Raw genomic sequence first — 113,267 nt, forward strand, 5'->3', positions numbered from 1 at the left:
TCGGCGAAATCGGCCAACACAGCGGCATCGATCAGATCGGTCTTGGCACTTTTGCCCATCGCCACGGCGAAAGCCCTGGCCCGGCGAGGATTGATTCTGAGGACATTGAAGCTGGCACCTAGCAGTGCGGCCATGACCTTGCGCTCGTAGCCTCCCGTGGCCTCCAGCAAAACCCGGCCCACCTCGTACTGGCTCAAGCGCTGAAGAAGCTCAGCACAGCCTTCTGAAGTGTTTGAAAGCTCAAAGCCTTCACCGTCTGGTTGAACCCAAACAACGAGGTTTGATTTGGAGATATCGATGCCGACCCAGGAAATCATGGCAAAACCCTCTTACACTCAGGAGTGAGAGTGCTCTGGCTTTGCCCACGCTTGTGATTTCGAGTGGCTGCTCGTCCAACTGTTCGGGCTTATGGGCCAGAGTGGAAAGGTGGATGGCAGCTCGGCTCCCACACGTGCTTCAAGCACCGCGGACTCACAGCTTGCCATCCACCCCTCTCACCCCAGAGCTTATTCCTAGATCTAGACACAAGCGGGCTTGCTCCGGGCGGCGATCCGACGAAGGCGATCTAACAGCCGCCGACCTGTTACTTCTTACAGTATCGGCCCAGCCAAAAAAGGCTCAGTCTTTTCTCGACCCCGAGCGAAGGACCGTCGAGACCGTGAACGCTCACCCAAACACACCGAGGTTGTCGGTTATTGATTCGCGCGCCCTGGCGATTCGCGAGGTGGGCTACTGCCGGCACCCGGACGAGAGCGACATTGAGTCACGCATCACCCGGCAAGTCTTCGACGCAGCGGGGCGTTTGGTTGCGTCGTCGGATCCCCGTTTATGGGCATCTGCGTCGAGGCCGAATCTGGCAACAATTTGTGGATTGAGTGGCCAGTCATTGCTGACGGACAGCGTCGATGCCGGTTGGCAACTGAGCCTGTTGAATCAGGCCGGTTCGCTGTTTTCGTTCTGGGACGCCAGAGGCAGTCAGCGTCGCATCGACTATGACGATCAGCAACGCCCGATAACCGTCACGGAACAGGCCGACGACGCACTACCGCGCGTGGTCGAGCGACTGACCTATGGTGGCTCTACTCCAGCATTCGCCGTGCATAACCAATGCGCAAAGCTGATCCGCCATGACAATCCGGCCAGTACCCGCTTCGTCACCGACTACGGTTTGGCCGGTGCGGAATTGAGTGAAAGCCAATGCTTTCTGATTGACCTTGAAACACCCGACTGGCCAAGTGAATTCGAGGCCCGGGACGCGTTGCTGGAAGATCAGTCGTTCGTCACGCGGCACGTCTTCTTTCCCACGGGCGAGATCGAGCGTCAGACCGATGCCATGGGTAATGTCCGAACCTTTGCCTACGACGTGGCAGGCAGGCTGAGTGAGACCTGGCTCCTACTGGCTGGAGAAGGCAAACAACCGCAATGCCTGGTCAGCGACATCCGCTACAACGCCCACGAACAGATCGAAAGTGAAATCGCTGGCAACGGTGTGAAAACGCAAGCCGAGTACGGCGCCGATGACGGTTGGCTGATCAGGCTGGTGGCGGTGGTCGGGAATCAACCTCCCTTGCAGGATCTGAACTACACCTACGATCCGGTGGGCAACATCATCAAGCTGGAAGACAAGGCCCAAGCCGTTACCTGGTTCAACAATCAGCGCATCGAACCGATCAGCCGTTACCGCTATGACAGCTTGTACCAACTGGTCGAGGCCAGCGGCTGGGAAGTCGCCAACCCCAGCCATGGACCGGCGTTACCGGACTTGCTGCCCACACCGCTGGACCCGAATCAGCGGCGCAAATACACCCAACGTTTCGAATACGATGCAGCGGGCAATCTGATCACTCGCCACCACAGCGACGCGGCAGGTTTCTCGATGTTCACCTCCGCCCGCAGCAATCGAAGCCTGGCGCAGCGGGACGATGGTTCCCTGCCGGGAGAATCCGACATCGAGTCAGGCTTCGATGCCTGCGGCAATCAGCTGGAGTTGCAGCGCGGCCAAGCCATGACCTGGGACATCCGCAACCAGTTGCGCCGGGTGACCCTGGTGAAGCGCGCAGACGAACTCGACGATTGCGAATGCTACGCCTACGACCGCCCTGGCCATCGGCTGCGCAAAGTGTATTTCAGCCAGACCAGTGGCCTAACTCTGCGCACGGAAGTCCGTTACCTCCCCAGCCTGGAAATCCACCGACAGGCCGATGGCAAGGTGCACCACGTCATCAGCGCCGAAGCGGGACGTTGCAGTGTTCGGGCCTTGCATTGGCCCGAAGGAGCGCATGCCGATCAACGGCGTTACAGCCTCTGTGACCACCTCGGCTCCAGCATGTTGGAGTTGGATCACGAAGCAGGCGTGCTGACTCAGGAACACTATTACGCCTTCGGTGGAACGGCGTGCTGGGCCAGTAAAAGTGAGTTAGTGGCGAAGTACAAGACCATTCGCTATTCGGGCAAAGAGCGCGATGCTACGGGGCTTTACTACTATGGTTATCGGTATTACGCACCATGGTTGCAACGCTGGATATGTTCGGACCCCGCAGGCCATATGGATGGACATAATCTTTATGCAATGGTGAACAATAACCCGATTAACTTCATTGATAGATACGGGCTGGAGGGAGAGCAGGTTCAGGGCACCCGAATGTTGGGAGGCGTCATCATTATGGGCTTGCTCGCCCTGATCGGGGCCGGATTAGGTGGGATAGGCGGGAGTGCTCAAACGGGGTTGTCAGCTGGAGCCTTGGTGGGTGGTGCGTTGTTCGCAATCATGCGTTGGCACGAGCATCAGCAATCAAGACCGGGGGTCAGCGCTCGAAAAATAGAGGAGGTGGAGAGAAAGTTCGGCGAAGATATCAGAAGACTCGCACGCGAGCTCGCAGAGAACGCCAAGTTGACTGAGGGCGAAACCGGCAGGTTTGCGGATTTCGCATACGAGCGGCGCAATGCTTCAGACGGCATAGCGGTCAGGCTTTTCACTACTCAAGCAGGGCAAACTTATGGATACGTAGGTCCAGGAGCAACGTCTGATCAGGCTTGGCAGGTCCTGAATTCGGATAAAAATCCCGAACGTGGATTAAAGCGACTTGGCTACAGCGCGCTGTTACTTCGAGATTCGTCGAGAGAAAATTTGCCAACCACGTCGGCCCCTACCGGCGCGAGCCAATTTGAGCCAGGCAGTTCGGTGTCTGTTTCCGGTCGACGAAAGGGGCGCGGCACTCCACAGCCTGGTTCAGGCTTGGCCCAACGTCTAAATGCGGAGCCCGCCCCCGATCTGCGATGGAACATTGATACACAAGTGGTAGATACGATCCTGAATGACGAAACTGATCCTCTCAGTAAAAGCCTCGAGTCGACGATCGGCCATTTGCGCACCGGTCGTACATCCGCGGTCAATTGGCACCCCCATAGCGATGGGTTGTGGTCTGCAGACTTGAATGGAGTGCCCGGAAGTAGGGGGCGTGGAGCGTACAGATTGATGCTCAGACATCAGGGAGGGCTTAACTACAAAGTCGAGGGCGTGCGGAATCCTCACTAGATTCGTTGCAGCAATGGGCGCGCAGGCTTCCTGCCCGCCCCCTGCTCACCGTTTGTTCAACCCCCGCGCCAACCGATCCCCACCCAACTGAATCAGCGCCACCAACACCACCAGCAACACAATCACCGTCAGCATGATCTGGCTATCAAACCGCTGATACCCATACCGATAAGCAATGTCCCCCAACCCGCCAGCACCAATCGCCCCGGCCATGGCCGATGAGTTGATCATCGTCACCAGCGTAATGGTGAAACCACCGACAATCCCCGGCAGCGCTTCTGGCAGCAGTACGTGCCAGACGATATGCCAACGCCGGCACCCCATCGCTTGCGCTGCCTCTATCAAACCGAAATCCACCTCTCGCAAACTGACTTCGGCGATGCGCGCAAAGAACGGCGTGGCCGCAATCGTCAGCGGGACTACCGCGGCCCAGACACCGTAAGTGGTGCCCACGATCAACCGTGTGAACGGAATCAACGCCACCATCAAGATCAAAAACGGAATCGAGCGGAACAGGTTCACGAAGGCGCCCAACACGCGATTCAGCACCGGTGCTTCGTAGATTCCGCCCTTGTCGCTGGTGACCAGAATCACCGCCATCGGAATACCCGCCAGCAGCGCGATCAATGACGACACGCCCACCATCAGAAACGTGTCGATGAAACCTTGCATCAAGCGATCAAACCACATAACCCAGCACCTCCACCTGTTGTGCCCAATTGCCGGCGCGCTGGCGCAGTTCTTCGGCGCCGAGCGGCGAGCTGGCCACCGCCAGCAGCAATTGCCCCAGCGCATGCCCCTGAATCCGTTCCACGCCGCCTTGCAGCAAACGCACACGGCCACCGAGTGCGGCGAGCAGCGCTGCCAGATCCGGCTCGTCCGTGGCGCTGCCGGTGAATTGCAAACGCAGGACCACAGCGGCGTCGGCCGACTGTGGTTGCGCCTGGAGACGACTTTGCAGCTCCTGCGGCAACGCGTGTTGCAGCGGCGCGAGCAAGGTTTTGCTGACCTCATGCTGCGGGTTGCCGAAGACTTCCCAGACCGGGCCTTGTTCGACGATGCGTCCATGCTCCAACACCACGACGCGGTCGCAGATGTCGCGGATCACCGCCATCTCGTGAGTGATCAGCACGATGGTCAGACCCAGGCGCTGATTGATCTCGCGCAGCAGGCCGAGGATCGATTGCGTGGTCTCCGGGTCCAGTGCCGAAGTGGCCTCGTCGCACAGCAGAATCTCCGGGTCGTGCACCAGCGCGCGGGCGATGCCGACGCGCTGTTTCTGTCCGCCGGACAACTGCGCCGGGTAGGCTTTGTGCTTCTCTTGCAGGCCGACCAGCTCCAGCAGCTCACGAACTTTGCGCTCGCGTTTCTCCTTCGGCACACCGGCGACTTTGAGCGGCAATTCGACGTTCTGCCAAACGGTCTTGGCCGACATCAGGTTGAAGTGCTGAAAGATCATGCCAATGCGCCGACGCAGGGCCACCAGACGGTCTTCATCGAACTCGCCGATGTCCACCTGATCGATCAGCACGCGGCCCGTGCTCGGTTGTTCGAGGCGGTTGATGGTGCGGATCAGCGACGACTTGCCGGCGCCGCTGCGGCCGATGATGCCGAACACTTCACCGCGCTGGATCGCCAGGTCGATGCCGTGCAGCGCGGCGACCGGACCTTGCTGGCCGTTGTAGGTTTTGCCCAGACCGATGAAGCGCACGTGAGCGCGGTTCAGGTCGGGGTGCAGTTCAGTCTGTTCGGCTTTTTGAGGCTCTGGAATCTCCAGTCGCCGTTGGATCGCGGCCGTCATTCTCAGCTTTCCCAACCGGCTTGGTAGAGCTTGCCGTGAGCCTTGTCCAAGGCTGCCCGAACGGCTGGTGAATGCTGGTAGATGTCGACGAATTTGATCAGGCGCGGGTCGGTTTTGCTTTTTGGCTGGATCACGAACTGGATCACGTATTCCTTGTGGTCTAGGCCATCGAACAGCAGGGCCGAGCCGGCATCGAAGGTTTTCGACAAGCGAATGTACGCCGGGTAGCCCTGAACCAGATCGGCATCATCGTAGGCGCGCACCAGTTGCACGGCTTCGACCTGAAGGATTTTGATTTTCTTCGGGTTGGCGATGATGTCTTCTTCGGTGGCCTTGTAGCCGACGCCCGGTTTGAGCGTGATCAGCCCGGCCTTGGCCAGCAGTTGCAGGCCGCGACCGCTGTTGATCGGGTCGTTGGCGATGGCCACGCTGGCGCCTTCCGGCAGCTCGTCGAAGCTTTTGTATTTTTTCGAGTAGAGGCCGACGTTGTTGATGATCCCCGGCGCGAACGGCACCAGGTCAAAACCGGAGGCGGCCTTGGCATTCTCCAGGAACGGGATGTGCTGGAAGTAGTTCACGTCGATGTCGCCGGCGGCGAGACTGACGTTGGGGGCGATCCAGTCGGTGAACTCGACGAGTTCGACCTTGAGGTCTTGTTTATTGGCTTCTTCGACGGCGGCTTCCAGGGGGATGGCGAACGCGGCCGTGGTGCCGACTTTCAGCGGCGCGTCGGCGGCGAAGGTGATGGAGCTGAAGAGGCCGAGGGCCAGGGCCAGTGCTTTGACTGGGCGAGAGAGGTCGTTCTTTTTCATAGTGAGTTTTCCAGTCAGGGCATTAAATGTGTGTTGTTGGTGCGGGCCTCATCGCCAGCAAGCCGGCTCCTACAGGGGGTCGCGGTGTCCTTGTAGGAGCCGGCCTGCTGGCGATGCTTTTAGCGGCTCCTACAGGGGGTCGCGTTCTCCTTGTGAAGCCGGCCTGCTGGCGATGCTTTTAGCGGCTTCTGCAGGGGATCGCGTTCTCCTTGTGGAGCCGGCCTGCTGGCGATGCTTTTAGCGGCTTCTGCAGGGGATCGCGGTGTCCTTGTAGGAGCCGGCTTGCTGGCGATGCTTTTAGCGTCGGTAAGCAGATCCGGTGTGTTGCTCAGGCAAATGCGCCTCTGCGTGAAACAGTTTTTCCCGCAGGCTGCCATTGTCATAACCGGTCTTGTACGACCCGCGTCGCTGCAACTCCGGAATCACCAGCTCGATGAAATCCACATAGCTTTCCGGTGTGACAATCCGCGTCAGGTTGAAGCCATCCAGCCCGGTTTCGGCGATCCACGATTCCAGCTCATCGGCCACTTGTTCCGGCGAGCCGACCACGGTGATGTAGCGACCGCCGAGGGCGTGTTGCTCGAGCAATTTGCGGCGGGTCCAGTCGTTGTTTTGCAGGTTTTTGGTGGCCGACTGAATCGCGTTGCTCTTCACGTACTGGATCGGCTCGTCGATTTCGTACTCGGAAAAATCGATCCCGGTCGACGCCGAAAAATGCGCCACGCCGGCCTCGGCACTGGCGTAGCTCAGGTACTCGGCGTGCTTGGCCCAGGCCAGTTCTTCGGTGGCGCCGACGATCACGTTCAACCCCATGAACACCTTGATGTCCTCAGGATTGCGCCCGGCCTCGACGGCGCTGGCGCGGACCTTGTCCACCTGAACCCTGGTCGATGGTTTGTTCTGACCGCTGATGAACACACACTCCGCGTGGCGCCCGGCGAACAGCAAACCGCGATCCGAGCTGCCGGCCTGGAACAGCACCGGCGTGCGCTGCGGCGACGGTTCGCAGAGGTGATAACCCTCGACCTGATAGAACTCACCCTTGTGCTCGACCTTGTGCACTTTGTTTGGCTGCGCATAGATCCGTTGTTGCGGATCGTTGAGCACCGCGCCGTTTTCCCAACTGCCTTCCCAGAGTTTGTAGAGCACTTCGAGGTATTCATCCGCCTGGTCGTAACGACGGTCGTGTTCGACCTGTTCGCTCAGGCCCATGGCCTTGGCGGCGCTGTCGAGATAACCGGTGACGATGTTCCAGCCGACCCGACCGCGACTCAGGTAATCGAGCGTCGACATGCGTCGGGCGAACAGATAGGGCGGTTCGTAAGTCAGGTTGGCGGTCAGTCCGAAACCAAGGTTCTTGGTGACGGCGGCCATCGCCGAGACCAGCAGCAGCGGGTCGTTCACCGGCAACTGGATCGACTCTTTCAGCGGCACGTCCACTGAGTTCTGGTAGACGTCGTACACGCCGACGATGTCCGCGATGAACAGCCCGTCGAACAGTCCACGCTCCAGCAACTGCGCCAGTTCGGTCCAATATTCGATGGTTTTGTATTGGGTCGAGGTGTCCCGTGGATGCGTCCACAAGCCATGGTTGATGTGCCCGATGCAGTTCATGTTGAACGCGTTGAGCAGGATCTTCTTCTTACTCATCAGATGGTCCCCCGCAACGGCGGGTTTTCATCGTTGAGGTAGTAGTTGCCCACGGCGTGATACTTCCAGCGCACCGGGTCGTGCAGCGTATGAACCCGAGCGTTTCGCCAGTGGCGATCCAGTCCGTGTTCGATCAGGGTTGCCTGGCTGCCGGCCAGTTCGAACAGCGTGCAGCCAGCGGCGAGGGAGATTTCGGTGCTGATGGCGCGGGCTTCGGCAACGGCGATCGACGCAGCGGCGACAGTCTCGGCGTTGGTCTCGGCCTGGGCCTTGTCGAGGTATTCACCTGAGCGCTCCAATAAGGCTTCGGCGGCGTGCAGGCGGATGCTCAGATGGCCGAAGCTCTTGATGGTCAGCGGATCGTCGGTGGCTTTTTCATGAGTGGCGTCGATCCATGGCCGGGTTTTGGTGCGCACAAAATGCAGTGCATCTTCATAGGCGGCGCGGGCGATGCCGGTGTCGATGGCGGCGTGAAGAATCTGCGCCAACGGGCCGACGGTCGTCGGGCGTTCGAAAGCGCTTTGAAACGGGATCACGTCTTCGGCGGCGACGTAGACGTCTTCGAAGACCACCGAACCGCTGCCGGTGGTGCGCTGGCCGAACCCGCTCCAGTCATCGATGACGGTCAGGCCTTTGCTGTCGCGCGGGACGAACGCCAGTTGCTGTACACCGTTTTCATCCACTACCGACGTCGGGATGCGTTGTGCGTAGATCGCTCCCGTGGCGTAGAACTTGCGGCCATTGATGCGATAGCCGTCGCCATCGCGGGTCAGGCTGGTGACGCGGTCGTGAGCGGTTTTGGTACCGAGTTCAGCGAGCGCATTGCCGAAGCGCTGGCCGGCCAGCACTTCCGCGTAGAGGCGTTTTTTCTGCTCTTCGCTGCCATTCACTCGCAGCACTTCGAGGGCATAAAAATGGTTCTGCGGAATTTGTCCGAGGGAGCCGTCAGCCTGGGCGATCAAGGCGATCACCCTGGCCAGCGTGACGTTGGAAACGCCAGCGCCGCCGTACTCCTTCGGCACGCTGATGCCCCACAGGCCCGAGCGGGAAAACACTTCCAGTTCGGGGTGCGGCAAACGGCGTTCGCGGTCGCGCAGGGCGCTGTCGCGTTTGAAATCTTCAGCCAGATCAGTGGCGACAATCAGGGCTTGCTCATCGCTGGTGATGACCGCGACGTGGTGAGAAAGAGTCATAGGTTTCTCCAGATGTCTGGTCGTCAGATCCAGGAATGGCGAGCCGGCAACGTGCCGTTCAAGTGGTAAGCGCCCACGGCGTGATACTTCCAGCGCACCGGGTCGTGCAGGGTGTGCACGCGGGCGTTGCGCCAGTGGCGGTCGAGGTTGAATTCGGCGAGGGTGGCGCGGCTGCCGGCCAGTTCGAAAAGTTTTTCGCTGGCCAGCAACGAAATCTCGGTGGTCAGCACCTTGGCTTCGGCCACGGCAATCGAAGCTCGCGCAGCGGAGTCGGCGGTGAGCGGCGCAGCGTTGACCTGGTCAAGCACTCGCCCGGCCTTGCGCAGCAGCGCTTCGGCGGCGTGCAGTTCGATTTTCAGTTTGCCGATATCCGCAATCACATACAGATCATCGCTGGCGCGTTCGACCTTGGCGTCGATCCACGGCCGTGCGCGGGTTTTCACGAATTCGATGGCGTCGTCGATGGCGCCGCGGGCGATGCCGGCGTCGATGGCCGCTTGAATCAATTGCGAGACGGCACCCTGGATATTCGGCTTGTCGTTGATCTTCCAGTTATCCACCACCAGCTCGGCGTCGACCCGCACGTTGTTGAGCAAAATGGTGCCGCTGGCGGTGGTGCGCTGGCCGAAACCGGACCAGTCATCGACGATGCGCAAACCTGGCGTGCCACGACGGACAAAGGCCAGCACTTGCTTGCCGTCGTCGTTCAGCGCCTTGACCGCAACCCAGTGGGCGAACAGAGCGCCAGTGGAATAGAACTTCTGCCCGCTGATGACAAAACCGTCGCCGTCGGCGGTGATCCGTGCCTTGAGTTCAAGGGTGTTTTTGGTCCCGCGTTCCGGCCCGGCATTGCCGATGCGCCAGCCTTCGAGCACGCTTTTGAACAGCTGCTTTTTCTGCGCTTCGGTGGCGCTGCCGAGCACCAGGTTGAGAATGCCGAACTGGTTCTGCGGGATCTGTCCCAATGCCGGGTCGGCCGCGGAAATGATCGCGAACACCTCGGCCAGGGTGACGAACGAAACCTGCGGGCCACCGTATTCGCGCGGGATGGCGATGCTGCCCAAGCCGCTGCGGGTGAACTGTTCGATTTCCGACCATGGCAACTTGCGCTGCTGGTCACGTTTGGCTGCTTGCAGGCGGGCAGCGTGCGCCAGTTCATGGGCTGCCTTGATGGCTTGAGCGTCGTTGCGCAAGACCTGCGCGGGCAACAACAGGGGAGCGATGTCCAGATCACTCTGGAGGGTTGCTTCTGCAAGACTGGACATCAGTGCCGCTCCTTGGCTGCACGCAATGCCCTGGCGATCTGCACTGGGGTGATTGTGTTCCGGACCATACCTACCTCACATCTCATGGAACGCTGCGATGGTTGCAGCGAAGTAAAAACAAGAATGTCCGGTGGTCCGGTTCATATACCCTAAGCGTGTATAAAAAATTAATAAACTAACTTTTAGGAATATGGATAGAAGTGTGTCGTGAGCAACTGTACACAGCGCAACACTTTGTTTTTGTAGCAACAGACACAGCCCGCGTTCGGATTCTGTAGGAGCGAGCTTGCTCGCGAAAAACGTGTAGGCAACGTGTTCATTCAGGTGGCCAGCGTCATCGTTGACGTCCATCGCGAGCAAGCTCACTCCTACAGTAAGAACGGCGGCGTTGGCTTTCCTTCAACAGCCATGAGCCATTCCTTTCGGCGGCATCCTGAGGTACGGATTGGCACAACCAATCTTCAGCATCCGCGCCGGTGCCCAGCGGGAGTTGTTACCCACTCGGTCGAGGATGCAGTAGGTCACTTCCAGCCGCAGGTCTTCGCCTGCTTCGAGAATGATCGCTGGCGGCACCCAGACCTGAATCGGCTTGCCCACGTCGCTCGCCTTGAGCCGTGGCAAGTCCATGCGCACATCGCCCCAACGCAGGGTGATTTCATCGTCGGCGGCCATGTTCAGGTACGGCTCGATGGTCAAGGGAACGCCGCGCTTGATCTGGTTCGGGTTAACGCCCTGACGGCGGATGGTTTCGGGAAGGCTCACCGGTGCAAGACGCTGGTTTTCGTCACCACACAGTGCAGGTGGTGGGCCGCCGGGGCAGTCGAGCTTGACCTGGACACGGGTTGCCGACGACAGCGCAGGCCCATGGCCGACCTGCATGAGCCGATAGTGAATGCGCGAGGAGCCATTGGCGATGAAGCTTTCCGGCACTCGCAGACTGATCGCTTTACCGACGTCCTGGGTATTCAGCACCCTGGAGGCCACGTAGCAGTTGTCCCAGAACAGCTCGATCAAGTCGCCTTCATCCATGCCGGGGTAAGGTGCGACGTCGATCAGCAGATGAGCTGCCGAGGTGATGTCGATGCCGCTCTTGTGTGATTGCGCCACGGTCGGCGCCGCAAGTCCGGGTTTGTTCGAAGTGTTTTTCATGGGGTTCTCCTTGAAGTCTTGCAGCGAAGTCCGTTTCTGAAAGAGCTGAATGGCCGAGCAACAGACGGCTCATTACTTTCGTATGAAAACAAGGATGGGTCGTGAATGCTTACATCGGCTGGAGACTAGATAAGAGTGCGCAGGAATAACTGTCAATAGCATGAGTTAGTTAAATAATGCATCTGATGTTATTCAGAAAGCTCCTACGCTTTCAGGTCAGGAAACTGCATCGTGCTGTCGAACATGACCACTGAAATCACGGGTTTCAGATGCCGTGGGAGCAGGCTATACGCATGGCAGTGGTTGAATTTCTCGAGGATTTTAGGCGAGGTTAATCTGCAGCAGGACATATATATGTACCGCACACGATATCGAAAAATGGATAAATTATTTGAGAATGTTTGAGGGGGTATATGAAGGTGCAATGTGACTTCCATCCATGGAAGTTAGAACTTTGTTATTGCAGCTCAGTTGTGAGCATTGTTCAGAAACTTGCTGAGGAACTGTTTTGTGCGTTCTTCTTTAGGATTGGCAAACAGCGCCTTGGCTTCGCCTTGCTCGACGATCACACCCTTGTCGAAAAACACCACGCGGTTGGCCACGTCACGTGCAAAACCCATTTCGTGAGTCACGATGACCATGGTGCGCTTCTCTTCGGCCAGGCTGCGGATGGTCGCCAGCACTTCACCCACCAGCTCCGGATCGAGCGCTGAGGTGGGTTCATCGAACAGAATCACTTCCGGCTCCATCGCCAGCGCGCGGGCAATCGCCACACGCTGTTGCTGTCCGCCGGAGAGGCGTCGCGGGTAAGCGTCTTCCTTGCCCGCCAGGCCAACCCTGGCCAACAGTTTTTTACCCAGGGCAACGGCGTCGGCGTGCGGGATCTTCTTCACGATGATCGGGCCTTCGATGACGTTTTCCAGGGCGGTGCGATGGGGGAACAGGTTGAAGTTCTGGAACACGAAGCCAACGTGCTGACGCAAGCGTCGCACCAGGCTCTGCTGCTGGTTCAACGGACGGCTGCCATCGATTTCGATGTCGCCGACCTTGATCCGGCCGCTGGTGGGTTCTTCGAGAAAATTCAGGCACCTCAGGAACGTGGTTTTGCCCGAACCGCTAGGCCCGATGATCGCGACGACCTCGCCTTCCTTCACTTGCAGATCGATGCCGTTGAGCACGACTTGACCCTTGAACTGCTTTGTCAGTTTTTCCACGACAATCATGGGGTCAGGACTCCTGGTCGTGCCGATTGACCCGCTCTTCCAACTTGTTCTGCAGGTGCGAAAGCACCGTGGCCAGAATCCAGTAGATCAGCGCGGCGGCAAGGTACATGGTGAACACTTCAAAGGTGCGTGCCGTGATCAGCTGCGCCTGGCGGAACAGCTCCGGCACCTGGATGGTGGCGGCCAGCGCGGTGTCCTTGACCAGCGAAATGAAGCTGTTGCCCAGCGGCGGCAATGCGGTGCGCATTGCTTGCGGGATGATGGCCCGGCGCAGTGTCTGCGCACGGGTCATGCCGATGCTGGCGGCAGCTTCCCACTGACCGCGCTCGATGGAGCTGATCGCGGAACGCAGGATTTCACAGGCGTAAGCGGCCATGTTCAGCGAGAAGCCGATCAGGGCCGCCGGCAGCGGATCGAGTTCCATGCCCAATTGCGGCAAGCCGTAATAGATCACGAACAGTTGCACCAGCAACGGCGTGCCGCGAAAGAACGACACGTAGATGCGGGCGATCCAGCTCACCAGCTTGAAGCGCGACAGACGCATCAGTGCCAGGCCGAAGCCCAGCATGAGGCCGAAGAACATCCCGCCCAGGCTCAAGATGACCGTGAAGTAGGCCCCCTTGAGCAGGAAGGGCAGGGAGTCCAGTGCGAGTTGGAAAGCTTCTTCCATTATTTAGTGACGTCAGCGCTGAAGTACTTTTCCGAAAGCTTTTTCAGCGTACCGTCAGCCCGCAGCTTGTCGATGGCTTTGTTCACCGCAGCCAGCAACTCAGGCTCGCCTTTGCGCAGGGCAATACCGGCTTCCTGACGGGAGAACGCTTCGCCGGCGGCGACAGTGTCCTTGGCCTTCCTGGCGTATTCCAGTGCGGCGAGGCGGTCGATCAGAATGGCGTCGATGCGGCCGACGCGCAGATCCTGGAACTTGGTCGGATCATCGTCATAGGTCTTGATAATGGCTTTAGGCTGATTGTCCTTGAGCCATTGTTCGTAGTTGGTGCCCAGGCCTACACCGACTTTCTTGCCAGCCAGATCGGCGGCGGTCTTGATGGTGTCTTTGTTCTTTTCCAGAACCAGCGCCTGAATCCCGGAAATGGTGTACGGCTCGGAGAAGTCGTACTTCTTCTTGCGCTCTTCGGAGATGGTCACCTGGTTGATCACCGCGTCCAGACGCTTGGATTCCAGCGCCGCGAGGATGCCGTCCCATTTGGTTGGTTGCAGTTTGACCTTCACGCCCAGCTCTTTGGCCAGGGCTTCGGAGAACTCGACTTCGAAACCGGCCAGTTTGCCGTCGGCGTCAACGAAGCTGAACGGTGGGTAAGTGCCTTCCAGACCGACGTTGATCACGCCCGCGTCCTTGATTTTTTGCAGCTGCTCACCGGCAACCGCTTGCCCCAGCAGGCCGGCGCTCAGCGCCAGGCCCAGCGAACCGACCAGCAGATTTCGACGTAATGCGGAAAAATTCATGACAAGCCCCTGTGTTTTCTTATGAGAACGCTTTTAGGAATGTTGGCAAAATCGGGATTTGGACGACTGCAATATCCTGCCCTAAAGCAGCGTATGCGTCTCGCTGCAAATTCGCCTGCGGCGAGACTATATGACGGTGCTTTTAGATAGGAAAATAATAAATATTCTATTTGTTATTCTTTAATTGCATATATCGCCAGTAGACCGCTATCGCCAGCAAGCCGGCTCCTACAGGGTTTGTGTCGTGCATAAACCTTCGTTCGACGCGAACCCCGTAGGAGCCGGCTTGCTGGCGATAGAGCGCAAAACGCTCTTAAAAAGCCGATTTGTAGGCAAACAACGCCGGCGCCCCGCCGGTGTGCAGGAAGATGATCGGCCCTTCATCAAACCGCTGACGACCAATCCCGTCGAGCAACCCGGCCATGGCCTTGCCGGTGTATACCGGGTCCAGCAGCAATCCTTCCTGACTCGCCACCAGCTTCACCGCCGCCAGCGTCCCGGCATTCGGCTCGCCATAACGCGGGCCGAAATATTCGTCCCACAACTCGACCTTGAAACTGGTCGGCAGGCGCACGTCCAACAAGGCCGCGGTACGCTCGGACAGGCCCTGGACCTTGGGCCGCTGATCTTCATCGCTGCGCGACACCGTCACGCCAATCACTGGCAAATCCGGCAGTACTTCGCTCAACGCGAGTGCCAGGCCGCTGTGGGTTCCGGCGCTGCCGGAGGCCAACACCACCGCAGCGAACGTCAGGCCGGTGTCCTTGATCTGCTCGGCCAGTTCCAGCCCGGCGCGCACATAACCCAAAGCGCCCAACGCGTTCGAGCCGCCAATCGGCACCAGATACGGCTTTTTGCCGTTGCTGCGCAGGCGTGAGGCCAAGGCTTCCAGTTGCTCGTCAGCGTTGTCGAGGTTTTCCACCAACTCGACCTTGGTATCGAACAGGTCGAGCAACAGCCGATTGCCGTTGCCGACATAGTTGGCGTCGTCGGTGCTCAAAGGATTTTCCAGCAGTGCCACGCAGCCCAGCCCCAGTTTCGCCGCGAGAGCAGCGGTCTGGCGCACGTGGTTGGATTGCAGCGCGCCAGCGGTGATCAGCGTGTCCGCACCCTGGGCCAGCGCATCGGCGGCCAGGTATTCGAGTTTGCGCAGCTTGTTGCCGCCCATCGCCAGCGGTGTCAGGTCATCGCGTTTGACGTACACGTCGCGGCCGAGCCAGGCCGACAGGCGTTCGAGTTTTTCCAGAGGGGTCGGGTGGCTGAGTAGATCGAGGCGGTCGAAACGGGCGAGCTGTTGTTTGATCATGGGTCCGTACTGGCGGTGGAAGATGTCAGGACTATAGGCACGGCTATAAGTGTGGGCAACCGGCAAGGTGACTTATAGCCAAACGTGCTGAGCACAGCACAATCGGTTCTTAATTCGGCTTCCAGACCTTGCCGTAAAGTAATCGCCGTCAGTGCGGCCAGACAGTCCGGCCGCCCATGTGGAGTTTTTTACCGTGAGCGAGCGTTCCAGCCATTGGCAATTGCAGACCATCGTCAGCCAGCTGCGCACGGCGCGCGACCAGTGGCGAGCCCAAAACGGCCGCGCCAGTGGCGAGCAGGGCGGTCGCGAATTGCCCTCCCGAGCGGCCATGGCAGAGATTCTTGAAGCGCTGTGCGGTGCGTTGTTCCCGATGCGCCTCGGCCCGGTGGACCTGCGCGAAGAGAGTGAAGATTTCTACGTCGGCCACACGCTGGACGTTGCGCTGAACGCGTTGCTGGGGCAGGCACGACTTGAACTGCGTTACGCCGCCCGCCACAGCGCCTCGGCCGACACTGAAGTCGAAGCCAAAACGATCCAGATCATTCAGGACTTCGCCCTCGCCCTGCCGGGGCTGCGCAGCTTGCTGGACACTGACGTGCTGGCGGCCTATCACGGTGACCCGGCGGCCCGCAGCGTCGATGAAGTGTTGCTGTGCTATCCGGGGATTCTGGCGGTGATTCACCATCGCCTCGCGCATCATTTGTACCGCGCCGGACTGCCGCTGCTGGCGCGGATCAGTGCAGAAATCGCTCACTCGGCGACCGGTATCGACATCCACCCCGGCGCGCAAATCGGCCGCAGCTTCTTCATCGATCACGGGACGGGCGTGGTAATCGGCGAGACGGCGATCATCGGCGAGCGCGTGCGGATTTATCAGGCCGTGACCCTGGGCGCCAAGCGCTTCCCGTCGGACGAAGACGGCCAGTTGCAGAAGGGCCATCCGCGGCATCCGATTGTCGAGGATGATGTGGTGATCTATGCCGGCGCGACGATTCTGGGGCGGATCACCATCGGCAAGGGCTCGACCATTGGCGGTAACGTCTGGCTGACGCGCAGTGTGCCGGCGGGGTGCAACCTGACGCAGGCGAATCTGCAGCATGATGATGGGACGCAGAAGTAAGGCCCTGGATCTTTAGCGGCCTTTCAGACGCCATCGCCAGCAAGCCGGCTCCTACAAAGTTTGTGTCGAACGATAATTTTGTGAGCGACACAAAACCTGTAGGAGCCGGCTTGCTGGCGATCGGTTTCAAGACAAACCGCGATAACGGCATCCACCCATTTCCCCGCTGAACAAATCCCCCAAACCCCGCGTCATACCCATCCTTGAGCTAGCGTACGAACAGTACCGCCGAGCCCTGCGATTAGTCCTTAGCACCCTATTCATGTTTAACTTGAACGCTCATTCAAGTTAAACCGCCGGTTTGCTGCCCGCTCACAACAGGAGGCTTGCCCTTGCCGAGTCCGTTATTGATTGCCCGGTTTCACCCCCTTGAGGCGCATCTTTCATGAGTGCACCGTCCACCCCCGCCAGCGGCCAGGTCCGCATGAATCCGCCGGTGTTCTACTTCGCGGCGACCTTCATTCTGCTCTTCGGCATTGTCGTCATTGCCATGCCTGAACAGGCCGGCGCGTGGCTTCTGCAAGCGCAAAACTGGGCGGCCAATACGGTCGGCTGGTATTACATGCTCGCGATGACCCTGTATCTGGTCTTCGTGGTGGTCACCGCCTTGTCCGGCTACGGCAAGATCAAGCTCGGTGTCGACCACGACGAGCCCGAATTCAGTTACCTGTCCTGGGCCGGCATGCTGTTCGCTGCGGGGATCAGCATCACGCTGTTTTTCTTTTGCGTGTCAGAGCCGCTGACCCACTTGTCGCAACCGCCGCAAGGCGAGGCCGGAACGGCGGATGCGGCGCGCCAGGCGATGCAGATTCTGTTTCTGCACTGGGGCCTGCACGGCTGGGGCGTGTTTGCTTTCGTCGGCATGGCGTTGGCCTACTTTGCCTACCGTCACAACCTGCCGCTGGCCCTGCGATCGGCGCTCTATCCGCTGATTGGCAAGCGCATCAACGGCCCGATCGGTTACGCCGTGGACGGCTTTGGCATCATCGCCACGGTGTTCGGCCTCGGTGCCGACATGGGCTTCGGCGTGTTGCACCTCAATTCGGGTCTGGACTACCTGTTCGGCATCGCCCACACCCAGTGGATTCAGGTCGGCCTGATCACGCTGATGATGGGCGCGGCGATCATCGTCGCGGTGTCCGGCGTCGATAAAGGCGTGCGGGTCATGTCCGACATCAACATGCTGCTGGCCTGTGCACTGCTGCTGTTCGTGTTGTTCGCCGGGCCCACGCAGCATTTGCTTAACACCCTGATCCAGAACATCGGCGACTACCTCGGCGCGTTGCCGATGAAAAGTTTCGACCTCTACGCCTACGACAAACCCAGCGACTGGCTGGGCGGCTGGACGGTGTTCTACTGGGCCTGGTGGATCGCGTGGTCGCCGTTCGTGGGCCTGTTCATCGCACGGATTTCCCGGGGCCGGACCATCCGCGAATTTGTCTTTGGCGTGCTGTTGATCCCGCTCGGTTTCACCCTGGCGTGGATGTCGATCTTCGGCAACAGTGCCATCGACCAGGTGCTCAACCACGGCATGAGTGCGCTCGGCATGTCGGCCATCGACAACCCGTCGATGACCCTGTACTTGCTGCTGGAAACCTATCCATGGAGCAAAACCGTCATCGCGGTCACGGTGTTCATCAGCTTCGTGTTCTTCGTCACCTCCGCCGATTCCGGCACCGTGGTGCTGTCGACGCTCTCGGCCAAGGGCGGCAACCCGGATGAAGACGGGCCGAAATGGCTGCGGGTGTTCTGGGGCGCGATGACGGCGCTGGTGACCAGTGCGCTGCTGTTCTCCGGCAGCATCGACGCGCTGAAGTCGGCGGTGGTGCTGACCTCGCTGCCGTTCTCGCTGATTCTGTTGTTGATGATGTGGGGGCTGCACAAGGCGTTTTATCTGGAGTCGCAGAAGCAGATCGCGCAGCTGCATTCCTTGGCACCGGTCTCCGGTTCCCGGCGTGGCGGATGGCGTCAGCGCTTGAGTCAGGCGGTGCATTTCCCGTCAAGGGATGAGGTCTATCGCTTCCTCGATACGACGGTGCGCCCGGCGATTGAAGAGGTGACGGCGGTGTTCGTCGAAAAGGGTTTGAATGTGGTCACGCAGCCCGACCCGGCGAACGACAGCGTCAGCCTCGAAATCGGTCACGGCGAACAGCATCCGTTCATTTATCAGGTGCAGATGCGTGGCTACTTCACGCCGTCCTTCGCCCGTGGCGGCATGGGTTCCAAGGAGCTCAACAATCGTCGTTATTATCGGGCCGAAGTGCATTTGAGCGAGGGCAGTCAGGACTACGATCTGGTGGGTTATACCAAGGAGCAGGTCATCAACGACATCCTCGATCAGTACGAGCGGCACATGCAATTTTTGCATCTGGTGCGTTGAAGTCAGGTCTCGCTGCTCAACGCCATGAACAGCACCAGCGCCGCCACCGGCACGCCAAACACCACACTGCCGACCACCAGTTCCGTCATTACGGGCTGGCCGGCAGTGACCACGCCGATGGCGCCGTTGATCATCGTCAGGGCCAGCCACAGCACGATGAAGCTGTAGGTCAGGGTTTGCCGGCCGAAGCCGATTTTCTCGCCGATGAACAGCATCAGCGCCAGGAGGACCAGGCCGAAGAAAATGATGATCGTGGTGTGCATGGTGTGATCCTCCCTTCAGGTGGGTGTCGCCTGTAAAGCCGACTTCGCGAGCAAGCCCGCTCCCACATTAGTGCTCTGTAGTACACAAATTTTGTGTTCAATCGAGATCGAATGTGGGAGCGGGCTTGCTCGCGAAGGCGGCGCCTCGGTCTCCCTGCTCACCTTTGAGCATAGGCGTCGGTGCGCGTTCTGTGCTTAAACCAGCCCACCATTGACCCGCAGGATTTGCCCGTTGACCCAGGCCGAATCCGGCCCGACCAGAAAGGCCACAACGCGGGAGATGTCTTCCGGCTGAGCCAGGCGTTCCAGCGGCGGCATCCTGGCGAAGGTCTGAATCTGCTCTTCGCTCTTGCCATGCAGGAACAGGTCGGTCGCCACCGGGCCCGGAGCCACAGCGTTGACGGTGATGTTACGACCGCGCATTTCCTTGGCGAACACCTGAGTCAGGGATTCCACAGCCGCCTTGCTGGCGATGTACACGGCGTAGCCCGGCAGGTTCATGCCGACCGTACTGCTGGAGAAGTTGACGATCCGCCCGCCCGCGTTCAAGCGCGTCGCCGCTTCACGCAACGTGTTGAACGTGCCGCGAGCGTGGATGTTGAAGGTCTGGTCGAACAGTTCGTCTGTGTGTTGCGCCAGCGGCATCACTTTGAGAATGCCAGCGTTGTTGATCAACACATCGACTTTGCCCAGTTGCGTTTCGGTTTCATCGAACATCCGGCGCACGTCGTCGGCATTGGCTACGTCAGCCTTGATCGCTATGGCTCGATGGCCAGCCTGGCGCAACTCGACCACCAGAGCCGACGCTTCAGTGGCGCTGCTGGCGTAGTTGACAGCGACGGCGAAACCTTCGCGGGCCAGTTGTCTGGCGATGACGGCGCCGATGCCGCGAGAGGCGCCGGTCACGATGGCAACTTTCGAAATTTGAGTAGTCATGGCGAAGATTCCTTGAAGGTGTTTGCTTGGGGTGAAGCCAGATTCACATGTTTACTCAGGACGATAAATGCACGAGAGTTGCCTTGACTGTTCAATAATCGCCAACAATCGAAGGCCCGGAGCACCGCGTGGATCAAGTCAAGGCAATGAAGGTTTTCGTACGGATCTATGAGCGCAGCAGCTTCACCCTGGCCGCCGAAGACCTGAATTTGCCGCGGGCAACCCTGACTCACACGCTGAATCAGTTCGAGGCCTGGCTTGGCACACGCTTACTGGAGCGCAGCACGCGCAAGGTATGCCCGACGCTGGACGGCGAGGCTTACTACCTGCGTTGTGTGCAGTTGCTGGCGGAGCTGGAAGAAGCCGAAATGGCCTTTCGCAGCGTGGCGCCGAAGGGGCGATTGCGCGTGGATTTGCATGGCACTCTGGCCAAGCACTTTGTGATCCCTGCGTTGCCGCAGTTCATGGCCCGTTACCCGGATATAGAACTGTCGATCAGCGAGGCGGACCGCTTTGTCGACCTGATTGCCGAGGGCGTCGACTGCGTACTGCGTGCCGGCACTCTGGGTGACTCGACGCTGATCGGCAAACGTGTCGCCAACCTGCGGCAGATCACCTGCGCCAGCCCTGCGTATCTACGCAAATACGGCGAACCGAAAACCCTCGAAGACCTGAAACACCATCGCGCGGTGAACTACGTCTCGCGCACCACCGCCAAATTGTTTCCGTTCGAGTTCATGGTCGATGGTGAGCTGAAGGAGGTGGCCATCGACGGCGCGCTCTCGGTATTCGGCGCGGAAATCTATGCCGCGTCGGCCATCGCCGGACTGGGTTTGATCCAGTGCCCGCATTACCGAATGGAAACGCTGATTGCTCAGGGGGGGGTACAGGAAATCCTTACCGACACCCCACCGCCCCCAATGCCGGTTTCAGTGCTGTATCCGCACAACCGACAGATGTCGCCAAGGGTTCGGGTGTTTGTGGATTGGTTGGGGGAGGTGTTTGCAGGGGCCGTTTGAGGTAGTCGAAGATCAAAAGATCGCAAGCTCCTGCAGGTGTACAACGCTCTTCTGTAGGCGCTGCCGAAGGCTGCGATCTTGTACGGAGTGATTATCCAGGACGTGCCGCTGTCGATATAAACGCCATGTGGATTTTGGCTCCAGGGTCGGCCCGATCGAAAATATGTGAAACGTTTCAGCATTTCCTTGTGTCTGGGGTTTATCGGCGTTTGTCTGGGCGTATGCTGGGCAACTTGCGAAGCAGTCGATGCCAACTTCAAGACAGACAAGAGAGGATTCGATGACCTACACCGCTGCCGAAAACCGCTACGACTCCATCCCTTACCGCCGCGTCGGTCGCAGCGGTCTGGTGTTGCCGGCGTTGTCCCTGGGCCTGTGGCACAACTTCGGCGACAGCACGCCGATCGACACCCAGCGTTCGTTGTTGCGCACGGCGTTCGATCTGGGGATCAACCACTTTGATCTGGCCAACAACTACGGCCCACCGTACGGCAGCGCCGAAATCAATTTCGGTCGTTTGCTGCGCGAAGACTTCAAGCAGTATCGCGACGAGCTGATCATTTCCAGCAAAGCCGGTTGGGACATGTGGCCCGGTCCTTACGGTCAGGGCGGCGGTTCGCGCAAATACGTGCTGGCCAGCCTTGATCAGAGCCTTCAGCGCCTGGGCCTGGATTATGTGGATATCTTCTATTCGCACCGTTTCGATCCGGACACTCCGCTGGAGGAAACCGCCAGCGCACTCGCTACTGCCGTGCAGCAGGGCAAGGCGCTGTACATCGGCATCTCGTCGTATTCCGGGGTGAAAACCCGTGAGATGGCGGCGCTGTTGAAAGAGTGGAAAGTGCCGTTGTTGATTCACCAGCCGGCTTACAACCTGCTCAATCGCTGGGTGGAAAAGGACCTGCTGGAGGTTACCGACGAACTGGGCACTGGTGTGATTGCGTTCACACCGTTGGCGCAGGGTTTGTTGACCGACAAATACCTCAACGGCATTCCGAAGGATGCACGGGTGAATCGTCCGGGCGGTGGTTCTTTGCAGTCCTCGCACCTGTCGGAGGCCAACATCGCCCATGTGCGTGGGCTCAATGAAATTGCCAAGCGTCGTGGTCAGAGCCTCGCTCAATTGGCGTTGGCGTGGACGCTGCGCGATCCTCGTGTGACCTCGGCGCTGATCGGTGCGAGCCGGCCGGAGCAGATCATCGAAAACGTCGGGGCGTTGAAGAATCTGAGTTTCAGTGTGGAGGAGCTGGCGGAGATTGACCGGTTTGCCCAGGAGGGCGGGATCAACCTTTGGGAGAAGCCTTCGACGGCTGAGTGATCGTTGGGCGCCGGTTTATTCGGCGCCTGTTACATCGCCTTCGCGAGCAAGCCCGCTCCCACATTCGACCGCGTTCGGAAATCAAGAACGCGGTCGAATGTGGGAGCGGGCTTGCTCGCGATGGGGCCAGACCAAACAACAAAAAAATCGGGATTTACCGAAAAAACGGCACATCCCCCAACACTGTCGCCCGCTGCATCACCCGCCGCGCCGGTCGGTAATCATCCACCGCGTAATGCTGCGTCACGCGGTTATCCCAGAACGCCACATCATCCTTCTGCCAGCGCCAGCGAATGGTGAACTCCGGCCGCGTTGCATGGGCAAACAGAAACTTCAGGATCACCTCGCTCTCGGTCTCCGACAGCTCGTTGATCTTCGATGTGAACCCTTCATTGACGAACAGCGACCGGCGCTCGCTTACCGGGTGCGTGCGGATCACCGGGTGCGACAGTGGCGGATTCTTGCGGCGTGCTTCTTCCCACTGCGCCAGCGCCTCTGGCGTATTGCCGTAGCGTTCGAGCGGAAACGAGCGGGTGAAATCGTGAGTCGCGGTCAGCCCCTCGAGCAATGTTTTCATCGGCGCTGACAGCGCTTCATATGCCGCAATGCCGCTGGCCCACAATGTGTCGCCGCCAAACTCCGGCAGCAATTTTGCGCTGAGCACTGCGCCCAGCGCCGGGGTCGGCAGGAAGGTCACGTCGGTATGCCAGATGGCGTTGTCGCGCACGTCAGTGACAGCGGTGTCGAGGATCAGCACTTGCGGCTGTTCCGGCACATTCGGGTAGATCGGATGAATGTGCAGGTCGCCGAAATTGGCGGCGAAACGTGCCTGTTGCTGTGGTGTGATCGGCTGGTCGCGGAAGAACAGCACCTGATGCTTGAGCAGTGCCTGCTCAATGGCATCGCGCTGTTCCAGGTTCAGCGGCTGACTGATGTCGATGCCACTGATTTGCGCGCCGAGCGCGGAGCTGAGGGGGACGATTGTCAGGTGGCTCATGGTCTTTCTCTTCAATCCGGGGTGTCGACTGTGGGAGCGGGCTTGCTCGCGAAAGCGGTGTGTCCGTCACAGCTATTTCGCATGACACGCTGCATTCGCGAGCAAGCCCGCTCCCACATTGGGAAATGTTTAGTGAGCCTGGCCGTGCCATGGCACCAGTTTGCGTTGCAGCGCACGCAAGCCCATCTCCATGGCAAAGGCGATCAGCGCAATCACCAGAATCCCCAGCACCACCACATCGGTGACCAGGAATTGCGCGGCCGACTGCACCATGAAGCCCAGCCCGCTGGTGGCGGCGATCAGCTCGGCGGCGACCAGCGTTGACCAACCCACGCCCAGACCAATGCGCACGCCAGTCAAAATGTCCGGCAAGGCACTCGGCAGAATCACATGGCGAATCAACTGCGCGCGGGTTGCGCCCAACGACTGCGCGGCGCGCAATCTGGCCGGGTCGACGGTGCGCACGCCAGTGGCGGTGGCGATGGCAATCGGGGCGAAGATCGCCAGGTAGATCAGCAAGACTTTCGACAGCTCGCCAATGCCGCACCAGATCACGATCAGCGGCAGATAGGCCAGCGGCGGAATCGGCCGGTAGAACTCGATCAGCGGATCGAGAATGCCGCGCGCGATACGGTTGGCACCGATCGCAATGCCCACCGGCACGGCGGTCAGCACGGCAAAGCCGAGGCCCAGACCGATGCGGCCGAGGCTCGCGCCCAAGTGCTGCCACAACGTCGAATCCATGTAGCCGGTCGTCACCAGCAGCCAGCCTTTTTGCAGCACGGCGGACGGTGGCGGCAGGAACAGCGGTTCGATCATCCCCGTAGCGGTAACGGCCCACCAAAGGGCAACCAGCGCGACCAGCGTCAGCACGCTGATCCAGCGCGTGCTCAAGCTGCGGCGAACCGGAATGACCGTCGAACCCGGTTTCACCGTCACGGCCGGAATTTCATAGCTGCTCATGCGCGCTCCTGCCGCGTGGCGGCGCTGCGTTGGGAGAACACTTTGGCGAGTACGTGTTCGCGGGTTTCGATAAAGCGCGGGTCGGATTTGATCGCCCGTGCGGACTCGCCGGCGGCGTAACGCTGACCGAAATCCAGGCTCAGGCGCTCGACGATTTGCCCCGGGTTCGGCGCCAGCAGAATCAGATCCGTGGCGAGAAACACCGCTTCTTCAATGTCGTGGGTAATCAGGAAGACCGGTTTTGCAGTGCGCTGCCAGACTTGCAACAGCAGCTCCTGCATCTGTTCGCGAGTGAAGGCATCGAGGGCGCCGAAGGGTTCGTCCATCAGCAACACGCGAGGATCGGCCGCGAGCGCACGGGCCAGGCCGACACGTTGTTTCTGGCCGCCCGAGAGCTGCCAGATACGGCGATTCTCAAAACCGGAAAGGTCCACCAGCGCGAGCATTTCTCGAGCGCGGATTTCACGTTTGTCACGGGGAACACCGGCCAATTCCAGACCGAAACCCACGTTGGCCAGCACGTCCTGCCACGGCAACAAGGCATCGTCCTGGAACACCACGCCACGTTCGGCGCTCGGGCCTTTGACCGGCACGCCATCGAGGCTGATGCGCCCGGCGCTGGGCTCGACGAAACCGGCAATCAGGTTCAACAGCGAAGTCTTGCCACTGCCGGAAGGGCCGAGGGCCACCAGCAACTGCTGGGGCCCAAGGCTCAGGGAAATATCCGTCAATACCGGTTCCGGACTGCCGGGGTACTGTGCGCTGATGCGCTCCAGCTGTAGCAAAGCCATCGCAGTTAACTCCGGATCAGTGGGTGATGAACTTGGCGCTGACGTACGGCGCGTAGTCCGGCAGCACGGCTTCGACCTTGCCTTGTTCCTTGAGGAACACGGCGGTGTCGGTGATGGCTTTGGTCGTCGGCGCGCCGAGGGTGATCACCTGATCAGCCGCCAGCGGGTAGACGTTGCCTTGCAGCAGCAGCGGAATGTCGCTGGCCTTGGCACCGGACAGCTTTACCAGCTTGTCGACGTTGGACTGATTGGCAAGCCAGGCTTTCGGGTCTTTACGGTAATCGGCGTAGGCGTCGAGGGTGACTTTGGCGAACGCGGTGACGATTTCCGGGTGTTTCTCGGCGAAGTCTTTACGCACGATCCACGCATCGAAGGTCGGCGCGCCGAACTTGGCCAGTTCGCCGGAGGTGATCAGCACTTTCCCGTTTTCCTTGGCCACGCCGAGCGCCGGATCCCAGACGTAAGTGGCATCGATGTCACCGCGTTTCCACGCAGCGATGATCGCCGGCGGGGCGAGGTTGAGGACGGTGACTTTCGACGGGTCGATGTTCCAGTGCTTCAGCGCAGCCAGCAGGCTGTAGTGACCGGTGGACACGAACGGCACGGCGATTTTCTTGCCGATCAGGTCTTGTGGGGTTTTGATCCCGGAACCGTCGCGGGCGACCAAGGCTTCAGCGGCGCCGATCTGCGTGGCAATGAGGAAGGTTTCTACCGGAACTTTGCGGGTGATTGCAGCCGTCAGGGGGCTGGAACCGAGGTAGCCGATCTGCACGTCACCGGACGCGATGGCGGCGATGATGTCGGCACCGTTGTCGAATTTGCGCCAGTCGATCTTGGCGTTGGTGGCTTTTTCATACGCGCCGTCGGCCTGGGCGACTTTCGCCGGGTCTACGGTGGTCTGGTAGGCGACGGTCACGTCAGCCGCCTGGGCAAAGAAACTCGCTGCCGCCAAAGACGCGGCCGCCAGGAGGCGAAGTGGGAAGTTAAGTTTCATTGAGAAGCTCCTTTTCAGGCGGACCGAGAGTCGGTGTGAAAAAGAGACTAAATGATATAAGAATCCGAAAATAAATAACTTTTTCGAATGAGCTTATGAGCGGAAAATTCTAAGAGCCATTATCGCGCAGCTTCCTTGTAGGAGCCGGCTTGCTGGCAATGAGGCCCTTGAACCTTGCGGTGAATTCAAGGCCGCCATCGCCAGCAAGCCGGCTCCTACAGGGTTTTGCGTTGGGTGCGCGATTTTTGGCGATCCCGCCTCTGTGTAGGAGCCGGCTTGCTGGCGATGAGGCCCTTGAGCCTTGCGGTGAATTTCAGGCCGCCCTCGCTGGCAAGCCAGCTCCTACAGGGTTTTGCGTTGGGTGCGCGATTTTTGGCGATCCCGCCTCTGTGTAGGAGCCGGCTTGCTGGCGATGAGGCCCTTAAGGCTTGCGGTGAATTTCAGGCCGCCATCGCTGGCAAGCCAGCCCCTACAGGGTTTTGCGTTGGGTGCGCGATGTTTGGCGATCCCGCATCCGTGTAGGAGCCGGCTTGCTGGCGATGAGGCCCTTAAGCCTTGCGGTGAATTTCAGGCCGCCCTCGCTGGCAAGCCAGCTCCTACAGGGTTTTGCGTTGGGTGCGCGATGTTTGGCGATCCCGCATCCGTGTAGGAGCCGGCTTGCTGGCGATGAGGCCCTTGAGCCTTGCGGTGAATTTCAGGCCGCCCTCGCTGGCAAGCCAGCTCCTACAGGGTTTTGCGTTGGGTGCGCGATGTTTGGCGATCCCGCATCCGTGTAGGAGCCGGCTTGCTGGCGATCAAGGTCCGCAGGACCGCCGACGATCAGTTACTGATCGCCAGAATGCTCGCCTGATACGACCCGACAAACACATCGAAATCGCCGACTTCGTTCTGCTCCAGCTCGACCTGTTCCGCCAGTGACGAACGTGCCCGGTCTTCAAATTTCGCCTGTTCTTCACTTGAAAGCGGCTCGCTGCGGAAAAACTCCGCGTGGGCCTGGCTCTGACGCAGGGAGAATTGGCTGAAGCTTTCCTTGTGCACGGCCATCGCCGCCAGCACCTGGGCCGATGGCGTCAGGGAAGGGTCCTTGACCTTGGCCAATTGCGCGTCCAATGCCTTGCTGTGCGCATCGCCGCCATGGCTCTGATCCAGTAACGCCGCGAGTGGAGCAATCTTCTCCAGCAACTCGCTGGCCCACTCTTTCAGGTCCACCGGATGACCGTCGCGTTGCAGTTGCAGGCCCGGGCGGCGACCTTCCTTGACCACGCTGAGGAAGTTCGAGGTCGCGTTGCCGCACGAAGTATTGGTCAGCAGCGGGCTGTCGTTCAGCGCGCAGTACAGCAGGAACGCATCGAGGAAACGCGACTCCGGCAAGTCGATGCCCATCGGCAGGAACGGGTTGATGTCCAGGCAACGCACTTCGACGTATTGAATGCCGCGGGCCACCAGCGCCTGGATCGGCCGTTCGCCGGTGTAGGTCACGCGTTTCGGGCGGATGTTGGAGTAGTACTCGTTTTCGATCTGCAGGATGTTGGTGTTGAGCTGAACCCACTCACCGTCCTGATGCGTACCGATTTCAACGTACGGCGCATACGGCGTGGCGACGGCTTTGCGCAAGCTGTCGGTGTAGCTCGCCAAATCGTTGTAGCACGGCGTCAGACCCGCCTGGGCGTTGCTCTGGTAACCCAGATCGCTCATGCGCAGGCTGGTGGCGTACGGCAGGTACAAAGTGTCCGGGTCCAGCTGTTCCAACTGGTGCGAACGACCCCGCAGGAAACCGGCGTCCAGCGCTGGCGAGGCACCGAACAGGTACATCAGCAGCCAGCTGTAGCGACGGAAGTTGCGGATCAGGGCGATGTAGGCCGACGACTGATAGTCGCGGTCAGTGCCGACAAAGCCTTCAGCCTCTTTGAGCAGCGGCCAGAGCTTTTCCGGCAGGGAGAAGTTGTAGTGAATCCCGGCGATGCACTGCATGGTCTTGCCGTAGCGCAGGGCCAGACCCTTGCGGTAGACATACTTGAGCTTGCCGATGTTGGACGTGCCGTAATAGGCGATCGGGATATCTTCCTCGGCCGGCAACGGGCACGGCATCGACGGACTCCACAGGTACTCGTTGCCGAGCTTGCTGTAGGCAAAGCGGTGAATCTTGTCCAGGCTCGCCAGGGTGTCGGCCGGGTCGGGCAGGGCGGGCGTGATGAACTCCAGCAGCGACTCGGAATAGTCGGTGGTGATTTGTTCGTTGGTCAGCGCGGAACCCAATTCTTCCGGGTGCGGCGTTTGCGCCAGGCGACCTTCGCCGGTCACGCGCAGGCATTCACGTTCGATGCCGTGAAGGCACTGTTCGAGCAGAGAGAGGTTAGCGCGCTCGCCGAGCAGAGCCAGGCGGCGGTTGAGAAGTTCGCTCAAGTTGGATTCCTTCACGCGTCAGTCGCCCCAATATGGGGGTGGGCAAGACGGTCTACAAGGGTGAAGTTGAAACTGGCGTTTTCGCCTGGTTTTGGAACTTGCCGCAATCAATGTGGGAGCGGGCTTGCTCGCGAAGAGGCAGTGTCAGTCAACAAATAAATTGCCTGATACACCGCCTTCGCGAGCAAGCCCGCTCCCACAGGGAATTTCAGCGCTGCGGTCACAGCGCTGAAATTAACTCAAATCGATGACGGCTAGCTACAGGACAGCGAACGTGCCTTGTGCTTTTGCGACGAGTTTGTCGCCCTGCATCACGTCGGCTTCGACCACCAGCGTGCGGCGGCCCGGGTGGATCACCCGCGCCGTGCACATCACCTCACCGTCGGCGACGGCGCGGATGTAGTTGATCTTGCATTCGATGGTCGCGCTCTGCTGGTCAAAGCCGTGGGTGCTGGAACAGGCCAGCCCCATGGCAATGTCCACCAGACTGAACAAGGCCCCGCCGTGCAACTTGCCGCCGCGATTACGCAGTTCCGGTTCCAGCGCCAGGGCGACTTGCGCCACCCCGGCCTCCAGACTGTGCAAGCGACACCCCAGCAGCTTGAAAAAAGCGCTTTCGGTCAGCCCGGCTGGAATGTCCATCAGCGCTTCTTCAACTGCTTGGCGTTAGCGAACAGCGAAGCCATGGCGTTGTTGGCCGGGGCCGCCGCCGTGGTTTCCTTGCGCGGTGCGGTGTTCTGGGACTGGCGCGGTGCCGACCCCGGACGCGCACCACGGGCACCGTCGATTTTCTCCCCTGGTGTGTCGCTCATGCGCATCGACAAGCCGACGCGTTTGCGCGGGATGTCGACTTCCATGACCTTCACTTTCACCACGTCACCGGCCTTAACCGCTTCGCGAGGGTCCTTGATGAACTTCTCCGAAAGCGCAGAGATGTGCACCAAACCGTCCTGATGCACGCCGATGTCGACGAACGCACCGAAGTTAGTCACGTTGGTCACGACGCCTTCGAGGATCATGCCCAGTTGCAGGTCCTTGAGGTCTTCGACGCCTTCCTGGAATTCGGCGGTCTTGAACTCCGGACGCGGGTCGCGGCCCGGTTTTTCCAGCTCTTGCAGGATGTCGGTGACCGTCGGCAGACCGAAGGTTTCGTCGGTGTACTTCTTCGGATCAAGACGCTTGAGGAAGCTCGCATCGCCGATCAGCGAGCGAATGTCACGGTCGGTTTCAGCGGCGATGCGCTGGACCAGCGGATAGGCTTCCGGGTGAACCGCAGACGAATCCAGCGGGTTGTCGCCGTTCATGACACGCAGGAAGCCAGCGGCCTGTTCGAAGGTTTTCTCGCCCAGACGCGCAACTTTCTTCAACGCCGCGCGGGTTTTGAACGCGCCATGCTCGTCGCGGTGACTGACGATGTTTTGCGCCAGGGTCGCGTTGAGGCCAGAGATGCGGGCCAGCAGCGCCACGGAAGCAGTGTTCACGTCCACGCCCACGGCGTTCACGCAATCCTCGACTACCGCGTCCAGGCCACGTGCCAGTTTCAGCTGCGACACGTCGTGCTGGTACTGGCCGACACCGATGGATTTCGGATCGATCTTCACCAGCTCGGCCAGCGGGTCCTGCAGGCGACGGGCGATAGACACCGCGCCACGGATCGACACGTCCAGGTCCGGGAATTCCTTGGAGGCCAGTTCCGACGCCGAGTAAACCGATGCACCCGCTTCGGACACCATGACTTTGGTCATCTTCATCGCTGGGTATTTTTTGATCAGCTCAGCGGCGAGCTTGTCGGTTTCGCGGCTGGCGGTGCCGTTGCCGATGGCGATCAGGTCTACCGAGTGCTTGGCGCAAAGAGCAGCCAGAATCGCCAGGGTCTGGTCCCACTTGTTGTGCGGCACGTGCGGGTAAACCGTGGCGTGATCCAGCAGCTTGCCGGTGGCGTCGACCACGGCAACCTTGCAACCGGTGCGCAGGCCCGGGTCGAGGCCCAGGGTGGCGCGCGGGCCGGCCGGAGCCGACAGCAGCAGGTCGTGCAGGTTGTGCGCGAACACATTGATCGCTTCGGTTTCCGCGCCATCGCGCAGCTCGCCCAACAGGTCGGTTTCGAGGTGGGTGTAGAGCTTGACCTTCCAGGTCCAGCGCACCACTTCGCCCAGCCATTTGTCGGCAGCGCGGTTCTGGTTCTGGATGCCGAACTGCTGGCCGATCATGCCTTCGCATGGGTGCATGGTGCCCGGCAGTTCATCGCCGACTTTCAGCGCGGAGCTGAGAATGCCTTCGTTGCGGCCACGGAAAATCGCCAGCGCACGGTGCGACGGCATGCTTTTCAGCGGTTCATCGTGTTCGAAATAGTCGCGGAACTTGGCGCCTTCCTCTTCCTTGCCGGCAATCACGCGGGCACTGAGGGTGGCTTCCTGCTTGAGGTAGTTGCGCAGCTTGTCCAGGAGGCCGGCGTCTTCGGCGAAGCGTTCCATCAGGATGTACTTGGCGCCTTCGAGAGCCGCCTTCACATCGGCGACGCCTTTTTCGGCATCAACGAAGCGTGCGGCTTCGGTTTCCGGGCTCAGGGTCGGGTCGTTGAACAGGCCGTCGGCCAACTCGCCGAGGCCAGCTTCCAGGGCGATCTGGCCCTTGGTGCGGCGCTTCTGCTTGTACGGCAGGTACAAGTCTTCGAGGCGGGTCTTGGTGTCGGCGAGCTTGATGTCGCGTTCCAGTTGCGGGGTCAGCTTGCCTTGCTCCTGGATGCTGGCCAGGATGCTGATGCGCCGTTCGTCGAGTTCTCGCAGGTAGCGCAGACGCTCTTCCAGATGACGCAACTGAATGTCATCGAGACTGCCGGTCACTTCTTTCCGGTAACGGGCGATGAAGGGAACGGTAGAGCCTTCATCGAGTAGCGCGACGGCCGCTTCGACCTGTTGTGGGCGTACGCCGAGTTCCTCGGCGATGCGGCTGTTGATGCTGTCCATAAAACCACCTGACAAATTGTGAAAGCAGGCTCGCAAGCCCAGAGATAAAGGCTCGGCGAGTCTGGTTGAGCGGCCTGGCCTGCGCCGCTACCTGAATCAACAGGCATCCCGTTGACCCGTGAAATCGAACAATTACTGCCGCGGCGATGAAAATAAAAAGCCGCAACTTAGGTAACGATCAGACGTTGCCTGACACAAAAGGCCGCGCATTATAACCAGCGTTCTGTCATTCGGGGGCATCACGGGCTGTAGGCACAATGCCCGGATTTCTGGCGGTGAAGGAAAAATCTGCTAACAATGCACACGGTGCGTATAACGGCAGCTACGCCATAATGCGCGCCGAGATCAAAGGAGCATCCAATGAGCAGCACTGCAAACATTGCTGAAGGCGAAAAAATTCTTATCGTTGACGACGATCCGGGGCTCAGCAGCCTGCTGGAACGCTTTTTCGTCAGCAAGGGCTACCGTGCCCGCGCCGTACCGAACACGGAACAAATGGACCGCCTGCTGGCGCGTGAAGTGTTCAACCTGGTCGTCCTCGACCTGATGCTGCCCGGCGAAGACGGCCTGACCGCCTGCCGCCGCCTGCGCGGCGCGAACAATCAGATTCCGATCATCATGCTCACCGCCAAGGGCGACGAGCTGAGCCGTATCAAGGGCCTGGAACTGGGCGCCGACGATTACCTGGCCAAGCCGTTCAACCCGGACGAGCTGATGGCGCGTGTCAAAGCCGTCCTGCGTCGTCAGTCCGCTCCGGTGCCGGGCGCGCCGGGCAGCGAAGACGAAAGCGTGACGTTCGGTGACTACGAATTGTCGCTGGCGACTCGCGAACTGAAACGCGGCGACGAAGTGCACATGCTCACCACCGGTGAGTTCGCGGTGCTCAAGGCGTTGGTCATGAACGCGCGTCAGCCACTGACTCGCGACAAACTGATGAACCTGGCCCGTGGCCGCGAGTGGGATGCTCTGGAGCGTTCCATTGACGTGCAGATTTCCCGTCTGCGCCGGATGATCGAACCCGATCCGTCCAAGCCGCGTTACATCCAGACCGTCTGGGGCGTGGGCTACGTGTTCGTTCCGGATGGCGCCGCCACCAAGTGATCGGCGATTTGTAGGAGCGGGTCGTGCGGATGAGGGTGTCCGCAGACTCGCGATCCGCAATATGCGAGCATCGCTCGCTCCTGCAAGTGTGTAGCGGTTATCCATGAAAACCCCCGTTTGGTTCCCCCAGAGTTTTTTCTCCCGCACCCTGTGGCTGGTGCTGATCGTCGTCCTGTTCTCCAAGGCGCTGACCCTGGTTTATCTGTTGATGAACGAAGACGTGCTGGTGGACCGCCAATACAGCCACGGCGTCGCCCTGACGTTGCGTGCCTATTGGGCGGCGGATGAAAACAACCGCGACAAGATTGCCGAAGCCGCGACCCTGATCCGGGTGGTGGGCACGGGTGTGCCGGAAGGTGAACAGCACTGGCCCTACAGCGCAATCTACCAGCGGCAGATGCGGGCAGAGCTGGGTGCCGACACCGAGGTGCGATTGCGCATGCACTCACCGCCGGCGCTGTGGGTTCGGGCGCCGAGCCTGGGTGATGGCTGGCTGAAAGTGCCGCTGTACCCGCATCCGTTGCGCGGCCAGAAAATCTGGAACGTGCTGGGCTGGTTCCTTGCCATCGGCTTGCTCTCCACCGCCTCGGCGTGGATCTTCGTCAGTCAGCTCAATCAACCTCTGAAACGCCTGGTCTACGCCGCAAGGCAACTTGGCCAGGGCCGTAGCGTGCGCCTGCCGATCAGCGATACACCAAGCGAGATGACCGAGGTGTATCGCGCCTTCAACCAGATGGCTGAAGACGTCGAACAGGCTGGCCGCGAGCGCGAGTTGATGCTGGCCGGGGTGTCCCATGACTTGCGTACGCCACTGACGCGATTGCGGCTGTCACTGGAACTGATGGGCGACCACAACGACCTGACGGACGACATGGTGCGTGACATCGAAGACATGGACGCGATTCTCGACCAGTTCCTCGCGTTCATTCGCGATGGCCGCGATGAATCGGTGGAAGAGGTGGACTTGACCGATCTGGTCCGCGAAGTCGCCGCGCCTTACAACCAGAACGAAGAGAAAGTCCGCCTGCGACTGGAGCCGATTCAGCCGTTTCCGTTGCGTCGCGTGTCGATGAAGCGGCTGCTGAACAACCTGATCGGTAACGCACTGCATCATGCTGGCAGTGGGGTCGAAGTGGCGGCTTATGTGTCCGGGGACGTGAGCGCGCCGTATGTGGTGCTGAGCGTCATGGACCGTGGGGCGGGGATCGATCCGTCGGAGCTGGAAGCGATCTTCAATCCGTTTACCCGGGGAGATCGTGCTCGCGGTGGTAAAGGGACTGGATTGGGATTGGCCATCGTGAAGCGGATTGCTTCGATGCATGGCGGCAATGTTGAGTTGCGCAATCGGTCTGGTGGCGGGCTGGAAGCGCGGGTGCGGTTGCCGCTTGGGTTGATGTTGCCGCGGGATGCGGTTTAGCAATTGGGATTTTCGGTGGGGCTGATGGCCTCTTCGCGAGCAAGCCCGCTCCCACAGGGATACGCGGTCTAATGTGGGAGCGGGCTTGCTCGCGAAGGCGGCCTCTCGACCGCCATCAATCTCCGGTTTAACCCTTGCCTTTGGTCCGCGTCATATTCGGCCCACCATTCTTCTCGAGATGCTCAATGATGATCCCCGCCACATTCTTCCCGGTGGTGGTTTCAATCCCTTCCAGCCCCGGCGAAGAATTCACTTCCATTACCAGCGGCCCGTGATTGGAACGCAGGATATCCACGCCCGCCACCGCCAAACCCATCACCTTCGCCGCACGCAGCGCGGTCATGCGCTCTTCCGGCGTGATCTTGATCAGACTGGCGCTGCCGCCGCGATGCAGGTTGGAGCGAAACTCCCCAGGCTTGGCCTGTCGCTTCATCGCCGCAATCACCTTGTCGCCCACCACGAAGCAGCGAATGTCCGCACCGCCGGCTTCCTTGATGTATTCCTGAACCATGATGTTCTGCTTGAGGCCCATGAACGCCTCGATCACCGATTCCGCCGCCGTCGCCGTTTCACACAGCACCACGCCGATGCCCTGGGTGCCTTCCAGCACCTTGATCACCAGGGGGGCGCCGTTGACCATGTCGATCAGGTCGGGAATGTCGTCCGGGGAATGCGCAAATCCGGTGACCGGCAAACCGATTCCACGGCGTGACAGCAATTGCAGCGAACGCAGTTTGTCCCGCGAGCGGGCAATGGCCACCGATTCGTTGAGCGGAAACACCCCCATCATTTCGAACTGGCGCAACACCGCGCAGCCATAGAACGTCACCGACGCCCCGATCCGCGGGATTACCGCGTCGAAGCCTTCCAGCGGTTTGCCGCGGTAGTGGATCTGCGGCTTGTGGCTGGCAATGTTCATGTAGGCGCGCAGGGTGTCGATCACCACCATTTCATGGCCACGCTCGGTACCGGCTTCGACCAGACGACGAGTGGAATACAGACGCGGGTTCCGCGACAGCACAGCGATCTTCATGCAACACCTGTGGAAGAGGTAGATACCGGGAACACCGGCTTGTCTTGTACATATTTAATGCCCGGATTGACCACCAGCTGGCCGTCGATCAGGGCTTTGGAACCGAGTAACAGGCGATAACGCATGGACTTGCGGCAGGCGAGGGTGAATTCGACCCGCCAGACCCGATCACCGAGGGCCAGGGTGGTGCTGACCACGTAACGCTTCTGCGCCTGGCCGTTGGAGCTTTTGATGGATTTCATCGTCACCAGCGGTGCTTCGCAGCGGCGGTGCCGCAGTTGCACGACCGTGCCCAGGTGCGCGGTAAAGCGCACCCAGCGCTCGCCCTCGCGCTCGAACGGCTCGATGTCGGTGGCATGCAGGCTGGAAGTGCTGGCGCCGGTGTCGATTTTTGCTCGCAGGCCCGCGACCCCCAGATCAGGGAGCGCCACCCACTCGCGCAGACCGATAACGGTCAAATGGTCAAATGTCTTCAATAGGAAAAACCGGCGATTATCGCGTCCAGGCTTCAGGCGATACCTGAGCCAACGCTTTGAATGCAGGTTTGGCGAACCAGTAACCCTGCATCAGAAAAATTCCACAGTCCGTCAGGAAGTCCCGTTCTCCGGCGCTTTCAATGCCTTCGGCGATGACTGTAACGTCCAACTCCGCACAGATTGTGACAACCCCCCGAACGATAGCCTGACGAACACGATCGCGGTCGACATCGCGGATCAGTGCCATGTCGAGTTTGATCAGCTCCGGTTGGAAATCAGCCAGCAGATTGAGCCCCGAGTAGCCCGCGCCGAAATCGTCGATGGCGGTCTTGAAGCCGAATTCGCGGTATTCACGCAGAATATTAGTCAAATGGCGATAGTTATCTACGTGCTGGCTTTCCAGGGTTTCGAAAATCAGGCGGTCGATGGGGAAGTTGTGTGTTTTCGCGGCCTCCAGCGTGCTGCGAATACAAAGTTCCGGGCGGTACACAGCGTTGGGCATGAAGTTGATCGATAAGTGTGTCTGCATGTTTAGAAGAGCCGCTCCTTCAATGGCTCGAGTCCGGCAGAGCTGGTCGAAGCGGTAGCGATTCGCCTCTGTAATCTGATCAAGCACAGACAGTGCGCCTTCCCCGGCAATACCGCGTACCAAGGCTTCGTGGGCGAAAACCGACTGATCCCGCAAGTCGACGATCGGTTGGTAGGCAAAGGCAAAATCGAAGCCCAGCGGCTCGCTTTGCTGACAGCCCAGGCAACTGCCCTGAGGCGAGGTCAATGAAGCCGGAAATATAGTCACTCGATCACTCCATGCCGGTGAGCCGGCCTTGATCACATTCTATCTGGAGGGCCGAGTTGTTGCGCCCGACAGAAACGGTAGTACAGTTCCGACTATTGGCGGAAAGAGGAATTCAAGTGGCACAAAAACAGGAAGAGGACGACAAGGTCCGTCTCGATAAATGGTTGTGGGCCGCGCGTTTTTATAAAACACGCGCCTTGGCCAAGGCCGCGATTGAAAGCGGCAAGGTGCATTGCCGGGGCGAGCGCTGCAAGCCGGGCAAGGAGCCGCGGATCGGTGACGAGTTTCAGATTCGTACCGGGTTCGAGGAGCGCACGGTGGTGGTCCAGGCGTTGTCGATCGTGCGTCGTGGCGCGCCGGAGGCTCAGGCGTTGTACGCCGAAACCGAAGCCAGCATCGCCAAGCGCGAAGCTGCCGCAGCCATGCGCAAGGCCGGTTCGTTGGGCGTGAGCACCGATGGCAAGCCGAGCAAGAAACAGCGGCGGGACTTGTTTAAATTCCGTGGGAGCAGTAACGACGAGTAGGGCTGGCAGATGTGTGTTGCCTGCAAAAAGATCGCAGCCTTCGGCAGCTCCTACGGGTGTACGCATTCCCATGCAGGAGCTGCCGAAGGCTGCGATCTTTCAGGATCACCGCGTCACCAGCTGAAGCGCTACACCGCCCTCATCCGCGAAACCATCGGCCGACCGCATCGAAAGGTCGCAGACTTGCAATTGCCCAGATGTGCAGCCATATCGGGTTAGTCGCCAGCGGCGAATTGAGTGGGTGAAACAGCCACCCGTCGAAAAACACACACTGCCTCTGACCCGTAGGCCATAAACAGAAGGCCAGCAGTGCCAGAGGCACAACATTGCAGAACGCCAACTGGCGGGCATTCCACCTTGCTTGGAACAAACCCGGATTGTTCATAAAATGCCTCCCTTGGCTGAACATCGCGCACCGAAATGGTGCCGTGGAGGCGAAATTTCACGTTTTGCAATTATTTGTCATCACTTCAGATACCCAGACCTATGACCGAGCTACCGGATACCGACTACACCCAACGCTTCATCTTCGATGACAGCGACACCCGCGGCGAGCTGGTGTCGTTGGAGCGCAGCTACGCCGAAGTTCTCGCCAAACACGCTTACCCGGAGCCGGTAAAACAACTGCTCGGCGAACTGATGGCCGCGGCGTCGTTGCTGGTCGGCACCTTGAAGTTCGATGGTTTGCTGATTCTCCAGGCCCGCTCCGACGGCCCGGTGCCACTGTTGATGATCGAATGTTCCAGCGAGCGCGAAATCCGAGGCCTGGCCCGCTACGAGGCCGACCAGATCGCCCCCGATGCGACCCTCGCCGACCTGATGCCCAACGGCGTACTGGCGCTGACCGTCGACCCGACCCAGGGCCAGCGCTATCAGGGCATCGTCGACCTGGATGGCGAAACCCTGTCGGAGTGTTTCACTAATTACTTCGTCATGTCCCAGCAGGTAGGCACGCGTTTCTGGCTGTACGCCGATGGCCGTCGCTCCCGCGGCCTGTTGCTGCAGCAATTGCCCGCCGACCGTCTGAAAGACGAAGAAGAGCGCGCCGCCAGTTGGCAGCATGTCACTGCACTGGCCGGCACCCTGACGGCCGATGAATTGCTCAGCCTGGACAACGAAACCGTGCTCCATCGCCTCTACCACGAGGAGCAGGTTCGGCTGTTCGATGTGCAGAAGCTACGCTTCCGTTGCAGTTGCTCGCGCGAACGTTCTGCCAATGCACTGGTCAGTTTGGGTCAGGAAGATGCCCAGGCACTGGTCATCGAACACGGTGGTCACATCGAGATCGATTGCCAGTTCTGCAATCAGCGTTACCTGTTCGATGCCGCCGATATCAGCCAATTGTTCGCTGGCGCGGGTGTCGAGACGCCGTCAGATACCCGTCACTAAAACGGTTCAGCGCAGGTAAATTCACTGGATAGTGCCGGAATAACGCCGTTACGACGGGAGGGCCCTACTTTTTTTGGGCTTTTCTGGCATAATCCGGCCCACTTTTTTCGCGGTAGTAGTGCACGACTTTCTACTACAAAACGTTTGGAGCACTCGGCCACTGGCCGACGGGGAACCTCATGACGCAAGCCAATAACGCCGTGTACACCGATCTGAGTGTTGATGATCTGGTTAAAGAAGCCCTGAATCGCGGTGAAGGCGAGCTTGCCGATACCGGCGCGCTGGTTGTTCGCACCGGTCACCGTACCGGCCGTTCGCCAGTCGATCGTTTCATCGTTGAAGAGCCGACCACCCAGGCCGCCATTGCCTGGGGGCCGATCAACCGCAAGTTCCCGGCCGACAAGTTCGATGCCCTGTGGGCTCGCGTTGAGGCGTTCAACAACGCGCAAGACCACTTCGTTTCCCACGTGCATGTAGGTGCGTCTGAAGACCACTACCTGGCTGTGAAGATGACCACCCAGACTGCCTGGCAGAACCTGTTCGGTCGTTGCCTGTTCATCAACCCGCAAAAGTACAACCCGGCTGGCCGTGAAGAGTGGCAAGTGCTCAACGTTGCCAACTTCGAATGCGTACCAGAGCGTGACGGCACCAACTCCGACGGCTGCGTGATCATCAACTTCGCCCAGAAGAAAGTGCTGCTCGCCGGCATGCGTTACGCCGGTGAAATGAAAAAAGCCATGTTCTCGGTGCAGAACTTCCTGCTGCCGGCTGCCGACGTACTGCCAATGCACTGCGCCGCCAACATCGGCGAAGCGGGCGACGTGACCCTGTTCTTCGGCCTGTCCGGCACCGGTAAAACCACCCTGTCCGCTGACGAAAGCCGTTACCTGATCGGCGACGACGAACACGGCTGGGGCGAAGGCGTTGTCTTCAACATCGAAGGCGGCTGCTACGCCAAGTGCATCGACCTGTCCGAGAAGAACGAGCCGGTCATCTGGAAAGCCATCAAGCACGGCGCTGTCCTGGAAAACGTCGTGCTCGACGACGCCAAGCACGCCGACTACGCCGACGTCAGCCTGACCCAGAACAGCCGCGCCGCCTACCCGCTGGAACACGTTGCCAAGCGTTCCGAGAAAAACCTCGGTGGCGAGCCAAACGCTGTGATCTTCCTGACCTGCGACCTGACCGGCGTACTGCCGCCAGTGTCGATCCTCAGCGAAGAGCAAGCGGCCTACCACTTCCTGTCCGGCTACACCGCACTGGTGGGCTCGACCGAAATGGGTTCCGGCAGCGGCATCAAGTCGACCTTCTCCACCTGCTTCGGCGCACCGTTCTTCCCGCGTCCGGCCGGCGAATACGCAGAACTGCTGATCAAGCGCATCTGCGGTTTCGGCTCCAAGGTCTACCTGGTCAACACCGGTTGGACCGGCGGCGGCTACGGCGTCGGCAAACGCTTCAACATCCCGACCACGCGCGGCGTGATCGCAGCGATCCAGAGCGGCGCGTTGATCGGTGTCGAGACCGAACACCTCGACACCATCAACCTCGACGTGCCACTGGCCGTACCGGGCGTTGAGACTGGCCTGTTGAACCCGCGTAATACCTGGGCTGACAAGGCTGCTTATGATGAAGCCGCTAAAGCACTGGCCGGGTTGTTCGTTGAGAACTTCAAGAAGTTCGACGTGAGCGACGCGATCAAGGCTGCTGGGCCGAAGTTGTAAGGCTTGGTTTAGCGAAATGAAAAAGCCGTCCTTTAAGGGCGGCTTTTTTGTGGGCGGGATTCATGTTTTCAGATGTAAAACGAACGCGCCGACCAATACCAGAACCACGCCAAGCACCTGTATCTTCGCCAGTCTCTCCTTGAAGAACACATATCCGAGGATCGCCGCGATTCCCCCGGATAGCGTGCTGATCACTGTTACTACCGAAACCGATCCAGCCACCGCGCCCCAGGCGAATGAAGAAAATCCTCCCAGGTTCATCAGGCTGGCGCCGGTCAGCGTCATGCAGTTTTTCAACGGCGGAATTTTCAGACCATCCTCGATCTTCAGAACCATGACCACCAGCACGATCAGTCCGATCAGATACGCGAGCCAAAGCATCGTCACCGGTCCAAGCACTGGAAGTACGAAGTGACCTTGCAGCCAGAAGCTGGCGCCGTAGAAAACAGCGGCCAACAGCGCATAGATAATGGAGCTGGTGGCTTGAGTCGTGTGTGGAATCTTCGAGTCGGAATGAATGCTGGAGAGAATGACCCCGATCACGCACAGAGCAATGCAAAGCAGTTGAATCAGGCTGATCTGTTCACCGCCGGCCCAGGACAGCAACGTCGTTACTACCCCGTAAGAGGTCACCAGTGGCGCAACAATAGACGCTTTGCCAAGGGCAAACGCTTTGGATAAGGCGAGGGCACCTGACACGGTCAGCACGGCGGCGACAATGCCGATCAGCCAGACAGTGAGTGGCGCCGAAATCGATTTGAGGATGAACGCGGGGAAGGCCATCAGCAGCAGGCTCATGATGCTGAATCCCAGCGCCTGACCGAAATACACCGCGCGTTTGACGCCCACTGCGCGGGCATTCAAACCCACCAGAAAATCCGTGCCACCCCACAGCAAGGCGGCGAGTAAACCCATCAGTACGTCCACGCTATGTCCTTATAGGTGTGTGCTGCAGAAGCCAGAGGCGCTTCCAGCCATCGGAGTGTTCCAGCGTTCGGCCTTGATGGCCACAGAAAATTAATTTCCCGACAGTCGGAATGCAGGCGCCATATTGTCCTGCTCGCGCTTCGACAGCCCCACTGCGTTGGCCACTTTTGGCCACTGGCTCACCACCCCCTGGAAACGCTCAATGATCTCTGTCGCATCATCGCGGCCAACCCGAAAGTACTCGGCCACTTCGCGAGCGAGTTCGAGATCCAAAGCATTGTCGGCATCGGTAATGTTGAGCTTCAGCCCATCAGCGTGTGCCACAGGGTTCATGTCGTAAGCATCAGACAGTCGCCAGCCACGACCGGGATCCAGGAGGAATCCATGGTTACGCAGGTGATCGTCGGTATTCGAGACCAGGATGTTGAACACGATGCGCGACCACAACTCTCGAAGATCCTTGCCGGTTTCCGAGCCGTGTTTCATGAGTACTTCTGCCAGCTCCAGATAGCTGGCACCTACGGATGCGTCGTCCCCGTCCACGCGATCGGTCATGGTCATGGCTGAGGCAAAATGTAGCCGGCCACCGGTTGCGGTGCGGTCGAAGCGCTTGACCATGAAGCAGTGATGGTCGCTTGCATAGCGTTGCGCAAGACCGTTCGCCACTCGCAGACCGCATTGATTCGCCAGGACATTCACCACGAATTCCCATCCGCCGACGTCATAGTCGTCCCGGGTGCTCGGAAACTTGGCGATCCACAGGTGACCATTTTTGTCAGCAACGCTGGCCTTCGGCCTGGCACCGCCCAGTGAGCCACCGGGGGCGATCAACATTCTCAGCCATTCGCGCCCTTCGAGTGAGGTGTTGTCCGGGTCGTTTTCCAACGCTCGACTTGCCTGCTCCAGCGTACGCAGTTCGATAAAGGGTGGCGCTGCCAACCCATCTCGATCATCCAGAAAATGGCCTTCGTCATTGAGCTTGTAGCGGATAGCACCGACTCGATAGAGGTCATGAACACCTAACAGGAAGTCCGACTCGTACAGCTTGCTGCCCTTGGGCACAAAACCGTCGCGAATGTCCCGCTCCAGTCGGCGCTTCATCAGCAATTGCCCCCAGCGATCCGGGCTTGAGTCGGCAAAAACACCGAAGCGGGTTTGGTGCTGTCCAGGGAATTGTCGCCCTTCGAAGAGCCTGATGCGGGGATCCAGCGTCGTGAAGTTCAACTCGGGATCGGTCAATGCGGCAGTGTCGTACTCAAACTCGAACACGATGGTAGCGCGAGCCTTAGTGGCATGCAGGAACCCAAGGCGCCTTGGCCCATTCAGCGATTCCCAATCGGCATACACCGCGATCAGTGTCATTTTTTCTCCGTCTTGGGTCTGGATTTTTTATCGTCAAACAAACTGGAAAAGGACTGGGTGTTCAATGGGAAATCAGCCTCGATATCCAATTCGGAGATAGGGTTTTCCAGTGCTTCAGTCGTCCTGTCGTGGATGGGGGACGGCGCTTTCGTTGAAGTCACGTTGCGCACTCGTTGGCGTTTACTGGTTGCTGCGTTCGCTCGGGGAATCAATTGCGCATCTTGCAGTTGGCGACCCAACTCATCCGCTTCGGCGAGCTTGCTCAAGTCTTTCTCAAGGCCGAGGACCTGCATCACAGAAACATAGGCCCCCATCGTCACGCCTGAGCCGCCGGACTCAAGGGAGCGAAGCGTTGTCAGTGACATGCCTGCTCTCTCAGCGACTTGCTTGGCTGTCAGCCTGCGACGTAATCGAGCGAGTTTCAGTCGTTCGCCAAACTCTGCGAGCAGTCTGGATGAGGCTGGCAGCAGGGGCGCTGTTTTCTTAGCCATGTGCCATTATTCCTTCGCTTTTAGAAGTTAACTGCCAGAATAATAGCACTTGTGTGGTGATTTGCTGGACTGCCTCAATGAGTTTCAAGGCGCTGTCTGGTCATACGGTGCTGCCGACACGCAAGGAAGGCAGTTTATTGAAACTGCCATTATTCCAACTAAATTTGCGATAAACAGCCAGAATAATGCTACTTATGCGATCCACTAGAGGCCTTCAAGCGTTTGGGTATCCCAGCGTTGCGACTTTACGGCTTGGTAAAGCATGCCAATGGTTAGTGGGACTTTCTCGCCGCGACCCTTTGCCCTTCGCTTGAGAAGCACATCGAACCCTTCCGGCTGAAAGTAGCGATAGGCATCGTAGTCCACGAAGTCGATACCGAACTGTTCTTCCAGCGCTTCCATCAGTTGCCGGGCGTCAGCGCCGTCGCAGCTCAAATCGAAGTTGATCGAGGTGGCGAGGCTGATGGTTTTGCGTTCGGGCAGGCCGAGTTCTTCGTGTAGCAACTGCATGAGCAGGTGCATGGTGTGGTCGTCGGGGAAGTTAGGGGCGAGGTTCATGATGGCATCCAGTTGGAGGAAAGGCTGGCGCAGCTGCTCTCCGCGCCTCCTTTCAAGTAACAAGCAGTTGAGTTGATCTGTCGCAAGCTCTTGTAGCCCTCAACTCTAGGGTGACCACGGCCATTGTCGTCTCGCATGCAGTATCCGCATTATTTCTACCGTTTTTGCCAAGACCACATAAACCATAACGTAATTTGGTGTGGCGACTATTTCATGAGTGCCAGGAATTCTGCCCTTTCTATAAAGCTTTGGTTGCTGGCGCGCTTGCTCTGCTTTGAGCTCAAAGATTTCGTCTAAAACAAGGGCCGCGTCAGGGTTGTCCTGGCAAATGTAATTCATGATGTTATCCCGGTCAGTCAGCGCCGAGGGGCGCCAAATTACCCGCATCAGCGCGTCCGTTGACGGATGGCATCACGTTTGGCGGCAAAGATTCGGCGCGCTTCTTCGTCGCTCACGCTTGGCCGAGGATCATCAATGCTGGCCTGAACCTGTTTCTTGAACCACTCCTCGTAAGCAGCCGCTTCGTGAACTTGCTTCATTGCCTCAGAACGGTCGGGGCGCGAATAGGTTTTTACCTGTAAAGGGTCATAGCCCGATGCATCGACATCGAAATGATTGATACCTATTCCTTGCAAATAGATCACTAGGGTTTCGAGTCGTTTAAATAGACGAATTTGCTGGCTGCGTTGCGCTGCGAGGGAATGTGTTTGTGATCCATGCTGCACTTGAACCAACCAGCCACCTTGCTTGGCTACGATGTGAGTGGCGTTAACGGCGCCGCGTTCAACCAGTTTAACGAGCGCACTGTGATCAATCGTTTCCGTTGTCATGAGAAGGAGCCTATGGCTGATTATTGGCTCACATGCTACGCAATCAATAATAGTTTGCAATCTTTTGCCTCCATTAAGGATGTAGGAATTAATATCCTTTTTCGCGGGCAGCCAGCTCACAGCGGAGATGGATGCCCTCTGATCACGGTGTCTTAGGTTGGCGCTTTCCAGCCCATCATGCGTTGTTGGGCGACTGTGAGCAGGTCGCAGCCGTCTTGGGTCAATAGATAGAGCGCGTGAGTGATGTGGGGGATGTCTTCGAGATCGCCTTGCTCGAAACTTTGGCAGTGCAGGGTTCGGAGCAGTTCGCTGGAGGCTCGAACGCGCTGGAGGGCGGCTTCGAGGATGTCTTGCGGGTTGGCCTCTGTGTCGATGATCAGGGGCGGGGCGGGGAGTCGGTGAGGTTGGTTTTGAGTGGGAGGTAGCGATCGAGTGTGTACGGATTCGAATTATTCATTTTATGTGTTCTCAAATGCATCAGATGAAATCACCGCCATCGTGACCAAGCGATGGAGGCGGACTGTGTTCGGGTTGGTCAACCGGAAGAACACACAAGATCGGCACGCTATACAGCGTCCCAAACACAGCCCACCATAAAACGTGCAGACACCTGAGGTGTCGGCAGCATACAACGGACGCGTTTATGTGTTCCATCGAGTGACCAAGCCCGAGACGCTGATTTGGCAGCGACAGTCCGACTATAGGTACCGCCACCGGTTGGCGATAGGCGACAAGGAGTCTTCTGTTGTAGGACCGGGATGAAGCTTTGATAGGGCGTTGCCTACGGAGTTATCCCCAGACGAAATTTTCTCGTTTATTTGTATCCAGATTCACCGCGTTATCGTTCTTCGCAGGCAAGCCATGCTCCTACAGGAGGTTGTGGTGGGCATCAACCAGTGGTGATTTTCGGGAGGCGTTGGCGGGCGATTTCGAGGAGTTCGTTGCCGTCCTGGGTCAGCAGGTAGAGCGCGTTGACGATATTGGGGATGTCGCTGGCGTCCGCCTGTTTGAAGCACAGGCAGTACAGCGTTTCGAGCAGGTCGCTGGCGGCGCGGATGCGTTGGCGGGCGGCGTCGAGGATTTCGTGTGGGTCGGCCTCGGTGTCAATGACCAGGACCGGGGTGTCGCTGTAGCGGCTTTTGAGTGGGCAATAGCGGTCTTGCATCTGGGTCAGTCCTGTAGGAAGTCTGGCAGGCCGACACTGTTTCAGCCGCGCCGAAAACTATGAAGCGGACGACGCGATGCGGCAATACGGGCGCAATCGACACAGCTTGTAGGGGATTTACTGGTCTTCGGGCATTCGCCCTACGCGTTTCCCGAGGTTTTTTTAATCAAAACCCTTACTGGTGAATTTTCCTACGTGTTTGTCAGGCGCAGCGCAGCAAACCTCTGTATCGTGCGCGCCAGAATCTGTAGGGCATTTCGAAAATGCCTGGTTAAGCACTTAAAGGGAATTAGGTATGCAGTGGCTACGTATGGCCTCGGTTTTGTTGTTATGGGCGGGTGTTTGTCGTTTGACGGGCGCGGCTGACGCGGGTAACTCGATGGTGCTGGCCAACATGGACCGCACCGGCTGGCCGGACGCCCTCACCACTCAGGCGAACATGGACACCGCGTCCCGCGCCGATGTGTTGATGTTCGGCAAGGCGCTGCTGGCCAGTGAAGCGCTGGACGAACAGGGTCTGAAGCAGCGTCTGGGCGTGCAGGCGGTTAAGCTCAAGTCTGTGCGACAGGTGCGTGATGGCTTGTGGGATCGATTGCTGACCACCTACCGTAACGCCAGCCAGAACTGCGACGGCGAACCGTTCTGCCCGCGTGTGCGAAGCGTCGCTGATTTGCGTCAGTTGGCGGCGGCGTTCACTGGCGAAATCAGCCCGGCTCATGCGGCCTGGGCGAGCAAGAGTCAGGTGTTTCATGAGCAGGCGTTGAATGAGCAGCTGCGGGTGGCGGTGTTGGTGCCCTGAGTTTGCCCGATGTTTTTGCAGTGTTTTTGCTGGCCTCTTCGCGAGCAAGCCCACTCCCACAAGGGTTTTGGGTCGTACACAACCCCCGGGTTCACTGAAGATCACCTGTGGGAGCGGGCTTGCTCGCGATGAGGCCAGCCCATCGCCCAATTCCTCAAGCCCCGCCATCCCCCCGCACCATCCGCTGTATCATCCCGTATCGTTTTTGACCCCGACCTTTTCTCGACTCGCTGCGATCGCCGGCTAGGCTTTGGGCTTCGCAGCGGTCAACGGAGTGACAGCTTATGCACAACACCCTGGAACAGGTTTTCGGTTATCCACAGTTTCGGCCCGGCCAGGAGGCGGCGATCAGCGCGGTGTTGGCCGGGCGCTCGGCGGCGGCGATTTTCCCCACGGGCTCAGGCAAGTCCTTGTGTTACCAGATGTCGGCGGTGTTGCTGCCGCACCTGACGCTGGTGGTCTCGCCGTTGCTGGCGTTGATGCAGGATCAATTGGCGTTTCTGCAGCGACACGGTATCGCGGCGGGCAGTATCGATTCGGCCCAGAGCCGCGACGACGCCAGCGATGTGATGGCCCGCGCCAAGTCCGGCGAGTTGAAGATTCTGATGATTTCCGTGGAGCGTCTGAAGAACGAGCGCTTTCGCAATTTCTTGCAGCAAGTGCCGATCTCACTGTTGGTGGTGGATGAGGCGCATTGCATCTCGGAGTGGGGCCATAACTTCCGCCCCGACTACCTCAAGCTTCCGGACTACCAGCGTCAGTTCAACATCCCTCAAGCGTTGCTGCTGACCGCCACTGCGACCCCGAAAGTGATCGCGGATATGCAGGCCAAATTCGCCATCGCCCCTGAAGACGTGGTCACCACCGGCTTCTATCGGCCGAACCTCAATTTGCTGGTGGAGCCGGTGCGCGGTCCCGACAAACGCCGACGCCTGGTCGAATGGATGCGTGAACGTCCCGGCCAGCCGAGTATCGTCTACGTCACCCTGCAGAAAACCGCCGAGCACATCGCCGAACACTTGGGGCGTAACGGCGTGCAGGCCGAGGCGTATCACGCCGGTTTGCCCCATGAACAACGGGAAGCGATTCAAAAGCGCTTTATGGGCGGACAGTCCAATTGCATCGTCGCGACCATCGCGTTTGGCATGGGCATCGACAAGAGTGACATCCGCAACGTGGTGCATTTCGACCTGCCCAAATCCATCGAAAACTACAGTCAGGAAATCGGTCGCGCCGGGCGTGACGGACAGCCATCGGACTGCCTGGTACTGGCCAACCGCGACAGCCTCAACGTGCTGGAAAACTTCGTCTACGGCGACACGCCGGAACTGGACGGCATCCGTCACGTGCTCGACGAATTGCAAGCCACTGCGCCTGAGGGGCAATGGGAGTTTCTGCTGGGGCCGTTGGCGGACCAGAGCAACATCCGCCAGCTACCGCTCAAGACCTTGCTGGTGCAATTGGAGCTGCGTGGAATCATCGCCCCGCGTTACGCCTATTACGCCGAATACCGTTTCAAGTATTTGCAGGAGCCGGAAGACGTGCTCGCCCGCTTCGAAGGTGAGCGCAAGGACTTCGTGGCAGCAATCATCCAGACGTCCACTCGGGCGCGGACCTGGGCCACGGTTAATTTCGATGCGTTGTACGAGCAGCATCGGGCCGAGCGCGATCGGGTGGTCAAGGCACTGGATTATTTCCAGGAGAAAGGCTGGGTCGAGCTGGAAAGCAAGCAGATGACCGAGGTCTACAGCCTGTTGCAAACGGACTTCGACAGTCAGGCGTTGAGTGCCGAACTGCATGCCTGTTTCACCCAGCACGAACGCACCGAGATCGCGCGGATTCACGCCATGCTGGATCTGTTCGCCACTGACGTCTGCCTGGGTTATCGACTGGCCGAGTATTTCGGCGACGAAAACGCGCCGCAGCAGTGCGGGCATTGTTCGGTGTGTCACGGGAACGTGGCGCGATTGCCCGCACCACCCGAGTTGCCGGCGCTTGTGGATAAAAACTTCGAGGCGCTGTGCGGTGATTTTATCCACAAGCATGAACAGCACGTCGGCAGTATTCCCTCAGCCGAGCGCGTGACGCGGTTTTTGTGCGGGATCAGTGTGCCGCTGTTTACCAAGCTCAAGGTACGGTCGATTTCGGGGTTTGGGGTGCTGGAGGATTATCCGTATGGCGAAGTGCGAGGGTGGGCTGAAGCGCATTTACCCAAATGAACGGTGACCTTGTGGGAGCGGGCCTGCTCGCGAATTCGGTTTTTCATTCAACATTGATGACGGCTGATACACCGCTTTCGCGAGCAAGCCCGCTCCCACAGGGATCTCAGTGTCTGGCTGAGACGCATCCATCCGCTGAATGTCCGCCATCACAGGAATAAATTTCTAAAAAGCCCGGTGGCTGACTATGGTGGGGGCTGTCTTTGGATCGCCAACAAGAGAACAACCATGAGCCAGACACCGTTCAACATTCAGCGCGCCGCCGTGATCGGGGCGGGCACCATGGGCCGTGGCATTGTCATGTGCCTGGCCAACGCCGGGGTGCCGGTGCAGTGGGTCGATAACAATCCGCAGATGCTTGAGCAGGCTCTGGCCACCGTGGCCGAGACCTGCGCGCACAACGTGCGTCAGGGGCGGATCGATCAGGCCGAGGCCGACGCTCGTGTTGCACGGATCTCGGCGGCTGCCGATTACGCGGCGATCCGCGATGTCGATCTGGTGATTGAAGCGGTGTACGAAAACCTTGAGCTCAAGCAGAAAATATTCCGCGAACTGGATGGCCTGCTCAAGCCCGAAGCCATTCTCGCCAGCAACACGTCGGCGCTGGATATCGACGCGATCGCCGCGGCCACTCGCCGTCCGCAACAAGTGCTGGGCCTGCACTTCTTCAGCCCGGCGCACATCATGAAATTGCTGGAAATCGTTCGTGGCGCACAGACTGCGCCGGCGGTGCTGGATGCCGCGCTGGAACTGGGTAAACGCATGGGCAAGGTCAGCGTCGTGTCGGGCAACTGCGAGGGCTTCATCGGCAATCGCATGCTCAATACCTATGTGCTCGAAGCGCGCAAGATGCTGCTTGAGGGCGCTTATCCCTATCAGGTGGATGCGGCGCTGCAGGGCTTCGGTTTCGCGATGGGGCCGTTTCGCATGTTAGATGTGGTCGGCATCGACCTGCAATGGCGCGCGCGGGAACTGGCCGGTGTCGGTCAGGATGCGCCGCAGGTTCAGGTGGATAACCGCCTGTGCGAACTGGGGCGTTTCGGCCAGAAGAGTGGCAACGGTTATTACCACTACAAAGCGGGCAGTCGCCAGGCTGAGCACGATGTGGAGGTGGATGCGCTGGTGCTGGCAGTCAGCGAAGGATTGGGCTTCCAGCGTCGCGAGATCGGGCCTGAGGAAATTCTGGAGCGCTGTTTGCTGGCACTGGTCAACGAGGGGGCGAAGATTCTTCAGGAAGGGATTGCCGAATCGGCGCACGACATCGACCTGGTGTACCTCAACGGCTATGGCTTTCCGGCGGACAAGGGCGGGCCGATGGCCTGGGCGGATCAGCAGGGGTTGGCGGATATTCATCAGCGGTTGTTGGCGCTTGAAACCCGGCAAGGCGATCACTGGCAGCCGGCGCGGTTGATTGGGGAGTTGGCGGCGGTGGGTAAAGGGTTTGCTGACAGGTGATTGGCCCAGCGCCTGTGCCGGCGCCTTCGCGAGCAAGCCCGCTCCCACAGTTGATCTTCTGTGAACACTGAGTTTGTGGATGAACCACGATCCCTTGTGGGAGCGGGCTTGCTCGCGAAGAACGATAACGCGGTTTTCGCCTTAAACTCGCAGTCCAACTCAAGGAACCGACATTGATGTCCAACCCGACGCCCCAACGCACCGATTACCCGCATTTCCAGCCCATCACCACTCGCTGGCACGACAACGATGCCTACGGTCACGTCAACAACGTCACCTACTACAGCTTCTTCGACACAGCGGTGAACACTTATCTGATCGAAGTCGGCGGCCTGGATATTCATGACGGCGAAGTCGTGGGTTTTGTCGTGAGTTCGGCGTGTGATTACTTTGCCTCCATCGCTTTCCCCGACCGGATCGAGATCGGTTTACGGGTGGGCAAGTTGGGCAACAGCTCTGTGCAATACGAGCTGGCGGTGTTCAAGGCCGGCGAAGACGAAGCCTGTGCGGCGGGGCGTTTCGTGCATGTGTTTGTGGATCGGACGTCGAATCAGCCGGTGGCGATTCCTGTCGGTTTACGCGGGGCGCTGGAGCGGTTGGTGGTTTGAGGGGCAAAAAAAAATCGCAGCCCGAGGGCTGCGATTTTTTGATCTACCGGTAAGCGAGGCGATTCAAGCCTCAGTCGCGATAGCGATGCTTGTGCTTGCGGTGACCGTAGTGGTGGCCACGATCATGGTGACCATCACGGTAGTAACGGCGATCGCCATGGCCACGACGATCATCATCGTCGTCATCGCTCTTGTTACCCATGTAGTTACCCAGCGCGCCACCGGCGCCGCCGCCTGCTGCGGAGCCGATCAGGCTGCCGGTGGTGCCGCCCATGCTGCGGCCGACCACGTTACCGCCCGCTGCGCCCAACGCACCGCCAATGGCTGCTTCACCACGGCTGCGTTTGTCTGCGCCGACTGCGCTACCACCCGCACCGCCCAAGGCTGCGCCAATGGTTGAACCTGTGTTGCCGCCTAACGATTGACCGACGACCGAGCCCAAAACCCCGCCCAATGCGCCGCCCACACCTGCTTCGGTGGTGCCTCCGGCAGAAGCGAAGCCACTGACCAGGCCAAGGGACAACAAGAGAATCGAGGAGAACTTCATAGAGGAACCTCAAGGGGATGACGGCGCGATCCTGAGGCTGAGGAACGGTGCTTACAATCGATATCCGACGAATGACACGACTTCAGAAAATATACCTAAGTTGCTGTTTTTTGGCTGGAACTTAAGTGTTTTTCGCCGGTCTTTAGCTACTTCGGAATGGCCGTTTTTGTGAAAAAACGGCCTTTTTTGTGGGCGTTTGGAAAGTGCTGGAGCAGTGTCGAGATAAGAGTTGGCAGGTCAAACGCTTTCGCGGGCAAGCCCGCTCCCACAGAGATCTCTGTGGGTCACAGTTATTGTGTTCAACACACAAATCCTGTGGGAGCGGGTTTGCTCGCGATTGCGTCAGATCAGGCGAAGCATTATGCCGACTTCGCCATGATCAACCCAGTCTCACTCGCCGCTTCCAACCGAATCGCGACAAACTTCGACGTCGGCGTATGGCTGCCGTCCCCGGTGCTCTCCAGCGGCACCAGCGGGTTCACTTCCGGATAATACGCGGCAGCCTGCCCAGCAGGAATATCAAACGCCAGCAGCGTGAAGCCCTTCACCCGGCGCTCAACGCCATCGTCCCAGATCGACACGATGTCGGCCTTCTGGCCAGGCTTGAAGCCCAGGCGAATGATGTCGGCTTCGTTGACGAACAACACGTCGCGCTGACCTTTCACACCGCGGTAACGGTCATTCAGGCCATAGATGGTCGTGTTGTATTGATCGTGGGAACGCATCGACTGCAGGATCAGGTCCGGCAATACGCCAGTGGCGCGAGTGCGCTCGTGCACCAGGTCCTTGGGCAATACGTTCGGTCGGAAATTGGCCCGGCCTGACGCGGTGTTCCATTTACGCGCACCGGCACTGTTGCCGAGGTAAAAACCACCAGGGTTCTTGATCTTCTCGTTGAAGTTCTTGAAGTTGGGAATGGTGTCAGCAATCAGGTCGCGGATGCGGCTGTAGTCCGCCACCAGCCAGTTCCAGTCCACCGGGTGGCTGCCCAGCGTGGCGGCCGCGATACCGGCAAGAATCGCTGGCTCCGAGCGCATCTGGTTCGACAGCGGCTCCAACTGGCCGTTGGAGGCGTGGACCATGCTGAACGAGTCTTCGACGGTCACTGCCTGAGGGCCTTCGGTTTGCCGGTCGATGTCGGTCCGGCCCAGGCACGGCAGGATCAGCGCGTCTTTACCGTGGGCCAGGTGGCTGCGGTTGAGCTTGGTGCTGATCTGCACGGTCAGGTCACAATTGCTCAGAGCCTTGAAGGTCCGTGGACTGTCGGGGGTGGCCTGGGCGAAGTTGCCGCCCAGGGCGATGAACACTTTTGCCCGACCTTCGGCCATGGCGTGAATCGCTTCAACCACGTTGTGGCCGTTTTCACGCGGCACCTTGAACTGGAAGCGACGTTCCAGGGCGTCGAGGAACGCCATCGGCGGACGCTCGTTGATGCCCATGGTCCGGTCGCCCTGCACGTTACTGTGGCCCCGCACCGGGCACAGGCCTGCGCCCGGCCGGCCGATGTTGCCGCGTAGCAGCATCAGGTTGGCAATTTCCTGGATGGTCGCCACCGAATGACGATGCTGGGTAATGCCCATGGCCCAACACATGATGACGTTCTTGCCCTTGGCGTACATGCGCGCAGCTTTTTCGATCTCGACAAGGGGCAGGCCGGATTGCTCGACGATCTGTTCCCACGACGTGTCGTCAACGATGCCCAGGTAGTCCAGCACGTTGACGCTGTGTTCATTGAGGAAATCGTGGTCGAACACCGCAGGCTCACCCGCCTTCTGCGCATCGCGCTCCCATTGCAGCAGGAACTTGGCCATGCCGCGCATGATCGCCATGTCGCCGCCCAGTGCCGGACGGAAGTACGCGGTATTGGTCGGCTTGTCGCCATTGGTGAGCATTTCGATCGGGTGTTGCGGGTGCTGGAAACGCTCCAGCCCCCGCTCTTTCAGCGGGTTGATGCACACCACTTGTGCGCCACGTTTGACCGCTTCACGCAGCGGTTCGAGCATCCGCGGGTGGTTGGTGCCGGGGTTCTGGCCCCAGACGAAAATCGCATCGGCGTGTTCGAAGTCGTCGAAGGTCACGGTGCCTTTGCCGACGCCAACGCTCTGCGCCAACGCGACACCGCTGGCCTCGTGGCACATGTTCGAGCAGTCGGGGAAGTTGTTGGTGCCATAGGCGCGCACGAACAACTGATAGAGGTACGCCGCTTCGTTGCTGGCACGCCCTGAGGTATAGAACTCGGCCTGATTCGGGCTCGACAAACCGCGCAGATGCTTGGCGATCAGGGCAAACGCATCGTCCCAGCTGATCGGTTGGTAGCGATCGGTTTCGGCGTTGTACCTCAATGGCTCGGTCAGGCGGCCCTGATATTCAAGCCAGTAGTCGCTCTGCTCCAGCAACTGAGTGACGCTGTGTTTGGCGAAGAACTTGCCGTCGACACGGCGTTTGGTCGCTTCCCAGTTCACCGCTTTGGCACCGTTTTCGCAGAACGCCACCATGCCGGCTTCATTGGAATCGCCCCAGGCGCAACCGGGGCAGTCGAACCCGCCGTTCTTATTGGTCTTGAGCATCATGCGCAGGTTTTTCAGCGCGTTGTCGCTGGTCAACCAGGCCTGGGCAACGCTGATCAGCGCGCCCCAGCCACCGGCCGGGCCTTTGTAGGGCTTGTAACGGGGGACGGGTGTCTGGTCGGCTTGACGGTGTTGACTCACGCTTGATTCTCCAACGCTGGGCTATAGACCCGCGGCGCATTCTTCTGTGGCAAATGGATAAGGTTTAAGTTGTGACGACGGGCCCATTGCACGGCAAGGCCGGTGGGCGCCGACAGGCTGACGAGGGTCTGGATGCCTGCGCGCAACACTTTCTGGATCAGTTCCAGGCTGCAACGGCTGGTGACAATCGCCAGGCCGCCGGTGGTTGGTATTTTTTGCCGGATCAGCCCGCCAATCAGCTTGTCGAGGGCGTTGTGTCGGCCAATGTCTTCGCGACCCAGCAGCAATTCGCCATTGGCGTTCATGAACACTGCCGCATGCACGGCGCCGCAATGCTGACCGAGTGGCTGGAACGCGCCGATGCGCTGGCGCAGGCCGTCGAGCCATTCGGCGGGCGGAAGGGGCGCGCCGGGCAACACCTCGAGATCCGGCAAGGCCTGCTCGACCGCTTCCACGCCACAGAGCCCGCAACCGCTGGTGCCGGCCAGTTGCCGACGCTGCTGCTTGAGGTTCCAGAAGGCGCGGTTGGCGATGGTCACTTGCGCGTATTGCGCCGACCCCGAGCCGCTGAGTTGCAGGTCATAAATGTCGGAAGCGTCCTGGATGATGCCGCTGCCGAGGCTGAAACCGACGATGAAGTCTTCCAGGTCTGTCGGTGTCACCAGCATCACCGCCTGGCTGATGCCGTTATAGGCAATCGCCAGCGCAACTTCTTCCGCCAGCGCGGTGCTGGCCGATTCGACGTATTGAAGATCGCTGTAACTGTACGTTTGGCTGGCGGAGGGCGCGGGCGTTTCGAGGGCTGGCGCCGCACAAACAGGACGCTTGGCGTTCATGAGCATCACCGACGGTTTGGTCAGGTTTAAGCCTATGCGCGTCAAGTTGTCGCGTCTAATCGCTATTACTGATCTGCCGATAGATGGCGTCGATCAAGAGATGGTTGGCGATTTCTGATAGATCGCAAAACAGGCTTCCGCCAGCGCCGACCGCGGTGCGCTGCGACGCATGATCAGCCCCAGTTGGCCGAGGGTCTGCGCGTTTTCGATCGGTTGTAAACGCAGATGATCGGTCAGGTTTTCCAGCCCGCCATCCAGCGGCATCACGGCGCAACACAAACCACCGTGCACAGCTTGTAACAGTTGATGCACGGCATCGGTTTGCAACAGCGGCTGCGGGGTGAGGCCGCGGCTGTGGAAATTGTGATCGATGGACTGACGGAAATGCATGCCGCTGGTGAGCATGCCCAGCGGCAGTTCGATCAACGATTCCCAGCTCAGCGGCGCCTCGCCGAACGTGAAAAAGCGCTGATCGTAGAGAAGGCCCATGCGGGTTTCGCTGAAGGTCAGGGAATCGAAGCGCTCGGCGTCCAGGCGTTCCAGGTACGACACGCCGAGGTCCAGGCGATTGTTCGCCAGTTGTTCGAGGATCTGCTCGGAGCTCAGCGCCGAGAGTTCGAACCGCAGGTTCGGGTGTTCGGCGTGCAGGCGTTGCAGCAAGGGCAGCGGATCGAAACTCGACAATGGCACCACGCCCAGACGCAGCGTACCCACCAGGTTGCCGCGACAGGCAGCGGCCTCGGCCTGCAAACCGTCACAGGCCGCCAGCACGGTGCGCGCCCAGGCCAGCACCCGCTCGCCCGGCGCGGTAAAGCCTTCGAAGCGTTGGCCCCGGTTGACCAATGGCAACTCCAGCTCTTCTTCGAGGCTGCGCAGGCGCATGGACAGGGTCGGCTGGGTGATGTGACAACGTGCGGCGGCCTGGCCGAAGTGGCGGGTTTCATCGAGGGCGATGAGGAATTTCAGCTGCTTGATGTCCATCTTCGCTCCGGGGCGCGGGAAGGTCGGGATTCTAGCGCCTGGGGGCAAGCGGCGTCATTGGTCGGGTGGGAACCGAGGCTTGCAACCTTGGTCTAGGCTTTTGCGTCTGGAATCTGAAAACCAAGGAGAGTGCACCATGAGTATTTTTAGCTTTGTGAAAGAAGCAGGTGAAAAGCTTATCGACCTGCTGACGCCCGGCAACGCCAATGCCAGCGAGCAGTTGAAGGAACACATCAGCAAGGTCGGCCTGGGAAACCCGAATGTGCAGGCGACAGTGGATGGCGACAAGGTCACGGTGACCGGTGAAGTGGCGAGCCAGGAAGAGAAGGAAAAGATCCTGCTGGCGGTGGGCAATATCGCCGGGGTCGGTAGCGTGGATGACCAGATTACGGTGACCGGGCCGGTGGTGAAGGCCGCAACCTTTGTCACGGTGGTGAAGGGCGACACACTCAGTGCGATTTCCTTGCGCGTGTATGGCGATGCCAACAAGTATCAAAAAATATTCGAGGCCAACAAGCCGATGCTCAAGGATGTGAACAAGATTTATCCGGGGCAGTCGTTGCGGATTCCTGAGTAAGGTTCAAGACCGTGTGATGACCATCGCCAGCAAGCCGGCTCCTACAGATTGAGTCGTACGCATTATTTGTGAACGACACAAACCCCGTAGGAGCCGGCTTGCTGGCGATACAGACGCCTCGGTCTAAAGCCCGGCAATCAACTCCCGATAATCGACCACCGCCGCAAACTCCGCCGTATCCTTTGGCCCCTTGCGACTGTCCGGCTCACTCACTGCCAATAAATGCGTCACACCGAAATCCCGCGCACTGCGCAGGATCGGCAACGTATCGTCGATAAACAGACTGCGCGTCGGATCGAAGCCGATGTCCGCCTGCAATGCCTCCCAAAACTGCGGATTCTCCTTGGGGAAGCCGTAGTCATGAGAGCTGATCAACCGCTCGAAGTACGGCGCCAGTTCAATTCGTTCCAGTTTCAGGGACAGCGAATCACGGTGCGCATTGGTGATCATCACCACACGTTTGCCGGCCTTCCTGATGGCCTCCAGAAACGTGTCCGCATCGGGGCGCAACGCGATCAGGTGGGCGGTTTCCAGTTTCAGCTCGCGCACCGGCAGCTTCAGCTCGGCGCTCCAGAAATCCAGGCAATACCACTGCAACTGACCGGCGTTGCGTTCGAACAGCGGCTGCAATTCCATCTCGGCCATGGCCCGGCTCACCCCGTGCAACTCGGCGTAACGCTGGGGCAAGTGCTCCAGCCAGAAATGATTGTCGAAGTGCAGGTCCAGCAGCGTGCCGTCCATGTCCAGCAGAACGGTGTCGATGTCGCGCCACGGCAGCAGTGACATAAAAAACTTCTCCAACGGTAAAAAAATATCCGAGGTCAACAATCAGGATAGGCCGGGTATAGTAACCCGCTATCGCCAAGGAGCCGCTCATGCGCCAAAAACCCACCATCCTCGCCCGCGAGATTGTCGCCACCAGCCGTTTGTTCTGCGTCGAAGAGCTGAAACTGCGCTTCTCCAATGGCGCGGAGCGCACTTATGAGCGACTGGTCGGCAAAGGCGCCGGGTATGGCGCGGTGATGATCGTGGCGATGATCGATTCGGATCACGCGGTGTTGGTCGAGGAATATTGCGGCGGCACCGATGAATACGAGCTGTCGCTGCCCAAAGGCTTGGTCGAGCCGGGTGAAGACGTGCTGGCGGCGGCCGAGCGTGAGCTCAAGGAAGAAGCCGGGTATGGCGCGCGACAGCTGGAACACCTGACCGAGTTGTCCCTGTCGCCGGGTTACATGAGCCAGAAAATCCAAGTGGTGCTCGCCACCGACCTGTACGAAGAACGACTGGAGGGCGACGAGCCCGAGCCGATGGGCGTGGACAAGATCAATCTGCGTGAACTGTCCGGCCTGGCCCAGAACCCGCGATTCACTGAGGGCCGTGCCTTGGCGGCGCTCTACCTGGCCCGTGATCTGCTGACTCAGCGAGGAGTGTTCCTGCCATGAATTTTCCGCATCCATTGATGGCGCCGGTGGTTGAACTGGCATTGAAGGCTGGCGACGCGATCCTGCCGTTCTGGCGTACCGGCACAGCGGTGACCGCCAAGGCCGACGATTCACCGGTCACTGCAGCCGATCTGGCCGCTCATCATCTGATTCTGGCCGGGCTGACCGCGCTGGACCCGAGCATTCCGGTGTTGTCCGAAGAAGATGCCAACATCCCCCAGAGCGTGCGTGCCGGCTGGCAGCGCTGGTGGCTGGTCGATCCGCTGGACGGGACCAAGGAATTCATCTCGGGCAGTGAAGAGTTCACCGTCAACATCGCGCTGATCGAGCAAGGTCGCGTGGTGTTTGGTGTGGTGTCGATGCCGACCAACGGGCGTTTCTACGTCGGTGGTGCAGGGCTGGGCGCGTGGCGTGGCGATAAAGGCGCCGAGCCATTGTCGATTCAGGTTCGCACCGTGCCCGCCCCGGGCGAGGCCTTCACGGTCGTCGCCAGTCGTCGGCATTCAAGCCCGGAGCAGGAACGTTTGCTGGCCGGTTTGAGTGACAGCCTCGGTGAGCTGCAACTGGCGAATATCGGTAGTTCGCTGAAATTTTGCCTGCTGGCGGAAGGGGCGGCGGATTGTTATCCGCGTCTGGCGCCCACTTCTCAGTGGGATACGGCGGCTGCGCAAGGCGTTCTCGAAGGTGCGGGCGGCGAAGTGCTGGAGTTGAGCGGTGTACCGTTCAGCTATCCGGCGCGGGAGTCTTTGCGGAACGAGTTCTTCCTGGCGCTGCCGGCCAAAGCGGCTTGGCGTGAAAAACTGCTGACTCTCGCTAATCTGTAGGAGCCGGCTTGCTGGCGATCCAGGCAGCGCGGTTTATCAGTTTCACCGCGTCGCCTGGATCGCCAGCAAGCCGGCTCCCACAGAGGTTTACCGGTGCAGGACGTACTGCCCGGTAAACGTCACTGCATCGTCATCGCTATCGGCATTCACAATCCGTGAATGCAGCGTCAGTCGTGCTCTTCCATAACGCTGATACATCGCCAGAAATTTCTTCCACACCGCCGCACTCGGCGCCTGGCAAATCGCTGTGGCGTCCATGGTCACCGGCAGCGGATAGCTGATCTGCCCTTCGTGAATCACGATGTGCCCATCCTCAATCCCTTCTTCGCGCAAGCGCAAATGCAGCCAGCCCCAACCCGCCAGCACTGCGCCGCAATACAGGCTGCCGCCGAACATGGTGCTCTTGTGATTGACGTTGGCTTCCAGCGGCAAGTACAGGCGCAACTGCTGGTCGTGCCAGTCGAGCACTTTGACGCCCATGGCCTGCGTCAGGGGAATGTCGCGGTGGAGGACTGATTCCAGGTGACGACTGTCGCGGTTCATGAAGGGGCCTTTTGCTTGAAGAGGAAGGATTGACGGTCGCTCAATCGAGTTCGTCGGTCGGGTGATGGTCGGCAAAGTTCAGCCCGTGCTTGCGCAGTTTGTCGTGCAAGGTCTTGCGCGGGATGCCGAGGGCTTCGGCGAGGCTGCGGACCGAGCTGTGAGAGCGCGCCAGTTCGGCGGCAATCAGCGATTTCTCGAAGTTTTCCACCTGCTCGCTCAACCCGCCACTGACTACTTCAACCGATGTGCTCGCCCCGCCCTCCGGCGCGCTGTTGTCCAGCGCCAGTTCCAGGCCCAGGGCAAAACGTTCGGCGGCGTTTTGCAACTCCCGCACGTTACCCGGCCACGTGTGACGCAGCAGCAACGCCCGCTGTCCCGGTTGCAGTTCGTGGGGCGGCAAACCATGGCGGGCACTGGCTTCATCGGCGAAATGCTGGAACAGCATCAGCGCGTCTTCGCCACGTTCGCGCAGCGGTGGAATGCGCAGCGGCGCGACGTTGAGACGGTAATACAAGTCGGCACGGAAGCGCCCCTGATCGGCGGACTGACGCAGGTCTTCCTTGGTCGCGGCGATGATGCGGATGTCCAGCGGGATCAATTGATTGCCACCCAGGCGCTCGACCACCCGCTCTTGCAGCAAGCGCAGCAACTTCACCTGCACGTCCAGGCTCATGCTTTCGATTTCATCGAGGAACAGCGTGCCGCCGTTGGCGAATTCGAACTTGCCGATGCGGCGCTTTTGCGCGCCGGTAAAGGCGCCCGGCTCGTGGCCGAACAGTTCGCTTTCCACCACCGACTCGGCCAGGGCGCCGGCGTTGATCGCCACGAACGGGCCGTTACGCCGGCTCGACAAATCGTGCAGCGCCCGGGCCACGACCTCTTTACCGGCACCGGTTTCGCCGAGAATCAGCACATCGGCCTTGGTCGCCGCCAATGCGCCGATCTGCTCGCGCAGGCGCAGCATTGGCGCCGATTGCCCGACCAGTCGTGCGCTCAGTTCATTGCGGTCGCTCAGGGCCAGGCGCAGGCTGCGGTTATCCAGCACCAACCGGCGCAAGGCCAATGCGCGGCGCACGCTGTCGAGCAGGGCATCGCTGGCGAAAGGTTTTTCCAGGAAGTCATAAGCGCCGGTGCGCATCGCTTGCACCGCCAGCGGCACGTCGCCGTGGCCGGTGATCAGCAGCACTGGCAGCTCGGGGTCTTGCGCGTGCAGTTCGGTCAGCAACTCAAGACCGTCCATGCCCGGCATGCGGATATCGCTGACCACCACCCCCGGCCAGTCGCGCTCCAGTTGCCCGGCCACGCCCTTGGCCTCGGCGAGCGGCAGGATTTTCAGGCCCGCCAGGTCCAGCGTCTGGCTCAGGGCCTGACGCAAATGGGGATCGTCGTCGATCAACACGACCTGGATGCGGTTGTCGATGGTCATGCACTTCGGTCCTCGGACGGTTGCAGGCTCACGCCCGGTGCGCCTGCGCGCAGTTTCAGGGTAATCAGGGCGCCGCCTTCCTTGTGGTTGGCGAACGACAGTTCACCGCCGAAGGCGCGCATCAGGGTCTCGCAAATCGCCAGCCCCAGACCCAGCCCCTGCGTGCGGGTCTTGGTGGTGTAGAAAGGCTCGCTGGCGCGGCCAAGGGCTTCCATGCAAAAGCCGGGGCCGTTGTCGCGAATGTACAGATTGACGCCGTCGGCGGTGGATTGGGCACTCAACCAGAGTTTACGCGGCGGGCCTTTTTCCGTCAGCGCGTCCAGCGCGTTGGCCAGCAGGTTGCCGAGCACCTGGCGCAATCGGGTTTCCCCGGCTTCGACCCACAGCGTGGCGGCCGGCAAGTCGCGGATCAGCTCGACCTCCATGCTCCGCCGGCGCTTGGCCAACAGCGCCAGCGCGTCATCCAGCGCCGGTTGCAGCGCGACACTTTCCGGGGCGTGGCGATCACGTCGGGCAAAGGCCCGCAGGTGCGCAATGATCGAGGCCATGCGTCCGGTCAGTTCACTGATCAGTTTGAGGTTGCCGCGCGCATCGTCGGTGCGCTCGTGATCAAGCAGTACCTCGGCGTTTTCCGCGTAGCTGCGGATCGCCGCCAGCGGCTGATTGAGTTCGTGGCTGATGCTCGCCGACATGGTCCCGAGCGCTGACAGCTTGCCGGCCTGCACCAGATCATCCTGGGCACGCACCAGTTCCTGCTGGGCATGTTCACGCTCCAGCACTTCCTGTTTCAGCCGACGGTTGAGGCCTTCGAGGTCGCTGGTGCGTTCGGCGACACGGCCTTCAAGTTCCCGACGGGCCTTGGCTTCGAAGGCGATTCGATCGAGGTAGTGACGACGGCGCTGCATCATCAGGCCGAGCAGCAGCATCAGCACCAGCAACGTCGCGCCACCGATGGCGACCACCGTGCGCACCGGGCGGTCGATCAGGGTGCGCGGCGCAAGGATGCTGACGCTCCAGCCGGTTTCGTCGATCTGCCGGGTCTGGGTCAGCCACGCGTCCGGATCGAGGTTCAAAGGCTTGGGGTCGCGGGTCGGGTAGGGCTGAATCGCGGTGATTGCCTCACGCTCGGCGTCGCTCAACGGACGGGTCGCGCGAAACCTCCATTCGGGCCGCGAGGTGAGAATGACCACGCCGTTGTGGTCGGTCACCAGCAGTTGTTCCGGGGTTTTGCCCCAGAGGCTTTCGGTGTGGTCCAGGTCAACCTTGACCACCAGCACGCCGATGATTTTTTCGCGATCACGGACCGCTGCCGCGAAGAAGTAACCGCGTTTGGCCGACGTGGTGCCCAGGCCGAAAAAGCGCCCCAGACGCCCGGCCATGGCCTCACTGAAATACGGCCGAAAGGCGAAATTGCGCCCGACGAAACTGTCGTGCTTGTCCCAGTTGGAGGCGGCGAGCGTCTTGCCCGTCGTGTCCATCAGGTACATGACTTCGGCGCCGGTCTGGGCGCTGATGTTCTTCAGCAGTCGGTTGGCGTTGCCCTGGGTTACGCCGTCGTCCGGTGCAGACAGGTCGGCGCGCAGGGCCGGCAGGTCGCCAAGAATCTGTGGCATCACTTCATAGCGATGCAGTGTGCCCAGCAGGTTGGCGACGTACAGGTCGAGGGTCTGACGGTTCTGTCCGGCCAGTTCGCTGCGGTAGTAACGCTCGGCCAGATGCTCCAGCGGCCACAGCAATGGCGCCAGGCACAGCGCAAGCAGGGCCAGGCTGCGCCAGCGGGGTCGGCGGGGAAGGGTCGAGTTCATGAGCATCAGGCGCCTGTGGGTACAGGCGCATTATGCCTAGGCTTGTCCGGCAAGACACTCGCGCAGCGCAGTTTGCCAGTCAGGCTGACTGACGCCCCATTCGCGCTGCAGGCGACTGCAATCGAGTCGTGAGTTCAGCGGGCGGGTGGCGGGTGTCGGGTAGTCGCTGGTGGTTATCGGCAGCAGGTTTGCGCACGGCTTTCCCTGTTCCCGCAGCGCTTCGCCGATGGCCTGGGCGAAACCGAACCACGAGGTTTCACCCTGCGCGGTCAGGTGATAAGTGCCCCAGGCGCCGGTCTCGCCAGCCTGCCAGCGTTCGATCAGGGCGAGGGTGCTGTGGGCGATCGTGCCGGCCCAGGTGGGGGCTCCGATCTGGTCGGCGACGATGCGCAACTCCGGTTTTTCCTGCAGCAGGCGTTGCATGGTCAGCAGAAAATTGTGGCCGTGGGCCGAGTAGACCCAACTGGTGCGCAGGATCAGGTGCTTGCCCTGTACTGCCGTGATCGCCTCTTCACCGGCCAGTTTGCTCTGACCGTAAACGCCAAGCGGGTTGGTCGCATCTGTTTCGGTGTACGGCGCGCCTTTGCGGCCGTCGAACACGTAATCGGTGGAGTATTGGATCAGCGGGATGCCAAGCGCCGCAGCTTCTTCAGCCAGAATACCCGGGGCCTGCGCATTGACGACGAAAGCGGCTGCGGCATCGCTTTCAGCCTTGTCGACCGCCGTATAAGCCGCGGCGTTGATGATCAGGTCGGGACGAACGTGCCGCACCTGCCGACGAATCTGCTCCGGTTGAGCCAGGTCAAGCTGATCGCGACCTGGAACCACCAGCTCCCCCAAAACCTTCAGGCGTTTTTGCAACTCACTTGAAACCTGTCCATGTTGACCGCTGATAAGAATTCTCATGGAAACAGATCGATCTCTTGCAAGGTTTTGCCTAGTTGGTCTTTGGCCGAAAGCTGGGGTGCTTCATCCAGCTGCCAATCGATGGCGAGCGTCGGGTCGTCCCAACGAATGCAACGTTCGGCGGACGGGTTGTAATAGTCCGTGGTCTTGTAGAGGAACTCGGCGACATCGCTCAACACGACAAACCCATGGGCAAAACCTTCCGGTACCCAGAGTTGGTGACGGTTTTGCGCGGACAGACGCACCGCCACCCATTTGCCGAAATTCGCTGAACTGCGACGCACATCCACCGCGACATCAAGCACTTCGCCAACCGTTACCCGCACCAGTTTCCCCTGGGTGTTTTCCAGTTGATAGTGCAGGCCCCGCAGGACGCCTTTTTGCGAGCGAGAGTGGTTGTCCTGAACGAACTGCCTCTTCAGGCCGGTGGCCTCTTCGAACGCCTTGGCATTGAAGCTCTCGTAGAAAAAGCCGCGCTCGTCGCCGAAGACCTTGGGTTCAAGGATCAACACACCGGGCAGCGCGGTTTCAATCACATTCATTGTCCACCCTCAGCCAGTTTGTAAAGGTACTGACCATAACCGGTCTTGCCAAAATACTTGGCGCGCTCGAGCAAATGCTCGCGGTCGATCCAGCCTTTTTCGTAAGCGATTTCTTCGAGGCAGGCGACTTTCAGCCCTTGGCGATGCTCGATGGTCTGCACGTACTGGGACGCTTCGAGCAGGCTGTCGTGAGTGCCGGTATCCAACCAGGCGAAACCGCGACCGAAGCGCTCGACCTGCAGATCGCCGCGCTTGAGGTAGGCATTGTTGACGTCGGTGATCTCCAGCTCACCGCGAGGCGAGGGCTTCACGGCCTTGGCGATGTCGATCACATCGTTGTCGTAGAAGTACAGGCCGGTTACGGCGTAGCTGGATTTCGGTACTGTCGGTTTTTCTTCGATCGACAGGGCACGGCCTTCGTCGTCGAAATCGATCACGCCGAAGCGCTCCGGGTCTTTGACCCAGTAACCGAACACGGTGGCACCAGAAGGGCGATTGACGGCGTTGTTCAACTGTTCGCTGAAGCGCTGACCATGGAAGATGTTATCGCCGAGGATCAGGCACACCGGATCCTTGCCAATGAATTCCTCACCAATCAGAAAGGCCTGGGCCAGGCCATCCGGCGAAGGCTGTTCGGCGTAGCTGATATGCACGCCGAACTGACTGCCATCCCCCAGCAGATTGCGATACTGCGGCAGGTCCTGCGGGGTGGAGATCACCAGGATTTCCTTGATGCCGGCCAGCATCAGGACCGAGATCGGGTAGTAGATCATCGGTTTGTCGTAGATCGGCAGCAGCTGTTTGGACACGCCCAGCGTGATCGGGTGCAGGCGTGTGCCCGAACCCCCGGCCAACACAATTCCTTTCATCATGCGATCAACTCCTTGGTATTGATGGCGCCCAGTCGTTCACCCTGATAGCTGCCGTCCTGAACACGGCGGCACCACTCCAGGTTTTCCAGATACCACTGGACGGTTTTGCGCAGGCCGGTCTCGAAGGTTTCTTCGGGCGTCCAGCCGAGTTCGCGCTCAATCTTGCTGGCGTCGATCGCGTAGCGCAGGTCATGGCCAGGACGGTCCTGGACGAAAGTGATCAGGTCGGCGAAGTGCGCGACGCCTTCAGGCTTGTTCGGTGCCAGCTCTTCGAGCAGCGCGCAGATGCCACGCACCACGTCGATGTTCTTCTGCTCGTTGTGACCGCCGATGTTGTAGGTCTCGCCGACCACGCCTTCGGTGACCACTTTGAACAGTGCGCGAGCGTGATCCTCGACAAACAGCCAGTCGCGAACCTGCAGGCCGTTACCGTAGACAGGCAGAGGCTTGCCGGCGAGGGCGTTGAGAATCACCAGCGGGATCAGTTTTTCGGGGAAGTGGAACGGCCCGTAGTTGTTCGAGCAGTTGGTCAGCAATACCGGCAGGCCGTAGGTGCGCTGCCAGGCGCGGACCAGGTGGTCTGAGGCTGCCTTGCTGGCGGAATACGGTGAGCTCGGTGCGTACGGGGTCGTTTCCGTGAACAGGTCATCGACGCCATGCAGGTCGCCGTAGACCTCATCGGTGGAGATGTGGTGGAAGCGGAAAGCGCTTTTCTGCGGTTCGGCCAGGGTCTGCCAGTAGGCGCGAGCGGCCTCGAGCAGGCTGTAGGTGCCGACGATATTGGTTTGAATGAAATCCGACGGACCGTCGATGGAACGGTCGACGTGGGACTCGGCCGCCAGATGCATGATCGCATGCGGCTGGAAACGTGCCAGCACGGCGCTGACGGTGGCCTGATCAACGATATCGGCCTGCACGAATTCGTAGCGTGTGTCGTTGGCAATGCTGGTCAGCGATTCCAGATTGCCAGCGTAGGTCAGTTTGTCCAGGTTGAGCACTTCATGCTCAGTGTGCCGAATCAGGTGGCGAACCAGGGCAGAGCCAATGAAACCGGCACCGCCGGTGATGAGAATACGCATGTTGGCCAGCCTTTATCTGTAAGACGATTGAAGCAAATGAGCATAGCTTGTCGGCAGGAGAGGGGTGGTGCAATAGGGTTGTGACGGCTATTTGGGTTTTGATGGATGCGCGGGGGTTGATTATCGACCGACGCAGTGGCGATATAGGTGCCTAATAAAATTTCAGGGGTCGTTGTATGCCGCTCGCTACGTTGATTCATCGCGCCAGTTTGCCCAGCCCGCAGGTGTCTGCGGTGCAAGCGCTAGAGCTGCTCGAGGGGCATTACGGGCTGAGCGGGCGATTGCAGGCGCTCGGCAGCCAGCAGGATCTCAACTACCGCGTTGACAGTAAGCATGGGCGTTTCGTCCTGAAAATCTGCCGTGGCGACTATTCAGCGCTGGAACTGCAAGCCCAGCACGCCGGGCTCAAACATCTGGCCGAGCACTCCGGTGTGCCGGTGCCGCGAGTGATTGCCGCCCAGAACGGCGCCGACCTGCTGTCACTTGAAGTCGGCGGGCAAGCGGTGCATGTGCGCCTGCTCGAATACATCGAGGGCCAATCGCTCACACACCTGGACCATCTGCCCGGATCCGTGGTGGCCGGTTTCGGCCGGCTCTGCGGTGAAATGGACCAGGCGCTGGCCGATTTCAACCATCCGGGTCTCCAGCGCACCCTTCAGTGGGATGCGCGTCACGCCAACGCCTTGATCGCACATTTGCTGCCGGTCATTGAAGATGACGCGCAGCGAGCCTTGATCGCGCAAGTGGCCGAACAGGCCGAGCGGCATTTGCAGCCGCTGGTGGACAAGTTGCCGGTGCAGGCCATCCACATGGACATCACCGATGACAACGTGGTCTGGCAGCGCGATTCGCAACGCCAGTGGCAACTGCAGGGGGTGATCGATTTCGGCGACCTGATCCGCACCTGGCGCATCACCGACCTCTCGGTGACCTGCGCGGCGCTGCTGCATCATGCCGGCGGCGATCCGTTCTACATCTTGCCGGCGGTCCAGGCCTATCACGCGGTCAATCCGTTGCAACACGAAGAACTGCTGGCGCTGTGGCCGCTGATCGTCGCGCGGGCGGCGGTGCTGGTGCTCAGCGGCGAACAGCAGGTCAGCATCGATCCGGGTAACCAGTACAGTCGCGACAACCTGACCCACGAGTGGGAGATTTTCCGCGTGGCCACCTCGGTGCCGCTGGCGTTGATGGAAGCGGCGATCCTCACGTCTGTCGGCCAGAACCTGCCAGACATTGGCAGCGAAGGCTTTGCGCCGTTGCTGCCGAGCCTGGTCGGACGTGAATTCGCCTTGATCGACCTGGGCGTACTCAGCCCGCATTTCGAGGCCGGTAACTGGGAGCAGGAAGGAATCGATCAGCGCCTGTTGAGCGAAGCGGCTGCAGCGCACGGCCTGGCTGCCAGCCGTTACGGACAATACCGTTTGTCCCGCACCCGCCCCGACAGTGCCAGCGAACCGGACACGTGCCCGTTGCATGTCGAGTTGCGAGTGCCCCAGGGCACGGCGGTCGAATCGCCGTTTGCCGGTGTGGTCCATCAACCGTCGCCGGGTGTGTTGCAACTCGACGGTCCACAGCTGAGCGTGCGGCTGTGGGGCGTGACGCCGTCGCTGCACACCGGCGCAGCGTTGGTCAAAGGCCAGGTGTTGGGCGCGGTCAGCGGTCCGTTGCGGGTGCAGTTGTGCCGAGGCGCCTCGTTCGACGCGCCGTTGTTTTGCACGCCTTCGCGCGCGGCGGCCTGGCAAGCGTTGTGTCCGTCGCCGGCATCGCTGCTGGGGCTGGCGTGCGACGCTGAAGCGGAGCTTGATTCGCAGACCTTGCTGGCGCGCCGCGATGCCAGTTTCGCCCGGACCCAGAAACACTATTACGTTGACCCGCCCCGCATCGAACGCGGCTGGCGCAATCACCTGATCGACATGCAGGGGCGCTCCTACCTCGACATGCTCAACAACGTCGCGGTGCTCGGTCACGGCCATCCGCGCATGGCCGCGGTGGCCAGCCGGCAATGGTCGTTGCTCAATACCAACTCGCGCTTCAACTACGCCGCGGTTGCCGAATTTTCCGAGCGTTTGCTGAAGCTGTCGCCAGATGGCATGGACCGGGTGTTCCTGGTCAACAGCGGCAGCGAGGCCAATGACCTGGCGATCCGCCTGGCATGGGCCTACAGCGGCGGTCGCGACATCGTCAGCGTGCTGGAGGCCTATCACGGCTGGACGGTGGGCGCGGACGCGGTCTCGACGTCGATTGCCGACAACCCCAAGGCCTTGAGCAGCCGCCCGGACTGGGTGCACCCGGTCACGGCACCGAACACCTATCGCGGTGAATTCCGGGGCCCGGACAGCGCGCCGGATTATGTGCGTAGCGTCGAACACAACCTGGCGAAAATCGCCGAGCAAGGACGCCAGCTGGCCGGTTTCATTTGCGAACCGGTGTACGGCAATGCCGGCGGTATCTCGCTGCCGCCGGGTTATTTGAAACAGGTCTACGGGATGGTTCGCGCCCAGGGCGGCGTGTGCATCGCCGACGAAGTGCAGGTCGGTTACGGGCGCATGGGTCACTTCTTCTGGGGCTTCGAAGAACAGGGTGTGGTGCCGGACATCATCACCATGGCCAAGGGCATGGGCAACGGCCAACCGCTGGGCGCGGTGATCACCCGCCGTGAAATCGCCGAGGCGCTGGAAGCCGAAGGTTATTTCTTCTCATCGGCGGGTGGCAGCCCGGTCAGTTGCCAGATCGGCATGGCCGTTCTGGATGTGATGGAAGAGGAAAAGCTTTGGGAAAACGCCCAGGTCGTGGGCGGGTATTTCAAGGAGCGTCTTGAGGCGCTGATCGATAGTCATCCGCTGGTGGGCGCGGTGCACGGTTCCGGTTTTTATCTGGGCGTTGAATTGATCCGCGACCGCGAGACCCTGGAGCCGGCGACCGAAGAAACCACGGCGCTGTGCGATCGCCTGCGGGAGCTGGGGATCTTCATGCAGCCGACGGGGGATTATCTGAACGTCCTCAAAATCAAACCGCCGATGGTGACGTCGCGCCAGAGTGTGGATTTCTTTGTCGACATGATGGCGAAGGTGTTGGATGAAGGTTTGTAAGGCCTGAAATCGCTTTCGCGGGCAAGCCCGCTCCCACAGGTTTTATGTCGGATGCTGATAATGAGCACGACGCGAAACCTGTGGGAGCGGGCTTGCCCGCGAAGGCGTCATCAAAAACACTCACAAAACATCGATTGTTATCGGGTTTAAGTGCTGTTGTTTTCGACGAAAGGAAGATTAATCGCTTTTAAAGCCGATTTTTATCGGCTATAAAGTCGCCATTGCCGCGGCGTGCCTCATCACGCCCGCCACTTCCTTTTCTGTCATCGGTCGATGCCACACTCGACCTTAAAGCACTTGCCCGGAGATGATTCATGAGCCGTATCGTTACCGTCGCCGCCACCCAGATGGCCTGTTCCTGGGACCTTGAAGCCAACCTCGAAACCGCTGAAAGGCTGGTCCGTGAGGCCGCAGCCAAAGGCGCGCAGATCATCCTGATCCAGGAACTGTTCGAGGCGCCGTACTTCTGCCAGAAACCCAATCCGGATTACCTGCAACTGGCCACGACGGTGGAAGAGAACGTCGCCATCAAGCATTTCCAGAAAATCGCCAGGGAACTGCAAGTGGTGCTGCCGATCAGCTTCTATGAACGGGCCGGCCGCGCGCGTTTCAACAGCATCGCGATCATCGATGCCGACGGCAGCAACCTCGGGATTTATCGTAAAAGCCATATCCCGGACGGCCCTGGCTACCACGAGAAGTACTACTTCAACCCGGGCGACACCGGCTTCAAAGTGTGGAACACCCGTTACGCGAAAATCGGCGTAGGCATCTGCTGGGATCAGTGGTTCCCCGAGTGCGCCCGCAGCATGGCGTTGCTGGGTGCGGAAATTCTGTTCTACCCGACCGCCATCGGCAGCGAGCCGCACGACAAGACCATCTCGTCCCGTGACCATTGGCAGCGTGTGCAACAGGGCCATGCCGGTGCCAACCTGATGCCGCTGATCGCCAGCAACCGCATCGGCAATGAGGAGCAGGACGGGTACGACATCACCTTCTACGGCTCGTCGTTCATCGCCAACCAGTTCGGCGAGAAGGTCCAGGAACTCGATAAAACCGAAGAAGGCGTGCTGGTTCACAGCTTCGACCTCGATGAGCTGGAGCACACTCGCAGCGCATGGGGCTCGTTCCGTGATCGTCGCCCGAACCTATACAATGCGCTCAAAACCCTCGACGGTTCCCTGGAGTCCTGACTGCATGACCACTTTAAACAGCACCCCGCGCGCCGACGGCTTCTACATGCCCGCCGAGTGGGCGCCACAAACCCAGACCTGGATGATCTGGCCCGAGCGCCCGGACAACTGGCGCCTGGGTGGCAAACCGGCGCAAGCCGCACACGTGGCGGTGGCCAAGGCCATCGCACGTTTCGAGCCGGTGACGGTGGCGGTTTCCGCTGGCCAGTACGAAAACGCGCGTGCCCGTCTCGATGTACCGAATATTCGGGTGGTCGAGATGTCCAGTGACGACGCCTGGGTCCGCGACACAGGGCCGACGTTCGTCATCAATAACAGTGGCGAAGTCCGTGGTGTGAACTGGGATTTCAACGCGTGGGGCGGTTTTGACGGTGGCCTGTACTCGCCGTGGAATCGTGATTCGCAGGTCGGCGGCAAGATCCTCGAGATTGAACGTAGCCCGCGTTATCGCACCGAGGGCTTCGTGCTCGAAGGCGGGTCGATCCACGTTGATGGCGAAGGCACGCTGATCACTACCGAAGAATGCCTGCTCAACCGCAATCGCAACCCGCACCTGAACCGTGCAGACATCGAAGCGGTGCTCAGCGCCAACCTGGCTGTGGATAAAATCATCTGGCTGCCGGATGGCTTGTTCAACGACGAAACCGACGGCCATGTGGATAACTTCTGCTGCTACGTGCGTCCGGGTGAAGTGTTGCTGGCCTGGACCGACGACCCGCAAGACCCGAACTACCCGCGCTGCCAGGCGGCTATGAAAGTGCTGGAAAGCAGCACCGACGCCAAGGGGCGCCCATTCACGGTGCACAAGATGCCGATTCCGGGGCCGCTGTATGCGACCGAAGAAGAGTGCGCCGGCGTGGACCCGGTAGACGGAACCCAGGAACGCAATCCGACCGTTCGTCTGGCCGGTTCCTATGTGAACTTCCTCATCGTCAACGGCGGCATCATCGCGCCGAGCTTCGACGATCCACTGGACGGCCCGGCCAAAGAGATTTTGCAGAGCCTGTTCCCGCAGCACGAAGTCGTCATGGTGCCGGGCCGCGAACTGTTACTGGGCGGCGGTAACATCCACTGCCTTACCCAACAGCAGCCTGCACCGCACAAAGAGTGAGTGCAGTTGTAACAGCCTGAGTTGACTGGAAAATCACTCGGACAACGGTTTTCCTTCGACGCCTTGCAAGAAGCCCGCAGCCCATCAGGACTGCGGGCTTTTTTGTATCCGCTGGTCGACCGTTCCGACACATTGGCACAGCTCTTGTATCTCTCCTGACGAGAAACAGGGAGGGGAGAACTTCGATGTTCTGTCATAAACCTTGGATAAGTTAGCCGCTCACAAACCAGGAGAGAGCGCGGAAATGAACGCCGAAATGAACGTAGTGAGCGAGCGGGCACTGCATCCCCTGGCAGTCAACAGCGAATCGCTCCAGATCCTGGCGCACTGGTTGAAGTCCAATGGAACGCGTCAGATCAGGGAGCCTGATCCGCGCCGGATGATGATCGAGCGCTATCCCGCTGGTTTATTCAGCGAGGCGGAGCTGGATGCGTTGTGGGATGTGATGGAAGGATAAAAAAAGAACGACAAAGGATTGATAAAAGCGCTGCCGGGAAGGCGGCGCTTTTTTATGGGCCATGATTTTATGCGAGTGACGCTGACCCCCTGTAGGAGCCGGCTTGCTGGCGATAGCGCTGACCCAGTCAATAAAGACATTGACTGGAAGACCGCTATCGCCAGCAAGCCGGCTCCTACAGGGATCAGCGTGATCTCGGAGTCTGGGGTGTTTAGAAGCTGTAAGTCCCGGTCACCACCAGGCTGCGCGGCTCACCCGGTTGAATCTGCGCCGCGCTGGTGGCGGACGAGTAGTAGGTTTTATCGCTGATGTTGTTCAGCGCCGCGCGCAAATCCCAGTCCTTCTGACGGAATCCGGCCAATGCATCCCAGCGGCCATAACCCGGCAGAACGGTGGTGTTGAGGTTATCCGCATAGCGGTCGCCGACCAGGGTCAGGCCGGTTTCGGCGTACCAGCCCATTTCCGGTTTCCAGGTCAGGAACAGACTGCCGTTGTGCTTGGCCACATTGCTGATGCGCTTGCCTTCAAAACCGTTGTTGTCCTTTTCGACCGTCGCGTCCTGCACGCCCACGCCACCGCGCACGTACCAGTTGCCGGCAATCTTGCCGGTGCCGGTCAGCTCGATCCCGCGGGAACGTTGCTTGCCGGAGAGCAAGGTGATGGTCGGGTTGAGCGGGTCGCTGGTGCGACGGTTGTAGAGTTCCAGTTCGTAGATCGCCAGCGTGGTACTCAGGCGATCGTCGAGCCAGTCACTCTTCACGCCGATTTCTTTCTGCTTGGTCAGCTCGGGGCTCAGGTCGTTGGTATTGTCGGCAGCGCCCGGGGTGATGCCGATCAAACCGCCGCCGGCCGGGGAAAAGGTCTTGGTCCAGGAAGCGTAGAAGGAATGATTCTGCAGGGGCGTCCAGACCAGTCCTGCACGCGGGCTGGTGCTGTGGCTGTCGCGGTCTTCGGAGATGTTGCGCAGCTTGTTGGTCGACTCGATGTCGAAGGTGTCGTAGCGCAGGCCGGCCAGCAATTGCCATTGATCATTCAGGCGTAGCTGATCCTGCACGTACACCGCACGGCTTTCGACTTCGGTGTGGTTGTCGCTGGACACTTGCATGCGCCCGGTGTGGCGCAAATCCCGATCCGGGTTATACAGATCCTGCGGCGGTACGGCCTGGCGGCCAGGCCCGGTAGTGGCCGCTGTGTAGAGCTTCGGGTCACGGCGTTGACTGCCGATTTCAACGCCGGTCAGCAGGCGATGCTCAAGGCCGAACGTGTCGAAACCGCCTTCCAGCTCAATGTTGTTGTAGACGTTGCGAGTGGTCAGGTCCTGCTGCCAGTGCTGGCGCGTGACCCGGTTGGTCGCCGGTGTGTAGCCGGTGAGGTAGGTGTTGTCGAAATCACTGTTGAGCTTGAACACCCCCAGCGTCTGGCGCAGTTGCCAGTCTTCGTTGATGTCGTAGCTGAGTTTCGAGCGCAGGGATTGCGACTTGTCGTCGATGAAATCGTGATCGCTGCCGTAGGTCGTATCCCGTCCGACGTCGGCCGGGCGTCCGTTTACACCGGGAATACCGCGATCCGGCGTACGGTTGTAGCGACTGTATTCGTACTGCACCAACCAATTCAGGTCGGGCGTCAGTTGCCAGCTCATCGACGGCGCAAACAACTGGCGATTGCCGCTGACGCCATCGCGAAAGCTGTTCTGGTCCATGTTGCCCATGTTCAGGCGCAGGCTGATGTTCTCGCTGGGATCGGTGCTCAGGTCGGCGTAAAGGCTGCGCAAATCGTTGCTGCCGCCCTGGGCTTCAATGGAGGAGCGGCGCCCGAACTCCGGCAACTTGCTGACACGGTTGACGATCCCGCCCTGGCTGCCACGGCCGTACAACACCGCCGCCGGGCCCTTGAGCACGTCGATGCGCTCGATGTTGTGCAGGTCGCGCACGTACTGACTGTCGTCGCGAATGCCGTCCAGATAAAAATCGTTACTGGCGTCGAAACCGCGGATGCGCAGGCTGTCGAAGCGGGGGTCGGCGCCGCTGCTGACGTTGGGAATGCCGCTCAGGGCGGTGCCCAGATCATTGGTGCCGTAATCGACGACGTTCGAGGTTTTTATCGAGTCGATGGCTTGTGGCACGTAGCGCACCGGTGTGGCGGTGCGGGTCGCGGTGCTGGTTTCTTTTACGCGTGGGTCGTCGGCTTCCGCTTCGGCGCTGATGGAGGTTTCTGGCAATGTTGTAGGGGCGGCGTAGGAAAAACCGGCAGACAGCAAAGTGCAGAGGCCAAGACTGAAGGGTGTTAGGCGAAAAGGGGCAGGCATTGAAGGACGCGTCCGTAGGGTTTTGGGGTACAGCGTGTAGGGGTGCGAATGATAATGCGTGCTATTTGCTTCCGTTAATTATTCCTGAAAAGTTCCTTGGTTTGATTGTTTCAATTTATGTCCAAGTTGTTACACCGCCTGTTTCAGGTATTCGACCGATTCCTGAAACAGACTGAAAGCTATTCCGGCGTTTTTTAGAAATAGAAGGAGGACTAACCTGCCGGCATCAGATTTCTACCCTCTGGCCGGAGCCTCCAATGATCCTTCACTACATTTACGACCCGTTGTGCGGCTGGTGCTACGGTGCAAAACCACTGGTGCAAGCCGCCCAGGCTGTTCTGCCGGTGATTGCCCATGGCGGCGGCATGATGACCGGCGCCAACCGCAAGAACGTCTCGCCACACTTGCGCAACTACGTGATGCCTCACGACCGGCGTATCGCCGAGTACACCGCCCAGCCATTCGGCGATGCGTATTTCGAAGGTTTGCTGCGCGATGAGACGGCGGTGTTCGATTCCGCGCCGCCGATTGCCGCCGTGCTCGCGGCCGAGCAGGTCGCTGGCCGTGGACTGGAGCTATTGGGGCGTTTGCAGAGCGCGCATTACGTGGAAGGTCGGCGCATTGCCGATCAAACGGTGTTGTTTGAGCTCGCCCACGACCTCGGCCTGGAGCCGGAAGCCTTCCAGGCTGCGTTCAAAAACGCCGAGACCGATCGCCACATCAAGGCCAGTCGCGACCTGTTGGCCAACATCGGTGGCCATGGTTTCCCGACCTTCGCACTGGAGGAGGATGGCCAGTTCACGCTGGTCGACATCGGGCCCTGGCTCGGCAAGCCGCAAGCCTTCGCGGCCTGGTTGAGTCAGTCACTTCCTGCGCATGCGGCTGCATCCGGGCTTCAAACCTGTGGGCTCAACGGCTGCGATTAGGAAGTTCTTAGACGATTTTCGCCTATTCACAGACGATTCATGAAATTGACACAGGGTTCAGGGCGCGACTAGGATTCGCCCCAACGCCTGTGGCCAACCGCCATGACTCAAAATAATAAAAAGGCCCGCCACGACTTTTCGTGGGCGGGCCTTTTTGTTTCGGGGTGAAAAAAGAGTGCGATAGCGCCGTTTCAGCCGTTCGACGCAGCGCGTATCAACCCGTAATAAGGAAAAGAACAAAATGTTGAACAAGCGAATCAGCCTGATCGCTCTGGGGATGTTGAGCGCGACACAGGCCATGGCTAACGACCAGGCCGAATCCAAGGGTTTTGTTGAAGACAGCAGCCTCAAAGTGCTGCTGCGCAATGCCTACATCAATCGTGACTACAAAGACGGTCGACCGGACAAAGCCGAGTGGGGCCAGGCGGCTATCGGTACGTTCTCGTCCGGTTTCACCCAAGGCACCGTCGGTGTGGGTGTGGACGCGTTCGGTCTGTACGCACTGCGTCTGGATGGCGGCAAGGGTCGCACCGGCGCACAAGGTATCGACTTCTTCAAAAAGGGCGACAGCGGCAACGCGGCTGATGACCTGTCGAAGGGCGGCGCAGCGGTCAAGTTCCGTCTCTCCAGCACCACGCTGACTTACGGCGACCAGATGCCGGCCCTGCCGGTGTTGAGCTACGACAACGTGCGCCTGCTGCCGGAAAGCTACACCGGCACCTTGATCACCTCCAAGGAGATCAAAGGCCTGGAGCTGAACGCCGGTCGCTTTACCGCCGAATCGCGCAAGAGCGCGGAAGGTCGTGACAGCGGTGGCTTGAAGTCGATCAACGTATTGGGCGGCAGCTACCAGTTCACCGAACAGTTCAAAGCAGCGTTGTACGCGTCCGACGTTGAAGATGTACTGAAGAAGCAATACGTGAACGCCAACTACGTGTTCCCGATCGACAAGGATCAGTCCCTGACCCTCGACTTCAACGGCTACCGCACCAAACTGGAAGATTCCTACGTCCGCGAAAGCGGTGCGACCGGTGACGACAACAAAATCTGGAGCCTGGCAGCGACCTTCGCCACCGGCCCGCACTCGTTCACCGTTGCGCACCAGCGCAGCACTGGCGACAGCAACCTGGGCTACGCCTACGGCGGCTACCAGAAAGATCAAGGTCGCGTCGGCGATGGCGGCAACACCATCTACCTGGCGAACTCCTACTGGTCCGACTTCAACGCCGAAGACGAACGCAGCTGGCAGGTGGGCTACGGTCTGGACTTCAGCACGTTCGGTGTCCCGGGCCTGAGCTACAACGTGGCTTACGTGCGCGGCGACAACATCACCACCTCCACCAGCGAAGGCGGTACCGAGCGCGAAATCTTCAACCAGTTCAAGTACGTCGTGCAAAGCGGCCCGGCCAAAGACCTGAGCGTGAAACTGCGCAGCTCGATCCTGCGTGTTTCGCAGAAATCCAGCGAGTACAACGTCAGCGGCAACGAAGTGCGTGTGTTCGTGGACTACCCGATCAACATTTTCTGATGATCGGTTGCAGCATCGAAGCCTGATTCAAGGCTGAAAAAGAAAAGCCCCGACTGGTTCGGGGCTTTTTTGTGGGCGCGAAACAGCGTTCAGGCTCTTGGGCTATTTCCTGCATTTGACCAAGACCATTCCCTGTCACGAAGGGGATCAGGCTGATATTCATCACCGGTTTAATCGATTGAAATACCAGACGAGAAATCCAGGGGATTGTCACCGCTCCTCACATGCTGGAGCCGCCCATCACGCTGAAGTTGACCCCCAGGACCCTGTTCAACAACAATGCTTGAGGTAGCGCCAATGTAGCTACAAATTAACGATGAGGTTATTACCATGGGTGCATTGCTGAAGACCACCGACGTGCGTTGCCGCATTGATGAGGATTTGAAAGCGCGTGCTACGGAAGTCCTGAACGCTTGCGGCCTGAGCATCAGTGACGCCATGCGGCTTTTTCTTCGTCAGGTCGTAGCGACTCAGGGTCTCCCGTTTGAGGTACGCGTACCTTCGGAAAAAACGGCCCGCGCCATGAAGCAGGCACGTGAGATTCGCCAGCGGTTCGACTCGATAGACGACATGCTGAGGGACGTTGATGGCGAAACCGGAGAAAAAGCAGAAGCGCGCTGAACTGCCCAGGCAGTGCGCGCAAACGTCAGAATTCAAGAAGGCCTGGGAGCGTTACAAGCGTGCCGGGCGCCGTGACATGAATGAAGTTCGCCAAGTGATGGTCATGCTGTTTCTGGGTGAGCCGCTGCCTCCGGAATACCTGGACCATGCCCTGACGGGTGATTGGATTGGTTTTCGAGAGTGTCATATGGGCGGTGATTTCTTGATGATTTATGAGTTCTCGCGCTCCGATCTGATCACATTTGTTGATCTCGGAAGTCATTCCGAGCTGTTCAAGTAGCGCCTTTAAGATAAGCCCCGACTGGTTCGGGGCTTTTTTGTGGGCACTGCAAGGCTCTAGACAGCACCGCAGGACGACTCGCTCCGCTTTTCACAGGCAGATTTTCCTATCGAAATGATCAAAACGATCATTTTAATGATTGGTTTGCGCAATTTTAAGCGAAGGCCTAAGATAAATCTGACTGAATCAATCATTGCCTGATCAGTTCAGTCAGTTTCGAGGTGAAATACGTCTTACCCAACAATTATAAAAGGAGACCCTCGTGGCCCAGATTCCTATCAAGCGCACCATAGAACGCATCCCGGGCGGCATGATGATCGTGCCTCTGCTGATCGGTTCGCTGGTGGCAACCTTCCTGCCTGACACGCCAAAATTCTTCGGCTCATTCACCAATGCGTTATTCACCGGGGCGCTACCTATCCTCGCGGTGTTCTATGTCTGCATGGGCGCGAGCATCAACATCAAAGCCACGCCTTACCTGCTCAAGAAGGGCGGCACGCTGCTGATCACCAAAGTCGGTATCGCTGTGCTCATCGGCATCGTGCTTGGGCACTTCCTGGGCGAGCAGCCGATTTCGTCAGGACTCTTCGCCGGCATTTCAACACTGGCGGTGGTCGCCGCGATGAACGACACCAACGGCGGTTTGTACATGGCGCTGATGGGTCAGTACGGTCGCTCTGAAGACGTCGGTGCCTACTCGGTCATGTCCCTGGAGTCCGGGCCTTTTCTGACCATGGTCACCCTGGGCATCGCCGGTCTGTCGGCGTTCCCGTGGCCGACGCTGGTGGGCAGCATCCTGCCGCTGGCGCTGGGCATGTTGTTGGGTAATCTCGACCGTGACATGCGCGACTTTCTGGCCAAGGCCGTTCCGGTGATGATCCCGTTCTTCGCGTTGGCTCTGGGCGCCAGCCTGGACCTGCATAACGTCTGGCAGGCCGGTTTGCTGGGTCTGGGCATGGGTGTTGCGGTGGTTGTGCTGACCGGCATTCCGCTGTTCTTCGCCGACCGCCTGACCGGTGGCACGGGTGTCGCCGGTGTCGCGGCGGCCACCACCGCCGGGAACGCTGCGGCGGTTCCGGCGCTGATCGCAGCGGCCAACCCCGTCTACGCCGAAGCGGCCAAGAGCGCGACGATTTTGGTGGCCGCCTGCGTCGTGGTCACCGCAATCCTTGCCCCGATACTCACCGCCGCCGTCGCCAAGCGCGTGCAGCAGCGTAACCCCGTCGTCATCCCCGAGCCGGAGATCGAACCGCCAAAGCAGGAGGCGTTGCGATGAGGATTCTGATCATCGCTGATGACCTGTCCGGCGCGGCGGATTGTGCCATCGGCTTTGCGAGCGTGGGCATGCAAACGGTCGTCACGCTCGATCCTCTGAATGACAAGGCCGATGCTCAGGTGATTGCCGCCGATACGGACACCCGGCGCCTGTCACCGGCGCGGGCCGCTGAGCGCACCGTCGCTGCATTCAAGGCGCTGCATCAGCCTGGGCAGCGGTTGTACAAGAAAATCGATTCGACCTTGCGCGGTAACTGGGCGGCGGAAGTCGCTGCCCTGCAACCCTTGGCCGGCCTGGCCATCGTTGCCCCGGCGTTCCCCGCTACGGGGCGCACATTGCGCGGCGGTCGGGTGTTCGTGAACGGTCAACCGCTGGAAACCACTGATACCTGGAAACTCGAAAACGCTGATCGTCCAGCCGACGTCGAAGCGATGCTCATCGCCGCCGGCCTGAGCACCGCGAAGCTGGACCTCGACACCTTGCGCGGCAACGAAAAAGCGCTCGCGCAGCACATCACCGAAGTCGCCCGCAACGGCACGCAGGCGCTGATCGTCGATGCACAAACCGAAGACGATCTGCTGACCCTCGCTCGCCTGACCGCGTCGATGGATCAGCCGCTGTTCTGGATCGGTTCGGGTGGTCTGGCGCGGGAAATCGCCAGCCTTCCGGACTTCTCGGAAGCACGGTTCACGACCATCGAACCGACCGTGCAGGAAAAAAGCCAGGCGCCGATTCTGATCCTCGTCGGCAGCCTGTCCGGCGTCTGCGAGCGGCAATGCGCGTTGCTCAAGGAACGTGGTGGCGTCAGCGAACTGGTCGTCCCGCCCCAGGTCCTTCGCCAAGGCACAACCCATGGCGACTGGGCGTTGTGGCAAGCGCGGATCGGCGAGCAACTGGACGGCTGGAGTGACCTGCTGCTGCGCATCGGCCGCGATGAAGCGTTCGATCCGCAGGAAGGCGCGCAACTTTCGACCATGCTGGCCGTATTGGTAGAACCACACTTCGCCAAGGTCGGCGGCCTGATCGCCACGGGCGGCGAGACGGCACGGGCCATATTGACCACCGTCGGCATCGACAGCCTGCAACTACTCACCGAAATCGAAGCCGGGGTTGCCTACGCCCGGCCAACGGTTTCCCGGCAAGGTCATCGCCCCGGCATCGTGACCAAGGCCGGCGCATTCGGCACCGATAACGCCTTGTACGCGGCATGGCATCACCTGAGCGACAGCGCCGATCGCTCCCCGCCCCAACGCACACGAATCCAAGGACTCGAATGAACATCATGAGCAACTACCTCCCCGTCATCGGCATCACCATGGGCGACGCCTCGGGTGTCGGTCCGGAAATCATCGTCAAGAGCCTGACTCACGACATCGTCTATCAACAATGCCGGCCGCTGGTGATCGGCGATGCGCGACGTCTCGAACAAGCCAATGTCATCGTCGGCGGCAACGCCAAAGTGCGCCGCATCAAGGACGCGTCCGAAGCGCGTTACGAGGCCGGCATCATCGACTGCATCGACCTCGACCTGATCCCCGAGGACCTGCCGTTCGGCGAACTGTCGCCCATCGCCGGTGATGCTGCTTATCAGTACATCGCCCGTGCGGTGCAACTCGCCGAGGCCAGCCAGATTGATGCCATTTGCACCGCACCACTCAACAAGGAAGCGCTGCACGCCGGCGGCCACAAGTACCCCGGCCACACCGAAATGCTCGCGCACCTGACCAACGTCGACGAGGTGTCGATGATGCTGGTGGCGCCGCAACTGCGGGTGATTCACGTCACCACCCACATCGGCATCATCGACGCGATCCGCAAGATCGAGCCGGGCCTGGTTCAGCGCACCATCGAGCGCGGCAACGCAACGTTGATCAAGGCCGGCATTGCCCGTCCACGCATCGGCGTGTGCGGGATCAACCCGCATGCCGGTGAAAACGGTCTGTTCGGTTATGGCGAAGAGGAAGAAAAAATCATCCCGGCGGTGAAGCTGTTGCAGGAACGCGGCCTCGACGTCACCGGCCCGCTGCCGGCCGACACACTGTTCTTCCGCGCCGGCCGCGGCGATTTCGATCTGGTGGTTGCGATGTATCACGATCAGGGCCACGGCCCGGTCAAAGTGCTCGGTCTTGAAGCCGGCGTGAACGTCACCGTAGGCCTCGACGTGATCCGCACCTCGGTCGACCACGGCACCGCGTTCGACATTGCCGGCAAAGGCATCGCCGATGAGCGCAGCCTGCTCGAAGCGCTGCGCCAGGGTGCCGAGCTGGCCACGCGACGGGGATGAGCCGCACGGGCGCTGTCGTGTAAGATCGACCACCGTCCCCCACGTGAGACCTGCCATGAAAGCCTCCGAACGCCACCGCGCCATCCTCGACCTCGTACGCATTGGCGATGCCAACGTCGAGCAATTGAGCGCGGCGCTCGGGGTTTCGGAAGCCACGGTGCGCCGCGACCTCACCATGCTCGCCAAACAGCGACACCTGGTGCGCACCTATGGCGGCGCCACTGCCGTGGTCGGCGTCCATGAACCGGAAGCCTCCCTCGAAGAACGCAAGACGTCTCAGTGGGAGCAAAAAGATGCGATCGCCCAGGCGGCGGCGGCGCATGTCCAGGACGGCGATACCGTGCTGCTCGACGGCGGCACCACCTGCGCCGCACTGGCCCACCATTTATGCTCGCGACAAGACGTGCATGTGGTCACCAATAACTTGCTCGCCGTGATGACCCTGGCCAACGCGCCGGGTATTCGCCTGACCTTGATCGGCGGTGATCTGCGTGGTTCGAGCATGAGCACGCTGGGGCCGTTGGCCGAGCTGACGTTGAGCCGGTTGAGTGTCGACAAAGCCTTCCTTGGTGCGGATGGCGTGGTCGCGGAATTTGGTCTGTGCGAGGCGAGCGCGCAGCAGGCGTATCTCAAGGAATGCATCATCAAACGGGCGGCGCAAATCGTCGTCCTTGCCGACACCGATAAACTCGGCCGCGCCCGCCAGCAGCACTGGACGCCGATTGAGCGGGAGTGGCGGTTGATCACCGGTGCCACCGCCGATGAAGCTGCTCTCGCACCGTTTCATGCCCTCAAGCAAATCACCGTGGAAACCGTGACCGTCGGTTAAAACACCGAACCGTAGGAGCCGGCTTGCTGGCGATGGCGCCCTCGAAATCGCCATCGCCAGCAAGCCGGCTCCTACGAAAAGCGATTCCACGCTCAGGTCACCGAAAGCCCATTTTGGTAACACCTGTCGCCCACCTGTCGTCTGCGACGACATGTTCCCAATTCGTGTCGCAGAAGGTGAAAAATTGCGACGCGTTACGGAGTCATGCATTACACCACGTAACTAATGATGTTCCCGCCCCCACCTTTATCCCCACCCCCCAAACTCCTACATTGAGCTCCAACACCTACCCATCATCCCGATGAGCAGGTCACTGGAGATCTTCCTCATGCCTTTTGTAAGCGTACGCATTACCCGCGATGGCGTTACCTCTGAGCAGAAAGCTCAGGTGATCGCTGAAATCACTGAAACACTGGAACGCGTCCTCAAGAAGGACCCGCACCTGACCCACATCGTGATCGAAGAAGTCGACACCGATAACTGGGGTTACGCCGGCATCACCACCACCCAGTACCGCAAGCAACTGGCTGAAAAGGAGGGCAAGTCGTGACTGCATCGGTCTCCATCGATTTCATCTCCGACGTGGTGTGCCCTTGGTGTGCATTGGGCGCGACGGCGTTAGAGCAGGCGATCGCGAACGTGGCCGGTGAAGTCTCGGTGGAGCTGACCTACAAGCCCTTCGAGTTGAACCCGAACATGCCGCCGGAAGGCGAGAAAGCCGTCGAGCACTTGATGCGCAAATACGGGCGCACCGCCGAAGACGTCGCCGCTGGCAAAGCCATGCAGATCGCTCGTGGCGAGGCCATCGGTTTCACCTTCGATCTGGAAAAGCGCAGCCACTTCTACAACACGTTTGATGCGCACCGGTTGCTGTTGTGGGCGCTGCAGGAAGGGCGGCAGGTTGCACTGAAGAAAATCCTGCTGCGCGGTTACTTCACTGACGGCCAGAACCCGAGCGATCGCGAGACGCTGGTTCGTTTGGCAGCAGAAGCGGGGCTGGACGCGGCAGCGGCTCAAGAGGTGTTGGCGTCCGGCGCGTTCGCCAAAGAAGTGCGTGAACTTGAAGCGTTTTACCAGCAACGCGGCATCAACTCGGTTCCGGCCATGGTGCTTAACGGTCGTCACCTGGTGTCCGGTTCACAGTCGGTCGAGTACTACGAACAGATGTTGAGACAAATGGCGAAGGAACCCGCCGAAGCCTGATTCATTACTTTTTCAAACCATCATTTATCAGTAGAGGTTCATCATGAGCAATTCGAAAAAAGTCATCGTTATCACTGGCGCCTCCCAAGGTCTCGGCGCAGGCATGGTCAAGGCATTCCGTGATCTGGATTACAAAGTCGTCGCCACTTCACGTTCGATCAAACCATCCACCGACCCGGACATCCTCACCGTGGCCGGCGACATCGGCAACCCGGAAGTCGCTCAAAAAGTCATCCGTGAAGCCATCGCACGTTTTGGCCGCGTCGACACCCTGATCAACAACGCCGGGATCTTCGTCGCCAAACCGTTCACCCAGTACACCGCTGAAGACTACGCCAATGTGCTGTCGGTGAACCTGAACGGCTTCTTCTACATCACCCAACTCGCAATCACCGAGATGGAAAAACAAGGCAGCGGCCACGTCGTCAACATCACCACCAGCCTGGTCGATCACGCCATCGACGGCGTGCCATCGGTACTGGCTTCGCTGACCAAAGGTGGCCTGAACGCGGCAACCAAATCCCTGGCCATCGAATACGCCAAGCGCGGCATTCGGGTGAACGCGGTTTCCCCGGGCATCATCAAAACCCCGATGCACGGCGAAGAAACCCACGCAGCACTGGGCGCTCTGCACCCGGTCGGGCACATGGGCGAGATCAGCGACATAGCTCAGGCCGTTGTGTACTTGGACAGCGCCAACTTTGTCACTGGCGAAATCCTGCACGTGGATGGTGGGCAGAGCGCCGGTCACTAAAACCTGACCTGACTGTTCGCAGCGCCGTCGATCACGATCGACGGCGTTTTCATTTGGAGAGCGCACCATGAACACCCACGTTCACAAGGTTTTCCTGATTACCGGGGTCAGCTCCGGCTTCGGCCTGGCCTTTTCGCAAGCAGCGCTGGCGGCGGGGCATACGGTGGTCGGTACGGTGCGGCGCGAATCCGAGCGTGCTGCGTTCGAAGCGCTGGACGCCCATCGCGCCAAGGCATTCGTGCTCGACGTCACCGATTACCCGGCGATAGAACCGCAGGTCGCCGAGATCCTGCGCGAAGTGGGCCGGATCGACGTGTTGGTGAACAACGCCGGTTATGGCCATGAGGGGATTCTCGAAGAATCGCCGTTGGCGGAAATGCAGCGCCAGTTCGACGTTAACGTGTTTGGCGCGGTCGCCATGATCAAGGCGGTTTTGCCCGGCATGCGTGAACAACGCAGCGGGCATATCGTCAACATCACCTCCATGGCGGGCTTCATCACTTTGCCGGGCATCGCTTACTACAGCGGCAGCAAATTCGCCCTTGAAGGTGTGAGTGAAGCACTGGCCAAGGAAGTGGAAAGTCTGGGAATTCACGTGACGGCCATGGCGCCAGGCTCGTTTCGAACCGACTGGGCGGGGCGCTCGATGATCCGCTCGGGTCGTGCTTTTAGTGAATACGACGCGGTGTTCGATCCGGTGCGCAAGGCGCGTGAAGAGAAGAGTGGTAAGCAGGCGGGTGATCCGCACAAGGCGGCGCAGGCATTGTTGACCCTGGTGGCGGCTGAAAAACCGCCGGTTCATTTGTTACTGGGCAAGGATGCGGTGAGATTGGTGCGGGAGAAGATTGCGCGGCTTCAGGCGGAGATGGATGCCTGGGAGCACCTTTCCGCATCGACGGAGTTCGACTGAGTTCATACAGACACAGTTCACCGACCCATTGAATGAAATCCGTGAAATGCCCGTTTTTTTCAGTTGGGGGATTTCACGGAATTTGAGCGTGGTTTTTACGTGCAGCGTTCTATTCAATGGGATCGAGTTGGTCCAGTGCCCGGTTCACCGATATTTCCGCAAGCATGATGATTTCAAAGATGCCCAACAACGTGTTGCGACTTGTCCCCGTCTCTCGGTCTGCCAGATCCATAGTAATTACGCATGCGGATGCCAGCGATTCGGACACAGAGCCCAGCAGCGTTTGAATGTCGACTTCAGGGTTGACGATGTACATCGTGCAAGGTGTGCGTGGGGTGGCTCGGATGTCGGCGAAGGAGGCGTGGTGATTATCGTTGTCGGGGTTGGTTTGGGGATCGGGGCTATCGTTTGGAGATGCGTTATCTGCATCGGGGGGATCGGGGGTCACTTTACGCATGAGTACGTTCCCTATTGGGTGCCGACCCATTCCGCCGCTAAGCGAAAAAGGGTGGCAGCTGCACGCAGGTTAGCGGACCGGGGAACGTCTCAAGCCGGTGCGCCCGAAGGCGCCCTGCATACAGCCACCATCAAACCGCAGGCATGAAAAAACACCTGTGGGATGGATGCACGTGCAAAAGACGAACCTCGAGCCGCTAAGCCCGACCACTGATGAGCAGTGGCAGGTCAACGATAGAGTTCGTGGTAAAGCCGCACAAGCCGGCGGAGTCTGGCGTACCTGTAGGCAATGACACAAGGTTTTGTAGCTTTCAGGAAGTGACGCGCAACGCCTTTAAACAAGCGTCGTTAAGCAAGGCATTCATCCGACATACAAGACTTTCAAGGGAGTATTTCCACCGAGCAACGAGGAAATTTCCGACGATTTTTCACTAATTGAGCTGCACCCTGTGTTGGGCGACGACGGTATAAGATGCCCAACCAACGCTCCCTATCAAGGCTGCTATGACCGGGATATCCCTGAACCTGCCGGAAGATCTTTCGAACCCTCTTGCCGATCTGGCCAGGACGAATGGCCAAAGTGTGAGCGATTTAGCGATGGACGTTCTTCGCGACTACATCGAGCGCGAGAAGACGCTGACCGCGCAGATCAAGCTGGCGGTGGAAGAGGCTGATCAGGGTACATTCGCCTCCGATGATCAAGTAGCAGCGATGCGGGCCCGGCGTTGGAGCAGGAGTGCGGGTTGAGTGGCTGGAAAAAGCCCTCAAAAACTTGGAAGACGAAGCTAGCTAAATTGCCCTTGAAAACCCCAAGGCTGCTGACGACTTCTCCAATGCGATCTTTGCCTGCGTAGACAAGCTGGTCGAATTTCCAGCCATGGGCCGTGAAGGTCGAGTCAAAAACACACGCGAATGGGCAGTACCCAATTGGTCCTATCTCATTCCGTACCGGGTACGCGGTGATCGCCTGCAAATCCTTGGTGTGTTTCACACTCGGCAACGGCCTCGTACCAAGTGGTAAGAGAGACCCCCGAAAACAAAAAAAGCCCTCGTATTTCTACGGAGGCTTCGTTTTATATGGTGCGGCACCAGGAGTCGAATAAGTGATTAACTTATTGATTAATATATAAAAAATAATAAATAATTTATTTTCTATCTCTAAAACTACCTCCTTGGATTAGCTCGCTGCAAATTAACAAGGTGAACTCGCCCCATAGCCAGCGTTCACCGAGCCTTCCAACTCAGGGGCGATTTACCAGTCTAACGGTTTCGCGACACGCTTATTAAGTAATAAGGGCGTGCCGCTAATAGCTGGCAGGAAACTAGTTATAATAATTTGCTAATTAGATTCGGCTCCCTTCGCTAGCCGCTGCATATTAAAGCTCTTAAATGGCAGTCCAGCTCTGGCGAAACGGTATCGCATGTAAGAAGAAATATCTTCTTCATGTGATGATACTATCAATTGGCGATTTTTTAGCTCACACCGAAGAAGGTCTGTTAAAGATGCGATGTTAACCTCGTCGAGTGACTGCGAAGGATCATCGATCATTATTATTGGAGTTTTAGAGTAAACCTTATTGAGTGAAAAGAAAAATGCAAGACTAAGCGCAGATATCTGCCCTGAACTCATAGAAAGAATCGCATCATGCTCGGATCCCTCCGCAGTTGCAAATCGCAGTTGCTTTCCATCTCGACTTTCGATGAAAAGTCCCAAGCCTCTCTGATAATTTTGAATTAATCGTCCGCTGTAAATATGGAATATTAACTCGATATCGGAAATGGTCTTTTCAGAATATTTTTTTTCGAGATCGGTCAGTAGACCTTCTAATCCATCGATTTTTTTTCTAATGGCAACAGCAGCTTTAGTTTCATTTTGCAGCTTTGTAAGCTCATTTTGCACCGAAGACAGTGCTTCACTTCGTGCCTCATTTGCCTTAGATGTTATATATCGGAGTTTCCTTTCGACACCTTCAGCAGAAACCAAATAAAAATCATCAGCACGAGAAAATATAGATGTAATTATGGATTTCCAGTTTTCCGACAGTTCTTCAGTTTCAGGTATTTTTTTACTTCTGATCTGTACTAAAAGCTCACTTAACCGGACCTCGGTCACTTCAGCATCAATGGTGTAGCTATCTGGATACTGAGTGCCAGCTGCCTTGAGTCTTTGCTCCAATTCCTGTAATTGTCCAAGCCTTTCTTGGTGAGACGTAAGAAGCTCGTGAAGGATAGCATCGTATTTCAACTCTATTGGAGCTAGCTCTCCAGTGAGGCGTAGTCGAATTTTTTCCAAATTTTCAGAAATTTTTTCTGTTACTTCGAGCAGTCTCTTTCCGATATCATTAAGGGAATTTGCAACATCATTAGATTTTTGCTGAATTTTTTCCAATAAATTTTGATGGGTATTCCAATCAGCACCGCATAATGGACAATCTTGTTCATCAGGGAAAAGCTTGAAGTGCTCATCAATAAGATCTTGCTTTAATCGAGCTATTTCAGCTATGACTCCAGATTTAGAACTGGACGCCGCGGCCAGAGCATCTCGTTCTTCAATATTGCCTTTTAGAAAGCTAAATTGATCCGGATTCCATCCGGAAATAGTCTCGATCTCAATATAAGATATAGCTAGCGCGCCCTTGCCAATTATAGAAAGGGAGGATTTTAATTGATTTATATCCTTTTTGGCGGAATTCAAGCCTTCAAATTGAGTAGTGTTATTTCCGATCTGGACAAGTGCCCGAAGCAAAGTTGAATTTTTAGAGATGTAATTTTCTATTCGCTCGTTGTGCAGTCTATTCTGCACTTCAACTTTCGATGGTATAAGGCCTAAAAGCTCATTAACCTGGTTCAGGTATAAGTCTAGCGATTCTTTGCTGTAAATTGAAAATGGTTCTTGTTTATCCCATTCAGGTTGGACTTCAATTGTACTGAGCTTCTCATAACTAGCATCGGATATGTTTGCGCCAAGTTGGACTTTTAGAAGTTCATAGTCTTTTGTCAATTGGGCTGATTTTTCGCTTCGCAGCTTGTTATTTATTATGTTGCTATTTATTCTTCTCTTGATTTTTTTGCATTTTTCTATTTCTTGAATTACTGCTGTGGTATTAGTTAATTTGTTAAGGGCATCTTTTCGCTTGTCCACGCGAGTTGAAAATAAATACTCGTTTTGTCCTTGCTCTAGATAATTAAGATGAGAGTAATTTTCTTTGAAGTTTTCGCCAAATTTCTGCTCGATGAAGCTTTCCTCGCGAAATGTTGCATCGCTGAAATCTTCAGAGTCAAAAGACACTAGTTCGTGAAGTTTAAATATCTCAAATTTGTCAGCCCTGTTGTTCTCCTTCAGTAGAAGGTCAGTAACAGACGCGCGTCGAGCAAGAACTAGGTTTTCAGCTTCGTTCGAAAACTCTATTCGGATAGTAAGGTCCGCTTCCCCCGATCGAGTATTCCAATATAAATTGTCCTTATAGTTCTGTGTATTGCCCATCATGATACTAGAGAAAAGTCTTTTGACTCTCTCGATTTTTCCTGTCAATAAAAGTTCTATAGCATCAAAAATAGTTGTTTTCCCAAATCCATTGGGACCATCCAAAGTGAGAAGTGATGATCCTTCAATTTCGAGATCGACCATCGAAAATGCTTTGAATCCTATCAGCCTAATCTTAGAAATTTTCCAATTCATTTTGAATAAGCTCCTTGATTAAGTTATCGATCTCGGCATCATCTATGGATGTCGAGCGGACGCGGTTGTAATGCATTTCGTAACCGAACTCTTTCGCCGCCTCTTCGACCTGGAGACTTAAGGGGACTAGTTCTTTTTCTCTGTATGGCAACTCAAGAAAGGGCAGCTTGATAAATAATCTTACTGCGAAACTGTATTTTGATGAAAATAACGGAGACTCCTTGTATGCATCAAATTCAGCTTTTACCGATATGACATCTAGCAAGTCTTGATAGCTGACGTCTTTCAGCATTTTATCTTCTGTATCGCTGTAATATAAAATGTACTTTTTAAAGTGATACGCGTCCTCCTCAATTGCGAATATCTTTTGCTCCAATTCTTTAAACTCGGAAAGTGTCTCGAATTTCAATACGCAGATGAGGTCACAATTTTTTTTGAACGCAGGGTGTTGGGTAAACTCCGGGGGAGCGGACTGTAATATTTTTGCGTTAAGCTCGGCAGGAGTTATCAAGTCATCAATTTTATGTACAACAGCGAAACGAATCGACTCGCCTAGTTCTCGAATGTAAAAGTCTGAAAAGTCATCAGAGTGAATGGTTTTAAAATCATGGTTTTTTAGCGCTTGGCTCACAATAGGTTTAAGCATTTATTTCGGCCTCTGCATCCTTCACTGGAAGTATATTTATCCGTAGCTGTTTGGTCAGTCTGGCGTCATAGTCTCCAACATTGGTGCTGTGTGGGTTTTCGTCGTCGCAGTCTGTTATTTTAGATTCGACTTGAAACTGACTATCTAAATGGGCAGCAATCAAATTGTTGTATTCGAAAAGTAACGTCAACAAGTTTTCATTTGTTGTGATGGCCTCATTGATTTGTCCTGCACATTGACTTACTTCGTGCTCGTCCAGCAGTGTGATAGCAGTGGGGAGATAGAAGCTGTTGTGCTTATTTAAATAATGGGGAATCCCTTTTAATATAGGCTCTACACAGATTTTCCCGATCAGCTTCGTATATCTAAAAATGTCGATTTTTTGTATTTTAGAAAACCGTTCAGATGGATTCAATAGTTGGCATAGTTTTTCAACATCGATCTTCGGCAAGATGTAGAGATGGCGGAACATTTCTGTGATTCTTAAGTAGTTCTGCTCGGTTAATCCTACTACCTCGTCCTCAACCCGCGCTTCAAGATTTTTAAAAAATTCGTTGCGAAGCTCGGCCGCAAAATATTCAACATCAAGATGTGGTTGATTATCTAGCAGCGATTCAAGAATTTGTCTTGCGCTTATTCTATTGTGATAGGCTGCTTCATTTTCTGTATAACCATGTAATTGATTTTGTGCATGTATATAGATTGCCTTTGAGCTTATTTGCTCAGAAACCAAGCAGTAGTTTAGGTTTAGGGTATGTTCGCTTTGTAGTGTTTTGAGGCGATCAAGAGTTTCTTTAATTGCTTGCTTTGTTATGTTTTCGATTTCATCAAGACTGCAGTATTTTATTTGTCCGTAACTGTAGAATTTTACAGTTTCTCCGCTGGGGGCCGTGAAGTCGGACATGTCGTCCAGTTGGACTGAGGTATGGAAATAGCGAAGAGTATCTTTTTTCTATCGAACTCTATGGCGCCGGATTTTTTAAGCGCATCAATGTATGAACTCCTATTTTTACCCACCTTTGCTTTAACTTGGTGTGCACTTATGAGACAGCCATTCTTATAAATGGCGAAGTCGTCCGTGCTATCGAGCTGAAGTTCAAAGTCCTCATCTCCTGATTCCATGAGTTTTAGGCAGTGGTAAAGGGCAACCTTCCCTTGATATACGAAACCGCTCCAAGAAGAAATTGCACTTTTAGGAAGTTTGTCGTCGGCCAATTTTCAGTCCCTTCAATTAGTCGTCAAGCAGGTCCCCTGTCTCAAGGGGTGGCGCCAGCATTATGGCATCACCCCTGTGCGGTAAAATACACTCAGAGTCGTGAATTTCGCAGTCGGTCGCCCTAACGTGAGATCAGAGAACCGGCCTTAAAGGGACAGGCTTCCTAGGAGCGATGCACGCCCCTATTGGGGGTGACCGCCGGTTTCTATTTCCTCTACGGATAGTGGCCTTCGTCTCGCACTTCAAAATGCCATGCTTTGCCTAAGCGAATAATTAGCAAACGCAGGGTGAGCAGATAGTAATAGCGTGTTGACCTAGTGCACTGGCTCATATGCTGGTTTAAGAACCAAACCAGATGCTTTCGTCGCCAAGTCCACGGATTATCACGTTGCCAGCGATCAAATATGCGTATCACGTGTTCGCGATCCTGGCCTTGTGGAACTGTCATGCGGATGGTGGTGCGCTGCATTTCCAACGCGTTGCTCGGACTCGGTACTTTCACATACTGATCACCGCGAAGCGCTGCAAGGGTACGGTTGACGCTGGACAATCGGTTTTGCGCAGTGGCGATGGCGAGCTCACCTTGTTCAAATTGTTGGCGCAGATGTCCGGCATAGTCCAACAAGGTCTGCCGATCAATCTGCCGCGCATCGTTAAACCCCGGCCCATCCTTCGAGCGGCACCAACGTACAAATGCCTGCCATCGATCACTGTGCGCTTTGACCGTGCCGTAATGCCCGCCGCCAAACATGTCCCGCAACGCCTGGGGCCCGGCATAACTCAATTGCCGGCCATAGCCAAAATTTCGCCCATCCCGTCTGCCTACCAATGCCATGATCAAACTCCTCTCGAAGCCAAAATCTTTGAAACCTTCCCCACGTCATCCCGCCAAGAATGTTGAGTGTTATCAGGGATCAAGGCCCCTGCGGCCTGTGGGGGTTGTCCACTAACGCGGGACTGGCGGCTCCTTACGACTGGGAGCTTGGGCATCTCATGATCTGGCCTCCTGAGCACTTCCGAAGAAGTGGGCGGGTGGAGGCTGCACTGGCTGACGAGACCAATGCCGCGAGAACCTGAGTCGGGTGAAGGCAGTAATGCGATGACCGGGGCGTGCCTGACTGTCAGTCAGGTGCAGTCCATTCCGTAGGCTGCGGCACCATCATCTGCATCGCTGTTGCTGGTGACTTCGGTGTTTGTCACGCCGATTGTCACGAGGGGGAATGCCGCAAAGCCTTGTACGAGCTGGGCTGCAGCAGTGGTAGGAGCGCCCGTCTCTTTCCGGAAGAAAGAGACGGGCGCAGATTGGCGCAAGGAAATGGCCAAGCGGATAGGTTGCTGCAGGGCAGCTATGAAAGGGGATGAGTTGCCGCAGTGGGCACACTGGAAAAAGTAGGCATCCATCACATCGCTGTGACCGTGCGAGCCGCCGGACGCTAATCGCACTTTGGGAGAACCACCACGGTGTGGCGTAGCCTTAAAGGTTCTGGCTACCTGGGTTGCTGTCAAAGCCACATCTTTGGGGGGGGCGTTTTCAACACCCGCGCTAGGCTTCAACGGCAACCCGTCATCGTCTTCAGATGATCAGCGATTCAGAACCTTACTGATGTCCACCAGCTTTTTTCCATTACTTTTAGTCAGGTTGTACATTTCGGTAATCAGTGTGTCGATTTCGTCAATCAAGTCCGAGCGCTCTGCCTTGGTGGCACTATTGCGCAGGGTGTTAAGGCGATTGGTAATGATCCGTTTCTTACCAAGTAAACTGAAGTCCTTCACGCTTCCGTAGATTTCCCAGTATTCATAACTCGGGTACTTCATTGCGATTTCTGAGATGTTAACGCCGCTTTCCAGCAGTTGATTCATCTCTTTAAGTTCGTGTTGCGCAATGCTCATCAGCGTTTACTCGTCCTTGTGACAGCGAGCGGGGCGCTCGCCAAATCGGATAGAGAATAACTAGCCGAGATACAAAAATGCCATCTTTTTGATATCAGTTGTAAAGGCAGTTCGTGAGCGCTCATGAACGGCTGGCGGCCGGATTTGGAGTGGCACGCAGTATTTGGATGCTGGTGTGAGAGAAATTGTGAAAAAGGGAAAACAAAAAAGGCCCACCTTGCGGTGAGCCTTTCTTGATACTGCGTATGGTGCCGGCACCAGGAGTCGAACCCGGGACCTACTGATTACAAGTCAGTTGCTCTACCAACTGAGCTATACCGGCGTGTTAGGGCGACGATTATAGCGATTGGATAGCTTCTGTAAACCCCTGAATTCAGACTATTTTTGCGCGACCTTCAGGCCAGCCCCGCGAACGCTTCCGCGAGGCGGCCAGCTAAGGATCACACGCCGTTTTTAACTGCGTTGATCAGGTCCTGGCTCAGCACCTGTTCTGGCGCCACTTGCACGCTTTGGGTGTAGAACGGCGGCAGGCTCTGGGCCAGTGTCGACAACGCTTGCGGGGTGGTGTTGCCCGGCAGCAACACGTATTGCAGGTTGGACGGATAGCTCTGCGGCACGGGGCCTTCCATGGTCGAGCCGTAGGCGCCGAAGGTCATCACGGCCTGTGGCGTTGTTGGGTCGGGGGCGTAGAGGAAGACGAAGGTGCCGTATTTCGGATGCGTCAGGTATTGCGCGGCTTCGGCGCGTACGGCCGGGTCGGGGTCGTTCATCAGGGTCCAGCGCATGACCGCATAGCCGCGTGTGGTTTCCATGAACGCTGTACGAATCGGCGACTGGAACTCGGCGCCGCCCAGACACACCAGCAAATTACCGAACGGATCGATCAGCGCTACCGAGTTGAACACTGGGGTTTTCGGATTGGGTTGCGCAGTTTTCAGCAGCGGCGGGGCCAGTTCTGCGCCAGGGTCGCGCGGGTTGGCCGATTGCACGGTCAGCGCAAACGGGCTGAGTGCCGTGAGTGCCTGGCGCACTTTGCTGTTGGCCGGCAGGGTAGCCGGGTTTTTTAATTGATCCGGCGACAGACCGCTGTTGTTGCTGGCCTCGCGCACCGTATTCACGCTGGCGGAGAAGATCGAACTGCAGAGGAAATATGCTGCCGAGTCGATCGTCTGGTTGGCGAACACCGGGCTGTTCGAGCCCTGATAGGCGCGGCTGACCGGCGCTGCAATGGCGTAATAGCCCCAGGTGTCCTGCGCCTGTTGGCGGATCTGCGGTGGCAGCGACGGAAAGGTGAACTGGCTGTTGTAGTTGATGCCTGCGTAGTCATCGATCGCACTGACGGCGACGTTGAACCCTGCGGTCAGCAGCGAACCGGCGCACATGGCGCACGGGTCCAGCGTGGTGACGACAGTCAGTTGGCTGGGCGGTGGCAGGTTCAGTGGTGCAACGTTTTCGTAGTACCAATCCACCAACTGTCGCTCGCCGTGGGCGGTCGGGTCGTGGGGTAGAAAGTAGGGGGTGCCACTGCCGGGGAAAGGCATCAGCACGTTGTTGTGCATTGCGGCGATGACCTCGCCCGTTGCGTTGTTGATGATGGCGCCGCCCACCGCGAAGGTTTGCTGCAGTGCAGCGACAATGGCTTCGTTGGCGACGGTATCGACGGCTTCCTGCGCACTGTTCAATGTGCTCATTTTTTCCCAGCTCCTTGCTGTCCCTGACGTCAGAGAATTCTGACGCTTGGCAAAGATAGTCGAGGATTTCCAGGTTGTTTATGTTCTTTTGATTTAATGCTTATGCACAACGGGGCGTTCGATGCACGCGGTTAAGATCGAAAATGTGGATCCATTCTCGTTTTCTCGCAAATGCCTGTTTTTCCGGTTTTTTATTCGGGTGTACGAAAATTGAACAGATTGGTTTCAGCCCTGAAACAGGCGTAGATATTGGATCCACGATATTTCATCAACAGAGTTATCCACAGGCTGTGGCTGTTTTAGGTGCGTTCCGCCAGCAACAGGAAGTTACGCGGCGTGAGTGGGGTTTCACAGAAGGTACCGAGTCGAACGGTGTAACCCTGCTCGGTGAGGAAAAGTGCTCGATCAAGGTTCAGCCAAAGCTCCAACGGGCGTCGGAAAAGTCCGCGCAGCAGCTCCAGATTGCGAACCTCTGCCAGTCTTTGCCAACCGGCGGCTTCGAGCGCTGGCCAATCCTGCGAGCCGATTGTGGATAACTCTTTAAGTGCGGCCAAATGATGGCAGTAATCGGCGAAGGATCTGTCCAGCCAAGCGCTGGGCAGTGACGGTGTGGGCAGGTATTCATCAACGCCGCGCAGTTGCCGTTGCAGCAGATCGAACGCCAGGCGTCGGGCCATGGACGTGTCGCGCTGACGTCGGACGCGGGCACCGGCGGTGACGGTTTCGCTCATCGGGAGTGAGAGATCATCGAGTGACAGCTGTAGGTCGGAGCGCAAACCGACAGCGGAAACTGGCTGGTACGCAGGCAGGCTGATCCTGTTATAGCAACACGGCGCAACAGCCATCTGTTTGCACCCGGCGGCGCTGGCGAGCTGGATCAGTCGCACATGCAGATCGCCGCAGGCGTGCAGCGCGACAGGCGTGTGATCGGCGTTTAACAAAGAGGCGGCGCCAGGCGCGAGTACATCCTGCTCGACATGCAGCGCATGCAATTGATGACGCTGGCTGAGCGCCTGACCACTGAGTACCAATGCGGGATCGTGCTCAAGACAAGTGAGCAATTGACCGGGTTGCAGCAACCGTCGTCCCAAGTGGCCTTTGCCAGAGCACCAATCCAGCCAATGCCTGGAGGGCACAGCAAACGACAACCGACTGGCAAACGCCTCGATCTGCTGCCACTTGCGCCCCGGCACGTCGACGTTCAAGCGATGCCCGGCCGATTCGAGTGCATGGGCCGGCAACTCACCAACCGAACCCAGCTCAAGGGATAACGCCGCCAATGAAGCAAACGGCTCCGGCGCATCCAGCAAGCAAGGTTGGTTATGACTGTGTTCCGCCTCTTGCAGCGACCGCCCGCGTAGCCATAAAGCCAACTCCGGGTAGGACGCTTCCCAAGGAAGCTGCAGATGAGTAAACGGTCGAGGCTTCCAAAGTGCCTGATGCTCGATCAGAAAAGCATCCAGCGCCATGAAGCGGGCGAGCAGGTGCTCGCCCGTCAACACGCGGGAATCAACGCCCTTGGCAGGCATCGACGCGCAACCAGCGCTCCAGCAGCTTGAAGCCGCGAACCAGCACGTAAGCCATCAGCAGGTAGAACATGCCCGCGGCGAAGAAGATCTCCACCGGCAGATACGTCCGGGCAATGATGGTGCGGGCCATGCCGGTCAGTTCCAGCAGGGTCACCGTACTGGCCAGCGCGCTGGCCTTGAGCATCAGGATTACTTCGTTGCTGTACGCCGGCAGGCCGATGCGTGCCGCTCGCGGCAGGATGATGTAGAACAGCGCTTTCGCCCGAGACATGCCCAGCGCCCGCGCCGCTTCGATCTCGCCCGGTGGAATCGCCTGGATCGCACCGCGCAGGATCTCGGCGATGTAGGCCGCGGTGTGCAAGGTCATGGTCGCGGTGGCACACCAGAACGGATCGCGCAGGTACGGCCACATCGAGCTGTTACGGACCGCATCGAACTGCGCGAGGCCGTAGTAGACCAGGAACAGCTGAACCAGCAACGGCGTGCCACGGAAAAAGAAGATGTAGCCGTAGGGGAATGCGCGCACCCACCACAGGCGCGACGAGCGAGCGATGCCCAGCGGAATCGCCAGCAACAGGCCGGCAATGACGGCGATGGCCACCAGTTCCAGAGTCAGCGTTGCGCCTTGGGCCAGTTTCGGCAGCCACTTGATGATGACTTCCCAGTTCATTGGGTGCTCCTCGCGAAGCCGCGAGCGGCGCGTTTTTCCATGAAGTGCATGCCCGTCATGGCCAGAATCGTCAGGCCCAGGTACATGAACGCGGCCACCATATAGAAGGTGAACGGTTGCTTGGACACGGTCACGCCGATTTGCGCGTGACGCATGATTTCTTCCAGGCCGATCACCGACACCAGCGCGGTGTCTTTCATCAGGATCATGAACAGGTTGCCCAGGCCGGGCAGGGCGATGCGCCACATCTGCGGCATGATCAGCTTGGTGAAAATGCGAAACTTCGAAAGACCCAGTGCCACCCCGGCTTCACGGTGACCTTTCGGAATCGCCAGAATCGCACCACGAAACACTTCCGTAGCGTAGGCGCCAAAGCACAGGCCCAGCGCAATCACGCCGGCGGCGAAGGCATTGAGTTCGAGGTCGGGGTTGCCGAAAAACTCGCCCAAGGCACGCATCAGGTTGACCGTGCCGAAGTAGATCAACAGCACCCAGAGCAATTCCGGGATGCCGCGAACCAGTGTCGAATAAGTGCCGCCAAGCCATTGCAGCGGCTTGTACGGGGAAGTCTTGGCCAAGGCACCGAGCAAACCGAGCACCAGCCCCAGACACAGGGCCGAGAGTGCCAGTTTCACAGTCATCAGCGCGCCAGCGGCGAGCGCCGGGCCAAATCCGTAGAGGTCGATAATCATGGATTTCTTTTCAAATCGCGGCAGGCAAGGCCGGGGACCGGCGCCGTCAGAAAACGGCCCCGGTCCGGCAGGTCAGTATCAATAGATGCTGAACGGGAAGTACTTGTCGTTGATCTTTTTGTAGGTGCCGTCAGCAACGATTTCCTTCAGTGCGACGTTCAGCTTCTCGCGGATCGCGTCGCCTTTACGCACAGCGATACCGATCTTGTCGCTTTCTTCCACCGGGTCGCCTTTGAATTCGTAAGGCTTGCCGGCGTCGCTTTTCAGCCACTCGTAGTTGACGTATTTGTCGGCCAGGATGCCGTCCAGACGACCGGAGGTCAGGTCGAGGTAAGCGTTTTCCTGGGTGTCGTAGAGTTTGGTTTCTACGTCCGGCATGTTGTCTTCAAGCCAGGTGCCGGCCAGTGTTGCGCGCTGGGCGCCGATCACTTTGCCTTTCAACGCGTCCTTGTCGGTTTTGAAGTCGACGTCTTTCTTGGCGATGAACTGCAGCTTGTTCGAGTAGTACGGGTCGGTGAAGTCGACGGCTTGCTTGCGCTCGTCGGTGATCGACATCGAGGAGATCAGGAAGTCGAACTTCTTGGCGTTCAGGGCCGGGATGATGCCGTCCCAGTCGGAGGTGACCACGGTGCATTCGACTTTCATCTTGGCGCACAGGGCGTCGCCGATTTCCTTGTCGAAGCCGACGACATTGCCACTGGCATCTTTGTTGTTGAACGGCGGGTAGGCCGCTTCGATGCCCATCTTCAGGGTTTCGGCCATGGCCCCGGCGCTGAAGGCCAGGGTGACGGCGGCTGCCAGGAAGACCTTTTTGTAGTTCTGCATGCGGGTAGCTCCGTTAGCGGTTGCTGGACATGAATTGTTTGCAGCGCGCCGAAAGCGGGTTTTCGAACACCTGCTGTGGCGATCCTTGCTCTTCTACCAGGCCCTGGTGGAGGAACACCACTTCGCTGGACACCTGACGGGCGAACCCCATTTCGTGGGTGACCAGCAGCATGGTGCGGCCTTCTTCGGCCAGTGCGCGGATGACATTAAGTACTTCCTGGACCATTTCCGGGTCAAGGGCAGAGGTGGGTTCGTCGAACAGGATCACCTTGGGTTGCATCGCCAGCGTGCGGGCAATCGCCGCGCGTTGTTGCTGGCCGCCAGACAGTTGCGCCGGGTACGCATGACGCTTGTCGGCGATGCCGACCTTGGCCAGCAAGGCTTCGGCGACTTCGATGGCTTCGGCCTTGCTCTGGCCGAGCACGCGACGCGGCGCTTCGATGATGTTGTCGAGCACGCTCATGTGCGGCCACAGATTAAAGTTTTGAAACACAAAACCAATTTCGCTGCGCAGACGATTGATCTGCTTGCCGTCGGCCGCAACCAGTTCGCCGTTCTTGGCGGCTTTGAGCTTGAGTTCTTCGCCGGCCACCAGGATCTGGCCCTGATGCGGGTTTTCCAGCAGGTTGATGCAACGCAGGAATGTGGACTTGCCGGAACCGGAGGAGCCCAGGATCGAGATCACATCGCCGTCGCGGGCGGTCAGCGAGATGCCTTTGAGCACCTCAAGCTGTCCGTAGCGTTTGTGCAAGTTGCGGATTTCAAGCGCGGGCGTGGCCTCAGCCATGTGCGTTCCTCATATATGTTGCGCTCCTGCTGTTGGCGGGCCTTCCTGGCGAGGCGGCCAACCTAACATAGCGTCTGAATGGCAGCCAACAGCGCTACGGGCGGTAAACGGGTGGCATGTGGCAGGTTGTCGCATCGGTACAGCAGACTGTCGCGCTGCTATCAACCGAACAGCCGTTTGAACCCGATGGGGTGCGGCTGTCCCGTAAAAAAGGGCGCGATGTTGCCAGCTTTGGCGGGGTGTTGGAAGCGCTAACCAGCCAAACGTTCCTGATCCGCACTTTTATTGTGCATTGAGCATTTGTTGGGTGTGTTTCCGGTGCGCAGATTCGTTCTTCAAGTGAGTCGCAGGGTAACGCTCTGGCGAAGTGCCATTATTTTCAATGACTTGCGATGACTGTCCGGTCTGAGTGAGATCGCCGGGTTAGGGGGTGTTGAAACATTTTGGCGCAATTATTGCGTGCAGATTCCGGAACGCCCCGTTTGTTTCTTTTTACAGAAGAGAGTTCGCGACGGGATGCACGCATTCGCTTTTCCTTATAAAGGTAGTTTCAATGAGCAATACCCAAAGCTCTAACGGCCTCGAACAGGGGCTCAAACCGCGTCATGTGACCATGCTGTCGATCGCCGGGGTTATCGGCGCCGGCCTGTTCGTTGGCTCGGGCCACGCAATCGCCGCCGCAGGCCCCGCCGTGCTGTTGGCCTACGCCGCCGGTATGCTGGTGGTGCTAGTGATGCGCATGCTGGGTGAAATGGCGGTTGCCTCGCCAGACACCGGCTCCTTCTCGACATACGCCGATCGCGCGATCGGTCACTGGGCCGGTTTTACCATCGGCTGGTTGTACTGGTGGTTCTGGGTGCTGGTGATCCCGCTGGAGGCCAACGCTGCCGCAACCATCCTGCATGCCTGGTTCCCTGGCGTAGACATCTGGGCTTTCGCGCTGGTCATCACGATGCTGCTGACCGTCACCAACCTGTTCAGCGTGAAGAACTACGGCGAGTTCGAGTTCTGGTTCGCCCTGCTCAAAGTCGTGGCGATCATCGGCTTCATTATTCTCGGCGTTCTGGCGATCTTCGGTTTCCTGCCGAACAGTCAGGTCAGCGGTGTTTCGCACCTGTTCGACACTCAGGGCTTCCTGCCAAACGGCATGGGCGCCGTGTTGGGTGCCATCCTGACCACGATGTTTTCTTTCATGGGCACCGAGATCGTGACCATCGCGGCCGCGGAATCGAAAAACCCTGGCAAGCAAATCTCCAAGGCCACCAATTCGGTGATCTGGCGGATTGGTTTGTTCTACCTCGTTTCGATCTTCATCGTCGTGGCCCTGGTGCCGTGGAACGACCCGGTACTGGCCAGCCTCGGTTCCTATCAGACCGTGCTTGAACGCATGGGTATTCCGAACGCCAAGATGATCGTCGACATCGTGGTGCTGGTCGCCGTGACCAGTTGCTTGAACTCGGCGCTGTACACCTCGTCGCGCATGATGTTTTCCCTGGGCAAACGCGGTGATGCGCCAGCCGTGTCCACGCGCACCAACCAGAGCGGCACGCCTTACTGGGCGGTGATGTTGTCCACGGGCGCAGCGTTCCTGGCAACATTTGCCAACTACGTGGCGCCGACTGCAGTGTTCGAATTCCTGCTGGCCAGCTCCGGCGCCATCGCGTTGCTGGTGTACCTGGTGATCGCGATCTCGCAACTGCGCATGCGCAAACAGCGTGTGGCCCGCGGTGAAAAAATTGCCTTCAGCATGTGGCTGTTCCCGGGCCTGACCTACGCGGTGATCGTCTTCATCGTCGCGGCCCTGACCATCATGTTGTTCCAGGACGCCCACCGCGTGGAAATCCTCGCGACCGGTTTCCTGAGCCTGTGTGTGGTGGCTGCCGGGTTGTTCGTGGCGCGCCGTCGTCGCAATGAGCAGCTGATTGGCGCAGTGGCCCGCTAGGTTCTACGTCCACTGTCGATGTACCGAAAACGACCGCCATCAGAGATGATCGCGGTCGTTTTTACTTTCATTCAGGGTTTTTATCGGTCGGCTCTTTGATGGACACGATGATGTCGAGATAGTAGCCTTCTCGCCGAATGTGTATCTCGCTGTTGCGGGATGCGATGGAGTTTCAGGACATGGATTGTTCGACGCCCCCAGCCTTTCCTGGCTAAAGCCCCTCGACCCTTTCTCGCCTGCTCCCTCATCTGATGCGTGTCACAGATGCATTTACGTGCGCGTGCCGTTTGCGCGGCAGTCACGAGCCAACGCTGCATGGAGCTAGCCCGGCCATTCAGCCAACCCATTGGGGCATCAAGGAGAGACAGGCATGGCGTTTACATCGGTTGTGTTCAAAAACCCTAAAACCGGAGCCATGAAGGAAGCCCCGATCGGCTTCTCGTGGACCGTGTTTTTCTTTGGCTTCCTGCCGCCGCTGTTCCGTGGCGACATCAAGTGGGCAGCGATCATGTTCATCATCGCCTGCTTCACGTTCGGCCTCAGCAACTTCGTGTTCATGTTCATCTACAACAAACTGTACGTGCGCGACCTGATCGGCGCCGGCTTCAAGGCTCGGTCCATCGCCAGCGGCGATCTGAGCTACGCCAGCGCCAAGGTCGGGATGGAAATCCCGCGTCTGGATGCTGTCGCTGCCTGATTGTTGTTTTTCAGGTTTGCAAAAAAAAAACGGCCGCTGTCAGTGATGACAGGCGGCCGTTTCTGTTTCTGAGGGCCTTTATTCGCCCTTTTCTTCCTGCGCATCCGGCGACTGGCGATAGCTGTCCAGCGCATCACCAAAGTCGGTGATGAATTGCGGGTCGGTCAGCCATGCCTGGGCGGTTTCGCGATCCATGCCGTCGGCCCACATGCGGTAGTCGATCAGCATGTCGGCGGCCAGGTGAGTGGCGGCCATGCCTTCGTCGTCGGCGTTTTCCATGTCCAGCAGTTCTGGATGGTCAATGATGATAAAGGCGAGGTTCGTCAGCAGCACGGAGAGCATTTCACTGCGGCCGACAGCTTCGGCGTCGCGCATCTTGCTGAACATCGCCAGGGTGTATTCCGGGATCGGCTCGCCGATTTCACCCAGATCGTCATCCAGCGCGACGGGTTTCCTGCCGTGGATGTTGATCTGTTTGGCTTTGATCTTGGCGCGTTTGGCGCGTTTCTGTTGCTTGTTCAGGGATGCCATGGGAACTCAGTTCGGTTTCTGTTGGGTTTGGGCTGCGATGATGTCGGAAGCCGCTACATAGTCGGCCTGGAAGGCCGGGGATTCGATCCACGCCAGGGCGCCCGCTTCGTCGACTTCGGTGGACCATTGGCGATACTCGATCAGGGCGGCGAGGATGAAATCCATCGCGCCTTCTTCACCTTCCTGCTCGTACACCAGTTCCAGCAATGGGTCTTCGAGGAACGCGACGCACATGGCTTGCTGACTGGTTTTTTCAGCGTCGATCATTTTCTTGAACAGTTCGGTGAGGTCCACCGATTCAAAGTCGATGCGATCGTCGTTCGGATCCAGCTCGACCGGCGCGGCAGCCCGTTGCGTGCGGTTCTGCTTGGCCTTGGCTTTGGCGCGGGTGGCGCGTTTTTGCTGCTTGTTGGCGGAGGCCATGGGTTTTGATCCGTCGTGCGTTAAAAGGACTCGCTGCGCGGTACTGTCCGCCCGGGGGTATCGGGGGCCAATTCGCCGTTTTGCAGCCAGGACAATGCAATGGGCCATAGTGTGGCTTGGTATGCGCTACGAAAAAAGGCGAAATGTCCGACTTCTGCTTCGCCGATGTCTTCGGGGGCGATTCGCAGGTGGGTGTTTTTGCCGCCGCTGAAGTAGCCGAGCAAGCGTTCGATGGCTGCGATAGTGCCGTAAGGGTCGTCGGTAATGCTGATGGCGAGGGTTTTGGCGGTCATCGTCGCGAAGGGCAGTTCACCGGCCTTAGCGGCGATGACTCGACCGCTGGGGCGCGTTTCGTATCGGCCGGTGGGCGTGGCCCAGTCGCGAACCACGCCGGCAGGCGTGTCTTCCAGCCAGCCAAGGCGCTTTCCGGGAAAGTATCCGCAGATCATCGTGATCAGCGGCATCACCACATGCCATTTGCCAAACATCCGCCAGCGATGAGCCGGCGCATAGTCACGCCAGTAAGCGAATTGCGCACCGACGGTCACCAGACGCCGGATCAGATGTCCTGAGGCTCCCAGGCCCGCTGCACAGCCTCCAAAGCTGTGGCCGACGACATCGATGGGCTGGCCGGGAAATTCGCGCTGAGCGCGCTTGAGCATCGCCTCGAAATCCAGCGCGCCCCAATCAGTCCATGAGGCGTCGAGATTTTTCAATGACGCAGGGCGTGATTCGCCGATGCCACGGTAGTCATAGGTGATGACATCGAAGCCGTTGGCGAACAGGTAATCGGCGAAGCGCGAATAGTGACGGCAGCGAACCGAGGTGGCGGCGTTGATGATGACGACCGGGCGCACAAGGTCCTGAAAGGCGTGCCGCCAAGTGAAACCGCCGAGGATGAAGCCGTCTGCGGCGGGCTCTTTGAATTGTTCGCCAGAAACGGGAGTGGGCAGCGGCAACTCGATTTGAGTGGGGGCCAGTGACATGTCCTGCAAATTCATCGGCTTCAGACCTTTGCGGGTAGCTGCCAACGATAGTCTTCGTGCGGCGGGTGGACAATCCATCTGTGTTCACAGGGGGATCTGATCGAGCAGTCGCTCCTCGATTGCCGCCTGCTCTCTGTCCAGTTCGGCGCAGAGTTCGTCTTTGCCGCGCTTCAGATCGAAGATGACGAAGCAATTGAGTACGTTGCGGTGTCACCATCGACGCGCAGTAGTCTGCGGTAGTGGGTCCAACTTGATTCGTGACGCAGTGCGTCACGAATTGCCGGAAGGAAAGCCCGATCGGGTTTGCGGGATCGCTCCGACGGCAAGTCGTGCTTGAGGAATATAACGTGTAGTCCTTTTCGTAGTGAGCCCAAGTACCAATCAATCTAAAACCCGGGCGTTCGAGAGGAAATCTAAAAGGCATGACGAATGGGTTCCACGGAGCCCGGGAGGCGTGATCATGAAGTGCGTGCATTCCCTTGCGTTGCCCATCGCCGCGGTGGGCATGTTGATGTTCCCGGTGATGTCGTCTGCCGCCAGTCTTGAACCAATCGACAGCGCTGGCGTGCAAGTTCAACCACAGGAGCAAAACGGAATTACTTATCTGTCCGGCGGTATCGGCGTGGATGAGTCGAAGGCCATCCAGCAAACGGCTGGCTATAACTTGCACATGACGTTTTCGGTCGGGGCGGAGAATAAATACATTCCCGACATCGACGTGGTCATTCAGAAAGCCCAAGGGCAAACCGTGTTGACGCTGAACGAGGCTGGCCCGCTGGTTTATGTTCAGCTACCGCCCGGCAAGTACACCGTGGTTGCTACGCGACATGGAGAAGTGCGGCGTGATAGTGCCGAGATAGGAAGTGGCCCTGCGCGTAATCTGGTCTTTCACTGGGCCGGTGAAAGCTAGCAGTTGGCCGGAGTTGACCGGCCGATGCCTTTGTTCCAGCGAATGGGCGGCAGAAAATCATCTGTCCGCCCATTGCGTGGTTTTAGGCTTGAGCGGTCTGGCCTCTCAGGATCTGCTGCTTACGCTGTTCTTCCGGCAGATCGTTGATGCAGTAATTGATGTAGTACAGGCTGAACACGAACGTGTAGAAGGCGTTCATTCGCAGGTCGATCTTGTGCTCGTTGAGGGCATATTCCGTGAGTGCCTTTTTGGCCTTGAATGCCCATACGATGTACAGCACGCCACCGGCGAGGCTGAGAACGATGGACGTAAAATCCAGAGCCACGTTCCCCAGGTTGGCGAGTGCGCCACTTAAGCCGGCACATACAGCGATCCAGATGATGTAAACGTCATCTACCACTTTGGTGGTGTCGCTGATGATTTTGTTGTTTTTGTATAGCCACAAAATAAGATAGATCCCGGCAGTGGCGAAGGAGAGCAGCACCAGGTTCCAGGTCTTCGTGTTGATCTTGTCTTTTAGTTCGTTGATTGTTGACATAACTTTTCCATGTCCTTTGGCTTAAGGGGATGTGTAGCGCTGGTGTTTACTGCGGGGGGGGGGAGGCATTCCTTGCGTTGTTACCTGTCCTTTTGGGTGCGTATTCCAACTGCGCCGTGGGGCAGTGGATTGCATTGAAATCGACCGGACGGGTTTCCGTTGTGTCGGTCGAGTTTGTGGCACAACGCTACTATAGAGCCTTGCTGAAGGCGAGTGTTGTTTTTGGATCGTCGATCCGGTGCTTCCACTGCCGCGTGCCGGACTTCGTTAAATCCCGGGCATAAAAAAACCCTGAATCTTGCGATTCAGGGTTTTCGGTATTTGGTGCCCAGAGACGGAATCGAACCGCCGACACGGGGATTTTCAATCCCCTGCTCTACCGACTGAGCTATCTGGGCAACGGGGCGCATTAAACTGGTTTTTCAGGGGGTCGTCAAGAAAGTTTTCAAAAAAATTTTAATTATTACCGTCGCTTACGTTCCGACCCTCGAAAAAACGCAATTATTCAGCTGGCGGAACGTAGCCCTCAGCCTTGGCGTATTCCTCGCCGGAGAAGTACTTGTCCATCTCGCCCTGGAGGTATTTGCGGTCTTCGGCGTTCATCATGTTCAGGCGTTTTTCGTTGATCAGCAGGGTCTGGTGTTTCTGCCAGTCGGCCCAGGCCTTGGCCGAGACGTGGTCAAAAATGTCCTGGCCTTTTGCGCCCGGGAATGGAGCGCGCTCAAGGGCGGGCAATTCTTCTTTGTACTTGCGGCACATGATGGTGCGGGTCATGACGACTCTCCTGCGTTCAATACGGCGGCCGCGCGTTCGAGCAAGGTTTTGACCGGGGCGGCAAGGCCCAGGCGCGGCGGGGTGGCGAGGTTATACCAGAGCCAGTCGGCCTCGGCCACGTGATGGCCGGCCTCCTGGACCTGAACCAGCCAGGGTTCGATGGATAACTGAAAATGGCTGAAGGTATGCACCAGGCTCGGCAGCGCTTGTTGGCTGCCCAGTTCCAGCGAGTGCTGCGACGCCAGATGTTGCAGGTCATCGAGGTCGTCGAGTTCCGGCAGGCTCCAAAGGCCGCCCCACAAGCCCGTGGAAGGGCGGCGGTAAAGCAGAATCGCGCCCTCGCCGTTGGCGAGCATCGGCATCAGCGTGCGCTTCTGTGGCACGGCTTTGCGTGGTTTGGGAATCGGGTAGCGGGTTTCCAGGCCGAGCATGTGCGCTTCGCAGCCCTTTTCCAGTGGGCAGAGCAGGCAGCTCGGTTTGCTGCGAGTGCAAAGTGTGGCGCCCAGATCCATCATCGCCTGGGTGTAGGCGTTGACCCGATCATGGGGCGTGAAGCGCTCAGCGTTCGCCCACAGCTGTTTGGCGACCTTCGGTTCGCCCGGATAACCCTCCTGCGCCGTAAACCGCGCCAGCACCCGTTTGACGTTGCCATCAAGGATCGGCGCCCGCAGGCCCATGCTCAGGCTGGCGATGGCGCCGGCCGTGGACAGGCCGATCCCCGGCAGCTCAACCAGCTTTTCCACATCCCGCGGAAATTCGCCGCCGTACTCGGCAACGACGATCTTCGCGGTCTTCTGCAAATTGCGCGCGCGGGTGTAGTAGCCGAGGCCGGTCCACAGGTGCAGCACCTCATCTTCCGGCGCAGCGGCCAGCGCTTCGACCGTCGGCAGCGAAGCCATGAAACGGTCGAAGTAGTTCAGCACGGTGCTGACCTGAGTCTGCTGCAACATGATTTCCGAGACCCACACCCGATACGGTGTGATGCCTTGTTGCCAAGGCAAGTCGTGGCGGCCGTGGCGGTCGTACCAGTCCAGCACCGCCGATGAAAACTGCTCGGCTCTCATCGCTTGAACAGCCCCTTCAATGCGTTTTTCAGTTCAGGGCTGACCTTGTCGCCAAGCTTCTCGTCGATCTTTTCGCTGATCTTGTCGCCGGCCATCTTGGTAGCGACCTGGCCCATGCGTTCATTGTCGAGGCGGCACGCCTTGGCGCCGAGTTCCAGCGGGCCGCGGCAGCGCAGCGGCCATTCGATGCCGACGAATTTGTCACCGACCTGACAGGCCGGGTCCGGCATGGCGCTGGTGTCGCCTTCGACGATGATGCCAACGCGGTAATCCATGCCCAGCACCCGCAGGTCGACGTCGCCGTCACCCTTCACGGTCATGCCCGGAATACGAACTCTCAGGTCCGGGTTGCTGGCTACGCCGTTGCGCAAAGTCAGGTTGCCCTTGAGTTCCTGGAACGGCGTGTCCTTGCCTCTCGGTTCGCCGCTCAGGGTTTTGCGGTTGAGTGTGGCGATGCCTTTGCACAGTTGCTGTTCGAGGTTGGCATTGAGCAGCACGCCGTTGTTGATGACGAAGCTGGCGGTGCCGTTGAGGGTTTCGATCAGCGCTTTCTGGCTGTTGCCATTGCCGGTCAGGTTGCTGTCGAGTGTGACCAGGCCTTTGACCGGCGGATTTTTACCCTGGCTTTCGAGGATTTTTTCCACAGGCACTTTGTTGATGCGCGTCTGCATGTTCAGCGCCGGGGCCTGTTGACGCACGTCGAGGGTGCCCTTGGATTCGAAGGTGCCGTCGTACAGATCGCCGCGCAGGTTCTCGAGGGTCAGCAGGCCTTCCTTGCCATTGGCCTTGAGCGCCGCGTTCTGGATCGGCAGTTTGTCGAGGGTCAACTGGCCAAACGTCAGGTCAGCGTCCACATCAAGTTTGCTCAGGCGTTCTACCGGCAACAGGCGCTCGCTGCTCCAGGCGTCTTTGGTCGGCTTGTCCGGTAGCGGCGTGCTGCCCGCACCCGCCATGGCATCGGCTTCGGTGCTGGCCACTTCGGCCTTGCGCACTTGTGTCGCGCTGTTGGCTTCGGCGGATTTTGGCGGCAGGTAACGGTCGACGTTGAAGGTGTCAGCCTTGAGGACTGCGCGCAGCGATTGCTTGGCGAAGTCCTCAACGGCGATGCGGCCGGTGAAGGTGCTGTCGTCGACTTTCAGGTTGATGCTGTCGAACACCACGCTGGTCGGCGTGCCGGCAACGCGGCTGACCAGTTCGACTTTGCTCAGGCTGCCCTCAGCCATTGCCGGGAGTGTCTGACCGATGCTGTCGACGAATTTTGCCAGGTCGAACTGGGCAATCGAAATGCCGCCGTTGATTTGCGGTGTCTTGTCGAGGTCGTTGACCTTGAGTTCACCCAATGCGCGCAGCTGGTTGGCGGAAACCTTGATGCCGGTCCATTCGGCGACGTTCGCTGCTTTATCCAGTAACAACTGACCCTGAGCGGCGAATGTTACGGTTTTTCCTTGCAGCGGGTCGCCGGCGATTTCACCGGACAGTTTCATGTCTTCGAATTTGTAGCGTTGCAGGGCGCGCTCGAAACGCAGCTCGCCATTGAGCTCGGTGCGCACCCGCAGAACCGGCTGATTGGTGCCGAGGAACGCGGTGAGTTTGACCGGGATGTTGGTTGAATCGTGGATCGGCCCGGTGCTCAGCTGGATGCTTTCGGCGCTGAATTGTTTGCCGGTCTTCTCGTCGCTGTATTCAACGCGGGCGTTATTGACGGTCAGGCTGTCGATGTCCAGGCGAATCGGCTGCGCCGGTTTTTCCACCTGGACGGTGGTTTGCGGTGCAGGTTCGCCAGGCGTGACGGGAGGCGCCGTCGGATTGGCCGTCGCCGGCACCTTGCCGATGTCTTCCCAATTGCCGTGGCCATCCTTGTCGCGGTTGAGGCGCAGGTTCAGGCCTTCGACGCGTACATCGCTCATCTGCACTTCACGGCGCAGCAGCGGCATTACGCGCACCGACAGGCCGAGCATCTGCAAGTCAGCGAACGGCTCGGTGGGCTTGGCCAGGGTCGCGACGCTGGCTTCGTGCAATTCCAGGCCGAGCCACGGGAACAGGCTCCAGCCGATATCGCCATTGAGCGTCAGCTCGATGTGGGCCTTGTCGCGGGCAATCTGGCGGATCTCGTCTTTATAGTCGTTGGGATCGAAGAGGTGGGTCAGGGCAAAGCCCAGCGCCACAATGATCAGCAACAGCCCGAGAAGTACCAGACCCAGGATTTTGCCGAACGCTTTCATGGGCGAGTCCTTGTAGTTAGTCGAATTCAAATATAGCCGGGGAGTATAGCGCTCCGAAGCGGACGATCGGTCAGCGATCAGCCCGGCAATATATCCAGCGGCACTTTCAGTTTGGCCGCCAGTGCTTGTGCCTCAAGGTGCCCGGCAGGTGCCAGCAGGCGTAATGTCGCGCCCGATTGGGACGCCAATGCCTGGGCTTGGTTCACCAGCCGCTCGGCAACCCCGCGACGGCGGGTGATTTTTCGTACGCATAGCTGGGACAGATGCCAGACGTCCTGGTGCCGTTGCAGGCGTGCGGCGCCCAACAGGCGATCGTTGAAACGCCCGCCGATCAGCGAACCTTCCCGCAGACAGCCTTCGATCAACTGCACTTCACCGGCAAACGGGGCGAACAGCCAGTCCGGCGCGTCGCGGTAGATTTTTTGCAGATCCTGCTGATCCTGATAGCTGGCTTCGTTCAGCAGCTCGACGATGATAGGCATGACGGTTCCTTCAGTGGTACGAGAACAGACGACTTGCGAAAAGGTGATATCAGTTTGGTTTTTCTGTCACGTGCAAATGGTAACCTCTGCCAGTTCGTCCGTCCTTCTGCGACGTGATGTCGCATCAAAATGGAGCTCCACCTTAAAAACAGTCATGCGTGCGCATAAAGGCTGGGGGTGGGGAATGGCTGGCGAACAATACTAATAATTGGGGGATACACAATGACCACGAGTATCACGGCGGACGGCCTCAGGGCCGACCAGCCCTCGTTCCTGTCCAAGGAACGCATCATCGCCAAGCCCGGTTTCAACCGTTGGCTGGTGCCACCGGCCGCGCTGGCCATCCACCTCTGCATCGGCATGGCTTACGGCTTCTCGGTGTTCTGGCTGCCGCTGTCCAAAGCCTTGGGCGTGACCAAGGCAGTGGCCTGCGCGCCGGACATGAGCTTCATCTCGCAAGTTTTCTCGTCGCAATGCGACTGGCCGATCTCGATGCTCGGCTGGATCTACACCTTGTTCTTCATCTTCCTCGGCTGCTCGGCAGCGATCTGGGGTGGCTGGCTGGAACACGCCGGGCCGCGCAAGGCTGGTGTTGTGTCGGCACTGTGCTGGTGTGGTGGTCTGCTGATTTCGGCGCTCGGTGTGTATACGCACCAGATCTGGCTGATGTGGATCGGCTCCGGGGTCATTGGCGGTATCGGCCTGGGCCTGGGTTACATCTCGCCGGTTTCGACCCTGATCAAGTGGTTCCCGGACAAGCGCGGCATGGCGACCGGCATGGCGATCATGGGGTTCGGCGGCGGTGCGATGGTGGGTGCTCCGCTGGCGGCGGCCTTGATGGGGCATTTCGCTTCGGCAGAGAGCGTGGGCGTGTGGCAGAGCTTCCTGGTGATGGCCGCGATCTACTTCGTGTTCATGATCGGTGGCGCATTGTCCTACCGCGTTCCGCCAACCGGCTGGAAGCCTGAAGGCTGGACCGCTCCGGCGAAAAAAGCTTCGAATGCGATGATCACCCACCGTCACGTGCACGTGAATGTGGCGTGGAAAACTCCGCAATTCCGTCTGGTGTGGCTGGTGCTGTGCCTTAACGTTTCCGCCGGTATCGGCATCCTCGGCATGGCTTCGCCGCTGTTGCAGGAAGTGTTCGCCGGCAAATTGCTCGGCACTGACCTGGCGTTTGGTCAGCTGGACGCGGGCCAACTGGCTTCGATTGCCGCGATTGCTGCCGGTTTCACCGGTTTGCTGAGCCTGTTCAACATCGGCGGGCGGTTCTTCTGGGCATCGTTCTCGGATTACCTGGGCCGTAAAAACACCTATTTCGTGTTCTTCGCCCTGGGTTTTGCCCTGTACGCGCTGATCCCGAACCTCGGTCATCTGGGCAACGTTGCGCTGTTCGTGGCGGCGTTCTGCGTGATCCTGTCGATGTATGGCGGCGGTTTTGCGACGGTGCCGGCTTACCTTGCCGACCTGTTCGGTACGCAAATGGTTGGCGCGATCCACGGTCGTCTGCTGACCGCATGGGCTGCCGCAGGCGTATTGGGGCCGGTGTTGGTCAACTACCTGCGTGAATATCAGCTGAGCATCGGCGTTGAACGCGCCGCAGCGTATGACATCACCTTGTACATCCTCGCGGGCCTGCTGGTGCTGGGCTTCATCTGCAACCTGCTGGTGCGTCCGGTGGCCGACAAGTACTTCATGACCGACGCCGAACTGGCCGCCGAACAGGCGCTGGGCCACGACAAGGGCGCTGACGCCAGCACCGTGCTGGAGTGGAAAGCGGCGCCGGGCACCAAGCCGTTGGCGGTTGCTGCGTGGCTGGTGGTGGGGATTCCGTTGGCGTGGGGTGTCTGGGTGACCCTGCAGAAAACGGCAGTCCTGTTCCACTAACACCAATCCTTGTAGGAGCCGGCTTGCTGGCGATCAACGATGACGCGGTCTGTCTGCATAACCGCGGTGTCTGGATCGCCAGCAAGCCGGCTCCTACAGAGGCAAAAGCCGTGCATTCGCAATGAATCCTGGCTTGTATGGACATGTCTATCCCCGACGGAACGGGGTTCTATCCGTCAGTCATATCACCTCTCGTGTTTCTGTTTCCCGCCCGCGCCCCTATAATGGCTGCCTTTTTCGCCCAATGATTTTGCGGAGCTGGTGATGGCCGAACGTAAGGCGTCAGTCGAGCGCGACACTCTGGAAACCCAGATCAAAGCCTCGATCAACCTGGATGGCACCGGAAAGGCCCGATTTGATATCGGTGTTCCTTTTCTTGAGCACATGCTGGACCAGATCGCCCGTCACGGGCTGATCGACCTGGATATTGTCAGCAAGGGCGACCTGCATATCGACGACCACCACACCGTGGAAGACGTCGGTATCACCCTCGGTCAGGCCTTCGCGAAAGCCATCGGCGACAAAAAAGGCATCCGTCGCTACGGCCACGCCTATGTCCCGCTCGATGAAGCGCTGTCGCGCGTGGTGATCGACTTCTCCGGCCGTCCTGGCCTGCAGATGCATGTTCCCTATACCCGTGCCACCGTCGGCGGTTTCGATGTTGACCTGTTCCAGGAATTCTTCCAGGGCTTCGTCAACCATGCCCTCGTCAGCCTGCACATCGACAACCTGCGTGGCACCAACACCCACCACCAGATCGAAACCGTGTTCAAGGCATTCGGCCGCGCCCTGCGCATGGCCGTAGAGCTCGATGACCGCATGGCCGGTCAGATGCCATCGACCAAAGGCGTTCTGTAATGCAAACGGTCGCGGTTATCGATTACGGCATGGGCAACCTGCACTCGGTGGCCAAGGCCCTCGAGCACGTCGGTGCCGGCAAGGTCCTGATCACCAGCGATGCCGACGTGATTCGCGAAGCCGACCGGGTGGTTTTCCCCGGCGTCGGCGCGATTCGCGATTGCATGGCGGAAATCCGTCGCCTGGGCTTCGATTCGCTGGTGCGTGAAGTCAGCCAGGACCGTCCGTTCCTCGGCATCTGCGTCGGCATGCAAGCCTTGCTCGACAGCAGCGAAGAGAACGACGGCGTCGACTGCATCGGCCTGTTCCCGGGCGCGGTGAAGTTCTTCGGCAAAGACCTGCATGAAGATGGCGAACACCTGAAAGTCCCGCACATGGGCTGGAACGAAGTGAAGCAGACGATCTCGCATCCGCTGTGGCACAACATTCCGGACCTGGCGCGATTCTACTTCGTGCACAGCTACTACATCGCTGCCGGCAATGCGCGGCAGGTGGTGGGGGGCGGGCACTACGGTGTCGATTTCGCTGCGGCGCTAGCCGATGGCTCGCGTTTCGCCGTGCAGTTTCACCCGGAGAAGAGCCATACCCATGGCCTGCAATTGCTGCAGAACTTCGCCGCGTGGGATGGTCGCTGGTAAATGGCCAAGAAGAAGCCGCCGATCCTGACCCTCACTCCCGAACAGGAGAACGAGGCGAACCAGAAGATCAAACGCTTCATGGAAGATCGCTTCGAACTGGACCTGGGTTCGTTCGAAGCGGCCGAAATCCTTGAGCTGTTTACCCGCGAAATTGCGCCGCACTATTACAACAGGGCGATTTTCGATGTGCAGACGCACCTCAAAGAGAGGTTCGAAAGCATCGAAAGCGACCTGTGGGCGCTCGAGAAAAACTGATTTTCGAGCGAAGCTGAACAATCGAATTTGAAGGTTTGCCAGATGCTGATTATTCCCGCTATCGATCTCAAAGACGGTGCCTGTGTTCGTCTGCGCCAGGGCCGCATGGAAGATTCCACGGTGTTCTCCGATGACCCGGTGAGCATGGCTGCCAAGTGGGTGGAGGGCGGTTGCCGTCGTCTGCATCTGGTCGACCTGAACGGCGCCTTCGAAGGCCAGCCGGTCAACGGCGAAGTGGTCACCGCCATCGCCAAGCGCTACCCGAACCTGCCGATCCAGATCGGCGGCGGTATCCGTTCGCTGGAAACCATCGAGCACTACGTGAAAGCGGGCGTGAGCTACGTGATCATCGGCACCAAAGCCGTGAAAGACCCAGCCTTCGTCGCCGAAGCCTGCCGCGCGTTCCCGGGCAAGGTGATTGTCGGTCTCGACGCCAAAGACGGTTTCGTCGCCACCGACGGCTGGGCTGAAATCAGCACCGTCCAGGTGATCGACCTGGCCAAGCAGTTCGAAGCCGATGGCGTGTCCGCGATCGTTTATACCGACATCGCCAAAGACGGCATGATGCAGGGCTGCAACGTGCCGTTCACCGCGGCGCTGGCCGCTGCAACGCGCATTCCGGTCATCGCCTCCGGCGGCATTCACAATCTGGGTGACATCAAGTCGCTGCTCGACGCCAAGGCGCCTGGCATCATCGGCGCGATCA

At 58.7% G+C, this 113,267-nt stretch carries 108 protein-coding genes, 2 tRNA genes and 3 pseudogenes (1 of these 113 running past the window's edge); 44 read left to right on the forward strand and 69 right to left on the reverse strand.

Translation table 11 applies throughout. The features are described from left to right. Window positions 1-317, reverse strand: a 317-nt coding sequence (locus tag FBY04_RS00005; RefSeq protein ID WP_145314101.1) for a transposase, incomplete at its 3' end; no start/stop codon positions are given. A gap of 341 nt (window positions 318-658) precedes the next feature. On the opposite strand from FBY04_RS00005, the gene FBY04_RS00010 reads away from it, so the two are divergent. Continuing rightward, on the forward strand, window positions 659-3,535 hold the full coding sequence (locus FBY04_RS00010) for an RHS repeat domain-containing protein (RefSeq protein ID WP_256666695.1): 2,877 nt from the start codon (window positions 659-661) through the stop codon (window positions 3,533-3,535). A gap of 45 nt (window positions 3,536-3,580) precedes the next feature. Here FBY04_RS00010 and FBY04_RS00015 read toward each other — a convergent pair whose 3' ends face one another. From FBY04_RS00015 to FBY04_RS00070, 11 genes are all read right to left on the reverse strand, one after another. Beyond that, entirely contained in the window at window positions 3,581-4,225 is a 645-nt protein-coding gene (locus FBY04_RS00015; RefSeq protein ID WP_145314103.1) for a methionine ABC transporter permease, read from the reverse strand. Further along, window positions 4,215-5,336, reverse strand: coding sequence for a methionine ABC transporter ATP-binding protein (locus FBY04_RS00020; protein ID WP_145314105.1), 1,122 nt, complete (start codon window positions 5,334-5,336; stop codon window positions 4,215-4,217). The genes FBY04_RS00015 and FBY04_RS00020 overlap by 11 nt, the downstream gene beginning before the upstream one ends. 2 nt (window positions 5,337-5,338) lie before the next feature. Beyond that, window positions 5,339-6,148: a MetQ/NlpA family ABC transporter substrate-binding protein gene (locus FBY04_RS00025; protein ID WP_145314107.1), complete on the reverse strand. Its 810-nt coding sequence runs from the start codon at window positions 6,146-6,148 to the stop codon at window positions 5,339-5,341. A gap of 297 nt (window positions 6,149-6,445) precedes the next feature. Beyond that, window positions 6,446-7,798, reverse strand: coding sequence for an LLM class flavin-dependent oxidoreductase (locus FBY04_RS00030; protein ID WP_145314109.1), 1,353 nt, complete (start codon window positions 7,796-7,798; stop codon window positions 6,446-6,448). Then, window positions 7,798-8,991 (reverse strand): SfnB family sulfur acquisition oxidoreductase, encoded by a 1,194-nt coding sequence (locus tag FBY04_RS00035; protein ID WP_145314111.1) that lies wholly within the window; start codon window positions 8,989-8,991, stop codon window positions 7,798-7,800. The genes FBY04_RS00030 and FBY04_RS00035 overlap by 1 nt, the downstream gene beginning before the upstream one ends. A 23-nt stretch (window positions 8,992-9,014) precedes the next feature. Continuing rightward, entirely contained in the window at window positions 9,015-10,256 is a 1,242-nt protein-coding gene (locus FBY04_RS00040; RefSeq protein WP_084318307.1) for an SfnB family sulfur acquisition oxidoreductase, read from the reverse strand. A gap of 399 nt (window positions 10,257-10,655) precedes the next feature. Next, window positions 10,656-11,405, reverse strand: a complete 750-nt coding sequence (locus tag FBY04_RS00050; protein ID WP_145314115.1) for a hypothetical protein — start codon at window positions 11,403-11,405, stop codon at window positions 10,656-10,658. A 467-nt stretch (window positions 11,406-11,872) separates the two neighbouring features. Beyond that, window positions 11,873-12,628 carry an L-cystine ABC transporter ATP-binding protein TcyN gene (gene tcyN, locus FBY04_RS00055; protein ID WP_084318304.1) on the reverse strand — a complete coding sequence of 252 codons (756 nt, stop codon included), beginning with the start codon at window positions 12,626-12,628 and terminating at the stop codon, window positions 11,873-11,875. 4 nt (window positions 12,629-12,632) lie between these two features. Next, the gene (gene tcyL, locus FBY04_RS00060) at window positions 12,633-13,298 is read right to left on the reverse strand and encodes a cystine ABC transporter permease (RefSeq protein ID WP_084318303.1); all 666 of its coding nucleotides are present in this window, start codon (window positions 13,296-13,298) and stop codon (window positions 12,633-12,635) included. Continuing rightward, the gene (gene tcyJ / locus FBY04_RS00065) at window positions 13,298-14,092 is read right to left on the reverse strand and encodes a cystine ABC transporter substrate-binding protein (RefSeq protein ID WP_084318302.1); all 795 of its coding nucleotides are present in this window, start codon (window positions 14,090-14,092) and stop codon (window positions 13,298-13,300) included. Before tcyJ ends, tcyL begins: the two co-directional genes overlap by 1 nt. A gap of 313 nt (window positions 14,093-14,405) precedes the next feature. Further along, window positions 14,406-15,398 carry a D-cysteine desulfhydrase gene (locus FBY04_RS00070; RefSeq protein ID WP_145314117.1) on the reverse strand — a complete coding sequence of 331 codons (993 nt, stop codon included), beginning with the start codon at window positions 15,396-15,398 and terminating at the stop codon, window positions 14,406-14,408. 193 nt (window positions 15,399-15,591) lie between these two features. On the opposite strand from FBY04_RS00070, the gene epsC reads away from it, so the two are divergent. Both epsC and betT read left to right on the forward strand, forming a co-directional pair. Further along, complete coding sequence (epsC, locus tag FBY04_RS00075; RefSeq protein ID WP_084318300.1) at window positions 15,592-16,518, forward strand: serine O-acetyltransferase EpsC; 927 nt, start codon at window positions 15,592-15,594, stop codon at window positions 16,516-16,518. Window positions 16,519-16,942: 424 nt separating this feature from the next. Next, complete coding sequence (gene betT, locus FBY04_RS00080; protein WP_178118246.1) at window positions 16,943-18,898, forward strand: choline transporter BetT; 1,956 nt, start codon at window positions 16,943-16,945, stop codon at window positions 18,896-18,898. Window positions 18,899-18,900: 2 nt separating this feature from the next. On the opposite strand, the gene FBY04_RS00085 is transcribed toward betT, so the two are convergent. Both FBY04_RS00085 and FBY04_RS00090 read right to left on the reverse strand, forming a co-directional pair. Then, window positions 18,901-19,161, reverse strand: coding sequence for a hypothetical protein (locus FBY04_RS00085; RefSeq protein WP_084318298.1), 261 nt, complete (start codon window positions 19,159-19,161; stop codon window positions 18,901-18,903). 195 nt (window positions 19,162-19,356) lie between these two features. After that, window positions 19,357-20,097, reverse strand: a complete 741-nt coding sequence (locus FBY04_RS00090) for an SDR family oxidoreductase (protein ID WP_084318297.1) — start codon at window positions 20,095-20,097, stop codon at window positions 19,357-19,359. 128 nt (window positions 20,098-20,225) lie between these two features. Here FBY04_RS00090 and FBY04_RS00095 point away from each other — a divergent pair, with 128 nt between their 5' ends. Continuing rightward, the gene (locus tag FBY04_RS00095) at window positions 20,226-21,116 is read left to right on the forward strand and encodes a LysR family transcriptional regulator (RefSeq protein WP_145314121.1); all 891 of its coding nucleotides are present in this window, start codon (window positions 20,226-20,228) and stop codon (window positions 21,114-21,116) included. Between the two features lie 280 nt (window positions 21,117-21,396). Beyond that, complete coding sequence (mgrA, locus tag FBY04_RS00100; protein ID WP_084318295.1) at window positions 21,397-22,434, forward strand: L-glyceraldehyde 3-phosphate reductase; 1,038 nt, start codon at window positions 21,397-21,399, stop codon at window positions 22,432-22,434. 154 nt (window positions 22,435-22,588) lie between these two features. Here the strand turns inward: mgrA and tauD are convergent, their stop codons facing one another. From tauD to FBY04_RS00140, 7 genes are all read right to left on the reverse strand, one after another. Continuing rightward, entirely contained in the window at window positions 22,589-23,431 is an 843-nt protein-coding gene (gene tauD / locus FBY04_RS00105) for a taurine dioxygenase (RefSeq protein ID WP_084318294.1), read from the reverse strand. A gap of 129 nt (window positions 23,432-23,560) precedes the next feature. Further along, a complete protein-coding gene (gene tauC, locus FBY04_RS00115; protein ID WP_084318293.1) occupies window positions 23,561-24,394 on the reverse strand; it encodes a taurine ABC transporter permease TauC in 834 nt (277 codons plus the stop codon). After that, complete coding sequence (tauB, locus tag FBY04_RS00120) at window positions 24,391-25,185, reverse strand: taurine ABC transporter ATP-binding subunit (protein ID WP_145314125.1); 795 nt, start codon at window positions 25,183-25,185, stop codon at window positions 24,391-24,393. The genes tauC and tauB overlap by 4 nt, the downstream gene beginning before the upstream one ends. Before the next feature lie 16 nt (window positions 25,186-25,201). Then, complete coding sequence (tauA, locus tag FBY04_RS00125) at window positions 25,202-26,179, reverse strand: taurine ABC transporter substrate-binding protein (protein ID WP_084318291.1); 978 nt, start codon at window positions 26,177-26,179, stop codon at window positions 25,202-25,204. Window positions 26,180-26,998: 819 nt separating this feature from the next. After that, a complete protein-coding gene (gene gshA, locus FBY04_RS00130; protein WP_145314127.1) occupies window positions 26,999-28,582 on the reverse strand; it encodes a glutamate--cysteine ligase in 1,584 nt (527 codons plus the stop codon). Window positions 28,583-28,840: 258 nt separating this feature from the next. Further along, window positions 28,841-29,224 (reverse strand): PaaI family thioesterase, encoded by a 384-nt coding sequence (locus FBY04_RS00135; RefSeq protein WP_017335909.1) that lies wholly within the window; start codon window positions 29,222-29,224, stop codon window positions 28,841-28,843. Beyond that, on the reverse strand, window positions 29,224-31,548 hold the full coding sequence (locus FBY04_RS00140; protein WP_084318289.1) for a Tex family protein: 2,325 nt from the start codon (window positions 31,546-31,548) through the stop codon (window positions 29,224-29,226). The genes FBY04_RS00135 and FBY04_RS00140 overlap by 1 nt, the downstream gene beginning before the upstream one ends. A gap of 360 nt (window positions 31,549-31,908) precedes the next feature. On the opposite strand from FBY04_RS00140, the gene ompR reads away from it, so the two are divergent. After that, window positions 31,909-32,649, forward strand: a complete 741-nt coding sequence (gene ompR, locus FBY04_RS00145; RefSeq protein ID WP_008032260.1) for a two-component system response regulator OmpR — start codon at window positions 31,909-31,911, stop codon at window positions 32,647-32,649. Window positions 32,650-32,752: 103 nt separating this feature from the next. After that, a complete protein-coding gene (locus FBY04_RS00150; RefSeq protein WP_084318288.1) occupies window positions 32,753-34,066 on the forward strand; it encodes an ATP-binding protein in 1,314 nt (437 codons plus the stop codon). A gap of 127 nt (window positions 34,067-34,193) precedes the next feature. Here the strand turns inward: FBY04_RS00150 and rimK are convergent, their stop codons facing one another. From rimK to FBY04_RS00165, 3 genes are read right to left on the reverse strand one after another with little or no spacing between them, the layout of a single operon-like run. Continuing rightward, complete coding sequence (gene rimK, locus FBY04_RS00155; protein ID WP_007949201.1) at window positions 34,194-35,099, reverse strand: 30S ribosomal protein S6--L-glutamate ligase; 906 nt, start codon at window positions 35,097-35,099, stop codon at window positions 34,194-34,196. Next, a complete protein-coding gene (locus FBY04_RS00160; protein WP_174602649.1) occupies window positions 35,096-35,557 on the reverse strand; it encodes an ATP-dependent zinc protease in 462 nt (153 codons plus the stop codon). Before FBY04_RS00160 ends, rimK begins: the two co-directional genes overlap by 4 nt. Window positions 35,558-35,591: 34 nt before the next feature. After that, the gene (locus tag FBY04_RS00165; protein ID WP_145314399.1) at window positions 35,592-36,371 is read right to left on the reverse strand and encodes an EAL domain-containing protein; all 780 of its coding nucleotides are present in this window, start codon (window positions 36,369-36,371) and stop codon (window positions 35,592-35,594) included. A gap of 116 nt (window positions 36,372-36,487) precedes the next feature. Here FBY04_RS00165 and FBY04_RS00170 point away from each other — a divergent pair, with 116 nt between their 5' ends. Further along, a complete protein-coding gene (locus tag FBY04_RS00170; protein ID WP_017335914.1) occupies window positions 36,488-36,895 on the forward strand; it encodes an RNA-binding S4 domain-containing protein in 408 nt (135 codons plus the stop codon). Between the two features lie 160 nt (window positions 36,896-37,055). Here FBY04_RS00170 and FBY04_RS32565 read toward each other — a convergent pair. After that, a pseudogene (locus FBY04_RS32565) lies at window positions 37,056-37,280 on the reverse strand (phosphoesterase); the annotation flags it as partial. Between the two features lie 101 nt (window positions 37,281-37,381). On the opposite strand from FBY04_RS32565, the gene hslO reads away from it, so the two are divergent. Both hslO and FBY04_RS00185 read left to right on the forward strand, forming a co-directional pair. Beyond that, window positions 37,382-38,284: an Hsp33 family molecular chaperone HslO gene (hslO, locus tag FBY04_RS00180; RefSeq protein WP_084318284.1), complete on the forward strand. Its 903-nt coding sequence runs from the start codon at window positions 37,382-37,384 to the stop codon at window positions 38,282-38,284. 179 nt (window positions 38,285-38,463) lie between these two features. Beyond that, the gene (locus FBY04_RS00185; protein WP_145314131.1) at window positions 38,464-40,005 is read left to right on the forward strand and encodes a phosphoenolpyruvate carboxykinase; all 1,542 of its coding nucleotides are present in this window, start codon (window positions 38,464-38,466) and stop codon (window positions 40,003-40,005) included. Between the two features lie 60 nt (window positions 40,006-40,065). On the opposite strand, the gene FBY04_RS00190 is transcribed toward FBY04_RS00185, so the two are convergent. The 8 genes and pseudogenes from FBY04_RS00190 to FBY04_RS00225 all read right to left on the reverse strand — a co-directional run bounded on the left by FBY04_RS00190 (window position 40,066) and on the right by FBY04_RS00225 (window position 45,338). After that, window positions 40,066-40,920: a DMT family transporter gene (locus tag FBY04_RS00190; RefSeq protein WP_145314400.1), complete on the reverse strand. Its 855-nt coding sequence runs from the start codon at window positions 40,918-40,920 to the stop codon at window positions 40,066-40,068. Between the two features lie 102 nt (window positions 40,921-41,022). Further along, a complete protein-coding gene (locus tag FBY04_RS00195; protein ID WP_145314133.1) occupies window positions 41,023-42,294 on the reverse strand; it encodes a type II toxin-antitoxin system HipA family toxin in 1,272 nt (423 codons plus the stop codon). Further along, window positions 42,291-42,785 (reverse strand): helix-turn-helix domain-containing protein, encoded by a 495-nt coding sequence (locus FBY04_RS00200; protein WP_145314135.1) that lies wholly within the window; start codon window positions 42,783-42,785, stop codon window positions 42,291-42,293. The genes FBY04_RS00195 and FBY04_RS00200 overlap by 4 nt, the downstream gene beginning before the upstream one ends. 204 nt (window positions 42,786-42,989) lie before the next feature. Then, window positions 42,990-43,343, reverse strand: a complete 354-nt coding sequence (locus FBY04_RS00205; protein ID WP_145314137.1) for a DUF1493 family protein — start codon at window positions 43,341-43,343, stop codon at window positions 42,990-42,992. A gap of 105 nt (window positions 43,344-43,448) precedes the next feature. Next, a complete protein-coding gene (locus FBY04_RS00210) occupies window positions 43,449-43,730 on the reverse strand; it encodes a type II toxin-antitoxin system RelE/ParE family toxin (protein WP_145314139.1) in 282 nt (93 codons plus the stop codon). Then, window positions 43,730-44,173: a M1 family metallopeptidase gene (locus FBY04_RS00215; protein WP_145314141.1), complete on the reverse strand. Its 444-nt coding sequence runs from the start codon at window positions 44,171-44,173 to the stop codon at window positions 43,730-43,732. The genes FBY04_RS00210 and FBY04_RS00215 overlap by 1 nt, the downstream gene beginning before the upstream one ends. Before the next feature lie 152 nt (window positions 44,174-44,325). Next, a pseudogene (locus FBY04_RS32570) lies at window positions 44,326-44,630 on the reverse strand (hypothetical protein). A gap of 432 nt (window positions 44,631-45,062) precedes the next feature. After that, on the reverse strand, window positions 45,063-45,338 hold the full coding sequence (locus FBY04_RS00225; RefSeq protein WP_145314143.1) for a hypothetical protein: 276 nt from the start codon (window positions 45,336-45,338) through the stop codon (window positions 45,063-45,065). A 295-nt stretch (window positions 45,339-45,633) separates the two neighbouring features. On the opposite strand from FBY04_RS00225, the gene FBY04_RS00230 reads away from it, so the two are divergent. The 4 genes from FBY04_RS00230 (at window position 45,634) to FBY04_RS00245 (ending at window position 50,419) form a co-directional block, all read left to right on the forward strand. Further along, window positions 45,634-46,137 (forward strand): polysaccharide deacetylase, encoded by a 504-nt coding sequence (locus FBY04_RS00230; protein ID WP_084318275.1) that lies wholly within the window; start codon window positions 45,634-45,636, stop codon window positions 46,135-46,137. Window positions 46,138-46,421: 284 nt separating this feature from the next. Further along, entirely contained in the window at window positions 46,422-48,356 is a 1,935-nt protein-coding gene (locus tag FBY04_RS00235; RefSeq protein WP_145314145.1) for an ATP-dependent DNA helicase RecQ, read from the forward strand. Window positions 48,357-48,584: 228 nt separating this feature from the next. Then, the gene (locus tag FBY04_RS00240; protein ID WP_145314147.1) at window positions 48,585-49,811 is read left to right on the forward strand and encodes a 3-hydroxyacyl-CoA dehydrogenase; all 1,227 of its coding nucleotides are present in this window, start codon (window positions 48,585-48,587) and stop codon (window positions 49,809-49,811) included. Between the two features lie 176 nt (window positions 49,812-49,987). Beyond that, on the forward strand, window positions 49,988-50,419 hold the full coding sequence (locus FBY04_RS00245) for a thioesterase family protein (protein WP_084318272.1): 432 nt from the start codon (window positions 49,988-49,990) through the stop codon (window positions 50,417-50,419). A gap of 70 nt (window positions 50,420-50,489) precedes the next feature. On the opposite strand, the gene FBY04_RS00250 is transcribed toward FBY04_RS00245, so the two are convergent. The 4 genes from FBY04_RS00250 to FBY04_RS00265 form a co-directional block, all read right to left on the reverse strand. After that, window positions 50,490-50,966 carry a glycine zipper domain-containing protein gene (locus FBY04_RS00250; RefSeq protein WP_145314149.1) on the reverse strand — a complete coding sequence of 159 codons (477 nt, stop codon included), beginning with the start codon at window positions 50,964-50,966 and terminating at the stop codon, window positions 50,490-50,492. A gap of 359 nt (window positions 50,967-51,325) precedes the next feature. Further along, entirely contained in the window at window positions 51,326-53,674 is a 2,349-nt protein-coding gene (locus FBY04_RS00255; protein WP_145314151.1) for an FdhF/YdeP family oxidoreductase, read from the reverse strand. After that, the gene (fdhD, locus tag FBY04_RS00260) at window positions 53,671-54,510 is read right to left on the reverse strand and encodes a formate dehydrogenase accessory sulfurtransferase FdhD (RefSeq protein WP_084318269.1); all 840 of its coding nucleotides are present in this window, start codon (window positions 54,508-54,510) and stop codon (window positions 53,671-53,673) included. The genes FBY04_RS00255 and fdhD overlap by 4 nt, the downstream gene beginning before the upstream one ends. 93 nt (window positions 54,511-54,603) lie before the next feature. Then, the gene (locus FBY04_RS00265; RefSeq protein ID WP_084318268.1) at window positions 54,604-55,491 is read right to left on the reverse strand and encodes a LysR family transcriptional regulator; all 888 of its coding nucleotides are present in this window, start codon (window positions 55,489-55,491) and stop codon (window positions 54,604-54,606) included. 136 nt (window positions 55,492-55,627) lie between these two features. Between FBY04_RS00265 and lysM the strand changes: the two genes are divergently transcribed. Next, on the forward strand, window positions 55,628-56,068 hold the full coding sequence (gene lysM / locus FBY04_RS00270; protein WP_084318267.1) for a peptidoglycan-binding protein LysM: 441 nt from the start codon (window positions 55,628-55,630) through the stop codon (window positions 56,066-56,068). Between the two features lie 123 nt (window positions 56,069-56,191). Here the strand turns inward: lysM and yrfG are convergent, their stop codons facing one another. Continuing rightward, the gene (gene yrfG / locus FBY04_RS00275) at window positions 56,192-56,854 is read right to left on the reverse strand and encodes a GMP/IMP nucleotidase (RefSeq protein ID WP_145314153.1); all 663 of its coding nucleotides are present in this window, start codon (window positions 56,852-56,854) and stop codon (window positions 56,192-56,194) included. A gap of 89 nt (window positions 56,855-56,943) precedes the next feature. Between yrfG and nudE the strand changes: the two genes are divergently transcribed. Together nudE and cysQ are read left to right on the forward strand one after the other, a co-directional pair. Continuing rightward, on the forward strand, window positions 56,944-57,510 hold the full coding sequence (gene nudE, locus FBY04_RS00280) for an ADP compounds hydrolase NudE (protein ID WP_084318265.1): 567 nt from the start codon (window positions 56,944-56,946) through the stop codon (window positions 57,508-57,510). Then, window positions 57,507-58,334 (forward strand): 3'(2'),5'-bisphosphate nucleotidase CysQ, encoded by an 828-nt coding sequence (gene cysQ, locus FBY04_RS00285; RefSeq protein ID WP_084318264.1) that lies wholly within the window; start codon window positions 57,507-57,509, stop codon window positions 58,332-58,334. Before nudE ends, cysQ begins: the two co-directional genes overlap by 4 nt. A gap of 87 nt (window positions 58,335-58,421) precedes the next feature. Here the strand turns inward: cysQ and FBY04_RS00290 are convergent, their stop codons facing one another. From FBY04_RS00290 to rfbB, 7 genes are read right to left on the reverse strand one after another with little or no spacing between them, the layout of a single operon-like run. Next, window positions 58,422-58,877 (reverse strand): thioesterase domain-containing protein, encoded by a 456-nt coding sequence (locus FBY04_RS00290; protein ID WP_145314155.1) that lies wholly within the window; start codon window positions 58,875-58,877, stop codon window positions 58,422-58,424. Between the two features lie 40 nt (window positions 58,878-58,917). Next, window positions 58,918-60,303 carry a sigma-54 dependent transcriptional regulator gene (locus FBY04_RS00295; RefSeq protein WP_084318262.1) on the reverse strand — a complete coding sequence of 462 codons (1,386 nt, stop codon included), beginning with the start codon at window positions 60,301-60,303 and terminating at the stop codon, window positions 58,918-58,920. After that, window positions 60,300-62,108 carry an ATP-binding protein gene (locus tag FBY04_RS00300; RefSeq protein WP_145314157.1) on the reverse strand — a complete coding sequence of 603 codons (1,809 nt, stop codon included), beginning with the start codon at window positions 62,106-62,108 and terminating at the stop codon, window positions 60,300-60,302. Before FBY04_RS00300 ends, FBY04_RS00295 begins: the two co-directional genes overlap by 4 nt. A gap of 36 nt (window positions 62,109-62,144) precedes the next feature. Further along, window positions 62,145-63,014: a dTDP-4-dehydrorhamnose reductase gene (gene rfbD, locus FBY04_RS00305; RefSeq protein WP_145314159.1), complete on the reverse strand. Its 870-nt coding sequence runs from the start codon at window positions 63,012-63,014 to the stop codon at window positions 62,145-62,147. Next, a complete protein-coding gene (gene rfbC, locus FBY04_RS00310) occupies window positions 63,011-63,556 on the reverse strand; it encodes a dTDP-4-dehydrorhamnose 3,5-epimerase (protein WP_145314161.1) in 546 nt (181 codons plus the stop codon). The genes rfbD and rfbC overlap by 4 nt, the downstream gene beginning before the upstream one ends. Continuing rightward, window positions 63,553-64,428, reverse strand: a complete 876-nt coding sequence (gene rfbA / locus FBY04_RS00315) for a glucose-1-phosphate thymidylyltransferase RfbA (protein WP_084318259.1) — start codon at window positions 64,426-64,428, stop codon at window positions 63,553-63,555. The genes rfbC and rfbA overlap by 4 nt, the downstream gene beginning before the upstream one ends. Further along, entirely contained in the window at window positions 64,425-65,507 is a 1,083-nt protein-coding gene (gene rfbB / locus FBY04_RS00320; protein ID WP_084318258.1) for a dTDP-glucose 4,6-dehydratase, read from the reverse strand. Before rfbB ends, rfbA begins: the two co-directional genes overlap by 4 nt. A gap of 176 nt (window positions 65,508-65,683) precedes the next feature. Between rfbB and FBY04_RS00325 the strand changes: the two genes are divergently transcribed. From FBY04_RS00325 to FBY04_RS00340, 4 genes are all read left to right on the forward strand, one after another. After that, window positions 65,684-68,596, forward strand: a complete 2,913-nt coding sequence (locus FBY04_RS00325) for an aminotransferase (RefSeq protein WP_145314163.1) — start codon at window positions 65,684-65,686, stop codon at window positions 68,594-68,596. A gap of 314 nt (window positions 68,597-68,910) precedes the next feature. Further along, entirely contained in the window at window positions 68,911-69,789 is an 879-nt protein-coding gene (gene aguB, locus FBY04_RS00330) for an N-carbamoylputrescine amidase (RefSeq protein ID WP_145314165.1), read from the forward strand. A 4-nt stretch (window positions 69,790-69,793) separates the two neighbouring features. Beyond that, window positions 69,794-70,900, forward strand: coding sequence for an agmatine deiminase (gene aguA / locus FBY04_RS00335; protein ID WP_145314167.1), 1,107 nt, complete (start codon window positions 69,794-69,796; stop codon window positions 70,898-70,900). Between the two features lie 244 nt (window positions 70,901-71,144). Further along, a complete protein-coding gene (locus tag FBY04_RS00340; protein WP_084318254.1) occupies window positions 71,145-71,357 on the forward strand; it encodes a hypothetical protein in 213 nt (70 codons plus the stop codon). Window positions 71,358-71,568: 211 nt separating this feature from the next. Here the strand turns inward: FBY04_RS00340 and FBY04_RS00345 are convergent, their stop codons facing one another. Then, window positions 71,569-73,662, reverse strand: coding sequence for a TonB-dependent siderophore receptor (locus FBY04_RS00345; protein ID WP_145314169.1), 2,094 nt, complete (start codon window positions 73,660-73,662; stop codon window positions 71,569-71,571). Between the two features lie 257 nt (window positions 73,663-73,919). On the opposite strand from FBY04_RS00345, the gene FBY04_RS00350 reads away from it, so the two are divergent. From FBY04_RS00350 to FBY04_RS00405, 12 genes are all read left to right on the forward strand, one after another. Continuing rightward, window positions 73,920-74,588, forward strand: coding sequence for a DsbA family protein (locus FBY04_RS00350; protein WP_145314171.1), 669 nt, complete (start codon window positions 73,920-73,922; stop codon window positions 74,586-74,588). A 241-nt stretch (window positions 74,589-74,829) separates the two neighbouring features. After that, window positions 74,830-76,116, forward strand: a complete 1,287-nt coding sequence (locus FBY04_RS00355; RefSeq protein ID WP_084318251.1) for an OprD family porin — start codon at window positions 74,830-74,832, stop codon at window positions 76,114-76,116. 330 nt (window positions 76,117-76,446) lie between these two features. Beyond that, complete coding sequence (locus tag FBY04_RS00360; RefSeq protein ID WP_145314173.1) at window positions 76,447-76,737, forward strand: type II toxin-antitoxin system RelB/DinJ family antitoxin; 291 nt, start codon at window positions 76,447-76,449, stop codon at window positions 76,735-76,737. Further along, window positions 76,703-77,017 carry a type II toxin-antitoxin system YafQ family toxin gene (locus FBY04_RS00365; protein WP_145314175.1) on the forward strand — a complete coding sequence of 105 codons (315 nt, stop codon included), beginning with the start codon at window positions 76,703-76,705 and terminating at the stop codon, window positions 77,015-77,017. The genes FBY04_RS00360 and FBY04_RS00365 overlap by 35 nt, the downstream gene beginning before the upstream one ends. A 262-nt stretch (window positions 77,018-77,279) precedes the next feature. Next, a complete protein-coding gene (locus FBY04_RS00370) occupies window positions 77,280-78,293 on the forward strand; it encodes a 2-keto-3-deoxygluconate permease (RefSeq protein ID WP_084318250.1) in 1,014 nt (337 codons plus the stop codon). Then, entirely contained in the window at window positions 78,290-79,570 is a 1,281-nt protein-coding gene (locus tag FBY04_RS00375; RefSeq protein WP_084318249.1) for a four-carbon acid sugar kinase family protein, read from the forward strand. Before FBY04_RS00370 ends, FBY04_RS00375 begins: the two co-directional genes overlap by 4 nt. A gap of 5 nt (window positions 79,571-79,575) precedes the next feature. Next, window positions 79,576-80,577 carry a 4-hydroxythreonine-4-phosphate dehydrogenase PdxA gene (pdxA, locus tag FBY04_RS00380; RefSeq protein ID WP_084318364.1) on the forward strand — a complete coding sequence of 334 codons (1,002 nt, stop codon included), beginning with the start codon at window positions 79,576-79,578 and terminating at the stop codon, window positions 80,575-80,577. A 55-nt stretch (window positions 80,578-80,632) separates the two neighbouring features. Further along, entirely contained in the window at window positions 80,633-81,406 is a 774-nt protein-coding gene (locus tag FBY04_RS00385; protein ID WP_145314177.1) for a DeoR/GlpR family DNA-binding transcription regulator, read from the forward strand. 328 nt (window positions 81,407-81,734) lie between these two features. Continuing rightward, on the forward strand, window positions 81,735-81,956 hold the full coding sequence (locus FBY04_RS00390) for a 4-oxalocrotonate tautomerase family protein (RefSeq protein ID WP_008025002.1): 222 nt from the start codon (window positions 81,735-81,737) through the stop codon (window positions 81,954-81,956). Continuing rightward, window positions 81,953-82,609 (forward strand): DsbA family oxidoreductase, encoded by a 657-nt coding sequence (locus FBY04_RS00395; protein ID WP_145314179.1) that lies wholly within the window; start codon window positions 81,953-81,955, stop codon window positions 82,607-82,609. The genes FBY04_RS00390 and FBY04_RS00395 overlap by 4 nt, the downstream gene beginning before the upstream one ends. Window positions 82,610-82,652: 43 nt before the next feature. Continuing rightward, the gene (locus FBY04_RS00400) at window positions 82,653-83,363 is read left to right on the forward strand and encodes an SDR family NAD(P)-dependent oxidoreductase (protein WP_145314181.1); all 711 of its coding nucleotides are present in this window, start codon (window positions 82,653-82,655) and stop codon (window positions 83,361-83,363) included. A 67-nt stretch (window positions 83,364-83,430) separates the two neighbouring features. After that, window positions 83,431-84,273, forward strand: coding sequence for an oxidoreductase (locus tag FBY04_RS00405; protein WP_145314183.1), 843 nt, complete (start codon window positions 83,431-83,433; stop codon window positions 84,271-84,273). 109 nt (window positions 84,274-84,382) lie between these two features. On the opposite strand, the gene FBY04_RS00410 is transcribed toward FBY04_RS00405, so the two are convergent. Continuing rightward, window positions 84,383-84,730: a DUF6124 family protein gene (locus FBY04_RS00410; RefSeq protein WP_145314185.1), complete on the reverse strand. Its 348-nt coding sequence runs from the start codon at window positions 84,728-84,730 to the stop codon at window positions 84,383-84,385. Between the two features lie 503 nt (window positions 84,731-85,233). Here FBY04_RS00410 and FBY04_RS00415 point away from each other — a divergent pair. Then, window positions 85,234-85,476 carry a CopG family ribbon-helix-helix protein gene (locus FBY04_RS00415; protein ID WP_145314186.1) on the forward strand — a complete coding sequence of 81 codons (243 nt, stop codon included), beginning with the start codon at window positions 85,234-85,236 and terminating at the stop codon, window positions 85,474-85,476. A 46-nt stretch (window positions 85,477-85,522) separates the two neighbouring features. Then, window positions 85,523-85,750, forward strand: a complete 228-nt coding sequence (locus FBY04_RS00420; RefSeq protein WP_256666725.1) for a type II toxin-antitoxin system RelE/ParE family toxin — start codon at window positions 85,523-85,525, stop codon at window positions 85,748-85,750. Between the two features lie 318 nt (window positions 85,751-86,068). On the opposite strand, the gene FBY04_RS00425 is transcribed toward FBY04_RS00420, so the two are convergent. From FBY04_RS00425 to FBY04_RS00485, 13 genes and pseudogenes are all read right to left on the reverse strand, one after another. Continuing rightward, the gene (locus FBY04_RS00425) at window positions 86,069-88,408 is read right to left on the reverse strand and encodes an AAA family ATPase (RefSeq protein WP_145314188.1); all 2,340 of its coding nucleotides are present in this window, start codon (window positions 88,406-88,408) and stop codon (window positions 86,069-86,071) included. Beyond that, window positions 88,389-89,054 carry an ABC-three component system middle component 1 gene (locus FBY04_RS00430; RefSeq protein WP_145314190.1) on the reverse strand — a complete coding sequence of 222 codons (666 nt, stop codon included), beginning with the start codon at window positions 89,052-89,054 and terminating at the stop codon, window positions 88,389-88,391. Before FBY04_RS00430 ends, FBY04_RS00425 begins: the two co-directional genes overlap by 20 nt. Beyond that, window positions 89,047-89,958: an ABC-three component system protein gene (locus FBY04_RS00435; RefSeq protein WP_256666700.1), complete on the reverse strand. Its 912-nt coding sequence runs from the start codon at window positions 89,956-89,958 to the stop codon at window positions 89,047-89,049. Before FBY04_RS00435 ends, FBY04_RS00430 begins: the two co-directional genes overlap by 8 nt. Then, entirely contained in the window at window positions 89,922-90,269 is a 348-nt protein-coding gene (locus FBY04_RS33065; protein ID WP_371927681.1) for a dsDNA nuclease domain-containing protein, read from the reverse strand. Before FBY04_RS33065 ends, FBY04_RS00435 begins: the two co-directional genes overlap by 37 nt. Before the next feature lie 398 nt (window positions 90,270-90,667). Next, window positions 90,668-91,105: pseudogene (locus FBY04_RS00440) on the reverse strand (integrase); the annotation flags it as partial. Window positions 91,106-91,851: 746 nt separating this feature from the next. After that, the gene (locus FBY04_RS00450; protein WP_145314196.1) at window positions 91,852-92,160 is read right to left on the reverse strand and encodes a hypothetical protein; all 309 of its coding nucleotides are present in this window, start codon (window positions 92,158-92,160) and stop codon (window positions 91,852-91,854) included. Window positions 92,161-92,406: 246 nt separating this feature from the next. After that, window positions 92,407-92,482: transfer RNA gene (locus FBY04_RS00455), tRNA-Thr, on the reverse strand. A gap of 118 nt (window positions 92,483-92,600) precedes the next feature. Continuing rightward, window positions 92,601-93,851 (reverse strand): nucleoside deaminase, encoded by a 1,251-nt coding sequence (locus FBY04_RS00460; protein WP_145314198.1) that lies wholly within the window; start codon window positions 93,849-93,851, stop codon window positions 92,601-92,603. A 299-nt stretch (window positions 93,852-94,150) separates the two neighbouring features. Further along, window positions 94,151-95,380: a methyltransferase gene (locus FBY04_RS00465; protein ID WP_145314201.1), complete on the reverse strand. Its 1,230-nt coding sequence runs from the start codon at window positions 95,378-95,380 to the stop codon at window positions 94,151-94,153. After that, a complete protein-coding gene (locus FBY04_RS00470) occupies window positions 95,361-96,050 on the reverse strand; it encodes an ABC transporter permease (RefSeq protein WP_008024975.1) in 690 nt (229 codons plus the stop codon). Before FBY04_RS00470 ends, FBY04_RS00465 begins: the two co-directional genes overlap by 20 nt. Next, entirely contained in the window at window positions 96,047-96,742 is a 696-nt protein-coding gene (locus FBY04_RS00475) for an ABC transporter permease (protein ID WP_008024973.1), read from the reverse strand. Before FBY04_RS00475 ends, FBY04_RS00470 begins: the two co-directional genes overlap by 4 nt. Window positions 96,743-96,820: 78 nt before the next feature. Further along, complete coding sequence (locus FBY04_RS00480; protein ID WP_145314203.1) at window positions 96,821-97,567, reverse strand: ABC transporter substrate-binding protein; 747 nt, start codon at window positions 97,565-97,567, stop codon at window positions 96,821-96,823. Between the two features lie 13 nt (window positions 97,568-97,580). Further along, window positions 97,581-98,354, reverse strand: coding sequence for an ABC transporter ATP-binding protein (locus FBY04_RS00485; protein ID WP_007897462.1), 774 nt, complete (start codon window positions 98,352-98,354; stop codon window positions 97,581-97,583). Between the two features lie 116 nt (window positions 98,355-98,470). Here FBY04_RS00485 and FBY04_RS00490 point away from each other — a divergent pair, with 116 nt between their 5' ends. From FBY04_RS00490 to FBY04_RS00500, 3 genes are all read left to right on the forward strand, one after another. Further along, complete coding sequence (locus FBY04_RS00490; RefSeq protein WP_145314205.1) at window positions 98,471-98,650, forward strand: hypothetical protein; 180 nt, start codon at window positions 98,471-98,473, stop codon at window positions 98,648-98,650. Window positions 98,651-98,907: 257 nt separating this feature from the next. Then, window positions 98,908-100,296: a GABA permease gene (gabP, locus tag FBY04_RS00495; RefSeq protein WP_145314207.1), complete on the forward strand. Its 1,389-nt coding sequence runs from the start codon at window positions 98,908-98,910 to the stop codon at window positions 100,294-100,296. Window positions 100,297-100,666: 370 nt separating this feature from the next. After that, the gene (locus tag FBY04_RS00500; RefSeq protein ID WP_145314209.1) at window positions 100,667-100,993 is read left to right on the forward strand and encodes a hypothetical protein; all 327 of its coding nucleotides are present in this window, start codon (window positions 100,667-100,669) and stop codon (window positions 100,991-100,993) included. A 78-nt stretch (window positions 100,994-101,071) separates the two neighbouring features. On the opposite strand, the gene FBY04_RS00505 is transcribed toward FBY04_RS00500, so the two are convergent. Genes FBY04_RS00505 through FBY04_RS00515 form a run of 3 tightly spaced genes read right to left on the reverse strand, consistent with a single transcriptional unit; the run spans window position 101,072 to window position 102,948 of the window. Continuing rightward, window positions 101,072-101,524, reverse strand: coding sequence for a hypothetical protein (locus tag FBY04_RS00505; RefSeq protein ID WP_084318231.1), 453 nt, complete (start codon window positions 101,522-101,524; stop codon window positions 101,072-101,074). A 6-nt stretch (window positions 101,525-101,530) separates the two neighbouring features. Beyond that, window positions 101,531-101,947, reverse strand: coding sequence for a hypothetical protein (locus FBY04_RS00510; protein ID WP_084318230.1), 417 nt, complete (start codon window positions 101,945-101,947; stop codon window positions 101,531-101,533). A 20-nt stretch (window positions 101,948-101,967) separates the two neighbouring features. Next, the gene (locus FBY04_RS00515; protein ID WP_145314211.1) at window positions 101,968-102,948 is read right to left on the reverse strand and encodes an alpha/beta fold hydrolase; all 981 of its coding nucleotides are present in this window, start codon (window positions 102,946-102,948) and stop codon (window positions 101,968-101,970) included. A gap of 445 nt (window positions 102,949-103,393) precedes the next feature. On the opposite strand from FBY04_RS00515, the gene FBY04_RS00525 reads away from it, so the two are divergent. Further along, on the forward strand, window positions 103,394-103,843 hold the full coding sequence (locus FBY04_RS00525; RefSeq protein WP_145314213.1) for a carboxypeptidase regulatory-like domain-containing protein: 450 nt from the start codon (window positions 103,394-103,396) through the stop codon (window positions 103,841-103,843). 82 nt (window positions 103,844-103,925) lie between these two features. On the opposite strand, the gene FBY04_RS00530 is transcribed toward FBY04_RS00525, so the two are convergent. The 6 genes from FBY04_RS00530 to FBY04_RS00555 form a co-directional block, all read right to left on the reverse strand. Then, window positions 103,926-104,381: a DUF4234 domain-containing protein gene (locus FBY04_RS00530; protein WP_145314215.1), complete on the reverse strand. Its 456-nt coding sequence runs from the start codon at window positions 104,379-104,381 to the stop codon at window positions 103,926-103,928. Window positions 104,382-104,703: 322 nt separating this feature from the next. Next, a tRNA-Phe gene (locus FBY04_RS00535) sits at window positions 104,704-104,779 on the reverse strand. Window positions 104,780-104,882: 103 nt separating this feature from the next. Beyond that, window positions 104,883-105,155: an oxidative damage protection protein gene (locus tag FBY04_RS00540; RefSeq protein WP_008024947.1), complete on the reverse strand. Its 273-nt coding sequence runs from the start codon at window positions 105,153-105,155 to the stop codon at window positions 104,883-104,885. Beyond that, window positions 105,152-106,219 (reverse strand): A/G-specific adenine glycosylase, encoded by a 1,068-nt coding sequence (mutY, locus tag FBY04_RS00545; protein WP_084318203.1) that lies wholly within the window; start codon window positions 106,217-106,219, stop codon window positions 105,152-105,154. The genes FBY04_RS00540 and mutY overlap by 4 nt, the downstream gene beginning before the upstream one ends. Next, complete coding sequence (locus FBY04_RS00550) at window positions 106,216-108,441, reverse strand: AsmA family protein (protein ID WP_145314217.1); 2,226 nt, start codon at window positions 108,439-108,441, stop codon at window positions 106,216-106,218. Before FBY04_RS00550 ends, mutY begins: the two co-directional genes overlap by 4 nt. A gap of 77 nt (window positions 108,442-108,518) precedes the next feature. Next, the gene (locus FBY04_RS00555) at window positions 108,519-108,923 is read right to left on the reverse strand and encodes an acetyl-CoA sensor PanZ family protein (RefSeq protein ID WP_084318201.1); all 405 of its coding nucleotides are present in this window, start codon (window positions 108,921-108,923) and stop codon (window positions 108,519-108,521) included. 222 nt (window positions 108,924-109,145) lie between these two features. Between FBY04_RS00555 and FBY04_RS00560 the strand changes: the two genes are divergently transcribed. The 5 genes from FBY04_RS00560 to hisA all read left to right on the forward strand — a co-directional run. Continuing rightward, complete coding sequence (locus FBY04_RS00560) at window positions 109,146-110,810, forward strand: OFA family MFS transporter (RefSeq protein ID WP_145314219.1); 1,665 nt, start codon at window positions 109,146-109,148, stop codon at window positions 110,808-110,810. A 264-nt stretch (window positions 110,811-111,074) separates the two neighbouring features. After that, complete coding sequence (hisB, locus tag FBY04_RS00565) at window positions 111,075-111,668, forward strand: imidazoleglycerol-phosphate dehydratase HisB (RefSeq protein WP_003218037.1); 594 nt, start codon at window positions 111,075-111,077, stop codon at window positions 111,666-111,668. Beyond that, entirely contained in the window at window positions 111,668-112,306 is a 639-nt protein-coding gene (gene hisH, locus FBY04_RS00570; protein WP_084318199.1) for an imidazole glycerol phosphate synthase subunit HisH, read from the forward strand. The genes hisB and hisH overlap by 1 nt, the downstream gene beginning before the upstream one ends. Further along, entirely contained in the window at window positions 112,307-112,561 is a 255-nt protein-coding gene (locus FBY04_RS00575) for a DUF2164 domain-containing protein (RefSeq protein ID WP_084318198.1), read from the forward strand. Window positions 112,562-112,603: 42 nt separating this feature from the next. Then, window positions 112,604-113,267, forward strand: the 5' portion of a protein-coding gene (hisA, locus tag FBY04_RS00580; RefSeq protein ID WP_017336056.1) for a 1-(5-phosphoribosyl)-5-[(5-phosphoribosylamino)methylideneamino]imidazole-4-carboxamide isomerase. The gene runs 74 nt beyond the window's last position; the window shows 664 of its 738 coding nt (coding positions 1-664); it begins with the start codon at window positions 112,604-112,606; the stop codon falls past the right edge of the window.

Origin of the sequence: Pseudomonas sp. SJZ080 (assembly GCF_007828295.1) — a bacterium.
Classification (GTDB): Bacteria; Pseudomonadota; Gammaproteobacteria; order Pseudomonadales; family Pseudomonadaceae; genus Aquipseudomonas; species Aquipseudomonas migulae_A.

Bases quoted from the DNA above. Each gene is read 5' to 3' on its own strand.
- FBY04_RS00575 (WP_084318198.1), top strand. From the start codon at position 112,307: ATGGCCAAGAAGAAGCCGCCGATCCTGACCCTCACTCCCGAACAGGAG.
- FBY04_RS00235 (WP_145314145.1), top strand. From the start codon at position 46,422: ATGCACAACACCCTGGAACAGGTTTTCGGTTATCCACAGTTTCGGCCC.
- FBY04_RS00460 (WP_145314198.1), bottom strand. From the start codon at position 93,851: ATGAGCACATTGAACAGTGCGCAGGAAGCCGTCGATACCGTCGCCAAC.
- FBY04_RS00435 (WP_256666700.1), bottom strand. From the start codon at position 89,958: ATGTCCGACTTCACGGCCCCCAGCGGAGAAACTGTAAAATTCTACAGT.
- FBY04_RS00500 (WP_145314209.1), top strand. From the start codon at position 100,667: ATGGCGTTTACATCGGTTGTGTTCAAAAACCCTAAAACCGGAGCCATG.
- FBY04_RS00430 (WP_145314190.1), bottom strand. From the start codon at position 89,054: ATGCTTAAACCTATTGTGAGCCAAGCGCTAAAAAACCATGATTTTAAA.
- FBY04_RS00190 (WP_145314400.1), bottom strand. From the start codon at position 40,920: ATGGGTTTACTCGCCGCCTTGCTGTGGGGTGGCACGGATTTTCTGGTG.
- FBY04_RS00245 (WP_084318272.1), top strand. From the start codon at position 49,988: ATGTCCAACCCGACGCCCCAACGCACCGATTACCCGCATTTCCAGCCC.
- FBY04_RS00030 (WP_145314109.1), bottom strand. From the start codon at position 7,798: ATGAGTAAGAAGAAGATCCTGCTCAACGCGTTCAACATGAACTGCATC.
- nudE (WP_084318265.1), top strand. From the start codon at position 56,944: ATGCGCCAAAAACCCACCATCCTCGCCCGCGAGATTGTCGCCACCAGC.
- cysQ (WP_084318264.1), top strand. From the start codon at position 57,507: ATGAATTTTCCGCATCCATTGATGGCGCCGGTGGTTGAACTGGCATTG.
- FBY04_RS00210 (WP_145314139.1), bottom strand. From the start codon at position 43,730: ATGCGGGTAATTTGGCGCCCCTCGGCGCTGACTGACCGGGATAACATC.
- FBY04_RS00560 (WP_145314219.1), top strand. From the start codon at position 109,146: ATGACCACGAGTATCACGGCGGACGGCCTCAGGGCCGACCAGCCCTCG.
- FBY04_RS00240 (WP_145314147.1), top strand. From the start codon at position 48,585: ATGAGCCAGACACCGTTCAACATTCAGCGCGCCGCCGTGATCGGGGCG.
- FBY04_RS00530 (WP_145314215.1), bottom strand. From the start codon at position 104,381: ATGTCAACAATCAACGAACTAAAAGACAAGATCAACACGAAGACCTGG.
- FBY04_RS00515 (WP_145314211.1), bottom strand. From the start codon at position 102,948: ATGAATTTGCAGGACATGTCACTGGCCCCCACTCAAATCGAGTTGCCG.
- FBY04_RS00135 (WP_017335909.1), bottom strand. From the start codon at position 29,224: ATGGACATTCCAGCCGGGCTGACCGAAAGCGCTTTTTTCAAGCTGCTG.
- FBY04_RS00325 (WP_145314163.1), top strand. From the start codon at position 65,684: ATGCCGCTCGCTACGTTGATTCATCGCGCCAGTTTGCCCAGCCCGCAG.
- FBY04_RS00040 (WP_084318307.1), bottom strand. From the start codon at position 10,256: ATGTCCAGTCTTGCAGAAGCAACCCTCCAGAGTGATCTGGACATCGCT.
- tauD (WP_084318294.1), bottom strand. From the start codon at position 23,431: ATGAGCCACCTGACAATCGTCCCCCTCAGCTCCGCGCTCGGCGCGCAA.
- FBY04_RS00035 (WP_145314111.1), bottom strand. From the start codon at position 8,991: ATGACTCTTTCTCACCACGTCGCGGTCATCACCAGCGATGAGCAAGCC.
- betT (WP_178118246.1), top strand. From the start codon at position 16,943: ATGAATCCGCCGGTGTTCTACTTCGCGGCGACCTTCATTCTGCTCTTC.
- hslO (WP_084318284.1), top strand. From the start codon at position 37,382: ATGACCGAGCTACCGGATACCGACTACACCCAACGCTTCATCTTCGAT.
- FBY04_RS00140 (WP_084318289.1), bottom strand. From the start codon at position 31,548: ATGGACAGCATCAACAGCCGCATCGCCGAGGAACTCGGCGTACGCCCA.
- FBY04_RS00355 (WP_084318251.1), top strand. From the start codon at position 74,830: ATGTTGAACAAGCGAATCAGCCTGATCGCTCTGGGGATGTTGAGCGCG.
- FBY04_RS00150 (WP_084318288.1), top strand. From the start codon at position 32,753: ATGAAAACCCCCGTTTGGTTCCCCCAGAGTTTTTTCTCCCGCACCCTG.
- rfbD (WP_145314159.1), bottom strand. From the start codon at position 63,014: ATGAGAATTCTTATCAGCGGTCAACATGGACAGGTTTCAAGTGAGTTG.
- pdxA (WP_084318364.1), top strand. From the start codon at position 79,576: ATGAGCAACTACCTCCCCGTCATCGGCATCACCATGGGCGACGCCTCG.
- aguA (WP_145314167.1), top strand. From the start codon at position 69,794: ATGACCACTTTAAACAGCACCCCGCGCGCCGACGGCTTCTACATGCCC.
- FBY04_RS00450 (WP_145314196.1), bottom strand. From the start codon at position 92,160: ATGAGCATTGCGCAACACGAACTTAAAGAGATGAATCAACTGCTGGAA.
- FBY04_RS00385 (WP_145314177.1), top strand. From the start codon at position 80,633: ATGAAAGCCTCCGAACGCCACCGCGCCATCCTCGACCTCGTACGCATT.
- tauB (WP_145314125.1), bottom strand. From the start codon at position 25,185: ATGGCTTTGCTACAGCTGGAGCGCATCAGCGCACAGTACCCCGGCAGT.
- FBY04_RS00265 (WP_084318268.1), bottom strand. From the start codon at position 55,491: ATGGACATCAAGCAGCTGAAATTCCTCATCGCCCTCGATGAAACCCGC.
- mutY (WP_084318203.1), bottom strand. From the start codon at position 106,219: ATGAGAGCCGAGCAGTTTTCATCGGCGGTGCTGGACTGGTACGACCGC.
- fdhD (WP_084318269.1), bottom strand. From the start codon at position 54,510: ATGAACGCCAAGCGTCCTGTTTGTGCGGCGCCAGCCCTCGAAACGCCC.
- hisH (WP_084318199.1), top strand. From the start codon at position 111,668: ATGCAAACGGTCGCGGTTATCGATTACGGCATGGGCAACCTGCACTCG.
- tcyL (WP_084318303.1), bottom strand. From the start codon at position 13,298: ATGGAAGAAGCTTTCCAACTCGCACTGGACTCCCTGCCCTTCCTGCTC.
- FBY04_RS00360 (WP_145314173.1), top strand. From the start codon at position 76,447: ATGGGTGCATTGCTGAAGACCACCGACGTGCGTTGCCGCATTGATGAG.
- rimK (WP_007949201.1), bottom strand. From the start codon at position 35,099: ATGAAGATCGCTGTGCTGTCGCGGAACCCGCGTCTGTATTCCACTCGT.
- FBY04_RS00365 (WP_145314175.1), top strand. From the start codon at position 76,703: ATGGCGAAACCGGAGAAAAAGCAGAAGCGCGCTGAACTGCCCAGGCAG.
- rfbC (WP_145314161.1), bottom strand. From the start codon at position 63,556: ATGAATGTGATTGAAACCGCGCTGCCCGGTGTGTTGATCCTTGAACCC.
- FBY04_RS00480 (WP_145314203.1), bottom strand. From the start codon at position 97,567: ATGCAGAACTACAAAAAGGTCTTCCTGGCAGCCGCCGTCACCCTGGCC.
- FBY04_RS00550 (WP_145314217.1), bottom strand. From the start codon at position 108,441: ATGAAAGCGTTCGGCAAAATCCTGGGTCTGGTACTTCTCGGGCTGTTG.
- FBY04_RS00415 (WP_145314186.1), top strand. From the start codon at position 85,234: ATGACCGGGATATCCCTGAACCTGCCGGAAGATCTTTCGAACCCTCTT.
- FBY04_RS00015 (WP_145314103.1), bottom strand. From the start codon at position 4,225: ATGTGGTTTGATCGCTTGATGCAAGGTTTCATCGACACGTTTCTGATG.
- FBY04_RS00200 (WP_145314135.1), bottom strand. From the start codon at position 42,785: ATGGCTAAGAAAACAGCGCCCCTGCTGCCAGCCTCATCCAGACTGCTC.
- FBY04_RS00425 (WP_145314188.1), bottom strand. From the start codon at position 88,408: ATGAATTGGAAAATTTCTAAGATTAGGCTGATAGGATTCAAAGCATTT.
- FBY04_RS00405 (WP_145314183.1), top strand. From the start codon at position 83,431: ATGAACACCCACGTTCACAAGGTTTTCCTGATTACCGGGGTCAGCTCC.
- FBY04_RS00070 (WP_145314117.1), bottom strand. From the start codon at position 15,398: ATGATCAAACAACAGCTCGCCCGTTTCGACCGCCTCGATCTACTCAGC.
- ompR (WP_008032260.1), top strand. From the start codon at position 31,909: ATGAGCAGCACTGCAAACATTGCTGAAGGCGAAAAAATTCTTATCGTT.
- tcyJ (WP_084318302.1), bottom strand. From the start codon at position 14,092: ATGAATTTTTCCGCATTACGTCGAAATCTGCTGGTCGGTTCGCTGGGC.
- FBY04_RS00225 (WP_145314143.1), bottom strand. From the start codon at position 45,338: ATGCAAGACCGCTATTGCCCACTCAAAAGCCGCTACAGCGACACCCCG.
- FBY04_RS00350 (WP_145314171.1), top strand. From the start codon at position 73,920: ATGATCCTTCACTACATTTACGACCCGTTGTGCGGCTGGTGCTACGGT.
- hisB (WP_003218037.1), top strand. From the start codon at position 111,075: ATGGCCGAACGTAAGGCGTCAGTCGAGCGCGACACTCTGGAAACCCAG.
- FBY04_RS00525 (WP_145314213.1), top strand. From the start codon at position 103,394: ATGAAGTGCGTGCATTCCCTTGCGTTGCCCATCGCCGCGGTGGGCATG.
- FBY04_RS00295 (WP_084318262.1), bottom strand. From the start codon at position 60,303: ATGACCATCGACAACCGCATCCAGGTCGTGTTGATCGACGACGATCCC.
- FBY04_RS00230 (WP_084318275.1), top strand. From the start codon at position 45,634: ATGCAGTGGCTACGTATGGCCTCGGTTTTGTTGTTATGGGCGGGTGTT.
- gabP (WP_145314207.1), top strand. From the start codon at position 98,908: ATGAGCAATACCCAAAGCTCTAACGGCCTCGAACAGGGGCTCAAACCG.
- aguB (WP_145314165.1), top strand. From the start codon at position 68,911: ATGAGCCGTATCGTTACCGTCGCCGCCACCCAGATGGCCTGTTCCTGG.
- FBY04_RS00400 (WP_145314181.1), top strand. From the start codon at position 82,653: ATGAGCAATTCGAAAAAAGTCATCGTTATCACTGGCGCCTCCCAAGGT.
- FBY04_RS00510 (WP_084318230.1), bottom strand. From the start codon at position 101,947: ATGGCCTCCGCCAACAAGCAGCAAAAACGCGCCACCCGCGCCAAAGCC.
- FBY04_RS00505 (WP_084318231.1), bottom strand. From the start codon at position 101,524: ATGGCATCCCTGAACAAGCAACAGAAACGCGCCAAACGCGCCAAGATC.
- mgrA (WP_084318295.1), top strand. From the start codon at position 21,397: ATGACCTACACCGCTGCCGAAAACCGCTACGACTCCATCCCTTACCGC.
- FBY04_RS00540 (WP_008024947.1), bottom strand. From the start codon at position 105,155: ATGACCCGCACCATCATGTGCCGCAAGTACAAAGAAGAATTGCCCGCC.
- FBY04_RS00470 (WP_008024975.1), bottom strand. From the start codon at position 96,050: ATGAACTGGGAAGTCATCATCAAGTGGCTGCCGAAACTGGCCCAAGGC.
- FBY04_RS00195 (WP_145314133.1), bottom strand. From the start codon at position 42,294: ATGACACTGATCGCGGTGTATGCCGATTGGGAATCGCTGAATGGGCCA.
- FBY04_RS00465 (WP_145314201.1), bottom strand. From the start codon at position 95,380: ATGCCTGCCAAGGGCGTTGATTCCCGCGTGTTGACGGGCGAGCACCTG.
- FBY04_RS00215 (WP_145314141.1), bottom strand. From the start codon at position 44,173: ATGACAACGGAAACGATTGATCACAGTGCGCTCGTTAAACTGGTTGAA.
- lysM (WP_084318267.1), top strand. From the start codon at position 55,628: ATGAGTATTTTTAGCTTTGTGAAAGAAGCAGGTGAAAAGCTTATCGAC.
- FBY04_RS00185 (WP_145314131.1), top strand. From the start codon at position 38,464: ATGACGCAAGCCAATAACGCCGTGTACACCGATCTGAGTGTTGATGAT.
- FBY04_RS00340 (WP_084318254.1), top strand. From the start codon at position 71,145: ATGAACGCCGAAATGAACGTAGTGAGCGAGCGGGCACTGCATCCCCTG.
- FBY04_RS00085 (WP_084318298.1), bottom strand. From the start codon at position 19,161: ATGCACACCACGATCATCATTTTCTTCGGCCTGGTCCTCCTGGCGCTG.
- FBY04_RS00090 (WP_084318297.1), bottom strand. From the start codon at position 20,097: ATGACTACTCAAATTTCGAAAGTTGCCATCGTGACCGGCGCCTCTCGC.
- FBY04_RS00025 (WP_145314107.1), bottom strand. From the start codon at position 6,148: ATGAAAAAGAACGACCTCTCTCGCCCAGTCAAAGCACTGGCCCTGGCC.
- FBY04_RS00555 (WP_084318201.1), bottom strand. From the start codon at position 108,923: ATGCCTATCATCGTCGAGCTGCTGAACGAAGCCAGCTATCAGGATCAG.
- FBY04_RS00290 (WP_145314155.1), bottom strand. From the start codon at position 58,877: ATGAACCGCGACAGTCGTCACCTGGAATCAGTCCTCCACCGCGACATT.
- yrfG (WP_145314153.1), bottom strand. From the start codon at position 56,854: ATGTCACTGCTGCCGTGGCGCGACATCGACACCGTTCTGCTGGACATG.
- FBY04_RS00410 (WP_145314185.1), bottom strand. From the start codon at position 84,730: ATGCGTAAAGTGACCCCCGATCCCCCCGATGCAGATAACGCATCTCCA.
- FBY04_RS00490 (WP_145314205.1), top strand. From the start codon at position 98,471: ATGTGGCAGGTTGTCGCATCGGTACAGCAGACTGTCGCGCTGCTATCA.
- FBY04_RS00050 (WP_145314115.1), bottom strand. From the start codon at position 11,405: ATGAAAAACACTTCGAACAAACCCGGACTTGCGGCGCCGACCGTGGCG.
- tauC (WP_084318293.1), bottom strand. From the start codon at position 24,394: ATGAGCAGCTATGAAATTCCGGCCGTGACGGTGAAACCGGGTTCGACG.
- FBY04_RS00020 (WP_145314105.1), bottom strand. From the start codon at position 5,336: ATGACGGCCGCGATCCAACGGCGACTGGAGATTCCAGAGCCTCAAAAA.
- FBY04_RS00375 (WP_084318249.1), top strand. From the start codon at position 78,290: ATGAGGATTCTGATCATCGCTGATGACCTGTCCGGCGCGGCGGATTGT.
- tauA (WP_084318291.1), bottom strand. From the start codon at position 26,179: ATGAAACTTAACTTCCCACTTCGCCTCCTGGCGGCCGCGTCTTTGGCG.
- FBY04_RS00390 (WP_008025002.1), top strand. From the start codon at position 81,735: ATGCCTTTTGTAAGCGTACGCATTACCCGCGATGGCGTTACCTCTGAG.
- FBY04_RS00475 (WP_008024973.1), bottom strand. From the start codon at position 96,742: ATGATTATCGACCTCTACGGATTTGGCCCGGCGCTCGCCGCTGGCGCG.
- FBY04_RS00300 (WP_145314157.1), bottom strand. From the start codon at position 62,108: ATGAACTCGACCCTTCCCCGCCGACCCCGCTGGCGCAGCCTGGCCCTG.
- FBY04_RS00250 (WP_145314149.1), bottom strand. From the start codon at position 50,966: ATGAAGTTCTCCTCGATTCTCTTGTTGTCCCTTGGCCTGGTCAGTGGC.
- FBY04_RS00205 (WP_145314137.1), bottom strand. From the start codon at position 43,343: ATGAACCTCGCCCCTAACTTCCCCGACGACCACACCATGCACCTGCTC.
- rfbB (WP_084318258.1), bottom strand. From the start codon at position 65,507: ATGCGTATTCTCATCACCGGCGGTGCCGGTTTCATTGGCTCTGCCCTG.
- FBY04_RS00345 (WP_145314169.1), bottom strand. From the start codon at position 73,662: ATGCCTGCCCCTTTTCGCCTAACACCCTTCAGTCTTGGCCTCTGCACT.
- tcyN (WP_084318304.1), bottom strand. From the start codon at position 12,628: ATGATTGTCGTGGAAAAACTGACAAAGCAGTTCAAGGGTCAAGTCGTG.
- FBY04_RS00485 (WP_007897462.1), bottom strand. From the start codon at position 98,354: ATGGCTGAGGCCACGCCCGCGCTTGAAATCCGCAACTTGCACAAACGC.
- rfbA (WP_084318259.1), bottom strand. From the start codon at position 64,428: ATGATGAAAGGAATTGTGTTGGCCGGGGGTTCGGGCACACGCCTGCAC.